Source organism: Nostoc sp. DSM 114167 (assembly GCF_052692655.1).
In genome coordinates this window covers 4,302,785-4,418,127 of the sequence record NZ_CP195116.1, presented here as the reverse complement: position 1 = coordinate 4,418,127, position 115,343 = coordinate 4,302,785, and the positions used below count along the sequence as shown (strand labels likewise).

Here is a 115,343-nt window from a genome sequence, read left to right as displayed (position 1 = left end):
TGTTGCATATATTTATTAACCTCGTTGAAAACCCTTTGCTGGCTTTTGTTGCCCCTTACCTTTGGGCTTAGATTTGTTAACTTCTCCTAAAGCTTCCTGAAATAAGTTATGCAAATGTATGGGTACACTGGCAATGTCTGGCAACTCTGGCTCGATAGGTTTGTGGAATTCTTGCAAAAGTGTATCCAAGTCACTTTCAAGCCTAAATGGACGTTGCAAAAATGTTTGCAACACATTTTCTAATTGAGTTGGATACTGTTGCGCTAATCGATGCCAAATAAAAGCATTAATACTTTTATCTTCGAGGTAGTAGCGAATTAGTTTTTCCGCTCCTTGAACACTTTGCCAATCCTCTGCCGATAAGATTGCTTGTACTTTACTATATGTTGGTAAAAACATTTGTCCCCAACGAGGATGAGAGAGAGCCGTTACCTGTTCTGCTTTCTTGAGTTCAGCAGGCAAATCAACCTTTGGCATCACCATTTTTTTGCTGCTTTTGCTGTTAAGCATCTCAGAGACTACATTGGAATCTGCACCAAATTCTTGTGCGGCTGCTTTGATTTCCTCGTCGCCAATTCCAGCTGCTTCTGCTACTTCCGCCAGAGATTTAGAAGTATCAATTCCTGCGGCTGCAAAGGTTTTCTCAGTAATTACTTCTTGAAATTCCGCTATTTTTTTATTCAGCTGGTATCCAGGTAGTGTGATTTCATCAGTGCCAAAAAAGTCCACAAACTGCTGATGATATTTTTCTACTGACTGCCAAGCTTCTTCTAGCAAGTCTGGAGCATCGCTGTAAAGATTACTTTTATAGTTTTCCTTAAAGTTACCAATTGCTACGGCAAGTTTTGGTTTACCTAATTTACCCATTATTGTGTAGGGGCCAGAAAACGTCCAGTAGCTATCGGTAACGGGAGAAATGCGAGTTAGCAAGATTTCTCCAACCTTCAACCGAGATATTGCCTGTAATGTTTGAGTATTGTTTGGCTTGACAATGTAGCGTTTATCTGTTAGCCAGTTCGTCAATTCAAAGCCATCAGGTAAAATATTAGTGATGGCAAACAAGCCAATAAAACTATGATGCCAACTGTTTATCAGTCTGCGATCGCTTTCTGCTAAATCTGGATGGCTTTCGATAAACAAGTCTAATGGTGACTTATCACCAACTTTCCCGTCTGTCAAAAAGCTATCGATGGTTAAGTCCTGCTGCGTATTATCCCCACTTCCACGGCGCAACTGTTCTGCTGCATAAGTTTCCAGCGCTTGTGCCAGTTCGCCTTCAGCATCAAGGACAAAATCAACTAAGGCTTGTTTTAATTCGTGCGATCGTTCTAATATGACATCCACAAGTTAATCTCTCGGTGCAACAGATGTAAATTATAGCCTTTGAGAGAATTTCAGCATCTAGCTATTGCTAGATTTATGGAAATGCACACTTAGCAGAATTGCTTTTTGGATATGGGATTGATTGGTTTTTTGTCAAGCCTGATGCGGTGCATTTGGCGTTGTTTACTGGATTGAGAGTTTCAATGGCGATGTTGTCGGCTTTCATATTTTGAAGGGTAGCCTCAGCTTTTATCTACGCAATTCCAAAGGACTGACACAACAGTGGCGAAATGCCATTCTTACCTTCAGTACTTATCGAGCAACTTTGTTTGAGGGAACGGTGAAACTACTTTTGTACACGTTGATTCCGGCTGGATTGGTGACTTATTTGCCAATTGAGGCATTGCGATCGCTATCTTTAATTCATGCTGTGCTAGCAGTGGCTGGGTCAACTACTGTGCTGTTGGTTGGTGCAGGTGTGTTTTACTAAGGTTTGCTTCGCTACTCTTCAAGGAATTTGATGCAGATGCGAGATTGAGGTCAATGTTGGTCATATTATAATATCTAGGCTTTATGTCCTCTAAAGGAACACATGAATAACCGCCCTTCATGCAAGTGTTTCCAAGCTTACTACTTGGGCAATAAATGGTCTGAGATAAAGCTGCATCAAGAGCATCAAGATATTGAGTGCGATGCATGGAAGCGATTATTAGAGCTTGTGGAGGTTGTATCCGCAGATGAGCGAGAAGAATTTGCCCCTGGACGTGAAATAGGCTGGGATGACTGGAGTCAGATTATCACGCTGCCTTCGACAATATCGAAACTAAAATCTGTTAAGCACTTGATGCTGTACGGGAGCAATCTTGTTCGCATACCTCCAGAAATCGGTGAGATGACGAATTTAGAAACGTTTACTCCCTACACATCCCATCGATTACATTGGTTTCCCTATGAAATTACTCGTTGCAAAAAACTAAAGCATAGTACTGTCAGTACTCGTACTCTTTATGGGAATTACAAGTTTCGCCCGCCATTTCCCAAGCTTCCGGTAGGAAAAACTGTGGAGGCAGATTCCTCCATAAAGTGCAGTGTATGTAATGCTCTTGTCATAGCTCCAAATTTACATCAAGTATGGATATCTCTTCCGGTAGCTACGGATGTTTTGCCCCTTCTTGTTAATGCTTGTTCACAAATCTGTATCGACAGACTTCCTCGACCACCAAAAACCTATGTGCAGGAACCGCACACTGGAGGGCTACATATCCAACAGTCGCCAATTGATGATTTCTACCGATGACTCTAAATACTGGACTTACTCAAAATTACACACTGTAGGGCAATTAATGAATTGCCACTACCTGACAATCAGGGTTGAGGCTATCGTTTTTATAAGTCCTGTTAGATGGACATATTCAAAATGTGAGAGTACACCTCGATACAAATAAACAATATTTTGAATCTACTTAGCAGCTTTTTTCAAACCTTGCCATCTTTGGCGCAATCGCTGCAAGTTAGGTGTACGATCGCCATAACGCCAGCCAACATAAGCTTGACAAATTTCATCTATAACCTCAGCAGTTGCTATAGGATGATGCTGGTATGAGACTCTGGCATACTCTAAAGGTGTTTGTGCTGGATGTTTGCCTAAACCTTTTTGGGTTGTCCATTGCAGCATTTGTTGATAAAGGCTCTCCATCGCTGGCAATTTCTTTAACCATCGGCGGTTGCGCCACTCTCGCCACTGACCCCAACCCAGCCAAGCGAAGAAAGCTGCTGTAGTTGACAAGATTAAGCCAGTTAATACACCAAACCAACCTTGAGAGAATAAAGCTAAAAACCAAGCGATCGCTCTAATCACCCACTTAAATATTGTCTCAAATACATTATTCAACCAACCTGTCAGCGGAGAAGGTAGCCAGCCAGCAACCCAATGCCACAATTGGCGCAATACGCTAAAAGTCTGAGTATCTTCTATTGAAGGTGGTATTAGAGGATGATTGGGAATAGGATCAAAGGCAAACCAACCATATTTCGGAAAATACACTTCCGTCATCGCATAAGCGTCAGTATTACGGACAACATACAGCCCTGTAAATGGATTAAACTCTCCTGAACTAAACCCTGCTACCAACCGCGCTGGAATCCCAATGGAACGCAACATCACCGTGAGAACTGTTGAAAAATGGTCTGGATAGCCTCCTTTTTGCTTAAACAAAAAAGTTTCTACCAAGTCTTCTTTTTCACTCAAATAAGGTAGTTCTAAGGGATTTTGAGGAACAGAGTAGCGTTGCTTTAAATATTGAGCTAAATAGAGAGTTTTTTCGTAGGGTGAATCCAGGCTTTTAGCAGATTTTGCGACTTTTTCTTGATTGTAGTTAGCGAGGATTTCTTCGGTACGTTGCCGGACTTTTTCGGCAATTTCGGGAGGAATTTGCAGATAATGCTTTTTAATTTGTTGCGGATATTTAGTAGAAGCTTCACCTAATTTAGTGCGATCGCGGTATGGCACTTCAGAAATTACTGTGTAGGTGAAACCTTCTGATAATTCTACAGGCGATCGCAATCCGTCTTCTTTATCAACAGCGATTACTGGTGCTGGAAAGTAAACTTCTTTGGGATAAGTCATCGCCGGAATCAGGTTAGGCAAATCCGACACCACTGTATAAGTTTGTACTACTTCTTGGGTTTTACCAGTGAGTACAGATGGGGAAAGAAAAATTTGGTAAGACCAAGGCGATCGCCTAACAGTCGTCACATTTTCATTGCGAGAAACTTCCCATCCCTTACCTGTATAGCGATCGAATGCTAATACTCGCCAAAAACCCTCAGCTTGCGATCGCACCCGCATCACAACCTTGGGTTTCATCTCCCCCCGCAGGTTTTGATTCATTTGGCTATTAAAGCCGTAATAAAAATTATTATCTACTTTACCTGGTTCACCTGTTTTATTTTGTGCCGTACCACCGCTACCACTGCCTTGATTCTCACCCTTCCCTTGGCGGACATAACCGGGGTTAATGATACTACGTCCTGTAAAATTATTTTTTACTTGAATAGCAGAACTTACAGGAAAATTCCGTAACTGATAGCCGGGGAATCTCGGTAAAACAGCAAAAATTGCCAGTCCCAAACCGACAATTAGCAAAAAAGTTAGAATTAAAAATTTAAAATTAAGACTTGAGGAATTCTTCTGATTGAATTTTTTCTTTTGAGTTTTTAATGGCTGCAAACCCAAGCGCGAACGATAATCTAATACTAGAGTTGGCAGAGCGATCGCTAAAAATAATAGCAATACAGGTGCAAATGCTAAAGTCTGACTTAGGGTTGCTGCTACACCCAATAAAATCAGTCCGATAACAATTGAATAGCCCAAATTTTTCCGGCGGGGTGTATCAAAGCTATGCAAGACCTGGAGTTGAATTAATAACTCTGCTAAACCCAACCGCGTATCATTCAACTCTCCGACTAATCGCCCAAAGAAAGCACCCAGTGCTACTAACATTCCAATGGCGATGCAGAATTTAATTGCAACATTGCGATCGCGGCGACGATAATAACTCCAAATTGCACCCACTAGACTTAGGGGTAACGCCCAAAAACTAAATGAAGTTTCAGCAGCAATATCCGTCGCTACAATTCCCAAAATAACCAACGCTAGCACCAGCACCCGTAAAGAAATAGAATCTTCCACTTCAATCAAAGGCGACCCCTGCGGATTTTGTCGCCAGAAATTACCTACAGGGAGACGCCAAAACCGATTCATCCTGGATAAGTTAAACATTTGAGTCTAGTAGAAGCAATGATGTAGATGCAACAAACACAATACAGGGGACGTCATTTGCTACCCTAGCACTGTGTTAAAAAAATGATATCTAAGGGGTAGAGATGGAAATACACGAGAAATGGGTGACACGGCGAATCGAGAAATCAAATACTTTCTCAATATCCCTATGTCCCCATATCCCCGTGTCCCTGTGTCTTTGTAATAACTGCTTCTCGTAGACACCCTAATGACCGTTTATTGAAAAATAGGATAAGCTTCAAAACCAGGAAAATCCTCTTAATATATATCGGCGTTGATTGAGATAGTGTGCTAGCGGTGGCAATTTCAACTAGATCGTGGGATTAATCACAAATAACAACGACTGTTCGTCTATTTCTGGAAATTCAACTTCCAGGGTATAAATTGGGTTAAGTTGCTCGCAGCCTAACTCTACATTTAAGTATCCCGAAGTCGAAGATGTTGTCATTGCTAAAGTGCCACTTCCCCGTAGCGTCAAAGTTCCTTTAACAGGTAACTCAGCTTGAACAAGTAACTTCGTAAGTTTACCCAGAGACTGGTATTCTACTCTGATGTTCAAAGCACCAACACTGGTTAGCCATTGTCTTTCTACCACCGGACTGGTTGCTGAAACTGGTAGAGTCAGATTTTCTAACAGTTGTTTAGCTGCTAGCAACGACAAAGCCATCTGTTGACGCGGTTGTAAATCTGAGTAATCGCTCTCAATAGCAGGCATTGTCTCCAGAGTACTTGCAGACCGATAGGTGCTTCTTAGCACCAATCCAGCTATGTCATTTAGTGCTTGAGACTCATTGGGAAAAAAGTTCTCCACCACTTGAACTAATTTTGCCCCCAATGGCACTGAAGATGTCACTAAAGCCTGACATTGTTCTAGCAATTGCTGGAAAACTTTTTCCGGTAAGCGGGTTGGCAAGGTCAACTTTGACTGTTGTACCATCCATCCCCAGCTAGGAACGAGTGTCATTGAAGGCTCATCAACAAAATCAGGATATTCGATTAATTGTGTTTCCCAAGGAAACAACGGTGGGTGTTCTTGGGCTTGGATTTGTAACCGATTCTTAAGGACAGCTTGAAAACGATCTTGCACAGTAGGAATTTCTCCCAGTTGAAAGGTCTGGGGCGTTCCTCCTAATTTTGGCTCACTGCTTTTTGAAGCAGTGGCTTCTTTGAGGAGGTTTTTTACCCCGTCATTTTCCTCACTTTCTACCGATTGCTCGTTATTTTTGACATCATCTGTCAATAACCAATCGAGACACCGGTGTTGTAAGGATTCTGAGTCACTATTCATGAGTAGATGCACCCGATCCGGAAACTAATGAGTTACGAATTTCCCAAGCTTGCTCAAGAATTTTAAACCATCGTTTTTGCAGTTGTGCCATTGACAGCCCTAAAATTTTTGCTATTTTTTCATCAGCTTGTCCTTGTTGTTTCAACTCTAATAAAGACCGTTGCTTATTGTCCAGCTGTGCTGTGTATACTTGCCATTGCTGGGGAGTTAAACCCAAATTGGTGTGCAAAGAAGCTTCCAGCCACTCGTGAACTAATTCCCAACGGTGCAACAGGGCAAACCGAATTAAATGATACTTAAAGCGCTGTTGCAAATAATCTCTCTGACGAGGGGTTAAACCTAAAACCGATTCAATTTCCTGTGCTGATAAATCTTGGAGGCGGAGAGAAAAATAATCAGCGCAGTCAGATTGTTGCCGTTGTTCGAGATAATTCATTAGTTCCGTAACCACAACGGAACGCAAGGTGTCTTCTTCGGGTTCGGGTTCGGCTTGCGTTGCCATTGTGGAGCGCAATTGGTGAATTGCTGGCTCTTCCCAAGAACCATCACCTTCATTATTGCTACCTTCTGCGGCTTGTTCTATATCTACGCTGGTTTCTGGGGGCTGCTGTTGGGAAAAAGTTTGCGCGCGCAGGATAATTAGCTGTTGCTGACGCCCTGGTAAGGGAATGCGTCGCTTGCCGTAGCGCTCGGTAAATGCCATATACTCGGACAATTCCAAGAGCGTCTGCGGGCGATAAGTAGCACCAAGTTGATTTTCTCGCCGGAAAGCGTTCAACGCTTCTAAATAAAAACTCTGGAGGAAATCTTCGATGATTGTCAGCCGCCCTTGATAGCTCAATTGTCTCTGAGGAGGATTAATGTATCGATAAATAATTGCACTCAAAGTACTGTGTAATTCGACTCTGCCCCGATTTGAACCCAACTGATAGTACCTGAGACACTGTTGCAGCCGATGCCGAGCCAAGGTCATCGCCGAGCTTTCTACAGATCCAGAAGCTTGGATACGTTTACTCTCATGACAAATCCGGTAGACTTCGGTGGTAATACGTCTTGCTACGTCGTGACAATTCTGTTCCGAAGCTTTGGTTGACTGCTGAAACTCCTTGGACAGGAGTTGAAAGATCGCCTCCACGCCTGTAGAATTTTCTCCCAGAATAGTTGCAGATGGAATAGTTGCGGTTGCGGCTGAATTCATAGTCTCGGTTTTCAAAAGACCCTAACTTAACTTAAATACAACCTGTAGGACTGTGGGTATTGGCTAGTTTGGTTTTACGTATAAGCTAAACGCAGGCCAATCCTATATTGAAGATATGGCTGATTTTATTATTCCCAATTCTGATGGGATTGTTCACACTTGATAGATGTTATTGCCATTACCCAAGAGTCGTATACAAGTCATTATGGATTTAGAAGCACAAATTCAATTGCTGATTGACAATGCACCCCGCGATGGTATGACACCACATCTTGTTGCAGCAATTGCTCCTGCGCTGAGAGCGATCGCTCAAAAATTACGCTACTCCCAGTACTATATTCTCCAGAATTCGGAGTCAAGCTGGGTTTTAACTACATTGAGCAATCGTGCTAACCCAGGATTAGAAAAACGTGTGATTTACGCTTTCCCTACCATACAGGATGTCTCTCTAATTTCCCCTGATGGGCTTGACCCTCAAATGCTAGCTAAAATTACTCCTGTCACCCATATTTTGTTCCAATTGGTGGCATTAGAACCCGTAGATAGTATCGTTTTTTTGGAGACGCCGGGTAAGACCACTCATACCGTCGAAGTTCGACGCACTGAACTAGAAAAACTCATGCAGAAACAGTTACGACAAAAGCGATCGCCTAAACAGATACCCCCTGATATTGCATAGAAAAAATTTGGATGTGGGATTTTTTAGATACAACCCCACATCCAAATTTTTAAATCTCAAATTTCTTTAAAAAAGTTTTCTAAATCAGTGAAAAAAGAAATTTTTTCTTTCCGTTACACCATACGACTGACTCAACTTTTGGTGAAACCTAAAATTGATTAAAAAATAGTTATCAGTGAACATTTTTCCGTTTTTAAGTTTTAGTTTCCTAGTGAAGCAGAGTTTTATACTTAAAAACTTTCACATCAAAAAATATCTCATTCTTGATTGTGAGGTGGCCAGTAACCAAAAGCGGACAAGTCTTTAGAGTGAACGCTCAGTCAAAACTATCCACCCCAGAAGTAGTAGTAATTTATTTTTTAGAAATCCCTAAGAACTTCCAAATCAAAACCCCACTTTCTACTTGCTAAATAAGTGGATTAAATTAAACATAAAGCTACCTCAGTGTGTTAAAGCGTTGCATAACACAACATTTCAGGTTTTCCGTGGGTTACAGAAGCCACAACACACCTACATCTAAATTCCCACTTTCTACCTAAGAACTGAGAACTGATTTAATAGAGGCGACTCAGTGTGTACTCAGCAATGTTAATCAATGCCTGGTGGGATTCTGAGAATGGGAGAACTGCAAGATGTTCAATTGCCAACTTAGCATGATGAGCAGCTAACTCTCGCGCTTGCTGTATACCTTGACTATCTTGAATCAATGCTAGTGCTTGCTCTAAATCTCCTTCTTGAGCAAACTCTCGTTCAATCAGCACTTCCAAGGATGGTTTTTCGGCTAAAGCAAATAAAACCGGTGCAGTCAGATTACCACTTTTGAGATCGGACCCCACTGGTTTACCCAAGGTATCTGTTGTACTGGTGAAATCTAAAATGTCATCAACAATTTGAAATGCTATACCAAAATGACGACCGTAGCTATACAGATGCTCAACAGTTTCTCGCGAGACTTCACTAAGTAACGCAGCAGCTTTAGAACTGTTGGCAATTAACGAAGCTGTTTTGTAATAACTCTTCTCAATGTACGTTTCAATAGAGATACCAGCATCAAAACGATTAAGTCCCTGCTGAATCTCCCCAGTAGCCAAATCCATAATGACTTGTGAGAGCAGTTTCACTACCTCCAAATTGTCCAAGTTTGCTAAATACCAGGACGATTGAGCAAAGAGAAAATCTCCTGCTAAGATGGCAATGCGGTTACTGTTAAAGAAACTATGAACAGTGGGAACGCCTCGCCGCACGTCTGATTCATCTACCACATCGTCATGTACTAAGCTTGCTGTGTGAATCATTTCTGTAATCTCAGCAAGGCGACGATGACGCGGTGTAATGTCTTGTTCTAACATTGTTGCCCGCGATATTAGCAGGACAATTGCTGGTCTAATACGCTTTCCCCCAGCTCCGAATAAATATTCGGCTGCTGCAAACAGAATGGGGTGGCGATTTCCAACTAGCTGTTTTAGGTTATCTGCTAGTAATCGCAGGTCTGCTTCCACAGGGGTAAACAGGGAGGTGGCTGGGGTCATGGATGGGCGGACTCTGACTTAGGTTACGAAAGTTTACATATCCTATACTCATTTTAAGATAACCCTGTGCCAGCGCAAAGTTTTCATCAGGTAATCCCGTTTTTATGAGTCTATGGGTGATAATTAAGGTTGTTAAGGTTTTTGTCAATAGGCAATTATACTTAATTTTGAACACTAAACTTTAAACTAACTTAAAAAATGAATTCTCAGTACACGGGAGACAGGTTACATTAAATTGTCTTAAGTAGTTTCTCATCTCACCTTCATTGCCACAGTTCCAAAAACAATTTAAGCAATATTACTTATTGACAAAAATTAAGTAATCCAAATTTGCCGCCAAGAGGCAAGGCTAAATTTCTCTAGATTGAGGTGTAGCTCTTCAAAAAATTTGAAATTTAGTAGCCCAATAAGCTCAAAATTTAGGGTCGTTGTGTTACGCTAAAATATAGGAATTTTAAATTTTGTAAGATATTGGCAGCCCAAAAGTTAAGTCAGCTACTAGTTGATTTTACTTAATTGGTGCTGTGAGTATAAAATAAATATTCGTCGGTAGATTAAGGGAATAAATTCTTTAATTTTTCCTACGATATGTAAAACTCTTGGTTTGGAGCTGTGTGATATCCCTATGGGAAGCCGCTACACGTACTTAGCGCACGTAGAGCGCAAGCATTGCTCTTTTCCCAGCAGTTTGAGCAAAAATAACGCAGATCGAGTAGACCGCTGAGAATCGTAGTTTTAGATTGCTAAACGGCAAGCTAACTGCTGTGGGATCTATGGTTTGCAAGAAGTCGCATTAGGTCATTTTTTGTCCGTAGAGGATTTTATCTCTATAGGTAATTTTACCATAGGAAACTACAGTCATCAAGAATGTACTTGCTTGGCTGAGGTTCTACTAATTTTATGAAATTTTATATTCGTTTAGAAGGGTGCTAGTAGAACAATGATTTACGGAAGTATACCTATGATGATTTTTATTTTAGCCTCTGGATATTTGTTCACAGTCTACCTGTTATTAGCACTGGCGAAGCGAACGGGTACAAAGACTGTTCCGACAAGTTTCTCTTCATCTACCGAAGGAAAACACAAGCAGGAGATATCAGTAAGGACAAAGGTAACTCAAGCAGTTAATAGTCAATAGTTAGGAGTTAGAAGTGAGGAGTTATTAATTCAAAACTTCTAACTCCTAACTTCTCACTTTTGAAATAGTTTTATTGGAGTTGGGAAATAGCGATATCGGTGAAAGAAACTTCTTCAACCATTGGGGTATAGCCTAGCCACTGCACTCCTGACTGAGAAAACTGTTGCGGACAACCGCTGACGGCGAAGCGAGTTGGTAATGGTAGATGAGTATTTCTTAAGCCTAGTAAGTCTAGTTCTTGCGCACAAGCTGCGACAACATGAACAGCTGGATCGACCAACTGGACTTGAGAGGGGAGGAGCGATCGCAGTACTGGTGTCAGGTGGGGATAATGGGTACAGCCGTGAACTAGAGTGTCAATTTCCTGCTCTAATAAAGGCTCTAGGTAGCCTCGTGCGACTTGTGCAGTGTAAGGATCGTGAATGCGGTTTTGCTCAATCAATGGCACAAACTCCGGACATCCAACTTGCCAGACTTGGACATCGGGAGCAATTTCAAGAATAGCGTGCTTATAAGCATTACTTTTAGCTGTAGCTGGAGTGGCAATTACACCAATCCGTTTTCCTTGCTGCACCGCAGCTTTTGCACCCGGTAGGATTACTCCCAAAATAGGTATGCTGAATTCTTGACGCACGGTTTCTAGGGCTAGGGCAGAACTGGTGTTGCAAGCCATAATCACCATTTTTACCTGCTGCTGTTGTAGCCAGGTAATAATTTCACGTGTAAATCGTAAAATTTCTGCTTGTGAACGAATTCCGTAAGGAAGTCTAGCTGTATCCCCAAAGTAAACTATTGATTCATTGGGAAGTTGTCGATAAATTTGTCGCAGTACTGTTAGCCCACCCACACCACTATCAAAGATGCCAATTGGGGCACGTTGGGGTTCTCGATTGGAAAAATCGTCAAGATTCCCTTCAAAAATGGAAGATGAATACACAGGCAGATATATTTTTAGGTTTTGAGATTTAAAATACAGAATTTAGCAGACAATCTCCAAATTGACCACTAAATTCTGCGCGTCAAAGAAGTTTAAATACCACCTCTTTAATTAGTAATTTGTACTATATTACCTCTGCTGTAAGTATTTTAGAATGCCACGAGCGATCGCTTCTGCCATCCGATTTTGATATTCAGGTGTTCCCAATCTGGGATTATCCTCGTAACCAGTCATATAGCCTGTTTCTACCAAAATCGAAGGCATGGAGCTTTTCCTCAGAACATAGAATCTCGCTTTGCGGGTTCCCCGGTCTTTAATAGTACCGATGTCCTGGAGAATGGTTTTACGAACTACTTCAGCCAGATTGTAACCACTATCGAAATAATATACTTCTAACCCATTGACATCAGGGCGATTATCAACAGAATTAGCGTGAATGCTGACAAACAAAGTCGCATTAACCCGCTTGGCAATATCTACCCGTCCCTGAAGTTCTACGAAAAAGTCGGCATCCCGCGTTAGTACCGCTTGTACACCATTTTGCTCTAAAATTGCTCCTACCCTTTTCCCAATAGGCAGAATTACATTCTTTTCTAAAAGTCCTCCCAAACCAGGGGCACCTGAGTCTTTTCCACCATGTCCTGGGTCAATAACTACTAGCAATTTCCCTCTGGGAACTGAGGGGCGTGGCTGTGGCTGGGAGATTGGACGGGGATTATCTATGGGATTTGGTAATTGTCCTTGGTCTGGTAATGGCAGAGGAGGTAAAGCAATGGGCGGTGTGATGCTGCTACTACGCCGTAATTCTAAAGCTAAAAGCTGGTCGCCAACTTGGTTGAGTTCCCCAATTTGTACTCCAGCGGCTGGTTGAACCAAGACGGTGACAGTATTGGATTCTTGTGGTTGCAGGCGTACCCGCAAAATTGGGCTATTAGGATTAAAAGTCGGGCCTGTGACTTTGGGGGCTAACTTAGCATTGTTGATAGTGATGCGGAACAGACCAGAGGTTCTATCCCATCCTCCTGTAGCAGACAAAGTTTGGTCGGCTCGAATCAGCAGTTGTGTACCATTATTAGCCAGTTGTACAGACTGAATGCTAGCAGGTGTATTACTTGGTGGTATGGGACGTGGACTTTTACTTCCAGGCAACTGGGCAACTCCACGACTGGGTAGAACCACAAAACCACCAACACTGCTAGTGGTTGCTCGCCAATTTGGACTATTTTCATCTACTTGTAAAGTCAGGCGAACAACAGATGGACTAGTTTGCAGCTGGCTGAACTGGATACGGCTAACACCATAGCGATTAATTGACAAATCTCGCTGCTCTAAACTTGGTGATAGAGTTGCGCCAGTAATATCGATGTTAATTGCCTTTTGATCGTTGCTACGATTTACCTGAATCTGAGGATTACCACCATTGGTACGGACAAAAAAACCATCACCAGTGACTTGTAAGTTCTCAATTTGAGTAACTTTGGCGACAATCATTCTGTTGTTCAGCGATCTGGTGTTCTGTGGATTTACAGAGCCACTTGTCACCACATTATAAATATTCCTTGGGGGGAATGTTGGTGTAGATGTTCTGGGTGAAGTATCAGAGGCTATAGCTTGTTCTGGTTGCCCTTCAGTGTTTCTTGCGGGTACATTGTCGGCTTCTGGCCTAGGTAATTGCACTGTCCAGCGATCGCCAGTTGTACTCACAAATTGCACTCGTTTGGGGTCTAAACTATAACCAGGAGTTAGTTCAACCACTATGCGCGTTGTTTGTTCGTCAAACTGCCCAACACGGATTGAACGAATTGCACCGCCCACCTGTTGGGTTAGCTGCGGACGACCAAATGAGGTTCCTGGTAAATCAATAACTAGACGAGTCGGGTTAAAAATTAATTGTGCTTGGGGTTGAACATCCCCTTGAGTATTAATTTCCAACTTGTTTTGATTGGCATCAAAACGCCAAGATTCAAGTCTCGCGGCCATTGCCGGCGACGATAGCATGAAGATGGTTCCAATAGTACTGGATAGTAACCAGCGTAATTTCACAGTCTTTTCTCCTGATTCACATTTATGGGAGCCGTCAACATCTCAACATATTGGCAAATCCTCACACCGTCACCGCGCACACTTGAGTTTTGCGCTGTTATTAAGACACAGCTAATGGCGTAAAATATAGCACGCTCCTCTGATTTTGCCATGCCATTAGCCTATATAAATTTGACTGCCAATTTTAGATTTTAGATTCCCGATTTTAGTTTTCTGCCAGACTAGGGTCTTGCTACACTAACACCTGTTGTAAGTGATACAAATCCAAAATCTAAAATCCTTCGACTGAGCGTAGCCGTACCCTCCAAAGAAGCAAGCTAGGCGTAGCGTTCCGCAGAACAGTCTAAAATTCAAAATTTGTTGACTTGCAAAGTATCAAATGACAATAACAAAGAAGCTGCTCTTATTCCGCCGCAAGAATACTTAAATTGTTTTACTACTAAATTGGATAAAAATGGTAAAGATTAGATGTACTTACTCAACAATTTAAAAATTTAGACTAAATTACTTATCTTCTCTTTAGATACTGAAGAACGCCACGAGCGATCGCTTCTGCCATTTGATTTTGGTAAGCTGAAGTTCTGAGCCTAGCCATATCCTGTCGACCAGTCATATAACCTGTTTCCACGAGAATGGAAGGCATAGAACTTTTTCTGAGGACATAAAATCTGGCTCGCCGCACTCCCCTGTCTTTGATAGTACTAATACTTTGAAGAATACTACTACGGACAATACGAGCTAGATCCAGTCCGCTGTCGTAATAATAGACTTCCAAGCCATTAACATCGGGACGACTCGCACCTGCGGAATTAGCGTGGATGCTCACAAACACATCAGCATTAGCTCGCTCTGCTAATTGCACCCGTCCCGGAAGAGTAACAAAATAGTCAGAATCCCGCGTCAGAATCACTTGTACACCATGTTGCTGCAAAATCTCACCCAACCTTTTACCAATAGGCAAGATCACATCTTTTTCGCGCGCTCCCCCAATGCCAAGCGCTCCTGAGTCTTTACCACCATGTCCGGGGTCAATAATAACTACCACTCGCCCATTGGTAACTCGGCGTTGTGGTTGTATTAGGGGTCGAGGGTTTGGATTGTTTGGGTCTGGGAATGGCCCGCGGTTCGGTGGTGGTAGCCCAGGTAAAGCAAAGGGTGGTCTTCCGGGAAGGGTGACAACTCGCCGAGAACCTTGGATTGGTACCAAAAGCTGCTCGCCGATTTGCTGGGGTTGCCCAAGTTGCACTCCTCCTGCGGGTTGAACTAAAACAACCACTGTATTGGATGCTTGGGGTTGGAGACGTACCCGAAGAATGGGGCTATTGGGAGCAAAAGTAGGCCCGATAACTCTGGGAGCTAACTTAGCATTGGTAATTGTGACGCGGAAAATACCTAAGGATCTATCCCAGGTTCCCGTAGCAGATAAAGGTTGGTTGCCTCTAATTAGCAGTTGTTTGCCATTATCAGCAAGTTGCACAGACTCAATTGTTGCTGGCGAGTTATTGGTAGATGCTCTATTGGGAAAGGAAACGGCTTCTGACTGATTGTCCGAATTATTACTTCCAGGCAATCTGACAACTCGACTAGGTAGAACTATCAAACCACCATCGCTACTATTACTTGCTCGCCAATCTGGGCTATTTTTATCTACCCGCAATGTGAGGCGGACACTAGGAGGTTGGCTTTGCAATGAGGTGAATTCGACGCGGCTAATACCATATTTGTTAACGGGTATATTCCTCTGCTGCATCAGACGTGATGATAAAGATGCACCAGAAATATCAACGAAGATGGTAGCGCGATCGCGGCTACGAATTACCTGAATCGGAGGATTACCACCACTGGTACGAATGAACAACCCATCACCTGTTACCTGTAAGCTCTCAATTTGAGTTGCCCCTCGTGTAGTAGTAGCAACTCTTGAAATATTAGATTGACGTTCGGAGTCTGGGGTAACTACACTGTAAGCACTTCTAGGAGATGAAGCTACTTTTTCGACTTCTGGTTTCGGTAATTGCACCGTCCAGCGATCGCCAGTTGTACCAACAAATTTCACTCGTTTCGGATCTAAACTGTAACCAGGAGTCAATTCGACAACTATGCGTGTTGTATCTACATCAAACTGTCCAACACGAATTGAGCGAATTCCACCACCCACCTGTTGGGTTAACTGTGGACGACCAAATGTAGTTCCCGGCAAATCAATTACCAACCGAGTTGGGTTGAAAATTAGTTGTGCTTGGGGTTGAACTGCTCCCACAGTATTAATTTCCAGCCTGTTTTGATTGGCATCAAAGCGCCAAGATTCAAGTCTCGCGGCCATTGCTGGCGACGATAGCATGAAGATAGTTCCAATAGTGCTGGCTAGTAACCAATGTAATTTCACAGTCCTTTCTCCTAATTCACATTCATGGGAGCCGTCAATATCTCAACTCATTGGTAAATCATCATCACACTATCACCACCTAAACTTGACTTCTGAATCCCTTGTTTGATTTTTAAACTAGTATTTAGACACACTTAAAATCATCGATCGGGTTTCAAATTAAGTTTAAATCCCCATGCGAAACATTCCACCTTTACAGGTGGAAAACTCTGACTCCCAATAAGGCTACAAAACTGATAATTGATAGCTGTTTACTGATTAGTGTTTGTTCTTTGCTGCCATCGATGCACTGATTAAATAATTCCCATTACTGTCAAACGATCTAGCAAGATTTATGGGTGTTACTCCCCAATTATGTGGAAAATATTCATATAAAGGCTCACAAGCTAGGGGAGACTAGAAATTAAGTAACATTCTGAATGCTGGTAGAAATTATAAACAAATGATTATTCTACAATCACACGGGACGGAGATTTGAGGATAGAAGTTTCCACTGCACAATTGGAGGAGAGGAGCAGGGGAGCAGGGGGGCAAGGGAGCAGGGGGAGATGGGGGAGATGGGGGAGATGAGGGAGATGAGGGGACAAGGAGATAAACAAAACTCCTAACTCCTAACTCCTAACTCAGCACGGGCTAAACGCCCCGCTATCGCTAACAGCACTCCTAACGCCCAATGCCTCATTCCCCATTCCCAATAATTAACGATCGCCAGAATCTGGAGTTACTCCCAAATTGCTGCTGTCATTTGATGCTGGCACCCTCGATTGAGGTGGTTCAATTACCAACGAAGTCCCAGAGGAACTGTCTAAAATTAGTTGCTCTGAATTTCCGTCCACGGTTTTTGGATCTGGAAACACAAATCGTAACAATGGAGGAGCTAAAAAGGTTGTCAAGATAACCATCATAATAATTGCTGCCCCTAATGGTTTCGAGAGAGCGCCACTAGCAGCGCCGACACCAGCAAACACTAACCCAACCTCGCCTCTAGGAATCATCCCCACACCGATCGCTAAACGGTTGATTTCCGGTTGACCAAACACGCTTAAACCTGTGATTACTTTACCGAGAATGGCTACTGTAATCAGGAAAGTTGCCATAATTAGACCTTCACGATTGTCGGGAATTGCTGGGTTTAACACTCCCAAATCGGTTTTTGCGCCAACAGTCACAAAGAAAATTGGCACTAACATATCGGCAATGGGACAGACTTGCCTTTGCAGTTCTTTACGCTTATCTGTTTCTTCTAGAACTAAACCAGCTGCAAAAGCTCCTAAAATTGCTTCTAACTGGATGACAGCAGCCAGGTATGCCATAGCAAAAGCGAAGACGAATGCTGGGATTACTAGTCCACCACGTGTTTTGAGTTGATCGGCGATCGCTACAAAGGACTTATTGAAAACATTGCCTAGTAGGATTGCTCCCAAAATAAAACCAGTGGCGCTGATAATCAAATAAATGACTTTACTGACATCCACCACGCCGTCTTTAGCTAAACTGGCAACTACCGCTAAAACGATGATTCCTAGTACGTCATCAATTACAGCAGCACCCAAAATAATCTGCCCTTCTTTAGAATTGAGTCGCCCCAGTTCTGACAGCACTTTGGAAGTAATACCAATACTAGTAGCAGTCAAAGCCGCCCCTGCAAAAATTGCAGGTACAGCGCTAATACCAAACAAAGTCATCAGTCCCACAGTCCCAGCGGCAAAGGGTACTGCTACCCCCACGACTGCAACGACAGTGGCTTGGATACCAACTGCCATTAAATCTTTTAAATTCGACTCCAAGCCGATTTCAAACAGCAGAATAATCACACCCAATTCTGCCAGAACGGAAACGACCTCGGACTGGGCTGCAAACACCGCTGGAGCAGCTTCAGGCGTTAAACCAGCAGTGGTTTGAAGAAAGGACACAATCAAAGAATTAGAACTGTCTGTGCCGCCTTCTGGAAAGACTAAAAGATGGAAAACAGAGATGCCAACTACCACACCGCCAACGAGTTCGCCTAAAACAGGCGGCAAACCCACTTGGTTTGATAACTCTCCACCAACTTTGCTGGCGAGATAAATAACTACTAAGCTTAGTAGCACTGCTGCTACTACCATTGAACTGTCTGCGGCTTGTGTTGCGCTAGCCAGCAGAGGAAAAGAGAAGTTGATTGGTTCTAACAAATGCATTAGGTTCTCTGAAAATCCTTCTCTTTGATTCTGACGCGTTTCTGAAAAACATCCTATGGTGAAGCAATCCGAATTCAAAAGGAATACAGCGTAAACGTTTCATTTACCCTGTGCAGTACTAGTGTAATTTTTTTAGTTTCAAAAAATGTAACCATTTCCGCTTTTGACGATCGCAGTGTCAAAGTAAGAACATACAAATCGTATTTAGCGATCGCACTTAAGTTGTGAAAAACTTGTGGTGGCTGTTGGCTCTCAACGACCACCAGCAGATTGCTACATACCTTTATTTAAAACATCTGTGGATACTTTGAGGAGTGCAAATATGATGACTAGAGCCGCTTTACCCGGTTCTCAATTTCCGTCTGGAAACTTGTGGAAAATACTGCCTTTAGCAATTCTTGTATGTGCAACTTTTGCACTACCTGCATTCGCACAAGAAAAAGATAAATTGTGGCGAACCCTTAGTGTCAGTGGTCGCGGAGTGGAAACAATTCCGACAACTCTGGCACAAGTCAATTTAGGAGTGGAGATTCAAGGGAAAACAGCTCAAGAGGTACAGCAAGAAGCCGCTCAGAGGTCATCGGCGGTGGTTGCGTTTCTCAAGAGCAAAAATGTTGAAAAATTACAAACTACCGGTATTCGTCTCAATCCGGTTTACAGCTACACCAATAATGTGCAACGGATTACAGGCTATGCTGCCACTAACACTGTAAGTTTTAGTATTCCTGTTGAACAAGCTGGGACATTATTGGATGATGCAGTCAAAGCCGGTGCAACACAAATTAACGGCATTAGTTTTGTTGCGAATGATGAAGCGATCGCCGCGGCTCAAAAGCAAGCATTAAAAGAAGCTACTCAAGACGCGCGACAGCAAGCTGATGCCGTTTTTAGTGCTTTGGGTTTTAAATCCAAAGAAATAGTCAGCATTCAAGTTAATAATGCTAATACGCCTCCACCACCACCAATGTTTTTACGGGCTGAGGCTGCGAAATCAGCTGATGCTTCCACCCCGATTGTTGGTGGTGAACAGCAAGTAGAAGCATCGGTGACGTTGCAAATTAGTTATTAGTCATTTGTCATTTGTCATTTGTCATTTGTCATTTGTCATTAGTCCTTTGTCCTTTGTCATTTGTAAAGGCAAAGGACTAATAATCAATTCCCACTTGCCCTGAGCTTGTCCTGAGCGTAGTCGAAGGGCGGAGCCGTTCGCGTAGCGTCTCGCAGAGAAGGGATGCCCAATTAAAAATGTTCTGAAGACATATCTCCTGTACCGCCTTCTCCATCACGCTTAGAGCCTAATAAATCTAGTTGGTCTACTCTAATAATTGGTGTAGAACGGTTTGCTCCTGTTTGGCGATCGCTCCATGTGTCAAACTTTAAGGAACCTTTGATGCCGATTAAGCTTCCCTTACGCACATAATTACCTGCTACCTCAGCCGTCTTATCCCATAACTCCAGCGTGAACCAGTCAGGTTCATCGCTGTTGCGCGATCGCCTTTTTACCGCGAGTGTCAATCTACACTTCACACTACCAGACTCAAAATACTTTATATCAGGGTCGCCACCTACACGACCCACAAGGGTGACAATATTAATACTCATGTGCGTTACCTTTCAGTACAAACGTACTTAGCAATTTCGACTTTCATCATAGCGAATTGTGAAAGACTTGAAAATAATGTGTTAAACAGTTAACAATATAATTGACTTGAAAATTTATACACATTATTTGGAGAAACACATAAAAATATACGGATATACTAATCTAACCAGAGAATATCAAAAAGTACGCGGCTTGAGACATACTAAATATTTCTGGGAATCATATAAAAATATTGTCTAATTTACTCAACTTAGGATACAAACATAATCGAATCAAGCACGATTAACTCTTACCGTTGTAGTCAAGAAGTATCGCACATAGGGGGCTTACAGACGCGTGGGTATTTTTAGGAACTTTCGCACTTCATGGGATATGGGTATCGACCTTGGTACTGCAAACACCCTGGTTTATGTATCTGGTAAAGGTATTGTACTACAAGAACCTTCTGTAGTTGCTATCGATGTCAACGAAAAGGTGGCACTAGCAGTAGGAGAAGAAGCCAAAAAAATGCTCGGTCGCACGCCGGGGAATGTGATTGCTCTGCGTCCTTTGCGGGATGGTGTAATCGCTGACTTTGATATCGCCGAGCTGATGCTCAAAAGCTTTATTCAGCGTGTAAATGAAGGTAAATCTCTAATCCTACCCCGGATTGTCATTGGTATTCCCAGTGGTGTCACAGGAGTAGAAAGACGAGCGGTGATGGATGCAGCTCACCAAGCAGGAGCCAGAAAAGTCTATTTAATCGATGAACCTGTAGCTGCGGCCATTGGTGCAGGACTACCTGTTGCTGAAGCAACTGGCAACATGATCATCGATATTGGTGGTGGGACAACAGAAGTTGCAGTGCTGAGTCTTCAAGGTACGGTAATCAGCGAATCAGTACGCATTGCTGGAGATGAACTGACTGATGCGATCGTTCAGTATATTAAGAAAGTTCATAATTTAGTCATTGGCGAACGTACTGCCGAGGAAATCAAGATTCGGATGGGTTCTGCCTATCCAACTAATGATGATAATGACACGATGATGGAAGTTCGAGGCTTACACCTACTTTCTGGTCTACCGCGAACTGTGACAATCAAAGGGCCGGAAATCCGTGAAAGTATGATGGAACCGCTATCAGTAATTATCGAAGCTGTGAAGCGGACACTAGAACGCACACCGCCAGAACTGGCGGCAGACATTATTGACAGAGGTATTATGTTAGCTGGTGGCGGTGCTTTGCTCAAAGGCATAGATACCCTCGTTAGTCATGAAACAGGGATTATTACCCATATTGCTGCCGATCCTTTGAGCTGTGTTGTGCTGGGAACAGGTCGTGTGTTAGAAAACTTTAAACAGTTGGAACGAGTTGTTATCGAAAGCTCTCGCAATATGTAACAAAAAAATATCAGACTTGAGTTCTATTTAAGTTCTATTTGGGTTCTATATACATAGAATCCAAGTAGAACTTAATTTATATAAGTACATACAGGTATATATGGTGACAATACGGCGTTGGTGGGATCGTAAAGGGTTGCAAATTGGGTTATTAGCTTTAGTAGTTGGTAGTGCTTGGATATTGCGACAGACTCAAGGTGAACTAGTGCTTGAGACATACCAGGCAATTACGCGTCCATTAGAGATGTTGCAGTCAGGGCCAACTCCAGAAGAACGTCTTAGAGATGCCCGGATAATGGAATTGCAAACCCGTATAGTAGATTTGGAAAGTCAAAAGACAAAGTTACAAGATTTATTAGGCTATGTGGAAAAAGAGCCGCTGGCATCGCGACCAATTCCAGCACGGGTGGTAGGACGTAGTGCTGACCAGTGGTGGCAACAAGTAACGCTGAATCGCGGTGCAAATGCGGGGATTCAGGAAGGCTTCGTAGTCAAGGCAGAAGGCGGATTAGTGGGTTTGGTGGAGAGTGTAACTCCCAATACTAGCCGCGTGTTGTTAATCAGTGACCTCAAGAGTCAAGTGGGTGTATCGGTTAGCCGCACAGCAGCTAAAGGCGTTTTACGAGGAGATTCTTCTGCTGAAGCTGTATTGGAGTTTTATGAAAAAGTTCCAAATGTCAAAGTAGGAGATTTAGTTTCCACATCTACTTATAGTCAGAAATTTCCCTCCGGTTTGGCAGTAGGACGAATTAAGTCGCTGGATTTAAAGAAACTCCCAGCATCAGTGGCAAAAATTGAGCTTTTTCCGCCAATCCGCTCTCTCGATTGGGTAGCTGTTTATCCCAAACCAGAAAACCAAGAGTCGGCAAATCACGTGCCGCAAAAGTCTAAGTAAATTCTTTGAAAAAATAGAAAAATGAAGATTCCTGCATTTGGTGGTAGCAGGCAGAAAAAGCCAAAATCGTCACAGCAAAAATCGAAATTCCGAATTCAGCCGCTTGCTCGTTGGCATCCGGGTATACGTCAGTTGTTTGGTTGGATAGTGACGGCTAGTTCTGTACTGTTATGTTTGCTATTATTACCAACCCGATTCCCAGGTATGGAATTGTTGGGAATTGGCCCTAACTGGTTATTAATTTGGGTGGTAGCTTGGAGTGTGAAGCGCACGGTGTTTGCCGGAGCATTAGCTGGTATAGTTCTGGGGCTACTTCAAGATTCGATGACATCACCTAGCCCGACTCATGCCATCAGTTTAGGGATAGTCGGGGCTTTAACTGGTCTGCTCCAGAAACAGCGTTTTATCGAAGAAGATTTTATTTCGATTGCTGTAATTGTCTTTGTTTTAGCAGTTTTGGCAGAAACTATCTTTGGGTTGCAATTAACTTTGCTGGGCAATGAGCGTAAGGTGACAGATATTTGGACATATTATCAGCGCGTCGCTCTGGCCTCTGCCATTCTGAGTAGTCTGTGGGCGCCTGTCGTCTATTATCCGTTGAATCTTTGGTGGCAGCGGATGAAATTATTGGAGCAATAGTAAAGTTAGAAGCGCGATTAACCCTTGTCTGTACAAAAACTAGGAGTAGAGACAAGGGTTAACCCTTGTCTGTACAAGAGTTAGGAGTTAAGAAGGGTTATAGGTGAGAGTCAAGAAAATTATCTTTTGTACCCTGTAACCTAAATCTTTATGGAATTTGGGCAACCTCTGGCAATATGGATTCAAGCTACAGTGAACTGTAAGTGTGAATATTACAGACTCATGTAAGTTGAGACAGCCAATAATAGCGCCTAGATATTACTGTTTAATTATCAGGAGCAAAGCGCGATTCTCTTGTGGAGAGGCTGCGCGATCGCGTGCAGAATATTTACAGTGTTGCCTAAAATTATGGATAATTCCCCAGTGGTCGCTCAAGCAGATGCATCCTTACCAAATTTCACTCAGGAAAATACATCAATAGTGGAGTCAGCAGCTGGCTCGAATTCACCACCGAAGCCAAAGGTAGGAACTGACTTTGACTCTCGCATGATGCTGCGGTGTTTAGAACTTGCCCGTCGCGCTTTAGGGCGGACTTCGCCAAATCCGCTAGTGGGAGCGGTGATTGTCAAGGATGGCGAAATTGTAGGCGAAGGATTTCATCCTCGCGCAGGTGAGCCTCATGCAGAAGTGTTTGCCTTGAGGGAAGCAGGCGATCGCGCGCGTGGTGCAACAATCTATGTGTCACTCGAACCTTGCAATCACTACGGACGTACTCCCCCTTGTTCGGAAGGATTGATTGAAGCAGGGGTGGCAAAAGTAGTAGTGGGTATGGTTGACCCCAATCCACTGGTGGCTGGAGGTGGCATCGCCCGTTTACGAGCGGCAGGAATTGAAGTATTGGTTGGAGTAGAAGAGGAAGCCTGTCGTCAGCTAAATGAAGCTTTTGTGCATCGCATTCTCTATAAGCGACCTTTGGGAATTTTAAAATATGCCATGACTTTAGATGGCAAAATTGCTACTACCTCTGGTCATAGCGCTTGGGTAACAAGTCAAGAAGCCCGCAGTGAAGTACATCTAGTGCGGGCGGCTTGTGATGCCATAATTGTCGGCGGTAATACAGTCCGACAAGATAATCCTTACTTAACCAGCCATCAGGTGGGGGCACATAATCCCCTACGAGTGGTGATGAGTCGCCATCTTAACTTACCGGCCAGTGCCCATCTGTGGCAAACCGCGGATGCTCCAACTTTGGTGTTGACACAGAAGGGTGCTAACCCCGATTTTCAAGACCTGTTGCTCAACCAGGGTGTGGAGGTGGTGGAATTAGCATCGCTGACACCGGATAAGGCAATGGCGTACTTATATGAACGAGGTTTTTGTAGCGTGCTGTGGGAATGTGGTGGCACTTTAGCTGCTAGTGCGATCGCTCAAGGAGCAGTGCAAAAAGTTTTGGCATTTATTGCCCCAAAGATCATTGGTGGTAGTATTGCTCCCACACCAGTGGGCGATTTAGGTTTTACTACCATGACTGAGGCGTTGTCTTTAGAACGTGTTCGTTGGCGTGTAGTAGGCTCTGACTGCTTAGTAGAAGGTTATTTTTCCCCAAAAGCTAATAGTCAACAGTAATAACGCTTGACGAGCGATCTATTTATCTTGATTTTGCGTTGGCGTAGCTCGCACTTCGACACCTTTCGGCTTCGCGGTAGTTGAGCGCAGTCGAAACTCAAGGCAAGAAGCTCAGTGACCGCCGTAGGCATCATGAACATTGGCGTTCATGGGCAAGATCGCGTATGAGGGCTAGCCGAGATTGAATGTAGTGGCTAAGAAAATCAGTTTCGTTAGAATCTAACAACACTTGCGTTTCGGTTTGTTTTACTAACCACTGTACCAAGCTAGCATCATCCAGTTGTAAGAGGAGCTTGGCTTGGGCGGTTTCAACCACTGACCAAAGCTGACGTATGATTTTAGGAGTCATCAGACCTCGATTGAATAATTTAGCTTTGCTGTCTTCAGATTACACAATTCCGATCGCAATTTACGACATGAATGTAGAAGCTGAGACAAGTATTATTAAAAACTTAATAATGGTATTTATAACTTTATGAAGATTAAGAATTGAAAATCGGAAATAGGGAATGGGAAAAACAGATTTTTAGGGATTTAGTTGCAAAATCTAGAAAACAAATGCACCAATTCTAAAAATTGGCTTTTTGTGTTTGGGAAGACTGAAATTATCTCGATCGTACCTGAATAAAGTTAGTTTTTGAATCACTATGTTGAATACTAAGTCTGTCTTGGAGGATACAAAAATCTAACTTTTGAGAACAGTGTTTGCCAGAAAGTTAACACTGTTTGGCTGTAGATGGATTTACAAAATCATGTAAATCTGCATCCCAAATGCTGATGTAAATAAAATCACATTGTTGGCGGATAATTTGACCCTTGACTGAGCCATTTTTAAAACTAAAATTATCAGATTGGCGCTGTTGTACCTGTTTGAGTCCCTGCTTAATTTCTTCAGTGGCTTGCCCTGCTAACATTCCATTTAAGGTAGTCTCCATTACTTGTGGGTCTACCGATTGAGCAAAAGATACCTCAGTTTGACGTAGCGTTTTAGAATTACGATCGAATAAGTAGCCAAGGTCAATTTTGTTTGGCACTAGTTTGTAAACGACAGCACGAGTCTTGCCCCATGCGCCTCTTAAATCTTGATTTGGCTTGCCGAGGGTAGCTTCTACGTCACTTCTTGATGTACCTGTAGGAAATGCGGGAACGCTTTGGCTATTGGTAGCTAATTTACTAGGCGAGCGATCGCTGTTTTGTGGTGTGGAACGAACTTCTGGTTTGGGAATTGCGCTTTCCTTATCCTTTGGTTCTGGCTGTGGTGTGGATACTGCTATCGGTGCTGGAGTATCTAAAGTGACAGGCTCTTTGTCTGGCTGTGGTATGGGTACAACTGGAGAATTAGAGGTTGGTGGCCGTTGTGGTGGTGAGCTAGGAATAACTGGAACTGGAGACGTTTGAGAAGAAACGGGCGGTTCGGTAGATGCAGAAGTTGGAAAAGATTCTGGCGATGGCGTGGGATTTGTGCTAATGGTTGTTTCTGGTTGTTGCTGACGAATGATGCTAGGAATTGCTACTGCACCAATCAAGCCGCCTATCAACAAACTACCAACAATCACAGCAGGTTTTTGCCAGTTTCTAGGATTGGAAGACCCTGGAATCGTAGAATTATTTTGTGGAGAATATAATGGCTGAGTTTGCCGAGTCGATGCGGTGGGAGAAAAACTAACTGTAGAAGTATTTGCAGCTAACTCAGGAGGTATATTACTACCAGATTGCAAGGCATATAGCATTTTACTGGCAGTGCTGTAGCGATCGCCAGCATGAGGTTTAATTGCCTGATTAAGTACCGCGGCCAATTGAGAAGACACCTTAGGGGCGTGCTGCTGCCAAAGTATTTCCCCAGTTTTTAGATCGGTTACTAATTCTTGCGGGTGTTTGCCAGTCAGCAGATAAATTGCCGTTAAACCTAAACTGTAGATATCAGTGGCATAAACTGGGCGGCCAACGGCTTGTTCGCTAGGCATATATCCCGGCGTACCAATGACAAGCGATCGCGTGGGGTATCCTGGAGAATTCACCACTGAACGGATTGTTTCCTTGACTGCACCAAAATCAATCAAAACTGGCGCGTTATCAACAGAACGCAGAATAATGTTATCTGGCTTGATATCCCGGTGAATAATGCCTTTACTGTGAACATAATCTAAAACTGAAAGCAGACTCAAAAGAATTTGCCGAACAGCAGTTTCACTCTCAAATCCTTTGGCTTCGACAATTTTTGTCAGGGTTTGACCGTGAATCCATTCTTGGACGAGATAAAATTGTCCATTCTCAGAAAAGTAGGCGTAGAGTTTGGGAATTTGGTAACTACTTTCACCCAAATACTCCAAGGTTGCGGCTTCCCGTTCAAACCGTTGTTGGATAAGTTGGTAGGTTTGCGGGTCATTATTGGTTATCGGTTTTAGTTGCTTGATTACACAGCGGCGGCGAGAAGGCATGTGGACATCTTCTGCTAGAAAGGTTTCGCCAAACCCACCAGCGCCGATTACCTGGATAACTTGATAGCGATTGTTCAGCAGGGTTATTGTCATGAAAAATTATAAGCGTAGACACCCAGTGCAAAGCCGGAGACTTCTTGTCTTCTCCAAACTTGTCGTCAGACATTGCCCTTTCCAAATGTACATCACATAAGCGAAGCTAGGGCGAATATACTCTGGTGAAATTAAATATGCGTTATCCAGAATTCTTGTAGAAGAGACGTAGTACTGCTACGTCTCTCCATTCTGATGTCTAATGCCAGCCGATGCATTGATATCGCAGAATCCTGCCAAATTTACTTCGCTACTTTATGAAATACTCTACTAAGTGAACTCTATAGTCTCAACAAACTCTAAAATACTTTCTTTGATGTCTTCAGCCTCTTCTTCAAGAGAATCGGGAGTTTCACCATTAATAAAACTGTGCTGACTACTAACTATATACAAAAATTCACCACTGATAAAGGTGAGCAAACCCCGGTACGCATCTAATCTGATTGCAGTTCCATTATTTTCTTGCTTAGAAATTGTGGAACCTTTGGGCATATCAATTAACACGTAGTAAGCGCCTCGCAAAGTATTTTCCAGATATTCGGTATATTCCACAGAAGCATCTGGTACATTGGCAAAAATCGCTTGGGGTACATACTTGTCTACTAAAATTGTTTGTAAATATTCTTCTTGACCAACAGACTCCAATTCCTCTAACTGTTCTAGGGGGAAAGGATAATAATCGATTCTCAGTAAAGTACCGATGTCATCAGAAAAGCCAACTACTCCTTCTTGGCTTTGAATTCTACCACCCTGCTGCGGATCGACCGGAATCGGTACGGTAAAATTACCTAAAGGAGATTGATATGTCTGTTCGCTAAAATCTTCGATGACTACTGTCTCATCTTCATCGTCTGCATATTCTTCATCTTCTGCTTCTTTAAAAGCTGCAATTACTTCCTTGATGATTTCCTCTGCTTCTTCATCTTCCAGTTCTAAGGCTGCTTGTAGCTTTTTCAGGTAGATTTGTTTCGATTTGGGGATGGCGAGGTCATCGTCTAAAAGCACTATTACCCCAGCGGCAAAACCATCTAGCACTAATTCATCTGAGAGAGATAGTTTGGCGGCATTAAACAAAGGCCCAATTCCCTCTTCTTCGGCAATGGAGATGAGTCTATCAACTATTTCTGCAATATCATCTTCTGAGTATTCCTCGAAAACCTCGAATTCCCAGAGGATACCCGCCAAGCTTTCTGCATCTACCTCTTCAATAAATGAATCAGCGATCGCAGTCACAGTTGCGATCGCCGCCACCGCTTCCTCTGGACTTAGTGATTCCTCTGATGTCTTTGGTGAATTAAAAACCTTGTCATATTTAGTCATAATTGCTACCTAAATTAATTCCTTGATAGTAATAACAGATTGAAAGTGACAATGGTCAGTTTACCAATGGAGCGAATCTTCTAGAGAAAAAGTTGGCTGATAGTGGTCGAGTCAGTATTACTCAGGTGTAACTAAACCTTATTGACAACTAATCTCCAAGGAGTTGAGGTGTTCTAAAATCTTTTCTCGAATATACACCTAAGTACGAGATAAACTCAGTATTTACTACAGGTTAGTTTAATTAAATCTTGTAAATTTTTGTAACCCAGCAATTATCTTTAATAACCGCTATATTCTTTTATTTTTATCCTCTAGCAAATGAATTATATCTACCGATAGAATTATAAACTAGCTAGCGATAGATACTTACACCGTAGGCAGGATGTCACAATACCGAAGTTTGTAGCGACACACAATACTCGAAACGTTGTACTGTTGGTTCTGCAAGTGTGAATTAGATGAAATTTTGAGTTTTTTATGGTACAAACCCCACCATCTCAGTTTTCACCGGATCAATATAAAGTAGATCCTGCAAAGGAAAATGTAGAAGCTCTTATACAAGAACCGCAGTTAGATATTGAGATTGCTCTAGAGTTCCTTTACACCAGAGATATTGAATTTCGTCAGGAAACAATTTATTTTCTCGTAGTCGATCGCTTTTATGATGGCGATCCAGATAACAGCGAAGGTGCAAACTCAGAACTGTACGATCCAACTAGACAAGATTGGGGTAAGTACTGGGGTGGCGATTTGCAAGGTGTCATCGATAAATTAGATTATCTCAAAAATATGGGAGTTACCGCTCTTTGGTTAACTCCCCTGTTCGAGCAGGTTGAAGAATTATTTGTTGGCAATGCAGCGATACATGGTTATTGGACAAAAGACTTTAAACGGCTTAATCCTCGATTCATTGCGGAGGGAGAGAACCCTTCTTTAAACGCCACTCAAGAAGAAAAAAATACAACCTTCGATCGGTTAATTACAGAAATGCACAAGCGCAATATGAAGCTAGTGCTAGATATTGTCTGCAACCATAGTACACCTGATACTAGCGGTAGTAAAGGTGAATTGTATGATGATGGTGTCAAAATTGCTGATTTCAATAATGATGTCAATAATTGGTATCACCACTATGGCGAAGTGCAAAATTGGGAAGACGATTGGCAAGTACAAAACTGCGAACTAGCTGGTCTAGCAACCTTTAATGAAAATAATACTGAATATCGGCAGTATATTAAGTCAGCAATTAAACAATGGCTAGACCGGGGTGTGGATGCACTGCGGGTGGATACTGTCAAGCACATGCCGATTTGGTTTTGGCAAGAATTCACTGGCGAGATGACCAATCACAAACCAGATGTATTTATTTTTGGTGAATGGATTTATAGTAATCCCAGTGACGATCGCTCAGTGGAATTTGCCAATCACTCAGGCATGACACTTCTAGACTTTGGGTTGTGCGTGGCAATTCGAGCTGCACTAGGGCAAGGTTCAGAAAACGGATTCCAAACAATTCAATATATTTTCGATCAGGATTATCGCTACAAGGGGGCAACAGAGCTAATTACTTTCATTGATAACCATGATATGTGCCGTTTCCAATCGCTGAATCCCGATCCAGCGATGCTGAAGGTGGCGATCGCCTTAATTATGACCTGTCGCGGCATTCCCTGCATTTACTACGGCACAGAACAATATCTGCATAACGATACTGATGGCGGTAACGACCCATATAACCGCCCAATGATGGAAAATTGGGATACTGAGAGTGAGATTTATCGTTGCATCAGGCTGCTGTCTGGCTTACGACGATTGAATCCAGCCGTTTCAATGGGTAGCCACTGGCAAAAATACTTAACAGCTGATGTTTACTGCTATGTACGCCGCTATCGTGACTCTGTGTGTTTTGTCGCTTTAAATCGGGGAGGAGAAGTTACTTTACCAGAAGTAGAAACAGAATTGCCCGATGGCGAACATACCTGCGTGGTGACTCGCAACAAGTATGAAGTGAAAGATGGCAAGATTTATGACCTAGTACTAGAAGAACGGGGAGTGATTGTTTTCAGCCACGTTGGCGAACGGATAAAAGGACAAACAATTGTCCGCGTCCAACTCAATGGTGTGGAGACCAAACCTGGTGAAATCATTGTGGTGACAGGAGATTGCCCAGAGTTAGGTAACTGGGATATTGGCAAAGCCTATCCCTTAGAGTACATCAACACCAATACTTGGTTTGCTGAAATTCCCTTTAATGAGAGTGCCGGAAATCTCATAGCTTATAAATATGCCATGTGGCGGGAAGGGCGATCGCCTCTACGCGAAAATCTCGTAAATCGCCGCTGGGTGATTGCAAAAGAAGGTACTGTCAAATGGCGTGACACTTGGGCATCGGGAAGAGAATCGTAGAAATATGCAATGAGGTAGAGTGAAGGATTAAAATTTTGATTCTTCACTCTTCATTATTTTTGAATTTTGAGTACTAAAAAATACACAACTTGAAATTAATCAAAGGAGTAATTGCTAGATTCCTTTTGGAGGATTAAATAGGACAGCATAAATAATTAAAGGTTTGTAGTCAGCGCTTTCGCCCTACTTTGTTTGTAAAATGTCTAGTAAAGCACTGCATTGAGCAAAAATAGGCAAAATGCTGCTGAAAACAAAGGGGTGACTGTTGATGAGTAAAACTACACTCTACAATCAGGACTTTCTGGTGTGGACGCAGCAACAAGCTGAGTGTCTGAAGAAAGGACGCTGGGCTGAATTAGATGTTGAACATTTGGTAGAGGAATTAGAGGCTTTGGGTCGGAGTGAACAAAAGGAAGTTGGAAGTTATTTACAAGTGCTTTTAATGCACTTACTCAAATGCCAATATCAATCACGAAAAACTAAAAGTTGGGTTAACACAATCTCAAACTGCCGAAACCAAATTCAAGATTGCTTGGAAGATACTCCCAGCTTGCAGCGCCTTCTAGAAGACTGGGAGTGGATACAGAAATATTATCGCCGCGCTCGTAGAGACGCAGTAAATGAGACTCAAAAGCCAATAGAAACTTTTCCCCTTGAGTGTCCTTTCACTATGGAACAACTTCTCGATTCTGAATTCCTCTAAGTACAATTTTGCCAAAAAGCGTAGCGTTTTTAATGCAGGGGGATGCAATAACATTGTATCGGGATGCAATGGCATTGTAAGGGCACGCATTAACATTGTATCGGGATGCAATGGCATTCTAGAGGCACGCATTAACATTGTATCGGGATGCAATGGCATTGTAGGGGCACGCATTGACATTGTATCGGGATGCAATGGCATTGTAGGAGCACGCATTAACTGTATATTTAACATCGTGGGTGCATAGGCGAGCATTTACCGCAGGCATCGCAAACTTATAATATTGATGATATCTATCCACCTCTGACTTTTTATTGCGATAATTCCCAAGGGGGACGCGCTCTCCACTGGTTAGTCAAAGGGGGATAGATGACACTCAAGCGGTTGGTTTTATTTTTTGTGATGACGCCGATAGCAGTTCTGTTGGCAGTTTCGGCTTTATTCGGTAGTTGGCAAGAACCTCAATTTCAAAGTCGTTTGGAACTATACCAAACAAATATTGCTTTACAAGCTCAAGCTTGGCAATCAGAAGATAGCGGTGATGACAAACTCCAGGCGATTCGGGAAGCAATACTTGGCGAACAACCCCTAGAAAGCGCTACAAAGCAGTATCAGGAGGCGCGTCAATCAGTTCAAGCTAATTTAGACAAAGTTAACAATAAACTTGCACAATTACGCTCTCAAGCGGAAATAACTCCCACACCTCCGAAACCTCTACCGGACGCTCCTCCCACTATTAAAACTTCTAAACAGGGACAGCAACAGTTACAGCAGTCTTTTGAGCAATTACAAAAATTACTGGCTGAATTAGACCTGCGCTTGGGAATCTTACAAGCACAGCAGGGACAGACGGATACAGCCTTCAAGACTTGGAGCGAATTACAACAACGCTCAGATATTAATCCAGGGTTTGGGGAAACCGCCGCTGTATTGACTGGACTGTGGAGCAATCCTCCGCGTATCCTCCCAAATGCTCAAGAACCAATTCAAAAGAATTTAGAAGGTTGGTTTCGCTCTACTGCTTTGGTTAAGTTATACCAACTCCAGCAACGACAAGATGCGTTATCAGCAGTAAAAGCCGCACAACAAGAATCTTCTGCTCAAGCAGTGATTAAATTGGCAGTTATTGGCACTATTCCCACCTTGGCAGCTTTAATTGGTCTAATACTGCTGATTTTATTATTTGCTCAACGCTTGTTGAAAGGAAAAGCCTCGTTATTAGCTCAAAATGCTGATATCCCTTGGTCAACGCCTTGGGGTGGTGAAACGGTTTTGCAGGTTTTTATCATTGGCTTTTTCTTTATGGGGCAAATTTTTGTGCCCTTAGTAATATCGGTGCTACCCATTCCGCGTCCCATTGTGGATGTGCGACTTCAGGCATTTTCTGTGTTGGTTAGTTACTTCTTGGTAGCATTAGGTGCGCTGTTAGTACTGTATTTCTCTCTCAAACGCTTTTTTCCACTACCTGAATTCTGGTTTCGCTTCCGTTTTCAAGATAACTGGTTTTTGTGGGGACTGGGAGGTTATTGCACGGCTTTACCAGTAGTTGTGGTGGTATCTTTGATTAATCAGCAGCTATGGCAAGGACAGGGTGGGAGTAATCCTCTGTTGCAATTAGCCCTGGAAAGCCAAGATGGTATCGCACTTGGTATATTTTTCTCCACAGCGGCGATCGCAGCTCCATTTTTTGAAGAAATCCTATTTCGCGGTTTTTTGTTACCCTCTCTAACTCGTTACTTACCCGTGTGGGGATCGATTCTGATCAGTAGTTTGTTGTTTGCGATCGCTCATCTCAGCTTATCGGAAATTCTCCCCCTGACCGCATTGGGCATTGTGTTGGGAGTAGTCTACACGCGATCGCGCAATCTCCTCGCTCCTATGCTTCTCCACAGCCTTTGGAATAGTGGTACACTGTTAAGTCTGTTTATTTTGGGAAGCAATTAATACAAGTATAGTACTGTTGCCAAAAACAAAAATATCTGATTTTATCTCCATAGATAGAGACAATTTACTAGTAATAATTGGTTACAAGCATAAATACTAGCTGAAAACCCAATTAGGATAATGGCAAAAGCAAATTAAAGAATGCTATTAACATAGACAACAAACTATCTAGTTAAGCATTTATTCTGATTCAGGTAGATTTTAGCCATTTTTCGAGATGTTAATTGTCTTCTTGAACCATTTTTAGCTGTCATAAATTGGAATGCAATTCCGGTTTGCGCTTATGGAAGTGGGGATCGGTAACTAAAAAGCGGTTAGTAAAGATATGGAAGATGCCTTTTGCGCTTCTAGATTCCCACTAGCCACGTAATTGTCTTGCCATTGGTGCGATGGTATTTCACATTCGCTGGAAGCATCGCAAAAGAATCCGGAAATAATACTGATGGACTTGTAAAAAGTGGTGTATGTAGCAGCTTTTGCTGATTATTTAAGATTGATTCTGCTCAAGATAAATGTCTGAGCGAAAAATCTGCAAAACTGCTGCACCAGGGTTTGCGATCGTCAAATCCAGCAAAAGTCATCAAGGAGCGCCAGTTCGGCCTATAGCGCAAGACATCTTGGCGTCTCCTCTGGAATAGAAGCACGTTGATTTTAATTATTCATCTTGAGACTTACTCAGACTGAAAAAATTAAAAATCTATTTATTAAGCAAGTAAATGTATTTGCTTCCATTACAATAAAGACTTTATTTTTATACTCACTTATCAAGGAGCAGCACTTATATGGCAAATCTTAACCCCAGTCACCCTACCAAACAACTTCTAGCTGGTTACTGTGGCATTATTCTGGGAGCGTTTGGGGTTCATAAGTTTATTCTAGGATACGCTTCGGAAGGCTTTATCATGTTAGTGATTTCTGTCGTTGGGGGTTCTTTTACCTACGGCGTTGCTTTGTTAGTTATGCAACTTGTAGGTTTAATTGAAGGCATGATCTACTTAAATAAATCCCCTGAAGGATTTGTAAATACCTATTTTGAAAATAAGCAGGGCTGGTTCTAAGTAGGTGGACACAATTATTTAGAAGACGCATTTCGACTTCGCTCAATGCTCGGTAAGCTTATTCATTGAGGGTTGAGCGCAGTCGAAACCCGGCGAGAGCGAGTTAGGTTTAATTTAGTCCTTCTACTTAGTGCAAGAATAGCTTTCTTACTGGAAGCAAATGTTAACACACGTTTCCAAGCTGAGAATTGCAGCAAAAGCGCAGGGATAAAGGTTAGCAACTAAAGAAACATCCTTTTTCCCTTTCGCTTCACCTTTTACCTTTAATAAAAGTTATACAGCACTTTTACCTTCTATATTTATTTTTATTAATATGCTCAATTTCAAACCTAAACAGCTTAACTGGGCAATGTTCTTCTTGTTAGGCTTAGGATATTTCAGCGTTATATCTCATTTAGAAATCAACTATTTCTTCAAAAACCTGATTGCGATCGCGCCAATACAGGTGGCAGCAATTATTTATATCACTTATAGACGTTGGAAATGTCAACCCCCTGTAGGGTAATTTCAAATTTCAAATTCAGAACCCTACAGAAAAATCTGATAACTTGGAACGTTGAATTAAAATGCAGCGATAGTCTTGATGCTCAACGAAGTACGATAAATTAATAATTTTAATATGGTTGACATTGAGTCATAGTTCCATATTTAGCCTACGCTCGAATTAGAGACGCTTTTAGTCAGGCGTTGAATTTCTGTAGCGAATCTAAACACAAGCCATGCAACTTGTCCCGAAAACTAAGCCAGCCCTAGAACCTGACCCAATCCTAGAGAAGATTATTTTAGATGTTGGGGGTATGAAGTGTGCTGGGTGTGTGAACGCAGTAGAGCGACAGCTGACCCAACATCCAGGAGTCAAGAGTGCCTGTGTGAACCTGGCCACAGAGGTAGCAGTTGTAGAGTCAGAAGTTGGTGCAATAGATGCAGATGCACTGGCACAGCGATTAACAGCCGTTGGATTCCCGACTCAACCCCGAAAAGCTAATGGCACAGTAGCAGGCGAAATATCAACCTTACCAGATCCAGCAGAACGACAACGTCGAGAAATGCGTTCTTCTCTATGGCAGTTAGCGATCGCAGCGCTGTTGCTGATATTGTCGGGAAGTGGACATTTTGGTAATCTTGGTAGCTCAGTGCTACCAGTGCTAAATAATATTTGGTTTCACTGTGGACTAGCAACAGTGGCGCTGTTAATTCCCGGTCGCCCGATTTTAGTAGATGGCTGGCTGGGCTGGCGACGAAATGCGCCTAACATGAACACCCTAGTAGGATTGGGAACGCTGACAGCCTACATTGCTAGTTTAGTAGCACTGCTTTTTCCCCAATTAGGTTGGGAGTGCTTCTTTGACGAGCCAGTAATGATGCTGGGCTTTATTCTCTTAGGAAGGACATTAGAGCAACAAGCTAGAGGTCGTGCGGCGGCTGCATTTAGGAAATTGCTAGCACTCCAGCCACTCTTAGCGCGATTGATAGCCAATCCAGAGAAAGCCGGAATGGGTTCTTCTAGTGTTGAAATTCCTGCTGAACAGGTGCGTGTCGGTGAATGCTTACAAGTGCTGCCAGGTGATAAAATCCCCGTTGATGGTGAAGTGGTGGTTGGTCAAACAACGGTTGATGAATCAATGCTAACCGGGGAAGCAGTGCCAATAATCAAAAAACCAGGAGATATGGTGACAGGGGGAACACTAAACCAGTCAGGAGCGATCGCTATTCGGGCAACCCGGATTGGAAGTGATACAACTCTAGCTCGAATTGTCGCCTTAGTAGAAGCCGCCCAAACTCGGAAAGCACCAGTACAGAAATTAGCAGATACAGTAGCTGGTTATTTTACCTACGGAGTACTAACAGCATCTGTTTTAACATTTTTCTTTTGGTATTTTTTCGGTACTCACATCTGGGCTAATATCACCATGTCTGGTGGTATGGAAATGATGAGCCACGCTACACATGAAGCCCACCACGGGCTAAACGCCCCGCTACCGCTAACAGCACTCAGCACTCAGCACTCATCACTCCTAATCAGTTTAAAACTAGCGATCGCAGTTATGGTAGTCGCTTGTCCCTGTGCCTTGGGACTTGCCACACCAACAGCCATTCTGGTTGGAACTGCTATGGGCGCAGAAAGAGGTTTGTTAATCAAAGGTGGCGATGTTTTAGAAAAAATACACCAGTTAAACACCGTAGTATTTGATAAAACTGGCACTCTTACCACAGGTAATCCCATAGTTACAGATTGTCTGCTAATTGAGGAAATGGGGAATGGTGAGTGGGGAATAAAGAGTAGTCAACCTCACTCACAACTCCCGTTCGGCTACGCTCACGGCAAGCCTACTCCCGTTCGGCTACGCTCACGGCAAGCCTACTCCCTAATCCAACTAGCAGCCGCCGTAGAAAGCGGTACTTACCATCCCCTAGCAAAAGCGATTCAACAAGAAGCACAACGGCAACAGTTATCTATTCCAGAGGCTGTAGACTTTCACACGGAACCAGGGCTAGGGGTATCTGCTGCGATCGAGGGCACAGTTGTATTGTTGGGTAACTGGGAATGGTTAAGTTGGCACGGCATTGCCATTAACGAAACCGCACAACAGTTAGCACAGGATTTGGCAACAGATGGTAAAACAGTCGTTTGTGTAGCAATTGGCGGAACTTTCGCCGGACTAATTGGTGTTTCTGATACCCTTAGATCGGATGCTCGATCCACTGTAGACAAATTGCATCAGATGGGCTTACGGGTAATGTTGCTCAGTGGCGATCGTCTAGAAGCAGCTAGCGCCATAGCTAAACAACTAGGATTAGATAGCGCTGATGTAATCGCAGGTGTTCCCCCAGCTAAAAAAGCAGCGGCAATACAGTCTCTTCAGTTAGAAGGGACAAGGGGACAAGGAGGACAAGGAGACAAGGGGGCAAAGAAAACTCCTAACTTCTCACTCCGTACAGACGCGATTAATCGCGTCTCTACACACTCAATAATTGCAATGGTAGGAGATGGCATCAACGATGCTCCAGCTTTATCCCAAGCTGATGTCGGAATTGCTTTACACTCCGGGACAGATGTGGCGATGGAAACTGCTGAAATTATTTTAATGCGCGATCGCCTAAACGATGTCGTCGAATCTATTCAGCTTAGTCGCGCCACATTCAACAAAATCCGCCAAAATTTATTCTGGGCTTTTGCATATAATACACTTGGCATTCCTTTAGCAGCAGGTGTTTTATTTCCTAGTCTGGGTTTTGTGCTTAATCCATCTGGTGCTGCTGCATTAATGGCTTTTAGTTCTGTTAGCGTCGTCACCAACTCAATATTATTACGGCGATTCGCTCATCGCGTGTAGAATACTCCTTTACACGTCCAATTTGCCACCACAAATCTTGGTTATCAAAACAGAATTCAGAAGTCAGTCGTCAGATTAAGACACTTACCAAAGCTATCATAGCTACTGGAGTAGAACGGCCATGTTCTACTCTTTCAAGGTATTATGCAATTTTAAAGCTTATTTAGATTAGCACCACAAACTTTTGGTGCGCAAAAATGGCAAGATACGATACTAAACAAAGTTTAATCAATTACAGTTCCACGATTTGTCAATGGCAGCAGAAACCAATGAAAACCATCTACTAATTATTGAAGACGATCAAGGTCGCAAAGAATTTTCTCTGGAGCACCCTGTCTACTCTATTGGTAGAGACCGCGAATGTAATATCCGTTTGATGTCGCAGTTTGTCTCCCGCCGCCATGCCACATTAGTGAGATTGCCACGAGAGCATAATAGTCATAGCTACTATTACCGGATTGTAGATGGCGATGCCAAAGGTAAGCCTAGTTCCAATGGTTTGATGATTAATGGACGCAAGATACCAGCCCACGATCTCAAAAATGAAGACGAGATCGTTTTTGGGCCTCAAGTACGTGCCATTTATTACCTTTTAAGAAACACTCAGCGTTTAGGACAAACGGATTCGAGCGAGTACGACATTACACTGATAAACCCCGGTATGGCCGAGGATTTAGAGGACTAGGAGAGTGAATTATAATTACCAATCACAGTCTGGTACTCCCACGGTTTGAGTCCGTGGAAGTATCAATTCAATCACCAAAACTATCCTGCAATACTTTCAATCAAATGCCAATGGCGGCTACTTTCAATAGCTTGCTTGATTAACTCAAACATTTGTCGGCAGTAATTATCTAGGTGAATTGGTAGTTCTTCATTTTTAATCACAATACTCATCCGGGTTTCTGTTTCAGTAGATTTTGATTTGTCAATCAGTACTTCTACTGTTATTAATTTAGGAAAAGGAACATTTCCAGGAACCTCACGACCGATAATATATTCGGCTGTGTGATACTGAATATCCAACTGACAGTCCTGTAGAAGTTCTACAAGTAACGGCACCAGATGGTCACTAGGAACAGAAATAATAAATGAACAGGTATAGCGAGCCATAATAGCCCCAAGCCTTGCAACACTCCGTCCATCCTATAATACCGAAGTATCTAAATATAAAGTCATTAAAAAATCAAAGTTTTTGAGAGTAGGTATTACCGGATATACAGTCAGTGAGGAAGCAGGGGGCAGGGGGCAGGGGGCAGGGGGCAGAGGAGCAGAGGAGCAGGGGAAAAGTTCCAAGCTACGTCTGCAAGTATCAAAGGCTGATTAAAGGAGTTCAAAGCCTCATTAATGAGTATCAAAGCCTCATTAAAGGAGTTCAAAGGCTGATTAAAGGAGTTCAAAGCCTCATTAATGAGTATCAAAGCCTCATTAAAGGAGTTCAAAGGCTGATTAAAGGAGTTCAAAGCCTCATTAATGAGTATCAAAGTCTCATTAAAGGAGTTCAAAGGCTGATTAATGAGTATCAAAGCCTCATTAATGAGTATCAAAAGCTCATTAAAGGAGTTCAAAGCCTCATTAATGTATAGTGACACTAACATTGCATTCTAAAACATATCTCCTCTGCTCCCCTGCTCCTCGGTCACTGAGCGTAGCCGAAGTGCTCCTCTGCTCCTCTGCTCCTCTGCCTCCTGCCTTCTTTGGTAAGCTGAAAGTTCGATCGAAAACTTTACAATAAAGGTTTGGCTGAGGTAGAAAATGAAAGTCGCAATTACCGGAGCAACAGGATTTGTCGGTAGTCGTTTGGTACAACGATTACACAAAGAAGGTCATAAGATAGTAGCATTAACTCGGAATACCACTTTTGCTCAAAAGGTTTTTCCATCTGAGGCTTTTCCTAATGTAGAAATTGTTGCCCATACACCAAATGCATCTGGTTCTTGGCAAAGTGTCATTGCTAGTTGTGATAGCGTAGTTAATTTGGCAGGAGAACCTATTGGTGAAGGACGCTGGACACCAGAACGGAAACAAGAAATTTTCAATAGCCGAAAGTTAGGTACACAAAAAATAGTTGAAGCAATAGCCAACGCTAATCCTAAACCATCAGTGTTAATTAACGCTTCAGCTATTGGCTACTACGGCACCAGTGAAACGGCTACCTTTGATGAAACCAGTCCATCTGGTAACGATTTTCTTGCCCAAGTCTGCCAAGCCTGGGAAGCTGAAGCGAGAAAAGTAAAAGATGCTGGTGTGCGACTGGTAATTCTGCGTTTTGGGATTGTCTTGGGTAATGGTGGTGCTTTAGGTAAAATGATTCCGCCTTTCAAACTCTTTGCTGGCGGGCCTATTGGCAGTGGTCGGCAGTGGTTCTCATGGATTCACGTAGACGATTTAGTTAACCTGATTTTGCAAGCTTTAACTAAACCGGAAATAGAAGGTGTATATAATGCCACTGCCCCTAACCCAGTTAGGATGGCAGATTTAAGCCAAACTTTGGGACAAGTGATGAATCGCCCTTCTTGGTTGCCTGTTCCTGCTTTTGCGATTGAAGCTCTTTTAGGAGACGGGGCAATAGTAGTTTTAGAAGGTCAACAAGTTATCCCAAAACGCACTGTGCAAACAGGCTTTGAGTACAAATATCCTAATTTGCAATCGGCATTAACACAAATTCTTAATTAAAAGGGAGTGGGGAGTAAGAATTTTAGATTTGAGATTTTGGATTTTAGATTGAAATTTAATCCAAAATCTCAAATCCAAAATCCAAAATTGAATTGCCCCATACCTGATTTTTTGACTATTGGCTAGAAAGAAATTTTTTGGAAACCCAACTGATAATACCGCTGAGAATTGCACCGCCCATGAGGATGCCAATTGCGGGGTTAAACAAGGGTTGCCACAGTTGATGCCACAAATCCAAACCCAGGTTTACTCCTGCGGCATCACCGATCGCAGCGATCGCTAACCAGCTAAAGCCAAACAAAACCAAAAAAACATCGGCGACTAAAACCATGTTTAGCCAATTTAACAATTTATCTTTCATGATTGGATTGGGTACTGGGCATTGGGAATTGGGCGTTAAGAGTGCTGAGTTAGGAGTTAGGAGTTAGGAGTTAGGAGTTTTGTTTATCTCCTTGTCCCCTCATCTCCCTCATCTCCCGGTTGGTGAGCGCAGTCGAACCACATCTCCCCCTGCCCCCCTGCCTCTTAAAAGTCCCCACTCCCCATCTTTTATTTTTCAAATAGCCAACTTTTGACTTTTGTTAAACTTTGCCAATCTGGTTTTCTACTTAAACCGTCCTCAATACTATTTTTTATTTCATCACTCCATTCTTCGTTGACAAAAATCAACTGTTGTGCTACATCAATATGTTCCCGCAAACCTTTTTGCTTTGTTTCTAACATTGCTAAGGCGAGATTGATTCTAGCTTGGGGATCTTGTGGATTTAGCTTGACTGCCTTCTGTCCGGCTTTGTAAGCCAAATTGGGTTTGTTATCGAGTAGATACAACCACGCTAAACAAACCCAAGCTGCACTAGTTTTAGGAGCGCGATCGCACACTTCTTTAAATACAGGGATTAAAGATTCTGCTGATTCTCCTGCTTTATAGCGTTCTAAACCTGTATCAAACAGGGATTCAACTGTATTAGTCATTGGTCATTAGTCATTGGTCATTAGTCATTAGTCATTAGCCATTGGTCATTTGTAAAAGACAAATGACAAATGACAACTGACAATATTACACCCCAAATGATTTGCCGCAACCACAAGTTTGATTAGCATTGGGGTTAGTAAATTGGAAACCACCGCCAATCATAGCATCGCTGTAATCAAGCATTAAACCGTAGAGATATAACAGACTCTTGCGATCGCTGACAATTTTGAAGCCATCATAATCAAAAACTTCATCATCAGGAGCGATCTTGCTGGTATCTTCAAAGTCCATCATGTAAGACATCCCAGAACACCCACCCTGACGCACTCCTACCCGTAAGCACAAGTCTGTGCCTTGCTTGTCCCGGAGGGATTTTACCTGGTGCAATGCGGCTTCGCTCAACAGAATTCCGCGTTGTTGAGCTTCAATTGCTTGTGTCATCTGCTTTTCAACTCCTTAATTAGTATAAGCGTTACCCTATATCGGCTTGTAATGCTTCTGGGTTGCTCGTTAAGTGTTTTTGTATTCATTCTAGCGGCTTAGATGTTGCTAGATACCAAATTGTAAACACTCCGTCAAAAGTAGCCAAAGATTTTTATTCTAGAATTGAGAGACTCAATGTGTTTATACATTCGGTATTCTTAAAATTCAAGCCTTACGGCAGCAACAGAAGCAACCACCCTTCAGGTGCAGCCATAAAAATTTAATCCGAGGCTAGCTAGCCCCCAAAGTTTACTTCCAAATTGCTTCTTTTGATTTCTATGACAAGTTTTAATCGCTCTACCAGTCGTCGGTTGAAGAAATTAACTCAAATTCCTTCTGTATGGGAGGGCGATCGCCGTCCGTTGTCATCACCAAACCAGCACTCAGACTCAGAGGCAAAGGGAGAATGCATTCTTTGGGTAGATTACTCTCAAGGTGTTGTTCGAGGAATGGACGTGGTAGCTTCTGATACCGGCCCAGAAGCAATAGTTCGCACCTTAATGCAAGCAATGGAGCATCCCCAAAGTCCGGCAAGACCTGCTAGACCCCAAAGAATTGTAGTCAAAGACCGCGAGATCCAATTTTACCTGCGGGGAGTGCTGCAAGATTTGGATATCGCTATTGACTACGCACCAGAACTGCCTTTAATTGACGAACTATTTCGGGGATTCGCCGACATCCTCGATAGTCAAACCCCCGATTTACCCCCACAGTATGCGCAAATCTTGCGAGAGAAAGCATTTGCAATTTGGCAAGCAGCACCTTGGGAATTTTTGGAAGAACAGCAAATTTTGTCAATCGAGATTAATCGGTGGGATGTTGGCACACTCTACGCCTCAGTTATGGGAATGCTGGGAATGGAGTATGGGATTTTGTTTTATCGCTCAGAAGAGTCTTTAAAACAGTTTCGCGCCGCAGTTTTAACGGATGAAGAATCAACAGAGCATCTAGAAGAAGCGTTCCTTAAGCAAGATTGCCTGTTTCTCACTTTCGAGAGCGTTGACGAAACCGATGAAGATGAGAATGAAGAAGATGATTTGGCGGATCTGCCATTATCAGAAATTGACCCTACTTTTGGTAACATTCATCCTTTAGAAGGGCTACGGTCTGTTTTGTATGACGAAGAAGCATTGGTAATCTTGGTTGCGATCGAAAGCCTGAGCCGCTTTATTCGCGATCACCGTCGCCAACTTCACGAACACATTTTCCCAACTCTGAGCCGTCGCTATCGCATTTCTCTACCGCAGTCGGAAGAATCAACTAAATCAGTGTCGGTAACAGTCTCTACCATGCCGCAGTTAGCAGCAGAATTAGAGGAAATGGCAGGCTTTGGTATTGATGACGAGGAGATTAACAACCCTGATTTCCAATCATTGCGAGATGACTTGATACCAGAAGATTCCTTCCTCAGCTTAGGTGTAGTGTCCTGGGAAATGTTGGATTCTCTACGAAAGGGGGTCAGCTACCACCAGGCTAGTGAAATCAAACAAGTGGGTGACGGTTTGCCGGTGATTCTAATTCAAACTTCCCGGCCCAAGGCGAAGACTGTAATTGAAAGAATTGAAGCAGCGGGCGGACTAAGAGCAATTTGCTTTAATCCAGGTGCCGATCCTTTTGATGGCGATCGCTACGACTTAGGTTTATTGCAAACTCAAAATGGCGAATTGTTCCTATTCGGGGAATTTTTAGATGAAGATCCGATTCATGTCGAAGCCCGAAAAAAATGGAATCAGCGGTGTAAAAATACTAAGGGCTACTGTGGCTTAATCATTGCCAAAGGACTAACGGGAGCCTCCCGTGGCAATCCTCAGTTACGAGATATGATGGCTTTGTTTGAAGGGCGATCGCTTTCACCTAAAGATTTAGGTATTGGCACTCTCCAACTGATGCCCCAACTTAAATTTGAGTAATTGTACGAATTGCCGCAATCCTCAATCTCAAATTATCGGTATGAGAAATTAAGTTGATGTGTATTTGATTGATTAAAACTGCATTTGAGAGGGAAAAAGGGAAGGCTTTACCTTTTAACGTTTACCCCTGTTCTTTTTACCAACAGAGTGTTGATTCACCAGTGCTGAGTACTGTCTTACCCCATAGCAAAACGTGGGGATGAAAGTAAGGGCGCATCATTGACAGCAGATTTCCAGGAAAGTGAATTAGACAAGCTAAGTCTGTTACCTAAATATCAAGCGTGTTTTACTCCTGAATTCAGAATTCTGAATTCAGGAGTAACTGTTTCAGGGAAGTAAACAGGTTCAGGATTTTCACTTTTGTATATACCCCAATACAATTCAGAATGAGCAACAAAACCCAGATGTAGACAGGCGTTTTGTCGCGTCTTGAAAGACCAATTGTCTACACCACTAACCCTTAACTAAATCCTATTAGTATGCAACCCATCCCTGGTAGGTAGTCTTTTAAGTAGAGGCAGAGTATTTCCGGTTCTACTCAGTCTTGGCGATCTGCGTACCTATCAGCATGCGGCACTTTTTCATGAATATTCACGTATATGTCAATACGAATACGCGACCAATCTTAAGAAGCTAACTTTACCTAAATTTCATGAAGTACCTATATTTTCATAGTTTTCTAGTTATTTTATCTAAGTTAGCTAAGTATAAATAACTACAACACACTAAAATTTTATCTCCAAACACTGCTTGAATCAAACCTAACTGATGCATTGAGATATTAAAATCTTTTTTTTAACTGTTATATATCAATATCATTAAGCAAAAGTTCAGATAATATGTTTTTCTTTGTAATTTTTTTATAAAGGATAAAAAATAGGTTTGCTAGTGTCTAAATGAAGATTATTTAAAGTGCGTAAATAATAGCTATAATAAACACAATGCTAAAAAAAATAAAATATACGATTCTTTTTACGGGTATACTTACCAGATAAAAATAGTTGTGACAAAAATTTTCTTTGCAGGAATTTATATCTTAGCTTACAGATGAGGAAAAATTTTTATGTCAAACTTCTAACGCCCTACTTGGCTAAAAAGGATTTATATAACCTCTAGATAAATGAAGACGATAAATCGTAAAAATCTTGCTGCTTTCAAAGCAAACTATATCGCTAGAAAGAAGATAAAAAAGATGGAATGTTTTATAACATTCTGACGATGATTTATTGTAAAAATATGAAACAAAACTAAAATATTATCGGCAACAGTCAAATAACATCACATATATTCTGGATGAATTCGTCTGTGTGAAATTACAGATGTTGTTGTCAAAAATTACCAAGATAATTGGCAATTTAGACTCAGTAGACTGAGCGTTGTCCTTTTTTTTTTGGGCTACTATATTGACAGTGAAAAGCAATCAGCTTGATCGAAGTAAGCCAAAATTGATAACAGTTCAAGTAGCTCTTAAGTTCTTGGTTACAGTCTGGTTAGATATAGGTGTTTGTTTTAAGGCGATCGCTTATTTGTCTACTTTCTAAGTCACTATTAACGCTCTATACACACCACTCCAACCCTCCTGTCAAGCAGCATTTCAGTATGATAATGATTCTGAAGCTTTATTTTTTGATGTTCTAGCAGATATTCTCTCCAACTGGGTTTGACGAACTTAGTTAAGAGAGAAGGTCAAATGCTTTCAATGGAGAATAACTTTGGAAATCTTCATTGAGTCAACAGTAGGTATGTTGAATTCCTTTATAAAATTTAATTGTTAGGGTTTACTCATGCTGTTAGTAGGGTTATTATCTTCAAAAGCAACGATGTGCTATTTATGCTGTCACAATAGTAACAAATAAAGTGTAGTATTTTGATTTTTTTAGAAAATGATCGAGCCTTTGACAAAACAAACATTCTTAATATTAATGGTATTACTTGTTTCGTGAGACAAACTCTGATAATCTTATCGGTTCCCTCTTTAATTTAGACCCTTTCGACCATCTAAATATACAGCAGATAGCATGATAATGACAAATAAAAAATGGGCAGTTAAACGCATAACAGTTAATCTTGCAACGCAGGAAGCGGAAAAACTAGAAAAATATTGCCAACAAACAGGTAGACCTGCAACTGATGTGATTCGCGAACTGATTAGAAGTTTGCCTGTCTCCGACGACAGTAAAGATGCAAACAACTAAGAAGTGACTTTCACAACTTATCCAGAAAACTGCTTTGCCACCAAAAAAATATCTCTGATACTTTTGAGAGTCCGCTGCTATGGACAAAAGTTTGTCTAGATGATACAGACGCGTTTTGATCGCGTCTGGTCATTTACCGGAACTAAAAGAAGTAATCAAAGAGTTTTTAGTATCAATATTGGCAAGCATTAATATGCTGCTGGAGTTGATATTAAGTAGCAAATTCCGACACCAACCCAGTTACAATCTGTAAAGAAACTGAAAAGGAACGACGGAATGCGTGTTGCAATCGTAGGTGCGGGACTGGCTGGGCTAGCAACCGCAGTGGATCTAGCTGATGCTGGTTGTGAAATAGAGATTTTTGAATCTCGTCCGTTTGTCGGTGGTAAAGTTGGCAGTTGGGTTGATGGAGATGGCAACCATCTAGAAATGGGGTTGCATGTATTTTTCGGGTGCTACTACCAACTATTTGACTTAATGAAAAAAGTGGGGGTGTTAGAAAACTTACGCCTCAAGGAACATACTCACACTTTTATCAATAAAGGGGGGCGCACTGGTGCTTTGGATTTTCGCTTTCTTACAGGTGCGCCTTTCAATGGGTTAAAGGCATTTTTCACTACTTCCCAACTATCGTTGCAGGATAAATTGCAAAATGCGATCGCTTTGGGTACTAGTCCGGTAGTTCGCGGATTGGTAGACTTTAATGGGGCGATGAAAACTATCCGCAATTTAGATAAAGTTAGCTTTGCCGATTGGTTTCGCAGTCATGGTGGGAGTAATGGCAGCATCAAGCGGATGTGGAACCCCATTGCTTACGCATTGGGATTTATTGATTGCGAAAATATGTCTGCCCGTTGTATGTTAACCATATTTCAGCTATTTGCAGTTAGAACTGAAGCTTCAGTTTTGCGAATGCTGGAAGGTTCTCCAGCTGAATATTTACACAAACCAATTCTGGAATATCTAGAAGCTAGGGGCACCAAAATTTACACGCGCCGACAAGTTCGGGAAATTCAGTTTACTGAGTCAGCCGAACAAACCCGTGTCACTGGTATAGTAGTTGCCCAAGGTGATGCAGTCGAAACGATCGCAGCTGATGCTTACGTTTTTGCCTGTGATGTTCCAGGAATTCAACGCATCTTACCCCAAGAGTGGCGTAAGTGGTCAGAATTTGACAATATTTACAAACTGGATGCAGTGCCAGTAGCTACAGTGCAGTTACGCTTTGACGGTTGGGTAACAGAACTGAACGATGGAGAGCAACGTAAACAGCTAAATCAGGCGGCTGGAATTGATAATTTACTTTACACAGCCGATGCTGACTTTTCTTGTTTTGCCGATTTAGCGTTAACTAGTCCTGCTGATTATTATCGCCCAGGACAGGGGTCATTGTTACAGTTAGTGCTGACACCGGGAGATCCGTTTATTACCCAAAGTAATGAAGCGATCGCACAACATGTTCTCAAGCAAGTCCATGAACTGTTTCCCTCGTCGCGGGAGCTAAATATGACTTGGTACAGTGTGGTAAAACTTGCTCAGTCTCTTTACCGAGAAGCGCCAGGGATGGATGCGTACCGTCCCAACCAAAAAACACCAGTAGATAATTTCTTCCTTGCCGGCAGTTATACTCAGCAAGACTACATCGACAGCATGGAAGGTGCTACTATTTCTGGACGACGTGCAGCAAAAGTGATTTTGGAGAGTTTAAAGAAATAACGTAGACACGCACTGGCTTGCCGCAGGCTACTTCAAAGAGTGCAAAGAACGCGATCGCAAAGCATCTCGTAGAGAAGGAACAAAAGAAATGTCAGACTGGTTAGAGCATACTGTGCAGGTAGAAGTAGAGGCTCCCATAGATTTAGTATGGAGCCTTTGGTCTGATTTAGAGCAAATGCCCCGGTGGATGAAGTGGATTGATTCGGTGAAAATTCCGCCAGATAATCCAGATATATCTCTTTGGAAATTAAAAACTGGCAGTCTAGAATTTAATTGGCAATCCCGAATTCTCAAAGTTATTCCTAACCAAATTATCCAATGGGAATCGGTTGATGGTTTGCCGAATCAGGGAGCGATTCGCTTTTACGATCGCCACAATAGTAGCATTGTGAAAATGACTATTTCCTACGCTATCCCTGGCATTCTTGGCAAAATTATGGATAATTTGTTTTTGGGGCGGATAGTTGAATCAACAATTCAAGCTGATTTGGAAAGGTTTAAAGAATACGCGCTGAATGTTAAAGCTAATTGATATACATAGTAAAAACAGGCAGTAGAAAACAATGTGTATATGACACTTCTTAGAAAAGGTTATAATTTTTTATGAGTTTATTGTAAATTTTTGGAGAATTAAATGCGTCACATTAATTTGAACGTCATCAATGAATCTGGTGAAGTAAAGACACTTTTTTCAAAAGGAGCACTTTGCTTTAAAGCTGATACAGGAACTTACGATTTTTATATTGGTGGTAAATGCATAGTTTATCCACTCGGTAGGATTGCAACAATTCTGAAAGAGACTTCATCTCATGACGTTGTTGCTCAGTTTGATAATGGTGATATAGAAATTGTGAATTTGCACAATCTTTTTAGTGCAAGTCTTTTTGGTAGTTCAATTCCTTATAATCCAGCCTCATAAGATGGTTCTGGAAGTAACTCGCCTACAGCTTCGTAAGCAATAATTAGAGACTCTAAAGCTTCAATTCCATTTGCTACAGCTAACTCGTAAGTATCTCCATGAGTCCGCCAGCGTTGTCCTGGAAAATCAGGGAATCCTACTAAAAAGCAATCATCTTCATCAGACCATTGAATAAGCATTTGGTATTTAAGTTTACTCATCTTGTCTTGTTTCTTTTTCTCTACTTCCTCATCTGATATTTTGAACTTAGAGGTTAAAAAACTACCAAGATTGGGTTAGTGCCAAAAACTTTGAAATATGTAGGTTGAGTTGAGGAACGAAACTCAACATTTTCGGGGCTTTGTTGGGTTGCGCTTTGCTTAACCCAACCTACAATTTTCCTTACTCATCTTGTTTCTTCTCCTCTACTTCCTCATCTGACATTTTGAACTTAGAGGATTAAAAAATTACCAAGTAGGATCGCTAAACAAATTAATCGTCAATTTTTCGCGTGGCGGTACTCCGGTGATACAAGCGCGAACAATCTCTCCATCCTCTAATTCGACAGTGCAAGCGTGACAAGACCCCATAAGACAACCGGTGGGAATAAATACCCCAGCCCGGTCTGCTACATCTAAGAGGGCTTCTCCCACTGCGGCATCTACTGTGACATCATCTGGTAAAAAGCGGATACGAACAATCATCAATATTACGCATTTAATAGAGTTGTCATTTGTCAGTTGTCCTTTGTGTTTGCAAATGACTAATACTTCGACTACGCCCTTCGGCTACGCTCAGGACAAGCTCAGTACAAGTGACTAATGACTAATGACATTTCAAGGGATTTTAGCTTAAGACAAAAACAGACTTAAGTCTAAATGGCTTTCAACTTCAATGGCTAGAGAGTCCAAAATTTGCTCTCGCTGTTCTCGATAGTTCGCAACACCGGTAGGCAAAGATTTTAAACCCCGCTGTTGACGGAGGCGATTTAACCAAGCCCGTCGCCAAGGCCCATTGTCAAAAAGCCCGTGGAGGTAACTACCCCACACCGATTGACAACTATCTACTAACCCTAAATTAATATCATCAAATAGGGCATGGTACGATTGGGGATCTATGCCTTGCTGTTCGATGCGCGATCGCCCTTGATGGATTTCAAAGCCATTGACTGGCAAGCCCTGTTGGGGATAATTTGAGCTAACTTGGCGCTGACGGGCGATTTTTTGTCCTGTAATGACAGTTCTGATTGGTAAAAGATTTAACCCTTGAAATCTGCCAGCTTGCCCCTCTATCCCTTCTGGGTCAGCGATGATTTGACCGAGCATTTGATAGCCACCGCAGATACCTAAAACCGTTCCCCCAGAAGCAGCATAGTTTTGGATCGCTTCTGCCATACCGCTTTTTTGCAGCAATAGCAAATCAGCAATTGTGGTCTTTGTACCTGGGATAATTACGGCATCAGGATGTCCCAAATCTTGCTTAGGGCTTAAGTATTTAATTGAAACTGTACTTTCTGATTCCAGTGGGTCAAAGTCGGTGAAATTGGCAATTCTTGGTAAGCGGATGACGGCAATGGTGAGGTCAGTTTGGGCTTTATTCGTGGACGATTGACGTTCTAGCAGGTCAAGGGAGTCTTCTGCTGGAAACATTTCTTGCAAGTAGGGTATAACACCGATAACGGGGATACCTGTGCGTTCCTCTAACCATTTTATCCCCGGATCTAAGAGCGATCGCTGCCCTCGAAACTTATTAATTACTATACCTTTAATTAAGGCGCGTTCATCTGGTTCTAATAACTCTAAGGTGCCAACGACATGGGCAAAAGCACCACCCCGGTCAATATCAACTACTAATATGGTTGGTGCATTTAAATGTTTTGCTACCCGCATATTAGTTAAGTCGCGGTGCTTGAGGTTAATTTCTGCAGGGCTACCGGCACCTTCACAAACCACCATGTCAAATTCCGTTCCTAAATGCTGTAGCGATTCTTCAATTGTCCGCCACCCCAGGTCAAAATATTGCTCGTAGTAATCTGAAGCACTGACTTTACCTACAGACCTACCTTTAATAATTACTTGAGAAGTCATATCCCCTTGAGGTTTGAGTAGAATTGGGTTCATTTCTACCCAAGGCACGACTCCCGCAGCCCAAGCTTGCACTGCTTGGGCATAGCCAATTTCTCCACCACTGGCAGTGACATAAGCATTTAAAGCCATATTTTGACCTTTAAAGGGAGCCACTCGCCAACCACGCCGCGACAGAATGCGACAAATAGCTGTAGTTAAAAGTGATTTCCCTGCATGGGATGTTGTCCCCACCACCATAATTGATTTCATAGTTGCTATCATTTAGTTTTTCAAGATACAGGGTTAATTTTGAGAGCGAACAACAGGGGAGCAGGGGAGAAGAAATAATACACCATGCCCAACACTTTTCTACGAGAGGTTGCGCCAATGGCAACATCTCACAGTAAACAGTTCGACAGAGCTACCTGTAAAAACCTGCCGAACTGCTCAGTACAAGTGCCCAATGCTCACCATAACCATCACAAATTGCAATTAGATGGTTATGGTAAAGACTTCATGAATAGATGTGATGTTTCCGTATATATTGTTCCCTTTGATTCCCTAATCCTAACTCTTGGATTTTTTATTCTAAAAAGGTATCCGTAACCAACGAATTACAGAATCATACAAACGATCGCGCCATGAAGGAGTACGCCAATTTTTTCCCTGGTACTGTTCTACTAACTGACGTCCCAAGGGAGTGAGGCGAAAACTATCTGTAATTCCCTGACCATCAACTTCTCGGCGCAATACACCTACTTGAATCAACCACCCCAAAGCGTCATTACAGGCTAATTCTGATAAAGGGCGTTTAGTATAGCCCTTCTTGAGTCCATTTTCTAGGGCGATCGCAGTTAATGACACACTCTGGTGTCTCATCACTTCAAATAAAGATACATTAAAAGGCGAACACACTAGCGATCGCTCGGCTCTTTCTACTGTGCTTTGAGGATAGACAAAAATATTTGGGTTTTGGGAATCAACAGCAGCCATTGTGTATTGGTATAAATTTTTCTTCTAACAAAGATTAATTTAAGAATATATTTTTTCTTGTACCAAATACCCCATTAAACCAAAATTAGTTACCTAAAGTGTATTTATCCTATTTTTTAGTAATTATATTTAAACATTATAAATTAATGTAAAATTTCAAGTGCATCAACAATCTGAAACAGGAAAGGTTAATTATGCCTCTAGCAGTTGGTACGGATGCACCTGCATTTACCGCCAAAGATACAAACGGCAACACAGTCTCGCTATCTGATTTGAGAGGGAAGACGGTTGTTTTATATTTTTACCCCAAAGATGACACGCCAGGCTGCACCAAACAAGCCTGTAGTTTCCGGGATGCCCAGTCTGAATATCAAGGTAAAGATATTGTCATCTTGGGAGTGAGTGCAGATGATGAAGTCTCCCATCAAGCATTCACCCAAAAATATAATTTGAATTTTCCCCTACTGGCTGACACCGACAAATCCCTCATCAAAGCTTTCGATGTGGATGGCGGTGGTTATGCCAAGCGCGTCACTTACGTAATTGACCCCAACGGCAAAATTACCCATGTTGACGCCAATGTAAATACCAGCAACCATGCTAACGATATTTTAGCTGCACTTGGGCTGTAGTTTTTTACCTGATAATTCAGGTTTTTTTTAATAGTTTCAGCCCCAAGCCTCTAGAGACTTGGGGTTCTTTGTTTGATTCAGTTACCTGATGGTGGTGTAATCAATGGTGGCGTCACTGATGGTTGTCTAACCGTTGGCAAACTGAGGGTTGGTTGCTGTTGTTGACCTTGAATTAGTTTTTGCTGCCTTGCTTTAAAGGCTGCTGCTGCTGAGTTTAGTTCTTCGTTCTGTTGGTTAGAATCCCAGTTGAGAGTCCCGAAATTTGCCCGATGAATCAGATCGAACATGTTGAAATTGTCTGAATTGGAACGGGCGAAAGGATCGGTATTTTGGTCTGTTGTACTATTACTGGGGAAAGCATCCGTTGGGCTGCTGATTTGAGCAGAACTTGGTTGAGCCGCGAGCAAGGAAGCAAAGCTAATTCCTGCTGCCGTAGCTACAAAGAGTCTAGTAATTTGTAAAAATGGTTTTTTCATGGGTTTTGACCCTACCTAAAATTGATCTATTTTATCTTTTTAAGCCAGAGTACGCCGCAGTTGGGGTTGAATACTCAGCAAGGCGACTAGGGCAAAGCCAAACAACACCAGCAACGCTCCTCCAAAGGTAACATCGCCCCAAGGAGCCTGCATCACTATACTACTTAGTCCCCAATTATTGTGGAAATAGAGATAGCGAATTGGTTCGATCGCATAACTGAGAGGATTTAGAGTAGCTACAACCTGCAACCACTGAGGCATGAAGGATAGAGGTGCTAAAGCAGTACTCGCAAACAATAGCGGTAGGTTAGTGACAAAAATCACTGCAATCAATTCAATATGTCCGGGTAAAGCAAAAGCTAAACCGAGGGAGATGGCTGTTACACCCAAAGCTAAGAGTAAGACAATTAAAGCGATCGCACTTAAACCAGCTATATTGGGTAGTCCTGCGCCCAAAAATGCTGCTGCTGCAACAATTACGGCTGCTTGCAACAAACTTTGGCTGATGATGAAAATGGCTGAGGCAAAGACAATGGAAAACCGCGATGCCAACGGTGCTACCAGCAAACGATTCAAAAAGCCGAACTCGCGGTCAAACATTACAGGTAAACCAGCATTCAGCGCCCCAGCAAAGGCTGTAAACACAATAATGCCAGCCGCCAAAAATTGACCGTAATTTGTTGTATTACCAAATATACCCTTGGGAGCATTTTGGAACAAAGCACCAAATAGCACTAACCACATTACTGGTTGAATAATTCCAGCAACCAAAGATGAGGGACGGCGTTGCAACTGAATAAACAAGCGACGAGTTAAAGCCAACGTCTCTTGTACCAATTCACCGAAAAAGTTAGGTGCAGTATTAGCATCAGCTTGCGGCGATGCTAATTGCTGCCAATTGATATCAGACTTAGGAGTAACACTCATAGCAATTTTGGATTTTTGATTTTGGATTTTAGATTGGGGATTGGGATTAGGGGAGAGGTTACAGGTGACAAGGAATAATCTGTACCCTGTAACCTGTCACCTATTCCCTTCTTCACTCCCCATTCTCTATCTCATATTCTGCTTCTTCTCAGCTTTGGGATCGCGGGTAGCTACGGCTGCGAGTTCTGCATCCAACAAGGTGCGTCCTGTGGCAGCGAGATAAACGTCATCGAGGCTGGGGCGAGATTGGGCGATGCCAAATATGGGCAAGCCAGCGGTATTCAGCGCTTGCTGTATGTTAATGAGAACATCATTTTGAGGTGTCACTACCAAGTTGAGTGAATTACCTTGAGCGCTGTTGATGATGATTTCTTGGACAAAAGGCAAAGGTTTCAGGAGGTTTTTGGCTTTTTCAGCTTCCTCAATCGGGGAAAACTCGCGGATTCGCAAGGTGATGCGATCGCCCCCTACTCGATCTTTCAATTGCGAAGGTGTATCACTAGCAATGACAACGCCGCGATCTATAATTGCCACGCGATCGGCTAAAGCGTCAATTTCTTCTAAGTAATGGCTTGTAATTACTACCGTCGTCCCAGAAGCGCGTAATTTTCTGAGGAAATCCCATACCACAAAACGGGTTTCTATGTCAAGCCCTACAGTTGGCTCGTCCAATACCAGAACATCCGGTGCATGGAGCAAGCCGGCAGCTAAGTCTAGGCGCTTGCGTAAACCGCCTGAGTAGGTTCCTGTCTTTTTATTGGCGTATTCTTGCAAACCGAGTAAGTCTAATACCGTCTCAATCCGCTGTTTGGCTACTGCGCCTGGGAGGTGATAAAGTGCTGCTTGCAATTGCAGCAGTTCTTTTCCAGTCAACACCTTATCTATAGCGACTTCCTGAGCTACGTAGCCTAGTCGTTGTCTTGCCACTTTCGGATTATCTAACACAGAGATGCCAGATACTTCGATAATGCCTGCATCCGGTGTGGTCAACGTACACAAAGCACGCAAGGTAGTAGTTTTCCCAGCACCGTTGGGGCCAAGCAAACCAAAAATTTCTCCTGGTTCTACCTGAAAGGAAACATCCTGGACGGCAACCACTGTACCGTAACGTTTTTGCAGATTTTGAATTAAAACGGCGGGAGCCATGACAGCCGATCCCCAACTATACAAATCTCAATAAAGTCTATCCTTATTGTAGAAGGTAGAGAGCAAGGAAATAGCGCATAAGCGAAAATCTGTAAATAAGTTCGCATCATGCGCTATGCTGCCAAAAATTTTTCATTATTCTAAACAAGTTGCTCGATTGCGTTTGTAGCGAAACAAACCAAATACTACAGCAACTAATCCTAAACCTGGAACATTTGCAGGCTCTGGAACCTTACGAGTGGGAGGCTTAGGCGGAGTGTAGTACTTTATTGGGACATCTGGCAAATCGCCATTAAATAGATAATTGTGAGACTCGCCATTTCCTGTCAAAGAAGCTACCACGACATTGCCGTTAACTTGACCGTTATTGAAATTGAAATTAGCCAAAGGCGCAAGAATACTGCCTTGGATGCCAATTCCGCTAGCAGTTAAGTTAGTTGCTTCATAAAAGTTGTAGATTACTTTTTGTTTATCTGCACCAATGATATTAAACCCAAAGTTTTGCAGCGATACATCCTTACCGCTGATATTGACAACGATAGTTGAATTTGCGTCCCCCTTAATTTCAAAATAGTTTGTTTTGGAGACAGATGAGCCTGCAAGATTAAAAACATTCAAAGCAGTACCACTGCCACTAAGGTTAATAGCACCCCAAGGTTGAACTGTTGTGTTACCAGTAGGAGTCAAGGTTGCCAAATATTCAGATAACCCTCGCAGTTGTTTCCCTGCTTCATTGAAGTCGATGGGATTACCCTGGCTGAGAGTTCCTTGGGGAAATCCCACATTGCTGGATACATTGGCGCTGCCTCCATAGACAGCATTCCCGTGGTAGACTTGACCGTTGCTTAAAGTTAAATTCTGTCCAGCGACTACTACGTTGCCGCTATTGCCAGAAAGTCTGCTTCCAAGTCCGCCGACGAAATTGATGTTACCGCCAGCAGCAACTTTTCCTTCGATATCTGTATATTTTTGAGAGATATCTCCCAAAACAAATACATTGTAATCAGAGGCAGTGCCTAACTCAACTGCATTCGCTCTTGCTGAGAAACCCAGCGCTAGAGTGAATACAATCGGACCTGTTACTTGCCCCCAAATATAATAGGTTTTTGATTTCATCTTATAGTTTAGGAATCATCAAAACGATCCTATGGGTATCAATCAAAGATTGCACTAGTGTACTAGCTATTTTTATGGAAGTTTCACATTAGTATAAATACTGTATATTTTCCCTTAACTCATTTTAAAAACCGCACATTTACTATTGACTTCATCAATTAGACTTTTATGAAGAATTCAGGAGTTATAAGGTTATTTCACAACTTTCAACCTTTTGAGGCTAATGTCATCGCAACCGCTGATAAATCCCCCCATAGCCTGGATTTGTTGTAGGTATTCAAGGACAGATTTGGTGATGACTTCTCCCGGCATTAACATAGGAATTCCTGGAGGATAGGGACAGACGATTTCAGCACAGATGCGGTTATTGGTTTGTGTCAAAGGTAGTATTTCACTGACAGCAAAAAAAGCTTCACGCGGAGAAAATTGTAAAGCATAATCTAGTGTTCTGTCTAAATTTAGTAAAACCTGGTTTTTAACAGTCAAGTTGCTTCGGCGATATTCTTTGGCGAGGGTGGTGAAACCTTGCACTAATTGTTCAATATCGGCTGGGGTGTTGCCCAAACTAATGATAAATGTGAGATGTTGTAGTGAGGCAAATTCAGCAGTGACAGCAAATTTTTCATCGAGAATCTCTTCTGCTTCAAATCCGGTTAAACCTAAAGCAGAAACAGTGACAGTTAGTCGCGTTTTGTCTAAAGCTATAAAGCCTAGAGGTTCCCCCAACCGAGGCATTTCCAAAACTGATAATCCAGGAATTTGACTGATTCTGGTTCTAGCTTCGTCAGCAAGTTGCAAAGTGCGAGACATCAGCATTTTTCCGTGGAGTGCCATTTGCTGACGCGCTGCATCTAAAGAAGCTAAAAGTAAATAACTAGGGCTGGTAGACTGTACAAGTTGCAAAGCTTTACTGATGCGATCGCCATTTATCCTATCACCCTGGATATGCAGCATCGATGCCTGTGTCATTGCACCGAGTACCTTGTGGATGGATTGTACAGTTAAATCTGCACCTGCGGCTAAAGCGGGAGTGGGTAATTGGGGATGAAAGGCAAAGTGTGCGCCGTGTGCCTCATCTACAAGTAGAGGGACATTATATTGATGTGTAATATTGGCGATCGCACTCAAATCTCCACAAACACCGTAATATGTTGGGTAAACTGTCAACACTGCTTTAGCGTCTGGATGCTGTTGGAGTGCAGATTGTACAGCATTGGGTGTAATACTGTGGGCAATATCTAAAACTGGATCGTATTCAGGATTGAGAAAAATTGGTATTGCACCAGAGAGAATTAAACCTGCGATCGCCGAAGAATGCACATTACGAGGCAGAATGATTTTATCGCCTGTGCCACAGGTAGCGAGAATTGCCGCTTCAATCCCACAGGTAGAACCATTGACAAGGAACCATGTTTGCGAAGCACCAAACGCCTCAGCCGCCAGTTGTTGTGCTTCTTGAATAACGCCTTGGGGTGCAAAAAGATTATCTAAATCTGCCAATTCAGTTAAATCAGCGCGAAAAATTTTTGTACCAAGTAAATCAGCCAAGGGTTGAGAAATTCCCTTACCTAGTTTATGTCCTGGGGTGTAAAAAGGCGCATGAGGTCTTGCTGCATTGGCTTTTAAGGCATCTAATAAAGGTGTTTGGTTTTGATTGAGCATTTTTGAAAAACGAACCGTTAATGATAGAATCTTAAATTTGTTAGGGCATATTCATAGACAATAGACTTCTTGGCATTTGTCGGGAAAAGGGGAAAGGGGAAGGCTTTCTGGGGCAGGTTTTTTTGATTAGACAAATTTTTGGGATTTTAAAACCAAAACCATTGTCTGAGAACTTAAAACTACGTTCAATAATTGAGAACATTCTCAACTATTTATCGAAAGCCTAAAAGCCTGCCCTTGAAAGAAAGGGGAAGGTGGGGTCCCCTCTGGGGATAAGGGGCGGGGGAAAAGGTACTGCAAAAGTCCCTTTCCCCTTTAACCTTTACCCTTTTCCCCCTCTTGCAAAAAACACTTTTGCAAGAGACCTCCATGAGCCTTCGGCTCACAACCAAGGATGAAAGTAGACTTTCAAGACAGGTCTATTGTCTAAACCCAGAACATCCGAGTGGAAAACATAAAGCTAGAGTTTTCGCATCAATTTTATTGCGACTTTAAAAGCAGATGAAATCTTAGTTTTACATTATGATTTGGCAATTGCTTAAGGGTACGACAAAGCTACAACTCTTGGAGAGCCTGCGCCCTAAGCGTAGCTACGCCGCCGCAGGCTTTACGACTGCGCTCAGTACAAGTCAGTGACCACCGCAGGCATCGCTGAAATAACAAATGAGTACTCCAAAATAACAAATGAGTACTCCGAAATAACAAATGAGTACTCCAAAATAACAAATGAGTACTCCGAAATAACAAATGAGTACTCCAAAATAACAAATGAGTACTCCGAAATAACAAATGAGTACTCCGAAATAACAAATGAGTACTCCGAAATAACAAATGAGTACTCCGAAATAACAAATGAGTACTCCAAAATAACAAATGAGTACTCCAAAATAACAAATGAGTACTCCAAAATAACAAATGAGTACTCCAAAATAACAAATGAGTACTCCAAAATAACAAATGAGTACTCCAAAATAACAAATGAGTACTCCAAAATAACAAATGAGTACTCCAAAATAACAAATGAGTACTCCAAAATAACAAATGAGTACTCCAAAATAATAAATGAGTACTCCGAAGTAACAAATTGTTCAGGGTTGAGAAAAATTGGTATTGCACGCAGAAGCGCAAAGGACACAGAGGAAGAAGAGACTCGTTACACAGAATGCTATGCTTACGTTAAAATCCGTAAGTCCTATGTGGCTGACTAGATGAGACCTTATCATCAAATCCCAATTTTCGAGTGTGGTGAACCGTTAATAGCGATTCCTTTAGAATTGTTTGCGGTGGAATCTCCCCATCCTTATGAAAAGTTAGGTGCGCCCTATGGCGATCGCTCTCCTTATTATCTCCGTAAAAGCGTTATTGAAAATTTGCTCCAAGCGCAAAATTATCTTCAACAATTGCATCCTAACTGGCGTATCCAAATTTTTGATGCTTATCGCCCGATCGCAGTCCAGCAGTTTATGGTAGATTACAGCTTCAGCCAAGCAATGCAAGATAGGGGATTAACTAACGTGGAGTTATCCCCAAACCAACGCCAAGAGATTTGGGAAGCGGTTTATGCAATTTGGGCAGTACCAAGTTTGGATGAAAAAACTCCGCCTCCTCACAGTACTGGTGGGGCGGTGGATGTGACGCTGGTAGATGATGCAGGGCAAATAGTGAATATGGGTTCGCCCATTGATGAGATGTCAGAGCGATCGCATCCCGATTATTATGCCAATAGCGATCGTCCTGAAACGCAAAAGTATCATGTTCGCCGTCAGCTATTGCAAGATGTAATGTTAAAAGCTGGCTTTCAACGCAATCCTAGAGAGTGGTGGCATTTTTCTATTGGCGATCAAATGTGGGCTTGGCTGAATAATCAATCTAATCCAGCCAATCCTACCACAGCACGTTATGGGCGACTTGCATAAATGCGTTATGCATCTTGAGGATTCAATTCTTTTAACTCATCAGTGGTGTAAGTACCAATGGGAGTCCAAACTAGATAGGGAAGGAGTAATAACGCCGCTATTAGAGAAATCGGTAAAACGCAGATTGCCAGGACAACCCCTGAAATCAAACCGATTAGACCAAGAACTTCCCCAACTTTGAGGCTGCGAAACCTCAACATTGTAGGTATGTAGGCAACGGTGATAATTTCCACCAAGAGGTACAAAGCCATTAGTAGCCAAGTAATTAGGCTTCCGGGATTTTTTTCCCAGACAATATAAGCTGAAGCCGCACCGCAAATAAAAATCACAGTCCAGATGACCGGAATCAGCGGCTCAAAAACTAACCAGCGAGGGCGACTTAAATTTGCAAACCATTTCACATCACGCGGCGTGATGAAGAAACTACCAAGGGCGACTAAGAAAGTTACAGCCCCAATTATTATCCAAGATGGAATCATAATGCACTCAAGCTTTGTGTATTTTGTCAATTCATACACTGCAAGTGTGACAATTTAGGCTATATGTTTAATCATTCTCTGGTGCGATTCTTAGGCATCTTGAGGATTGAGACTCATCATCTGCCAAGTGGTATAAGTACCAATGGGACTCCAGAGTAAATAAGGAACTAGTAATAGGGCTGCCCAACCAGAAAAACCTAAGACTGCAAGTATCAATAAAACATCAATAATCAAACCTGTGCCACCGAGAATTGTACCCACTTTCAGACTGCGAAGCTTAAACATTACAGGCGTATAGGCAATGGTAACAATTTCTAATAGCAGATATAAACCCATGATTAACCAAGTTGAGGTGCTTCCTGGGTCTTTTTCCCAGACAATATAAGCTGACCAAGCACCGCAAATAAATATTACAGTCCAAATAATCGGAATTGCGCCCTCAAAAGTTAGCCATCTCGGTCGTTGTAAACGCTTGAACCATTGGCGATCGCTAGGCGTAATCACGTTTGCGGCTAAAGCAACCAAGAAAGCCACGCCCCCAATCACCATCCAAGATTTAATCATGCCCGTTAGTCCTTTACAAGCGCTATTTATCGGTTAATATCACTCTTTATAGTGTGATTTTGTCAATTTAATTGCTAATTACTCATCATCCCTGAGTTTGAACCCTTCACATCATTTGGCAGGATTTTAAATTCTGGGCATTGGGCATTGGGAATGGGGCATTGGGCATCGCTACCGCTTTGGAGGCGATCAGTTTATGCAACAACTCTATTTTTTTGGTGAGGTGCGCCTCGTTCTAACTAAGAGCCTTTAGTAAGTAGAGAGGTATGAGTTATGTGGATTCGCGGGCGATTAAAGCCTGAAAACCTATAACTGTGTCTTAGATGTAAGTGCAAATCCTATCCTTCAGAGGTGAAGTGACTCCCTACCTGAGTACACCGAGCGGGCAACATCCCAGCAGAGTAACGCTTATGATGTTGTATTAAAGCAATACTTTGAGGTTGATTGTGGGGCAAGCTATATTTAATCAGTCCCAGTCCAACGTTTGATATGAGCAATTTCGCCGAAACTGTAAAGCATTTTTACTCTCAAGGTTATCCAAGAGTTTACGATCGGGGTGAGTTATTAAATATTGAATCACTCCCGATATTCCAACCCAGCTCTTTTCATGTTCATGGGCTAGCTCTTCCAAGAGTAGAAAATCTCAATCAAGAAGAGTTTACTTCCGTTGATGACTACGATCAATGGGTACGTCAGGTAAGGTTTAGTTTTCATCTTGAAGGTATTGAAATATGGCTTTACGATATGCAGAACTCTTCAGCACTAATAGCACCAGATAGTTTCTGGGAAGCCTATAACTTCTATAAGAATACGATTGAGGCGGCAGATATTGGAAGTGTTTTTGGTTTAAGAATCACGATTCAAGGAGAAGATACACTAGCCGTTCGGGTAATAACAGATGGTTCACATGGATGGCTTGAAGTCTTTGATAGATTGGGAAATAACCTTGGGGCGGCACGGACTCTTGGTTGTCGTGTTCCTCCTGGTAGTGGGATTGCTTGGCGAGCAACCAATGTAATTCGTGAGTATGTTCTCAAAAAACCTCGCTTCCCACCAGAACTTTCCTAGATCAATTAAATAGTAAGTAAACTTATAGATATCTTTCCATAATTCTTGCTGATGTGGCAGTTTAACGCTTTCTAACTGCAAGTCCTAAATCAACCAGCCACACTTCACTAGGTTTCGGGTTCATCAATCAAATCCAATACTTCTTGTTCAACTAGGTTCAGCATTTTAAACCAATGCGTTAGCATTGTAGTCAAAAGTGTAAAATACTCATATTAATAAATAGAAGCATAAATAGAAGCGAACTTGCTAATAACGCCAAGGAAACGAATCGTCATCGTTTATAGAGAATTGGTATTAGAGCGATGTAGATTTTATGACTCAACGCTTAGATTTCAGAGTAGATATTGAAGAAGCCATAAAAACGCTAAACCTTTCTTGGAATGATTTCAGGTTAGTTAGCCTTCATGAATACGAACAGATATTGGTGTCAATTCTTGAGCGATTCACAAGCTTGGGTAAAAAAGGACTAAATTATCCCTGGTGGTGGGGTTCATTCAAAGAACCATCTTGCTCAATTCATCTCGAATATGCACCCGATGTTTTGAAAGAACTTGTACCTTTAGAAGAGACAGTGTGGTTTGTGGCTGAAGACTGGAAAAGAACTAAACAGCATGGTAATTTTTGGCTCTATGAGGGTGAGATCGAGGTAATTGCCGACTTAATAGGAAAAATGTATGGATTTGAATATTACATAGTCTCGAAAAAGTTTGAGTGGCTACTGGGTGAAGATCGTCACGGGGTATTGATTGGTGTTGGGCAGTCTATGACTGAAAAGATACAATACTTAAAATCAAATCGTGAAAACGTCAGATAGGTTCAGCATTTTAAACCGATGCGTTAGCATTGTGCTTTTTAACTACAACAGATTGCATGATGAGGTAGAGATAATCGTAGAGGCACAATATATTGTGCCCCTACCCGTGTACTTCATTTACTTTGCTAATCAAGTTTCACAGCGATCGCCATAAATAAGAAAATTGTGGAAGCTCAAAGATTGATCGGGAATGGGGATGGTAACATTAGCCTGTTAGCTTAATAATTCATCCTATGTGTTTCTGGTTATCACCTACCTCTCGTCATGCTTATGGCTAAAACAACTAGGATTTTTAGCGCAAATTCTCTAAAGTTCAAAAGCAGGGGTCGAGAAACGGCAAGGACGCGCTGGCTCACTCCTCTAACTCACTTTTTACGTTTGCCTTTGTACTTCCTGGTCGCTTTGCTATGCATTGTCGGTTCACCAGTGCTAGCAAAAGTTCCTGGCTCAATCAATTCTTTATCCCAACTGCCAATAAATAGTATAATATCGCTGACTACGCCCACTGATGCCGCCTCACTCCTACAGCAGGGCAAAGTTCTATATAGTAATGGCAACTTTACCAAAGCTGTAAAAGTTTTACTACAGGCTGTCCAAATATATAAGCAGCAAGGGGAGAGCCTTGGATTAGCAGTCACATTGGGTAATCTTTCCCTAGCTTACCAGCAACTCGGTGCATGGAATCAGGCGCAGCAGGCAATTACAGAAAGCTTAAATTTACTTCAAGAACCGGATAAAAACCAAAATCTGCAAATATTTGCCCAATCATTAGATATTCAAGGTCGTCTGCAATTGGCAATGGGAAAGTCCGAGGCGGCTTTGGCAACTTGGCAGCAGACAGAAGAAATTTACAAACAAGCAGATAATCAAAGTGGCGTGGTGCGATCGCTAATCAATCAAGCACAAGCGTGGCGCACCCAAGGATTTTACCCGCGAGCGATCAAAACCCTCGATCGAATCAGTCAGACGTTAAAATCTCAACCAGATTCTCTAGAAAAGACAGTGAGTTTGCGATCGCTCGGTGATGCCCTTTTGGTATTGGGCGATTTGAAAAAGTCACGCCAAGCGCTAGAAGAAAGTCTGATAATTGCTCAAAATCTCCAATCAAGCGCTGATATTGGGGCTAGTCTGTTCAGCTTGGGGAATAATGCCCGCAAACAAAATCAAAAGGAACAGGCGATCGCCTATTATCAAAAAACAGTCGCAGTATCTCCCTCACCCCTCACAAAAGTTCAAGCACAACTCAATCACCTGGGACTACTGATTAAAGATAAAGAATGGGCAAAGGTTCAAACTCTTTTGCCGTTGATTGAGTCCCACCTCAAGCAACTTCCCCTCAGCCGTGCGAGTATTTACGCTCAGGTTAACTTTTCACAAAGTTTGGCAAAAGTCAAGAGTGGTGTATTACAAGCATCGAGTCAGAGTTTTTACTCAGGATCGAGTACAAAAGATTCAGCAAAATTACTCGCTAGTGCCATTCAGCAATCCCGTAGTTTAGGTGACAAGCGGGCAGAGGCTTATGCTCTAAAGAGTTTAGGCGGCTTGTACGAAGAAACCAGACAGTTGTCAGAAGCGCAAGACCTGACTCGGCAAGGATTAGCTTTGGCACAGAGTAGCAATGCACCAGAAATTACCTATAGCTTGGAGTGGCAGTTAGGTAGATTGCTTTGGGCACAAAAAGATATTAATGGTGCGATCGCGGCTTATGATGCTGCTGTAAACACTCTTGAGTCTCTGCGGAGAGATTTAGTAGTCAATAAAGATGTAGTGAACCAGGATGTGCAATTTGATTTCCGGGACAGTGTAGAACCTGTCTACCGCCAGTCAGTAGAGTTACTGCTGCAATCTCAAAAAGGAAAACCAAATGAAGAAATATTGGATAAAGCACGCCAGCGAATTGAAGCACTCCAACTAGCAGAATTAGACGACTTCTTTCAGGAAGCTTGTCTGCAAGGTCAGAAAGTAGCCCTCGATCGAGTAGTAGATAAAGATAATTCCAAGGCTGCCATTCTTTATCCAATTATTCTTCGTGACGAACTCCAGGTAATTGTCAAAATTCCTCAACAACCTTTGGAAAGCTACAGTACCAAAATTTCCCAAAGAGAAGTAGAGCAACTCTTAATAAAACTGCGAAGAAATCTTGTCGATCCAACTGCTACTAAGATCGTCCAAACCCAATCGCAAGAAGTTTACAGCTGGCTGCTTAAACCCATTGAGTCACAATTGCAACAAAGTGGCGTCGATACGTTAGTGTTCGTCCTAGATGGGCCATTACGCAATTTACCAATGGCAGCTCTCTACGATGGTAAACAATATTTAGTAGAGAAATATGCGATCGCCCTCAGCGTTGGTCTACAACTTCTCGACCCGAAACCGCTAATTAAACAGCAGCTCAGAGCGCTAACCGCAGGACTGACTATGCCGCCGCCAGGATTTCCCAAGTTTGCACCATTGCTGGCGATCAAATCTGAATTTGACGGTATTGCCAAAGCAGGAGTTTCGACAACCAGCCTATTGGATGGAGATTTTAAGAAAAAGAATTTGGAAAGTGAAATTGACGCTGCTTCATTCAACATAGTGCATTTGGCAACCCACGGTCAGTTTAGTTCCCGCCTCGAAGACACTTTTATTTTAGATTTCGATGGTCAGATCAATGTCAAAGATTTTGATACTCTCTTCCACAGCCAGAATAAAACCGTAGTAGAATTATTGGTTTTGAGTGCTTGCCAGACAGCAACAGGAGACAGCCGTGCAGCACTCGGTCTAGCAGGAGCAGCTGTCCGAGCTGGGGCGCGTAGTACCATCGCTTCCCTGTGGCAAATTGATGATGAATCAACAGCGATGTTTGTTAGTGCCTTCTATCGAGAACTCAAAAGTGGCAAAATCACCAAAGCCGAAGCAGTCCATCGTGCCCAACTACAACTGCTGAAACATCCCAATTACAGAGCGCCAAGCTTTTGGTCTGCCTATGTTTTGATTGGCAATTGGTTGTGATTTGAGGGGCCGATCTTTGTAAGCGATCGCTCAAATTGTCCGCTCAAAATTTGGCAAACTATCTGCTAGTTGATAAGCCGCTTTTAGCAGCTTTAAGCTATTTTATCGAGGTATAAATACTCAAAATATCTATCTCTCAGATGATTTCAATATACAATCTTTTAATCGTATGGGATATTTTTACCTAATCCCCAGTCCCCAATTCTCTTTTTCCAGTATTCAGTTTTTTTTTCCAGTGTTCAGTTTTGTGGCATAAATTTATTGAATGCGGGTGATATATACATAGCAGCATTGAACCCTAGAAATTGACTTATGAATAACTCCACCTATCAGCTAGATGATTTCGCTTTAACATTGCCGATTTCCCAAACAGCTCGCATAACTGCCCAGCAATTTGCTAACCAGCAACCAAATCTTGAAAAAGCAGAGCAAGTCCGGCTGAATACTTTAGCTGTATGGGTGGTGAATGACTACTTGCAGATGATGGATATTCCTACCGATCTTCATGCTAGTGACAGTTGGAACCCAATTGTGCGCCTTTGTGGGGATGTCGCTGATTTAGAACTGCCCTCAATTGGCCGTCTGGAGTGTCGCCCTGTCCGTTTGCATCAGCAAATATGTTTTATTCCTCCAGAAACTTGGGAAGAACGGGTGGGTTATTTAATAGTTCAATTTGATGAATCGCTCGAAGAAGCAAGGCTGCTTGGTTTTGTCCCTAGTGTGGCAACTGAAACAGTTCCTTTAGCGCAACTGCAACCATTGGAAGCGTTTATTGACCACATCTGGGAACTGCGTCAATCCCCACTTAATTCATTAGTAAATTTGAGTCAATGGTTTGCTGGTATATTTGAGACTGGTTGGGAAACTATTGAATCGCTGTGGAACGTGCCGGAACTCATGCCAACTTATGCCTTTCGCAGTATTGAAACTTTGGAATTAGATACCCTCAAACAACCAGAATCAATTACTAAACGGGCAAAAGTGATTGATTTAGGTATCCAAATCTACAACCAACCTGTGATGTTGATTGTGGAAATCAGTCCCGAAAAAGATCGACAAACTAGTATTCATCTCCAATTGCACGCCACTGGAAATCAAATTTACTTGCCACCAGGAGTTCATCTCACTGTTATAGATAGTTCAGGAGCAATATTTCTTGACGCTCAATCTAGAAAATCAGACAACTACATTCAATTGCAGTTTCGTGGTGAACCTAGAGAGCAATTTAGTGTTAGGGTAGCCTTGGATAATACCAGTATTACCGAATATTTCCGAATTTGAAATATGTAACTATCTTCCTTGTTTGTCGGTAATTTATTAAGTGATAATTCATTAATTGAAAATTAAAAATTAAAAATCCAAGCTAGCTTTTGGAGACTTGTGAAGCTTGCGATCGGACATGAGAACAGGGCACGATCTTGCATGGGGAAATAGCGACGGTTATGGGTAAATTAGTGGCGATCAAATTTGGAGAGGGTAGTTTTGAGCAGGGGTTTGCTGTCACCCTCCAAATTGGTGAAGAACACGAGCGTGCTACAACCGAAATCACCGGGAGGCTCCCTTCATTCCCGGAAATGCCGCTCTATTATAGTCATTGGCAGTCTAGTTATCGGCAAATAGGCAATCGTTATCGCCTCCATGCTGACAAAATGCAGGTGACGAATGTATCAATGGTGCAAGACTGCGAAAACGCTTCTCATATTTTGCGCGCACGCTTTAATACTTGGTTGCGAGCAGAGGAGTTTCGCCCTTTGAGAGAAAAATGGTTAGAAAAATTATCATCCAGCGACGAAGTACGGGTAATTCTGCAAACAGAAAATAGCCAATTGCAGCTATTACCTTGGCATCTTTGGGACTTGTTAGAACGCTATCCCAAAGCTGAAATTGCCCTTTCTTCACCATCCTACGATCGCATTCACAAGCCACGCACTCTCAATCAATTAGTCAATATTTTGGCAATTGTCGGCAATAGTAAAGGGATTGACACCCAAGCCGATCGAGCTTTACTGCAACAGTGTAGTAACGCAAAGGTGAGCTTTTTGGTAGAACCACAACGTAAGGACTTGACTGAGCATCTCTGGGGAAAAAACTGGGATATTCTCTTCTTTGCCGGACACAGTTCCAGTCAAGGAAATGGCGAAAGCGGACGAATTTATCTGAATAGAACTGATAGTCTTACCATTGGCGAGTTAAAGTACGCTCTCAAAAAAGCCATTGAAAATGGTTTGCAATTAGCTATATTCAACTCCTGTGATGGATTGGGATTGGCGCGAGAATTAGCTGATTTGCAAATTCCTCAAATAATTGTCATGCGCGAACCCGTCCCAGACCAGGTTGCGAAGGAGTTTTTAAAATATTTTCTCCAAGGTTTTGCTGGTGGCGAGTCTTTATATCAAGCGGTACGCCAAGCGCGGGAACGCTTGCAAGGACTTGAAGATAGATTTCCTTGTGCGACTTGGCTACCAGTAATTTGCCAAAATCCGGCGCAGATACCACCGACTTGGGATGAATTAAGGTCTACAAAATCTGAAGATGAAGAGCCAGCAAATTTACCTTTGTCTAACAAACGCAAATTTAAGAGAATTGTATTATCCAGCTTGGCAGTTACAGCTTTGGTTTTTGGCGTGAGATTGGTGGGATTGCTAGAAAATCCAGAGATTCAAGCCTATGACCTAATGATGCGATCGCGCCCTGCCGAAGGACTCGATCCCCGACTGTTAATTATTACAATTGACGATGAGGATTTAGCAATTCAAAGACAAAATGGCGAGTCCTTAATTGGAGCTTCCATTTCTGAAAAATCTCTGAATAAACTTTTAGCAAAACTGAATCAATACCAATCCCGCGCGATCGGCTTGGATGTCTACCGTGATTTTCAGGCCAAAGAGCCAGATTTAATTACTCGTCTCCAGCAAACTCAGAACTTGGTTGGCGTATGCAAGGGAAGCGATCGCACAGGAAATATCAAAGGCATTAAGCCGCCACCAGAAATCCCTCCAGCAAATCTGGGATTCAGTGACTTTATTCACGATCGCGATGGAGTTATTCGTCGGCATCTTCTGTTCATGAATCAAGAGACGACATCATCGTGTTTTACTCCATATTCCTTCAGTTTACAACTAGCATCCCTTTATCTGCGCCCTTTAGGAATTCAAACAAAGTTCACCCCTGAAGGAAATTTGCAGTTGGGTAAGACTATTTTTGAGAATCTGAAGTCTCGTACTGGTGGCTATCAAGGTATCGATGCTAATGGCGGTCAAATCTTACTCAACTATCGTTCTTCAAAAGAAATAGCCGAACAGGTAACGCTAACGCAATTTTTATCTGGTCCGGTTAACCCTAACGCCATCAAAAACCGGATTGTTTTGATTGGTGTGACTGCAAAGGGGGATTCTCCAGACACTTGGTCTACACCTTATGGCATTCCTTTAGATGAGCAAATGCCAGGAGTACTAGTACAAGCTCACATGGTCAGCCAGATCCTTGGTGCAGTTCAGGATGGACGGCCGTTGCTGCGCGCTTGGTCATTGTGGGCGGAGGTAGTCTGGATTTGGGGCTGGTCTTTGATTGGGGGAATACTGGTTTGGCGCAGACTTTCATTACCCTGGTTGGCGTTGGCAATGGGTGTTGCTTCTAGCGTTTTGTATGTACTTTGCTTTGGTCTGTTCGTTTCGGGTGCTTGGGTGCCTTTCGTACCGTCGGCTTTATCGTTGTTAGCTATGGGGGTTTTAATGTCAATTTATAATCATTCAAAAACAAAAGTCCGGGCGGGGAATGGGGAAGAAGCAAGGGAGCAGGGGGCAGGGGGCAAGGGAGCAGGGGAGAAGTTGCAGTAAGTTTTTTCCCTTTGCCCCTGTGCCTCTTGTGCCCAATATAAAATCTAAAATCTAAAATCTAAAATCTAAAATCTAAAATCCTATGAGGTCAGGTTTCTATGAATTTAAATTCACAACCGATAAAACTGTTTTTAGTAGTAGCTTTTAGTTGTACAAGCTTATTAGTTAGTCTGACTCCAATACTGGCAAAAACAACTCCTAATCGCTCTGACGCTAAAACAACCCTTGCTCAAGCCACAACTTTTACTCAACCTCCAATTCCAGCTGGCTCACCTCCGGGAGGTCGCGTTCGTGGTGGAGCAAAGCGCGGGGGGCCTAGTGGATGTCCTTCACCTGAAATTGACTTGACTGCTTTAGTACCCTTTACTCAGGAAGCTAACTCAGTGATTAATGTCTGGGGACAAACAACAGTAGAACATCCAAGTTGGTTTTTCTATGTGCCATATACCAAAGATTCGCCCTATACAGTTGAATTTGTGTTGCAAGATCCAGACGCTAACGAGGTATACAAAAAAGCGATCGCTCTACCGGATAAGCCCGGAATCATCCGCGTTTCTTTGCCTAGCACTGCCCCCACTTTAGCAGTAGGCCAACAATACCGTTGGTTTTTCACCATTAACTGTGACAAAGAAAAGAATGCTCCCCCAAGTTTTGTTGAAGGGGTAATAAAACGAGTTAACCTTAGTCAACCAACAGTCAAACAACTAGAAACGGCAGAACCTCTAAAGCGCTATGCTATCTACGCCCAAAATGGGATATGGTACGAGGCACTGACGACGTTAGCTGAACTGCGTCAACAAAATCCTCAAGATGCAGCCCTGAAAGCAGAGTGGCGAAATTTGTTGAGCAGCATCCGCTTAGATGATGTTGCCGGAGAACCCATTGTTCCAGGAACACCTTAAACTAGGAAAAAATTTTCAGTTAATACCAATTTTAAAAAAGAATGCAACAAATAGACCATTTGTAGAGACGCGATTCATCGCGTCTTTACTTTACACCAATTCATCGCGTCTTTACTTTACACAAGGATGTGTTGCAATCATTAATTGAATTGGTATAAGCAAAAATTTTGGTGTAGAGACGTTGCAATACAACATCTCCACAGATGTGTTACTTAGTTTGCAGCAGCACTTACTAAACCATTATGCCTGAGCAAAGCGATCGTACTTGGTTCACGACCCCGGAAAGTTTTAAACACCTCCATTGGATGCTTGCTACCACCGAGTGCTAGTACCGTATCCCGATAACGCCGACCTGTCGCTTTTATAGCTTCTTCATTTTCTAGCCCAGCTTCTTCAAAAGCGGCAAAAGCATCAGCACTAAGGACTTCAGCCCATTTATAACTGTAGTAACCTGCTGCATAACCACCTTCAAAAATGTGCCCAAAAGAACACAATATTGAATCTTCTGGAAGTGGTGGTAAAACAGTAGTAGTCTTAGCTATGCGATGACGCACATCTGCTGGAGTTTCATTGCTGCCGGAACGATAGCGGTAGTGTAGTTCTAAATCAACACTGCTAAGGTGAATTTGCCGTAACATACCAGTACCACTCATATAATTACGCGCCGCTAGCAGCTTTTGATAATAATGCTCTGGTAGGGCTTCTCCAGTTTCGTAATGTTTAGCCATACCAAACAAAGTGGGTCGCTCATAACACCAGTTTTCCATAAACTGACTGGGTAGTTCCACTGCATCCCATTCCACATTATTGATACCTGCGGCTCCGGCATAGTCAACCTTGGTGAGCATGTGGTGCAATCCATGACCAAACTCGTGGAACAAAGTCTCTACTTCATAGAAAGTCATCAAACTCGGCTTGCCATCTACTGGGGGAGTTTGGTTACATATCAAATAAGCCACAGGCAACCGGATGGCAGTTGCACCATTTTCAGTTTTGCCACGATTGATGCATACATCCATCCAAGCACCACCACGTTTTTCTGCTGGACGGCTATAGGGATCTAAGTAGAAATAAGCAATAGGAGAACCAGTTTCATCGGCTATTTGGAAATAACGGACATCTTCATGCCATACTGGGGCTTGACCATCGGCAGGGGTTACTGTAACACCAAATAGCCGCTTAACAAGTCCAAACAAGCCATCTAGCACTTGGGGAAGGGGAAAATAGGGACGTAATTCTTCAGCGGTAAAGGCAAATTTTGCTTCTCGTTGGCGTTCTGCCCAAAAGCTGATGTCCCAATGTTTTAAATCTTGATATTCTTCTCCATAAGATGCAGCAAAAGCTTGAAGTTCTTTTAAGTCTTTGACAGCAGCATCATAACTGGCTTGGCGTAGTTCTTCTAATAGTGCTTCGACTGCCTCAACATTAGGAGCCATTTTACTTGCAAGGCTCAACTCGGCAAAACTTTTAAAGCCAAGTATCTCTGCGAGTTCTTGCCGTAACTCCAAAATACGCACAATTAACGGGTTATTATCTAAATCGCCACTAGAAGCGCGAGTGATATGAGCTTTGTAGAGCTGTTCGCGCAAATCTGGACGGGTGCTGTGCTGCATGAAAGGGCCGTAACTGGGAAAGTCTAAAGTAATGCGCCAAGGGCCATTTTCTGGTGTGGCGTTCTCTTCTTTTGCCGCACGTGCAGCTTGAGCAGCTAAACTCACCAAACTTGGTGGTAAACCGTCAATTTCCGCTTTTGTTGTCAGGGTTAAGCTAAAGGCTTTCGTAGCATCAAGTACATGGTTAGAGAATTTAGTAGAAAGTTCTGCCAACTCCATCTGAATGGCGTTGAAACGGTCTCTTATCTCTCCTTTTAAGCCAACACCAGAAAGTTCTGCATCTCGAATGGCGGCTTCCACAATGCGCTGTTGAGCTAATTCTAAAGTTGCCCAATTATCACTGCTACGGAGTGCCTTAAAAGCATTGTAGATGGGTTGGCTTTGACCGAGTTTGTTGATAAATTGTACGACTAGTGGCTGTACGATTTCATGAGCTTCGCGCAGTTCCGGGCTATTTTTAACACCCATTAAATGATTTACCACCCCCCAACTCCAGGTAAGCCGTTCCGTCAGCTTTTCTAAGGGTTCTACTAAACCACTCCAAGTCGGCTGTACATTAGCTTCTAAAGTGGCAAGTTGCTGGTCAAGTTCTGCTAGCAGCTGATTGAAGGCGGGTACTACTCGTTCTGGTTTAATCTCTGTAAATTGAGGTAAACCAGTGCCTTGGAGTAAGGGATTATCGGAAATAATGGTACTTGCACTCATGATTTTGTGTGAACTGCGAACGAAAAAAAATCATTGTTGATTTTTATTTATATATCTTCTAATGTAACGATCGCTGTGCTATTTGGTATTGCCATTGTGGCAAAAAGCTAAAAAAAACGATAATTCCTCACAAAAGTATCCCGATACGACTATTTTGTTTAGTTTATGAACTTTGCGATCGCTTGCTCGTCGGCGCTTCGCATTGGGAACAGAGTGTATTCACCTACCTCACTCTGATTAAAGGCGATGCCTACGCAAAAAGACACGATCGTGTATTATGTCAAACAGGTAACTCCTCTGTCAGCATGGGCCTTACCTGAAAAGCAGAGTTTCAGCCGGAGAATTGCACGTTTTCAAGGCTCAGAAGCGTACAAATTAACTGAGCATCAGCAAGCGTCCTTAGCAAACCAAAAAGGAAGGCTCCAGATTTCCATATTTATGATATTATTTGGCAACTCATCTTTTTACTCGTAAAATCGAAGACAAGATCGAGGTCAGTAAAAAAGAGTCCCTAAATTAATGAATACGTTAATCACTCAGGGTGGAAGAGCTATCACTAAATTTCAGGTGGTAGACCGGATAAACGATATCGCTTGGCAAGCTCACCAAGGCAGCGTTGCGGCGATTATTCAGCTATTGAACGAAAAGCTAGCCCAGTCTTGTGTCAGAACTAGAGCCATTTTTTCTGATGGTGTCTTACAAATTCTGTGCGAGGCAGCTAAAGTAGAACAACTTGAGCAATCTCCTCTGGTAGAACAAATCCAGCAAATTCTTGAGTCTATCGCCCCGCGTCACATTCGCCGTGTTAAAATCAACAGTCGGATTGTTCGAGAACAACAATTGCTATGGTTAAAAGAAATAGATAGCGATCGCGAAAATCAATTGCTTTGGTCACAGGAAATTACATTAATTCAGCCAAATGTTGTAAAGCAATTAATTAAAGATTTCACAGAAGCTCAAGCTGAACTAGGAAAACCAAATTATCCGAAAACTCAAGTTTCTCGTCCTTTAGTACTCATCAACAAAGAAAAATACAAAAATAAACCTAAAACAAAGATATTAGCAGCAGCTGGTTTATGCTCGCTGTTATTGCTTAGTTGGGTTGTTTATGCCCAGCTAGGTAATAAATTGAAAAACCTAATACAACCAGAAACTTCCAAATCTTTAACTACAGAAAACACTAAAGATAGCAAAGCCCAAACATCATCTCGCGCTTCTAACAATAGCTTTTCTGAGCCTTCTGACGATCCATTTCAAATATCTGTGCGAATTGCCAACCAAGCTTCTGCATCTGGAAAAACAGCTACAACCTCAACTCAGTGGTTAGAGATTGCTGCTAAGTGGCAACGGGCTTCAGATTTAATGAGTACTGTACCACAAACCCACAGCCGTTATCAAGAAGCTAAAATTCGTACTCAACTTTATAAAAAATACAGTGAGGCGGCACAGAAAGAAGCAGATAAGAGCAAATCTTAGTTTTTTCTGATTGGAAGACTTCGATTAGTGATTAGTATTCCAGCAGTAGGGAATGGATTATTTACTTTACTTATCACGCTTCACGAAAGGGCGTAAAACTAATTTCAATGGCTAACGCTTTTCTTGGGGAATAGGAGCAAATTCCCCACTTGATAATATTAGTTATACCACCGAATAGGCGCGAAAGAGTTTTAGATAACACATATTTAATTTCTGAAGATATCTATAAAAAATCGACCTTATTGTGAATAAAGTCGATTTAATCAGGCGGATTCATTTGTGGGGCCAATCCAAAATGTGTATGTCCCCTAACTCAGAAGTTCTCCTGTTTCTTGTAGGGAGTGCAAGCGGCGGTAAATACCCTCGTGACGCAAGAGTTCATCGTGGCTACCCATTTCTACAATCTTTCCTTGCTCTAGAACGACAATTTTATCAGCTTCCCGGACTGTGCTTAAACGGTGGGCAATAACAATGGTGGTGCAAGTGCCTTGAATCGATCGCATCGCTAGCTGAATTGAACGCTCAGACTCATAATCTAAACTAGAGGTAGCTTCGTCAAAAACCAGCACGTCTGGTTCCACTAACAACGCTCTAGCAATTCCCAAACGTTGTCTTTGTCCTCCAGATAACCTGACACCTCGTTCTCCCACGACAGTGTAATAACCTTTGGGTAAGTGCTGCACTACTTCATCGACTCTGGCAATTCTACAGGCTTCCTGAACCTGCTCGAAAGTGGCATTTGGTCTGCCGTAGGTGAGGTTATCCAAGATAGTACCGTTGAAAACGTCTACTTCTTGGTGAACGATCGCTAGCCTTCGTCTATACTTACCCACATCCAAAGTGCGAATATCTTGACCATCAATCAGAATTTGGCCTGCTTGAGGTTCAAAATATCGCAACAGCAATTTCACTAAAGTAGACTTACCAGAACCGGAGCGCCCCACTAATGCCACCGTTTGGTATGGCTCAATCAACAAGTTAATATCTTGCAAAACTTGACGGTTGGCATCATATCCAAAACTAATATGAGATAACTCAACTTTTCCAGTAAATTTATAAGGTGATTCTGTCTGGTTACTCTCTTCTAAAAGACTAGCTGAATCGGATGCAGTTGGCTCTTGGAGAAATTCGTGAAACCGCAGCATAGAAGAATAACGACGGGCAAAAACTTCTGCCAAGCTACCAATAGGTTCTAATTCGGCATAAGCCATGCTAGAAAGAGTTAAGGTCATGACAAAGTGGCCGAGAGAAATTTTCCCATTTACTGTTGCTGCTAAAGTCAAACCCAGAATTGTAAATACACAAAACTGAATTACGGTTCTTTGCCAAGTACCCAATATCGTATAACCTTTGTGGATGCGATAATCAAGCACCGTTAATTCTCGATCCAAACGTTGCTTTTGCCGCTTCAGTTCCCTAGCTTCTGTAGCAAATGCTTTTACCGTTTTGATATTGGTGATTAATTCGGAAGTGCGACTTTCGGTGTCCTCTGCATACTTATCTAGACGACTTTCGTACCTAATGAGCTGTTGTAAACTCCTCAAGCTGAAGCTGAGAATAATTACAAAGGAAATTAGATATAAAATTGCAATCCGCCACTCAATGAACAAGATAAACACAAAAATACCCAGCACACGAGCCAGTTTAGGAATCAACTGTCCGGTAACTTCGGGATATACCCAAGTGTGGTTAGCAACACCTCTAGCTACTCTGCCGGCAATGCGTCCAGGGTTATTTTCATCATAAAATTCTAGTGGCAGAGTCAGAACTTTAGCGATCGCTGTTTCGTTTTTTTCTCGACGCGACCTGAAGGCTATATCCCAATGAAACCAATTGGTTAACCAGGGTTGTGTTGGCGCTCTCACTACGGTGACAACGAAAATTAAACCCAGTAATACACCCAAAGATAGAGTTTTATTAACTGGGTAATTGGTGATATCCGAAAAAGTTGCGATCGCACTTTGAAGTGGTTTGTCCAAGGGTTGAGCAGACAAAACGTTTAATATCTGCCCGATCGCATAAGGAACAACCAAATCAATAATTTCGTAAACGCTGGATGCTGTAATACTGAAAACACTCACTTTCCAGTAAGAGCGAAAGTAATTGACAATATCTTGAAATTTGGCCATGATGCACACCGTCCAAGAGCGCGATCGAAAACTTGGAATTTATATACTACAACTGTATTACAAAGCGATCAAGAGATAGATGACAAATCACTCTTTGGGAGTAGTTGGTAGCTCTTGAGGGAAAAATTCGAGGCGATAGCGATAGAGAGCAACTGGTCGAGAACCAGCTTTAAAGTAATCTGGATCTTGGGGTGAAAGATAGACAGCAGTAACTTGATCTGCTTCAATCGCCGGATTAGATGTTGAAACTTGATGATAAGCCGTAGTCGATTCTACAGAGTTTAAATAGGGGCGCGAACCGCCTTTAAATAGTTGTTGAAACACTTCTGTGGTGATGAACTTGCCATCAGGAGTAGTTTCTGTAGCACGTGCAGTCACAATAGAAACTAGTTGGCGACTGCTACGCAAGAACGTAATTTGACGATTAGGTGAATCTGGATCTACTTTGACTGATAACACTGCTTTATCCCCTAAATAAGCTCTTGCCAAATTCAAGCTATTAAACGCTCTATCCGCTACTAAAATTGGGGATTTGTAACCTATCTGAGGAAGTATTTTTAATCCAGAAATAAGTGGTTGCTGTTTCACAAATCTTACTACAAAACTCACAGGTTGATTTAATTGTCGGCGATTACCTTCAAATCCTGGAGTTACAATCTCTGGTGCTAAAGGCGCAGCTAAATCTACTAAGGTACTTGTAACTTTCCAAGTTCCAGCCATCCATTCAGGGTAAACTAAATCACCTGAAGCCGGTTGCACTGAAGTTAATTTTTCCCACTGTGGAAAATTTGCTAACCTTTGAGACAACTCTCCTGCAAAAGCTTCACCACCCCACACAAGGAATAAAAACAGCAAGCAAAAACTCCAAATTACCTTCATTACAAGCATTAGCAGTTTTGTATTTAATGGTTATTGTTTATCGATTAAAAATTAAATAATTTTCTGTAATAAATTAAAACTTTGTAGTGAGATAATTAGCCCTATCCCGAATTTATAGTGATAGCATGACATTGGCATTAGGCATGATTGAAGTTTATGGCGTTCCCACAGCAGTGGAAGTGGGAGATGCTATGTGTAAAGCTGCCCGTGTAACCCTTGTTGGTTATGAAAACACTGATTTGGGACGAATTACTGTCTTAATTCGAGGAGTTGTGGGCGAGGTGAATGTAGCAGTAACAGCAGGATTGAAGGCGGTGCTGCGAGTTGACGGTGGTGAGATACTTTCTAATCACATTATTCCCCGCCCCCACGAAAATTTAGAATATGTTTTACCGATTCATCGCAGCGTTAATATCGAGCAGTTCAGTGCAGATATCCGATTTCCTCCACCTCTATCAGTTTAGCTGTATTAAATTTCTGCTGGTAAAGGTTGCCAAACTTCCCCATACTTCTGTTTTAAAGTTTCCCAAGCTTCCACTTGTCCTAGTTCATATTCTCCTGGTTTACCCCATTGTAAAAAGAGGCTTAAAGCAGACTCCTGTTTATCATCTAAAAACCGAATGGCATAGGTTGTAAAGTTACCTCTTTTCGCTTCACCTGTTTCAAATTTAACTTGAGTGATTTTATCCATATTCAAGTGAAACTCAAAGCCTTCGGTGTGCATATTCGCATACTTCCCTTTAGGCAATTCTGCATAAAATAATTTTTCTATTTTGCCTCGTGCTTCTAATACAGCAGCGCTGCTAGTCACAATTAAACGCAAAGTTCCCAAAGTCTCGCAAGCTTCTAAAAATTCTTTTAATGTTGTGGTCATTTGTCATTTGTCCTTTGTCATTTGTCGTTGATTAAACGATGATTCATAATACCAATTCAATTAATGATTGCAACATATCCTTAGGTAAAGACGCGATGAATCGCGTCTCTACAAATGGTTTATTTGTCGCATTCTTTTTTCAAATTGGTATAACTAATGCCCAATGCCCCATTCCCCATTCCCAATCCCTATTTTTCATATTGTTCATAAGCAGCAACAATACGTTGAACTAGAGGATGGCGTACAACATCTCTTTGGGAAAATTCACAAAAGGCAATACCTTCAACGTGTTTTAAAATTTGTAAAGCCACTCCTAAACCTGATTGTTGGTGAAGTGGTAAATCAGTTTGTGTCATGTCGCCTGTAATCACCATCCGCGAACGGAAACCCAAACGAGTCAAAACCATTTTCATCTGAGCAGGTGTAGTATTTTGAGCTTCATCTACAATTACAAAGGCGTTATTGAGGGTGCGTCCCCGCATATAGGCTAGTGGTGCGACTTCAATCACACCGCGTTCCATTAAACTAGGTACTTTTTCTGGATCGATGAATTCATAAATAGCATCGTAAAGTGGGCGAAGATAGGGATTAACTTTCTGTTGTAAGTCTCCAGGCAAAAAACCGAGTTTTTCACCAGCTTCGACGGCAGGGCGAGTTAAGATTAGCTTTTCAAATTGGTTAGCAAGGAGTGCTTGGACAGCGACAACAACAGCGAGATAAGTCTTGCCGGTACCAGCAGGGCCAATGCCAAAGGTGAGATCGCGTTTGCGGAGTGCGTCAATATATTGGCGCTGGCGGAAGGTTTTGGCACGGACTTCTTCACCCCGGCGACTTTTGGCGAGGACATTTCGCTGTAAATCTTGCAGTTCCCCTTGCCGATCGCTATCTATGGCTTGACGGGCTGTTAAAATATCCGCACTGGAAATAGTATTGCCTTTAATCCAGAGGTCTTCAAGCGATCGCACTAATCGAGAGGCCAAATCAATTTGCTTTTCAGTACCAGAAATCACTAATTCCTGTCCGCGTAGTACTAAAGCGGCTCCTGTTTGCCGAGATAGGATTTTGAGATTTTCTTCTCCATCTCCAGCGAGAGCGATCGCACTGGTAATATTCGGCAGCTGAATTGTTAAGGCACCTGCCATAGTATTTCTTAATTGGTGAGGATCTGTATTTGACAAAGGTTAATTTTTCTCGCTAACGGCGAAATTATGCTTTTATTACCTACATTGTGAAAAAGATTTGCAACAGATTAATCGTCCGTAGGGGCGTACAGCTTGCCCGCATCCCCTAACCCCTTCTCCCATGTTGGGAGAAGGGGAACTGGAGAATTTACTCCCCTCTTCCAACATGGGAGAGGGGCTGGGGGTGAGGGCATAGCCCCTACTGGTGAAGAGTTCAAAAAAAGATTTAAAAATCTTTTTGTTACTTTCCATTTTTATAAAAATTCTGAGCGGAGGTAACAACAACCGCTCAGATTTACTCTCTGGTTTCAACCTAGCGGAGGCGTGGTTTAACAATGGGTTTAGGCCCATCATTTCGCGGTTCTCTCTTAGTTGGCGGTGGCGATCGCTCTTCTGTCTCTTCATCAAAAGACATACCCTCGCGGCCCGGCGTGGTGCTGCCGTAGATATCCAGGTATATTGATTGCCCAGCTGCGGCTGCGGCTGCGGCAATTACTGTACGAATCGCCTGAATATTGCGTCCCCCTCGACCAAACACTTTTCCTTTATCTGTGCTTTCAAAGGCGATGCGAACCCAAACCCGATTGAGGGTCTGAGAAATTTCACAATCGACGCTTAATGTTTCTGGAGATTCCAAAAACGGTTGTACCAAAAACCGAACCAGCTCAACATAGTTGGGGCTAGCTGTTGGGAGTTTTGTTTTCAAATTATGATGCGGCTGTTGCACTGACCTGCTCAAAAACATTAGCTTTTACTAGAATGCGACGAACGGTGTCAGTAGGTTGAGCGCCTTGTTGTAGTCGCTTGACGATGGCGGGAACGTCTAGTCGCACTTCATCAGTTCTGGGGTTATAAAATCCCAATTCTTCTAAGGGACGGCCATCGCGGCGAGCAAGGTTGTTAATAGCGACAATGCGGTAACTTGCTTCCCGCTTTTTACCGAATCGTTTCAAGCGCAGTTTGATCATGGTTGAAGAATCATTCTCCTGTAGTTAGATATTAGTTAGCAACTAATTGGTGAGGAAGTAACCTAAATTTGGCTGCTGCCGAGAAATTAAGGGTTAGTTTCCTCTGCTAATAAATTCTGAGGTCGAAATGCTAATTTTAGCACTGCCTAGCATTTGCTGCTATTTGTCATTAGTCCTTTGTCATTTGTCCTTTGTTATTGGTTATTAATGACGAATGACTAAAGATTGCCAAAGCCTTTTTTCTTTTTATCTTTGGGTTTTTTCTTTTTTGTGGCTGAGGCACCATCATACCCTCGCCATCCGGGGGCTGCGGGACGATTACCAGCACCAGCGAAGGCATTGCCTATGCCGCCACCGCCGAACATTCCCGGCATTCCAGGGAAGCTACCTTGACCCATTTGCTGCATGAGCGATCGCATTTTTTGGAAATCACCCACCAGTTTGCTGACATCTGACTCTCTATAGCCTGAGCCAGCAGCAATCCGCCGCCGCCGACTGGGAGAACTGGCTAATAAATCCGGGTCGTGGCGTTCTTGGCGAGTCATGGAGTTAATCATCGCCTCACAGCGCTTTAACTGGGTTTCTCCCTGCTTGAGTTGATCGTCTGAAAGCTTGTTCATCCCTGGAATCATCTTGATCAAGCCTCCCAGAGAACCCATGTTCTTTAGCATCCGCAACTGCTTGAGAAAGTCAGTAAAGTCAAACTTCGCTGACAAAATTTTCTCCTGCATTTTCTCAGCGTCGGCTAAGTCAAACTCTTCTTGGGCTTTTTCTACCAAAGTGAGAACATCGCCCATACCGAGAATCCGCGATGCCATGCGATCGGGATAAAACGGTTGCAGTGCCTCGACTTTTTCACCCACGCCCACAAATTTAATCGGCGCTCCCGAAATCTTTCGCACCGAAAGCGCAGCACCACCACGGCTATCACCATCTAATTTGGTGAGAATCGCTCCAGTAATTCCAATCTGTTCGTGGAAGGTGCGGGTAAGATTGGCTGCTTCTTGACCAGTCATCGCGTCCACCACCAACAGAGTTTCATCGGGTTGGACAGTTGCTTTGATGCGGGCTAATTCCGCCATCATATCTTCGTCAATTTGCAGGCGTCCAGCAGTATCAATAATTACTGTGTTGACACCTTCTGCCCTAGCGCGTTCTACACCTTGCCTTGCAATTTCTACGGGATCGGCATCGCTTCCTAGTTCAAATACTGGTACGTCAATTTGCTTACCCAACGTTAGCAACTGATCGATAGCTGCTGGGCGATATACGTCTGTCGCCACCAACAAGCAGCTACGCTCTAATTTTCTCAAATGTAAGGCTAACTTAGCGGTAGCTGTGGTTTTACCAGTACCTTGCAACCCAGCCATTAACACGATGGTAGGCTGTTCCTGGGCTTCTGCGATGGGAACATTTTCTTCTCCCATCACCTGCACCAGCTCATCATGAACAATTTTGATGAACTGTTGGTCAGGTCGCACGCCGGTAATCACCTCGGCTCCTTGTGCCTTGGCTTCGACTTCGCTAATAAAATCTTTTACTACCTGGAGATTGACATCTGCTTCCAACAGGGCGCGGCGCACTTCGCGCAATGCATCTTGAATGTTGGATTGAGAAATTTTGTCCTGTCCCCGCAGTTTTTTCCAGGCGGCTTCTAAACGGTCAGATAATGCATCAAACATAATGTAATTACAGGTAGTTCGCCAATGTGGAACTCTAAACCGCCGATGAATGCGATCGCGAATTTCCGCTAAAGTTTTAACGTGCTATCTACCAGCTTAGTATTTTTCACCGCGACTGTAGCAATCAGATACCTTCCTTTATTGAACTGGCAAACTGTCCTTTAGGTGGAAATTTTGATTTTTTCAAAGGGAAAATGCCAACACTACAGATGAAGTAAGTACTTTAGTGTGAATAGTTAAGAAAGTGTAGGAGAGCAAAAATATATGAAAGAATATAGAGCATATATGTGTGATTTTGGGCATCAGTGGACTCTTTTCAAGGATAAACAAGACCCTGAAGATGAAGGAGACTGTGTATGCTCAGAAGGTCATCCCGCAGTAACACTCAGCAAGCAACCAGCACTTGATGATGTTCAAATAACTTTTAGACCAGCAGGTAGAGTAGTAGATACAGTCAAAAAGCAGGTTCATGGACGAGGTAAATACTACATAGTAATCTCCAACTTAGCAGGCACACAAGAGAGAGTTTCAAAAAAAGTATATTCTTGGGAAGAGATATATCAAATTAGTAAAAGGTTTGATAAGCGTTCATTTGAATGGGCATTAAATTACTGGGAAAGTCTTTCTCTTTGACTTGATTCTAGGTATAATTGACAAGCTTCAGCAAAAATAAATTCAAAAATTATTTATGAGTTAGGTAGCTACGGTAGCTAAGATGTCGCAGCGAATCAAAGTATACTCCTACTCGATATACCACTCGTCAAATTCATATATTGGTATCGCTCTTGCCGAAAAAGCTTTGCAGGGTTTGCCTGTTGATATTGAACGACGACCAATCTACATACCGAAAGAACGCGGGATAAAGGTAGCTGACCTACAAGGACGAAGTGAAAGCGCGGTGTTATCGTCCTATCACAAAGAAGATTGTCTGCGGTGGGCAAAAAAGTACGGCATTGAAATTCGGCTCAAGGAGTTTGAAGAATTTGGTAGGTGGATCAAGCGCTGGGAGAAAATGAAGTTTGGTCGTGAAGAACTTCCTGCGAGAGCCTATTACGCTGTTTGTGGAACCGGGAAGGAGCATCTGCTTGATGCCGCATTCTTTCGAGCGACGTACATCGATCAACTTGATGTCAACGATGAGTCTGTGATTAAGAAAGTTGCAGATGATGTTGGGTTGAATGGCGATCGCATTCTTGAATTAATCCACGGCGAAGCAGCAAAACTTGCAGCAGTGGCAGCTTTGGCAGAATACGAACAGTTTGGCTGTCCCGGAGTGCCGACTTGGGTAGTCGAAGGTGAGAGGTTTTGGGGAAAGGATCGTGTTGATTGGGTAACAGAAAAGGTAAAACAATTATGTAATAATGCTGTTACTAAAACAGTAGTGAGTGCCGAGTAAAAAAGTGATAATTTTTCAGATGAATGCGTAAAAATCATCACTTTGCCTCTATACTTATTCCTGGTTTGATCCGTTGACTTTAGCTACTGTTTTTTATTTGTTACCTGACGGATCGGCAACTCAATCACAAAGTCTGTACCTTTGCCAAGTTCAGATTGACAGTATATTTTACCGTTGTGTTTTTCTGTAACTATTTGATAGCTGATAGACAGTCCCAAACCTGTACCTTTACCGACAACCTTAGTAGTAAAAAATGGATCGAATAGTCGAGAGAGGACTTTTTCATCTATGCCAAGTCCGTTGTCGGCGATGCGAATGACAATCCAATCTTTATTGAGCAGGGAGGTAGAAATTCGGATTTTGCAGGGGTTTTTTGCCAGTGCTTCAGAAGATTCCTTTGTGGTTCGTTCTTCTAGAGCATCAATGGCATTGGACAGCAAATTCATAAATACCTGATTCAACTGACCGGGATAGCATTCTATTAGAGGTAAAGTACCATAATCTTTGCTCACATGAATGGTGAGACTATCAGCTGAGGACTTCAAACGGTTTTGTAAAATCATTAATGTACTGTCGATGCCTTCGTGAATATTTGCTGGTTTGAAGTCAGCTTCGTCTAGGCGCGAGAAGTTCCGCAAAGATGTGACAATTTCCCGAATGCGTTCAGTGCCGACCTGCATGGACTGGAATAATTGAGGTAAATCCTCGACCAAATACGCTATTTCGGCTTTTTTGAAGAACTCTTGGATTTCTGGTGCGGCATCAGGATAATGATGCCAATAAAGTTGCACATAGCGAAGCAATTCTTGCGTGTATTGATGAGCGTGTTCTAAGTTGCCGTGGATAAAATTAATCGGGTTATTAATTTCATGGGCAACTCCCGCCACCAATTGCCCCAAACTGGCCATTTTTTCAGCGTGGATAATTTGCATTTGGGCAGTACGCAGTTCATTCAGTGCTTGGGCGAGTTGATTCGCTTCTTCACGAGTTTGACCCAGCAAACTGGATTGTTGAAATAAATTGGCTTGACGCAGTGCTACGCTGAGTTGAGCCGCCACTTGGGTGACAAATTCCAATTCCGCTTCTTCCCAATGACGTGTATGGGTGCATTGGTGAATGCACAACAACCCCCACAGTTCATCCCCTTCCATCAATGGCACAATAATCTGTGCTTTGACTTGGAATCGCTCAATTATATCCAGATGAGGTACTTTGGAGCCAACGCTGTTGACATCAGATATTACTTGCACTTGCCCTTGGCGATATTGCGGTGCATATTGATCGCCAAAGCAATAGTCTTGCACCTTCACGGCGAGGGCAGAATCGAACTTGGGTAAGACATCTTCAGCAATAAATTCACCGCTGCAAAAACCGACATTCGGATCGAAGCGGAAAATGCCAACTCGATCTGTATTTAGCGATCGCCTAACTTCCTGTACTGTAGTCTTAAGGATCGTCTCTAAATCCAAAGATTCCCGAATTTTGACGACTAAATCAAATAAAATTCGGCGCTGTTCAGCCGATTGTTGCAGTTCATCAGCGCGAGTTTGAATTTGAGTCACCATTTGAGAACTTTGCAGTGCCACTCCTAGTTGGCTAGCAACCTGTCCCAAAAATTCCACTTCCACACTATCCCACTGGCGCGGTGCGGAATGCTGATAGGCAGCTAACAATCCCCACAAATTCCGTCCTACAAAAATTGGGGTTAACGCATAAGCGCGAATTTTGAACTGCTCCAAAATATCGAGATGACAGCGCGAGTGTCCAGCTTGATAAATATCCTCTACAGCAAAATTTTCGTTGTTGCGGTAGCGTCCGCCTTTGGTTTCTTGAAGGTGAGTATCTTCCCAAACGAGATTTTTGCCAAAGGGATTGATACTGTCCCAGTGTGCCTCAACCATACCGAAATTACTGACGAATTCGCCACTCCAGTCTTGATTGAAGCGATAAACGCCAACCCGCTCAACTCGTAGCAGTTTACATACTTCTTGGCAAGTAGTTTTTAGAATTAAATCAATATTTAAAGAGGAGCGAATTTTACCGACTACTTCAGTTAATGCTCGTTGTCGAGCAAGCGAATCTTGTAGGGCAGAAGCCTGTTGTTTCGACTGAGCTAAATTCTCGGCTTGCTGAATCGCGACTCCCAATTGTGCCCCTACTTGTCCGAGAAACTCCACTTCGTAATTTGCCCATTGGCGCGGCCCGGAGTGTTGATAGGCTGCTATCAGTCCCCACAGTTTTGGGCCGATGAAGATGGGTGCTAAGGTATATGCCCGAATCTTAAATTGCTCCAAAATATCGATATGACAACGCGAGTGTCCGGCTTGGTAGATGTCGTTGACAACAAAACTCTCGTTATTGCGGTAGCGTCCACCTTTCGTTTCTTGGAGGTGGGTATCTTCCCAAACGAGATTTTTGCCAAAAGGATTGATTCTATCCCACTGCGCCTCTACCATCCCGAATTGGCTGACAAATTCGCCGCTCCAATCTTCATTAAAGCGGTAAATTGCTGCCCGCTCTAACTTCAGGAGTTTGCAGAGTTCCTGACAGGCAGTATCTAGAATAATTTCGGTATTTACAGAGGAGCGAATATTTCCTACTACTTCCGTCAAAGCTCGTTGCCGCGCGATATCGCATCTTGCAGTTCTGCTGTGCGTTGTTTGGTTTGTTCTAGGGTTTCTGTCTGCTGCATTGCCACACCAAGATGGCTGGCAGCTTGAGCGAAAAATTCAACTTCGTGAGGATACCATTGCCGAGGAGCGGAGTGTTGATAGGCTGCCAGCATTCCCCACAATTTTGGCCCGATGAAGATGGGTGCGATCGCATACGCCCGAATCTGAAACTGTTCTAATACTTCAATATGACAACGAGCGTGCCCTGCATCGTAAATATCAGCTACAGCAAACGGCTCATTTTTGCGATATCGCCCTCCCTGAGTTTCTTGCAAATGTGAATCTTCCCAAACTAAATCCTGTCCAAAGGCAGTCAATGCATCCCAAGGATGTTCTGCAAAGCCAAAACGATTGAGAAAACTACCGCTCCAATCTTCATTGAAACGGTAGATTGCAACTCGCTCAATCTTCAATTGCCGACAAATATCTTGACAAGAAGTCGAACAGAGAGATTCTATATTTACAGATGCGCGAATCTTAGCCAGAATCCTCGCCAATATTTTTTGATATTGAACCGTTAGCTGTAGCTGTTTGTGACACTCTTGCCGATCTAAGTGGTTCGACGCTTCATAACTGTTCGTTGTCATAAATTATAAATAAAATAGACTACCTATTTTCAGTATTCCCTTGTTTATTTGTAATTGCTCAACTAGTCTTAGTTATTGGAGAGTCTTGTTTACTTCTAGCTTCCAGTGCGGTTTTTAGTTTCTGGATTTCCTCGTATAACTCTATTAATAAGGGTTCTATTGCCTAGTTGATAGTTGTTTGAGGTCAGGCAGTTTTTCTATTTATTCAGTTAATCTCTATTTCGGCCTCTTGTTAAGAGTGTCGAGCGATTACAAAATCAATTCATAATTAATTTTGGGTGGAGAGCCGTCTAACTTCAATTATGAAAAATAGAAAAATGGTAAGTATTTTTATTCAGAAACACCGGAATTTATCCGTAGTGTAAAAATTACATAAAGAACTCATCTTGATTGCGTCAAAAAGCTCAGTATAATTCAAAGAGTCTTCTTGCTCTTGCCTTTTGCCTAAAAAATCAAGTTAGTTCTCCAAATCAAAATGGATTCCTATATTTCTCTCTTACTAGCAACAGAATTCAAAATATAGAGCAATACGCTTGGGTTACAGCTATTTTCAGGTAAATAGACCACGCGGTAGGGGCACAGCAATGCTCATAGGTGTCAACTTAACGCCAAACCGCTTGTCCGCCGGGAATTAAAATTCCCGTCTCATCGCTAAAGTCATCTTTATATGACTAAATATCGCCAAAAATCTCCAGTCTACTTCAGTAGACTTAAGCTAAAAGCCAGAAAATTTATTTCCGGGTGGGCATGGAAGCCAACAGATAAGCTATTTCCAGCTGAAGTTGACACCTATGAGTAATACTGTGCCCTGACGACAGATGTGGTTCAAATACATGAAAACTGCTGTAAGGCTGAAATCCTTTGTCAAAGTCAATTTTTTTAACGTAGACGCAGAGTGGCTTGCCACAGGCTTTTGCCAACGCGCAGCATCTTGTAGAGAAGGATGCAAAGAGAAGGAAAAAATGCTTAACTGAACTGTATTGAAATATAGAGAGCCTGCCTGCTACTCAAGATGTAATAAACACTAGAGGCGCACAGCTAGCTAGCTGTGCGCCCCCACAAATCACCTATATTGCAACCTACTGGCGTGGCAAGGCTAAAATAACGTGAGTTCGATGAACCTCTCCCGGACAACCTCCCTCTCCCACAGGGAAAGGGAGGAGCAACGAGAAATTAGGGTTTTGGCTCCCCTCTGGGTGTCCAAGAGGGGTTGGGAGAGAGGTCAAAAAAGGGCTTGTCGAACTCACGTTAAAATAGTGCATAAAATTTAGCTCTTGTGGGGTGGGCATCTTGCCCGCCCAGACGGTTGAGGACACCCGTCCCACAAGAAAATTTATTGCAACATTTAAGGCTTGCCACGCTACTACAAAAGTTTCAGGTTATGAAATCCAGATTACTTAGTAATGATTTAGGTTAATGCCAGCTTTTTTTGCCATTGCTTCTAACCCATTAATTTGTAGGGTTTTAATTGCTTTGGTAGACAACTTTAGTCTTACCCAGCGATTTCCAGCTTCCCACCAAACCCGCTTGTCTTGCAAATTAGCGTGCTGAAGGCGTTTAGTACGGCGGTGGGAGTGGGAAACAGAATAAGCGTTATTTGCCTTCTTACCAGTTAGTTCACAGCGACGGGACATAGCTACTATCTCCAGATTGTTATTTTAATACAGCCTTTCCATTTTAGGTCTTAGGCAGCAGAAGTGGAGAGATGAGGGCAGGGAGCAGGGGGCAGGGGGCAGGGAGCAGGGGAAGCAGGGGAGAAATAACTCCTAACTCCTAATTCCTAACTCCTAACTTCCCACTCAGCACTATTTACTCGCTTGTTCCGTCAGCTTAGTGAGTACCTCATTCGATCGCTCGACGAAGGATTTCATTCCCTCAGCGTCAAATCCTTTCTGAGACATCAGCGCTAAATCGTAAACGTGTTGGCAAATCAAGTTGACTAACTGATCTGTAGACGATTCACCGTTACTTTGAATGATACTACCTTGGTTCAAATTAGCCAGATTTTGAATCAGTGGGTGAGCAGTATTCACCAGTAAAATGTGATCTTCGGGAAACTCTGCTGACTGCTGCTGCATCATGGCGTTCATTTCCCGCAGGCGGCGGAGAATTTCTGGTAAAAGCACGATCGCAGGTGGTGTTCCTTGAGGATCGTCTGATTTCAAAGCTTCGGTACGGATGTTGAGTTTGGGTTTGTTGAGGGATTTCTCAAATAATTCTTTGATTGTCTCACTGCGAGTTTTATTCGTCTTGGGATCGACAATTTCCTTATCTTTATCTTGTTCTAGCAGAGTATTATCTAAATCTGAGTCTACCCGCGTAAACTTGACATCCTGATATTCCCGCTCTAGGAAGTTGATAAAGTGAGTGTCGATGAAGGAGTCCATAAACAGGACTTCCAAGCCTTGATTTTTGTGCAATTCTATGTATGTAGCTTGGGTTGCTTCATCGGTGCTGTAGAAAACTCGGTTTTCGTGGCGTTCTTTGTTGCGTTCTAGATACTCTTTCAGCGTAGTATAGGGAGCGCTGGGTGCTGAGTCAGAACTGGATGAAGGAGTGACATCTTGCCAAGCATCCCCGTCTGAAGATTGGACTTCAACCACTGGCGTTTCAGCAGCAGGTTTTTCTGTCAACTTGGCGGTGGTGCGGAAGACGATGATATCTTCGATTTGTTTTTTGAATTTCTCGTCGTTGAGAACGCCGAATTTGACGAAAGTACCGAGGTCTTTCCAGGCGCTGATGTATTGTTCGCGGTTATCGCGGAAAAGTTCTTTGAGGCGATCGCCTACTTTTTTGGCAATGTAATCACCAATTCGCTTCACGGTGCGATCGCCTTGCAAGGCACTCCGCGATACGTTTAGGGGAATATCGGTACTATCAATCACACCCCGCATCGGCATCAGAAATTGCGGGATAATTTCTTCGCAGTTGTCGCTAACAAAAACTTGATTGCAAAATAGCTTGATCTGTCCTTTGGTAACATCTACATCCGGTCGCATTTTCGGGAAATACAGAATTCCGTTGATGATAAAGGGATAATCTGTATTTAGATGTACCCATAACAAAGGTTCTTCCTGAAAAGGATACAGATAGCGGTAAAACTCTAAATAATCTTCTTTAGTCAGATTACTCGGAGACTCTCGCCACGGTGCTTTTTGCTTATTTAATACTTCGCCATCTAGTTTAATTGGAACTGGCAAAAAGTCGCAGTATGTCTTGACAAGATTCTTAATCCGTGCTGATTCGAGAAATTCCTCTTCTTCCCCTTGCAGGCTGAGAGTAATAGTAGTACCACGAGTTGTCCGAGAAGATTCTTCGAGAGTAAAAGCTGGGGAACCATCACAAGTCCAGTGAACCGCCTGTGCCCCTTCTTGATAGGATAGGGTATCAATTTCTACCTTTTGCGCCACCATAAAAGAAGAGTAGAAACCAAGACCGAAGTGACCGATTATCGGTTGATCTGATTTGCCTTCATATTTATGAATAAATTCTTCCGCACTAGAGAAGGCAACTTGATTGATATATTTCTTAACTTCATCTGCGGTCATCCCGATACCGTTATCGGAAATTGATAGAGTTTTCTTATCTTTGTCAATGGCAATTTCAATTTCTGGTTCGCCGATGTCTCCAGCATAATCGCCGGCGCGGGATACCATTTTTAGCTTTTGGATGGCGTCTACAGCGTTGGATACCAGTTCCCGTAAGAAGATTTGGTGATCTGAGTAAAGCGACTTCTTAATGATCGGGAAAATATTCTCAGTATGAATACTGATAGTGCCTTGTTCTAGCATAATTGGTAATTCTTTGATGTTAGTATCTGGAATGATGATAGTGGCTAATATAGCCTAAACCTCTGCTTTCCAGGATAAACCCGGAGAACACAGGAGAACATGATACCAATTAGGATTTTAAAAGCATAACTTAGGCGATCGCACCTTTTTTGAGCATTGTTTGCCCCCATTTTCTGATTCGGATTTCCCTACTTTTGACTCCCCACTCCCCACAGATTGCTGTTTAAGTATTACTAGAATTCTTCTCCAGCACCAAAAAATAATGGTATGGATAAGTAGGATCGATAAATTCTTGCTTAACAGTTAACCCAGCTTTGGCAACAGAGTTTAAAATCCGCGTTTTCGGATATCCTTTCAAACCCATTTCCCAGCAGTGTTCGTCACAGACTGGCGTTGTACTCCAGAATTTTGGCACATTGAATAGTAAATGCCTTGGTCTACCTGAGAAAGAGGTTTTCACCTGCAACGAGAGGTATTGAGTGCAATAGGGAATCGAAATCACCAAAAATTTCTTAGTTGCAATAGCAAGTTTTCTCAATGCTTCTTCTGACTGTTCGTAAGGAAAGTGTTCCAGCACTTGAAACAGGACAATCGCATCAAATTTATCTTTTGGTAAGGAAAAATCTGTAGTCAAATCCAAAATTATTTCTGGTTTGAGGCTGGGGTCAACATCAGCAGTGGAGACGTTGTATCCATTATTCTTCAAGATGTCTGTTAACAGAGAATTAAAAATCCCAATTTCCAAAACGTTTTTTACCTGATTACCCAGCGAAAAAATTAGACGCAACTGGTGATGATAACTGATGAGGCGATTTTTGGATAAATATTCTGAATTTCTAATATCTAAGGAGGTGATGAGTTGCATAAAACTTGCCTACCTAAGCTGAGAGATTAATAAATTTGGTGGGTATACAACTACAGGATTCCCGGAAAAATCAGCAAAGTAACAGTACCTTGTTTCGTTTGTATACAATACATCTCCTAGAAGGCTACGGTTTACACACATCTTGGTAATGAAGGCCAAACTCTGGATTTACCCCCCTTAATCCCCCCTTGCAAAGGGGGGAAATATTTGGTTCTCCCCTTTGCTAAGGGAGGAAATATTCGGTTCTCCCCTTTGCTAAGGGGGGAAATATCCGGTTCTCCCCCTTAGCAAGGGGGAGTTAGAGGGGGTGAGAAGGACTTGTATGCACACCGTAGCCTAGAAGGAGAGAGTCCTTAAAGGGGGATCTTTAAGGGTAAAATATCACTAACATCAAGCGTATTGAGTTAACGAGTAGGATTCTACGCGCTAAAGTATTTGGCTAACGGGTGATAGGTAATAATCGCAGTGGTAGACTGTTCTGGATAAAGTTGTTCGCTTTCATCCATATACAAGTTAATCCTGTCAGTCTGCAATAACTCCAGTTGCTTGTACTGGTCTTGAATGTGGGGACAAGCTGGATAGCCAAAACTATACCGGGAACCACGATAGCGTTGTGCCAACATATCCCGAATATTGTCGGGTTCTTCAGCAGCAAAACCTAACTCTCGGCGGATTCTGGCGTGTGTCCATTCAGCTACAGCTTCCGCCATCTGCACTGCCATTCCGTGGAAATACAGATAATCGGTGTATTGATTGGCAGCAAACAGCTTTTGAGCGAACTCTGTGGCAATCTCCCCTACAGTCACGGCTTGCATTGGAAAGACATCAATGATTCCTGACTCCTTTGGTGCAAAGAAATCTGCTATGCACAGCCGCCTTAACGACTTTTGTCTGGGAAACTCGAAAGTTGCAACCTGTTGTGATTGGTTTTCTGAGTCATATATATGTAAAGAATTCCCCTCGGCTTGACAAGGGAAATACCCATAAATCACTTGGGGATGCAACAGATTTTCTTCAATAATTCGCTGTTTCCAACTTTCTAAAACTGGGTACACTTTCTCAGCCAAGAAAGCCTGATATTCTTCCTTAGATTGTTCCTTTGGTTTGCGGAATTGCCATTGTCCAGCAATTAAAGCTTGTAAATCTAAATGCCAGAATATTTCCTCGATGGGAATATCACTAGGCTGCAATAATTTCGTTCCCCAGAAAGGCGGTGTGGGACGTTCAATATCTATCGCCACAGCATCAGAACGCCGCGTATCTACTTCTTTTGGTTCAGCAGATGTTTCTTCAGCAGTCTTAGCTTTTGCCTCTTTGTGACCATTAGTCGATTCAGCCGTTTCGACTTCATTCAAAAATCCTTGCAAATCTTCCCAGTTACCAGTAGCCTTTGCTGGCATTAATTTATCCATGAAGTGCAAGTCTGAAAAGGCATCTTTGCCATAAACAACTTTACCTTTATAGGTATTTTGGCAATCTTCATAGACAAACTTGGGAGTCAATGCTGCACCACCTAATATCACGGGGACACTAATTCCCTTTTCGTTGAATACCTCCAAGTTCTCTTTCATGAAGGCGGTGGATTTTACCAGCAAACCACTCATGGCTATACAATCAGCTTTGTGCTGTTCGTAAGCGTTGATGATATTTTCTACTGGCTGCTTAATTCCCAGGTTAATCACCTTGTAGCCGTTGTTGGACAAGATGATATCTACCAAGTTTTTACCAATGTCATGGACATCGCCTTTGACTGTGGCAATGATAAAGGTTCCCTTGGCATTGTTACCTGATTCCGATTTTTCCATGAACGGTTCGAGAAACGCTACCGCCGCTTTCATGGTTTCTGCTGATTGCAAGACGAAGGGTAGCTGCATTTGTCCAGAACCGAATAATTCCCCGACAACTTTCATCCCATCTAGCAGGAAGGTGTTGATAATTTCCAAGGGGGGATATTCTTCTAAGGCTTTTTTGAGATGTTCTTCTAAGCCAATGCGTTCGCCGTCGATGATATGACGCTTGAGACGTTCTGGGATAGGGAGACTTTCATCTAAAGAGCGATCGCGCTTAGTTGTCACCCCAGCAAATACTGTGGTAAGCTCTCCCAAGGGATCGTAAACGCAAACATCACCCTCAAACTTCCGCTCATCATAAATCAACTGACGACAAATTTCTTGATGGCGTTCGTCAATCTTCGAGAGCGGTAAAATTTTGTTAGCGCTGACAATGGCTGCATCCATTCCCGCCGTCGTCGCTTCGTGCAAAAACACCGAGTTCAGCACCATCCGCGCTGCTGGATTCAAACCAAAGGAAATATTGGAAACACCCAAAATCACATGACATCCAGGCAATTCTTGACGAATCCGCCGAATCGCTTCAATTGTGGCTTTACCGTTTTCTCGGTCTTCTTCAATCCCGGTGGAAATGGGTAACGCTAGGGTATCAAAGAATATTTCTGTGGGTGGTATGCCGTATTCTACAGCTTGACGGTATGCACGTTGGGCAATTTGAAACTTTTTCTCGGCTGTCCGCGCCATCCCGTCTTCATCGATAGTACCAATGACTACACCAGCACCGTACTTTTTCGCTAACTCCAGCACCTTCAAAAAGCGCGGTTCCCCATCTTCGTAGTTAGTGGAGTTCAGCAAACACTTACCACCGGCAATCTTTAAACCCGCCTCCATCTTTTCCCATTCAGTGGAGTCAAGCATTAAAGGTAATGTCACATTATTAACAATGCGCGAAACTAATTCGTGCATATCTCGCACGCCGTCGCGTCCGACATAATCGACGTTAACATCAAGGATGTGTGCGCCTTCTTTGACTTGCGCCCTCGCCATTGACACGAGTCCATCCCAATCTTCGGCATTAAGCAAATCGCGGCACTTCTTGGAACCACTGGCGTTGAGACGTTCGCCAACAATCAAGAAGGAATTATCTTGTTCGTAAGGCTGAGTGGTGTAAATTGATGCTGCTGCTGATTCTAAACTTGGCTGTCTAACTTTTGGCTTCAAACCTTTAGCGACTTCTGCCAATTGTTGAATGTGTTCTGGACGCGTCCCACAGCAACCCCCGATCACTTGGACACCCAAATCTTCAACAAAATGCATCAATGACATCCGTAATTCTAACGGTGTCAGGCGGTAGTGCGCTTGACCGCCGACGTTCTCAGGTAAACCCGCGTTGGGAATACAAGAAACGATGAAAGGTGAATGTTCTGACAAATACTTGATATGTGGTTTCATCAAGTCTGGGCCAGTGGCGCAGTTTAGACCGAGAATGTCAATTGGGTAAGGTTCCAAAATTGTCAGCACAGCACTGATTTCTGAACCAACCAACATTGTGCCCATGCTTTCCATTGTCACAGACACCATCAACGGACGGCGATCGCCTTTTTTGGCAAACACTTCTTCAATAGCATTCAGCGCCGCCTTAATTTGCAGCACATCTTGGCAAGTTTCCACCAAAAATAAATCAACACCACCATCCCACAGCGCCTCTGCTTGTTCAGCAAAAGATGCTTTCATGGTGTCAAAGTCAATATGTCCCAAGGTAGGAAGTTTCGTTGTCGGGCCGATGGAACCTGCCACAAACCGGGGTTTTTCTGGCGTGGAAAATTCCGCAGCCACACGCTTCGCTAATTCTGCGGCTGTCTTGCTGAGGTAATAGGCTTGGTCTGCCAAGTCATATTCTGCCAGCACCAGGGATGTACTACCAAAGGTATCGGTTTCAATGACATCTGCACCAGCAGCGAGGAAGTCGCGGTGAACCTTAGCGACAGCTTCCGGTTTCGTGTGGACTAAATATTCATTACAACCTTCATACTGCGGGCCGCCGAAGTCTTCAGCAGTCAGGTTTTGGGTTTGTAAGTTGGTTCCCATCGCCCCGTCGAAGACGAGGACTGGGCTATCTGGACTACGCAGGCGTTCAAGGAAAGAATGAGTCATATTTTCCTAGAATAAATGAGGATATCAAGTGAGTCATGTGATACTCGACTTACTTTATTATTTTCCAAGATTGTGATATTTTCGGCATCCTTTTAATAAAGTCTGTTTTGCTGAAACTTACTATTCGCTCATTTTGGCCTGATTTCTCAAGGTTGGCGAGGAAAGAATTATGCAAAAGCTGTCAAGGAATAATTGACGAGTCCATTCTTTGTAGAGACGGCGATTTATCGCGTCTCTCTAACGTGTCAGTCTTTTAGACGCGATAAATCGCGTCTCTACATGAGGGGTTTCTGACTTATCCCAAGCGTATTGGGATAAAACTGGTGACTTGTGTGTACACCGTAGCCAAAGCATCGGCGGGTAGGGTGTAATGACTGTGGTTAGTATAACTAATTATGCGGACATGATATTACTCTAGAGGTCGCTGGCTCACAAACAAAGCCCTGAAAATGTTGGGTTGATGAACGAAACGCAACCTACATTGGAGTTATTTTTTAGGCAAAACTTACGCAGTATTGACATAGGTAGGGTTTCACTGATTCTACACATAGTCAGATGAAATATTTTCATCAAGTTTCTTATCTTGGGATTACAGCTTAGAGTTGTTACTCCGTTCAGCTCAAAGATGGAAAAAACACCAGGAGTATAACTTGAGTCTTACTATGGATTTAAATTCTTTGTTTAATCTAAATACATTTATTGAATTATTACTGGGGATTAGTTTGAGTGCGGCGGCTGGCTTTCGAGTATTTGTACCACTGCTAGCATTGAGTGTGGCTTCAGTTTTTGGACATTTAGATTTGCCGACTAACTTTGATTGGGTGGAAACACCTCAAGCTGTAATTGTATTTGCAGTCGCTTGTTCCCTAGAAATTATCGGTTATTACATTCCTTGGTTGGATCATCTGCTGGATATTGTAGCCACTCCTGCGGCATTTATCGCCGGGACAATCGTCACAGCATCTGTTGCTCCAGAGATGAATCCACTGGTGCAATGGACGTTAGCTTTAGTTGCTGGTGGTGGAACCGCAGGATTAACTCAGGGATTAACGAATTTATTGCGGATAAGTTCTACTGGCGTTTCCGGTGGATTAACCAATCCAGTTGTGTCAACCATTGAATTGCTCGTTGCCATCGGACTTTCTGTGCTGGCGCTAGCTTTACCAGTGGTAGCAGGAACGATTGTAATTGGTTTTCTAATAATAGCTATTCAAAGAATTTGGAATTTCTTCTTGAATAAACCATCTTCTCAAACTAATGAAACCGTCTCTCCATCAAGAGAATTGGGGTAAGTAGTTATGGATTTGTTTTATAGGTGCCGCAGCTACGCCCGTCGTAGACATCCTTATTATAAGGCGATCGCAGTTTTCGGGTGTGTTAGCGCGAAAGCGTAGCGCACCCTTTGAACTCCATTAATGAGTCTTTGATACTCGCGGACGAGTCTTTGATACTCGTGGACGAGTCTTTGATACTCGCGGACGAGTCTTTGATACTCGCGGACGAGTCTTTGATACTCGCGGACGAGTCTTTGATACTCGTGGACGAGTCTTTGATACTCGCGGACGAGTCTTTGATATTCGCGGACGAGTCTTTGATATTCGCGGACGAGTCTTTGATACTCATGGACGAGTCTTTTATACTCGTGAGCGAGTCTTTTATACTTGTGAGCGAGTCTTTGATACTCATGAATAAGTGAATGTTATTGCAAGGGTAGCGATGTCTACGACGGGCGTAGCTGCGGCACCCTACTAATTTAAACATTACAGCCGTTTTTATGGACATGAACACACAAATCCAATCTGTAATGCTTAGTTACGATATACTACTTGAGTAAATATCGCTACAGAGTTGGTGAGATTTGCTGATGACAAACGAAGAACTGTTGCAAATTATTGAAAAAGCTGCCAGGGAAAAAGCAACGCATCTAGACCTCGATAACAATCAACTCAGCAGCCTGCCGCAAGAAATCAGCCAACTCTCCAACTTGACTCACCTATACCTCGATAAAAATCAACTTAGCAGTCTGCCACCAGAAATCAGCCAACTCTCCAACTTGACTCACCTATACCTCGATAAAAATCAACTCAGCAGCCTCCCGCCAGAAATCAGCCAACTCTCCAACTTGACTGAGCTATCCCTTGAGAACAATCAACTTAGCAGTCTACCGCCAGGAATCAGCCAACTCTCCAACTTGACTGAGCTATCCCTCTCTGGTAATGAATTCAGCAGCCTGCCGCCAGGAATCAGCCAACTCTACAACTTGACTCACCTATACCTCGATAACAATCAACTCAGCAACCTGCCGCCAGAATTTAGCCAACTTTCTAACTTGACTGAGCTATTCCTCTGTGGTAACCAATTCAGCAGCCTACCGCCAGAAATCAGCCAACTTTCTAACTTGACTGAGCTATTCCTCTCTGGTAATCAACTCAGCAGCCTACCGCCAGAAATCAGCCAACTCTCAAACTTGACATGGCTAGACCTCTCTTGTAATCAACTTAGCAGTCTACCGCCAGAAATCAGCCAACTCTCAAACTTGGAATGGCTAGACCTCTCTGGCAATCAACTCAGCAGTCTACCGCCAGAAATCAGCCAACTCTCAAACTTAATATGGCTAGACCTCTCTTACAATCAACTCAGCAGCCTGCCGCTAGAAATCTGTCGACTCTCCAACTTGACTGAGCTATCCGTAAATAATAATCCACAATTAAAATCGCCGCCGCCTGAAATTGTTGAGCAGGGAACGGAGGTAATTTTGACCTATCTTCGAGCCAGGTTAGAAGCTAAAGGATAATTATCTTTCTAAACTGCTAGTAGTTGGTGAAGAGGATGTGGGTAAAACATCATTAAGAGCGCTACACGATGAAGACTTTCACACCCACGAATCCACTACCCACGGCATTGAAATTAAATGGCTTTTAACAGCACTATTGCAGGGATTATCAAGGTATATTTGACTAGAATTAAAGTATTATAGCGATTATTATTTGGATACCATAAGCGGTAGGGGTTTACAGAAGTGCGCCTCTACAACTGACACGCCAGTTTAGCTATAAATTAATATCTACGGTTTTACGGGTATTAGAAAAATGAAGTTTACAGACTGGGTGACTAGAGTACTACTAATCTGGCTAATGTTCGCCACTCTAACTGTAGTACTGCTAATTGGACGAGCAACAAAATTACACAACAATCCGACAATATCCCGTACATCCAATCCACAGGTTACAACTTTCAGTAAATATCCCCAGGCGCAATTTCAATCAGCCAAAGAGCCAGAGAAGAAATTTCAAAATGTTATCAAGTCCCCAGTCAAGACTAACCAGCCTGTAGCAAGGTACATAACCACTCAAGCTTTTGCACAGTACAGACCTAATTATCAAGTTGCTTCAGTCGATCCAAGTAACTATGGTGAACGTTACACCCAAGATGTTAACGGCATTCCTGTCAACAATCAACCAATTATCGTCATCCATGAAACTGGTTATTCTGCTTCTAGCGCCATTAATTTCTTTCAAGTAGCCCATAGCGATGAAGGTGTGCAAGCAAGTTACCACGCCTTAATCAAGTTAGACGGCACAGTGGTTTATCTAGTACCGCCAGACAAGCGGGCTTTTGGTGCAGCTAACTCTGTGTTTGATGGTTCGCAGGGAGTGGAAACTGTACAGACTAATCCGACTTTACCCGCGTCTGTGAATAATTTTGCTTATCACGTCTCTTTGGAAACACCGCCAGATAGTTATGACAGTAGCAGCCAACAAACCCATAGCGGCTATACGGAAGCTCAATATCATTCTCTTGCTTGGTTAATTGCTCAAAGTCAAGTCCCAGACGATCGCATCACTACGCACCATCTAGTAGACCGTTCTGGTAAAAAAGTTGACCCGATAAATTTTGATGGTCAGAAATTTCTCAGCTTACTTAATACTTATCGTCAGGTTAGACCAGTCTATCGAGTCAGCAAATAATTCGTAAAGACACGAAAATTCGCCTCTCTACAAGGGTTATGGATAAAATTTTGAATTGTTAACTTGCTCAAGAAGGCGCGCTCGCGTCAAAATAAGAGTTAAGACGCTGTAATCTAACTTAACAATGACCATAACGCAGCTTGAGCAAATTTCCCCTCAATCAACACCGCCAAATGAGCAAGGATATGAATATGATTTGGTAATTGTCGGCGGTGGGATTATTGGGTTAACTCTAGCCTCTGCTTTAAAAGATTCTGGTTTGAGTATTTTGCTGATTGAGGCGAAAGTGGCATCAGTGGCGGTAGCCAAGGGACAAGCTTATGCAGTTCATCAGCTTTCGTCGCTAATTTATCAAGGAATTGGCGTTTGGGACAAAATGTTGCCTCAAATCGCCAAATATTGCCGAGTTCGTCTTTCGGATGCCGATCATCCCGATGTGGTGGAATTCACTACAGATGATATAAATACCCCAGAGTTGGGTTATGTGGCGGAACACCAAGCTTTGTTGCAGCCGTTGCAAGATTTCGTCCAAAATTGCCCCAACGTGACTTATTTGTGTCCGGCGGAAGTGGTAAATACGCAATACCAACAGAATATAGTCACCATCGAGATAAAAATTGCCGATCGCCTAAAGACAGTCAAGAGCAAATTAGTTGTAGCCGCAGATGGATCGCGATCGCCTATTCGCCAAGCGGCGGGAATCAAAACTTCGGGCTGGAAATATTGGCAATCTTGCATTGTGGCATTTGTCAAACCAGAAAAGCCCCACAATAACACCGCTTACGAAAGATTTTGGTCTAGCGGCCCCTTTGCGATTTTACCTTTACCGGGGAACCGTTGCCGCATTGTCTGGACAGCGCCCCATGAAGAAGCAAAAGCTTTGTGTGCTTTAAATGACGAGCAATTTTTGGCAGAACTCAGCCGCCGCTATGGCGATCAAATGGGGAAACTGGAATTACTAGGCGATCGCTTTGTTTTTCAAGTACAACTCATGCAAAGCGATCGCTACGTTCTCCCGCGACTGGCATTAATTGGTGATGCGGCGCACAATTGCCATCCCGTCGGCGGACAAGGTTTAAATTTGGGCATTCGGGATGCCGCAGCTTTGGCACAAGTAATTCAAGCAGCGCACAAAGCGGGTAAAGATATTGGTGACATTCAGATTCTCAAAGGTTATGAACGCTGGCGCAAATTAGAGAATCTGACAATTTTAGGTTTCACCGATTTGTTAGATCGGATGTTCTCTAATAATTTCTTCCCTGTGGTGGTGGTTCGTCGTTTGGGTTTATGGTTTTTGCAGCGAGTACCTGTATTAAAAGTATTTATGCTGAAATTGATGATTGGCTTGAAGGGGCGGACTCCAGAATTGGCATGGAAGAGGACAAGGGGACAAGGAGACAAGGGGGACAAGGGGGACAAGGGGGACAAGGGGACAAGGGGAAAACCTCATAGACAAATCTATGGGCTGCTGAGAGATAACGATCGCGATCGCTGATACAGCCAATTTCAGGGGAAGTAAAGTACACAACGGTTCGCCTCAAATCCAGGTATCAAGCCTGTTTTACTTCAGAATTCTGACTCCTGAATCTTTTTAAATTTGCAAAAAGTTAGCGATCGCCTGCGGTAATGGCAGAATAATTACAATCAACAAAGCCATTGCCAGTAACCCCCAAACGTCACGTTTGTTATCCAATTCAGTGACATCATTCAGTGCAGGTTCATCAATCAACGGCATAAACAATAAGATAATCGCCCACACCAAAAATTCTTCTCGAACTAAAGAAAGTAATAGCAACAACACGCGAGCAATTTGACCAATGACGATCGCAGTTCGTTGTCCAAACATCGCATGGATAATGTGACCTCCATCTAATTGTCCCACAGGCATTAAATTTAACGCTGTGACAACTAGTCCTAAAAAACCTGCTACTGCAACTGGATGCAAATCGAGGGCTGATTTTGCCGTTAACTGACTTCCCAAAGCTAACTTCGAGAGTATAGCCAGTAAAATTGAATACTTGGGATTGAGAGCATCAGGATTTAAAAGTCGGGTTTTTTCAGTCAGGGAAACTATATCAGAATGAGCCAAACCCCATATTAGTAGTGGTAAGGTGACAACAAAACCTGCAATTGGCCCAGCGATACTAATATCAAATAAAGCTTTGCGGTTGGGAATAGGACTACGCATCTGAATAAATGCGCCAAAAGTTCCCAAAAAGAAAGGTACGGGAATAAAGTAAGGCAATGTCGAGCGAATCTTGTAAAATTTAGCTGTTAAATAATGCCCAAGTTCGTGAGTGCCCAAAATAGCCATCAGTCCTAAAGCATAAGGCAATCCCTTGAATAGGACATCTGGGTTAGATAGAAGTTTGAACAAAGATCCAATTTGCCAGATAGGCGGCAGAGTCACACCAGCATTTTGCACTCCCACCAAGGTAGTAGTGATCAAAGTAGCTACTAGCAGCATCAGCGCTAATCCTGGTCGAGTTAATCGTTCTTGGTTGCGTCGTGGTGTATCTGTCTGTTTAGCAGCAGCTTGAGTATTGGGAACAAGGACAAAGAAAGGTTTGCCATTAAAGCCTTCTTGAAAAATCAGCAAGAAGCGATCGCCAAATTGTGCTTCAATATTAGTTTTAATCTGCTGGTAAGCGTTGCTGGCTTTAGTTCGCAACTGACCCCGGCAAATCACAGATTGGGGTCGATACTCAATATTTTGAATGTAATATACAGACCAAGGAAAACAATTTCGTAGTTGGGTTTCTTCTGTTGGTTCAATGGGACGCACTATTGGTTCTGGGGTAGGCTGGATAGTCGGTTGTGATTCTGAGGCTGGGGTTTGGGCTTCGTCAGTCTGTGTATCTCTTGGTACTTGACGCCCCCATTGAAACAACACCCAGTACAAGACTGTGCAGAAAAATACCGACCAGAGGATCAGCTCTGGCGGTGGAGGTTGTTTCGCTCCGTAGATTAGCGTCCATCCACTCAACAGAAATGCTGGTGTCATTAAAACCAGCCACAACAACCATACTGGTGTGCGGGTAATGAGAGCAACGCTGCGCTGCACCATTAGATAAGTAGCAAGCCCCAGCAGGAGGATAAACAGAAACCAAAATGCCATGTTCTCTTCAGTAATTTTGACAAAACGCCCCACCAGTAGCTTCAGCACCATAGCATTAACTACAAGGCAGACCTCAAATCTCAATTTTTTTTCACAACGGTTAACAGTGCTGGTTAACGCTCAAGTTGCAATTCTTGAGAATTTCCGCACTGTCATCAAATTGTCCACAACTCCTCAGTTTCGGTTCTTTGATTATGTGCCCTTTACCTCAACAGCCAAGTCATACAACTAAGCCACCACGGGCTGTCTTCCCTAACGAAGTATTCAGCGGAGGTTCTCTGCAATCGGACTTCGCACAAGAGAGCATTTTTGCCTTTCCACCCAATCGGGACACATTAGGGGGAACCTCTTATTTTATTGTAAGAAATGAAGGCAATATCCTCATAGATTGCCCTGCACTAGAAAAAACAAATCAAGATTTTTTAGCAGCGTATGGAGGCGTGCGTTGGTTATTTCTCACCCATCGCGGTGCTATTGGCAAGACTGCTGAATTTCAGCAAGTTTTTGGCTGCGAAGTGTTGATTCAAGAGCAAGAAGCGTATTTATTACCAGGCTTAACCGTAACTACTTTTAGACAAGAATTTACTCTTGATGCAGCTACGCAAGTGATTTGGACACCAGGGCATTCTCCCGGCTCATCTTGTCTCTACTACAGCGAACTTGGGGGTATATTATTTTCTGGTCGCCATTTACTCCCTAATCAGCACGGTCAAGCAGTACCATTACGGACAGCTAAAACCTTTCACTGGCCAAGGCAAATTCAGAGCATTCGATTATTGTTAGAACGTTTTACACCAGAAACTCTCCAGTATATTTGTCCTGGAGCTAATACAGGCTTTCTTAGAGGTAAGCGAGTTATAGATCGAGCTTATCAACACCTCGCCTCTCTGGATTTACCAGGTTTGCTGGGGATGCAACCATTTTAGAGGTCAATACGGTTCAGATAAGCATTTTGAACTCAAAATAGGGTTTGGGGAAAAGGGAAATGGGTAAGGGTTAAAGGTTTTTTATTCCCCTTTACCCTTTCCCCTTTAACCGAACCGTATTGCTTTAGAGGTAGCTTGACAAGAGGCAGAAGCCACTTTAAATATATTTCCAGCCTAGAGGCTGGGAACAAGACTACACAAGCCTTTGGGCTTTTCTTAGTGCCATTCACCTTTACCTTTTAACCTTTTCCCGACAATGCCAAGAAGTCTACTGAACTATCTTGAGGTCTATCAAGATTTAGGTGGAGCGTGAGTGCAAGCCTACAAAAGCTCTGTGATGGAAAATAACCGTTGTCGGTCTATTTGTTGAAGCTTGATTTTTTCAGCGTAAAAAGCTTGATAATAATATTCATAGCGCTCTGGTTCCGCTTCTGGATCGGTTTGTTGCCATAGTTCCAAAAAGTGACGATAGCGTTTTTCAAGCATTACTAAATCCATACAAGCGATCGCAGCTTGAACTACTTGCCCAGTCCGCAGTATTTCTTTTTGGTTTTTTTCATCCACATGAAATAAATGAGAAATTAACCCGATCTCGCTGTCAAATTCTAAGAACCGATCTTGCAGGCGGGAAATTAAATTTGGTAAAGACGCAAAGTTTTTTGTCTCTTCATCATCGGATGAAATTTCTAAAATCTGTTGCCATAAAAATCGGTGGTGGGAAAGACTAAATTGCAAATCTCGCTTCTCTAGTTCGTCAACAATCATTTGACGCTGTTCGGGACAATGCAAGTAAATTCGTAGTAATAATGCCTCTGCGTGTTCTAAAAGGCTGCGTTCTGTGGGGAGTGAGGAGTTGGGACTTGTACTGAGCGTAGCCGAAGTAATGGACAGTGGGGATTTGCCACCTCCCCATGCTTTCTTCGCTAACACAGGCTTAGAATATGTAGCCGCAACCGGAGCAATTTGAGTTAACAGATTTTCGACTCTTAGGGGTATAAGTCTGGTATCTCCTAAACTGAGTATTTCTGCACAGTAAGAAACGTAATAGTTGCGTGTATCGCTGTTAGCGATATTTTTAAGTAATTTGACTATTTGCTGAGTTACTTGCTGAAAATCAGTAGCCTGTTTTAAATCACGATTTTGAATAATTTGCTGAATCTGCCAGTCTAGCCAAAGTGGCGCATTTTTTAGCAGTTCTCCATAATCTTCTGGAGTGTGACTATGCAAATATTCATCAGCATCTTTGCCATCGGGTAAATTGAGAATTTTTAGCTGAACTTCGCCCTTGTATGCTAGTTCGGCAATTTCACCAATCGCTCGTTCTGCGGCATTGATTCCAGCTTTATCAGCATCAAAGTTGAGTACTAATTGTTTCGATTCGGTGTAGCGTAATATTAACCGGACTTGTTCTAAGCTTAAAGCAGTACCGAGTGAGGCAACGGCATTATTAATACCAGCAGCATGGAGAGCGATCGCATCAAAATATCCCTCTACCACCACCGCTTGATCGAGTTTAGAAATCCCATCTTTGGCTCGATCGAGGGCGAATAAGGTTTTACCTTTACTAAAAAGTTCGGTTTCGGGTGAATTCAAATATTTAGGCTGCTCATCAGTCAAAGTTCTCCCACCAAAGGCAATAACGCGCCCTTGGACATCACGGATGGGAATCATCAAGCGATCGCGAAATACATCATAATACCCACCACCTTCCCGGCGTGGCTTAATCAATCCTGCTTTTTCCAGTATTTGCACTGGGTAATGTTTATCATCCACTAAATAACGATAAAGAGTTTCCCAACCTGCGGGGGCATAACCTAAACCAAATTGCTGTATAGTTTCTTCTTTGAGTTGGCGGTTAGATTGCAAATATTGAAGTGCTTTTTGTCCTTGGGATTGTCTCAAGGCGTGTTGATAAAACTGTGCTGAAGAAGCGAGAACTTCATATAACTGCTCGCGCAAAGATAGCTGACGCTGTAATTCTTGGCGTTGTTCGGGTTCTAGGGTTTGTACAGGTACTTGGTAACGCCTTGCTAAATCTAGCACCACATCAGCAAAAGAACGCTTTCCCAACTCCATGACAAACTTAATGGCATTTCCCCCAGCTTGACAGCCAAAGCAATAGTACATTTGCTTGGTTTGACTAACGGTGAAACTAGGAGATTTCTCATCATGGAAAGGGCACAAACCGACAAAATCCTTTCCTCGTTTGCGTAAAACTACGTATTCCGAGACGACATCTACAATATCAGCCCGTAGTTTAACTTCCTCAATTGTGTCTGGGTGCAAGCGGGGGATTTGCATATATTAGTCGTTAGTCATTGGTCATTGGTCATTGGTCGTTAGACCTCTTGCAAAAGTTACTTTTGCAAGAGGTGGGAAAAGGGGAAAGGTCAAAGGGGAAAGGTTTTTTTATTCCTTTTCCCTTTCCCCCTTACCCTTTTCCCTACAAATGCCAAGAAGTCTATTAGTCATTGGGCATTAACTTTGAAAAAAGGACAAAGGACAAAGGACAAATGACTTCTGATAGCTATTATATTCTTGTTGCTAGACCAAGAATGATGTATAGAATTGCTTAGACTTAATTTTATCAGAGGAAATACTGAAAATGGGGCGTATTTTTATATCAGCGGCTCATGGAGGCAAAGAAGCGGGAGGAATAGATCGGGGTGCGATCGCAGGTGGTACAACTGAAGCAAAAGAAATGATTTTGCTGCGGGATTTGATTGTTACGGAACTGAGGGCGCGGAGTTTGGAAATTTTAGCGGTTCCTGATGACTTGAGCGCCGCCCAAACTATCACCTGGATCAATTCCCGCGGCCGCCGGGGTGATGTCGCCCTAGAAATTGCAGCTAATGCGGCTAACAGTCCTTCTGTGCGTGGGGCTAGCGTTTTCTACATTGCTAATAATAGCGATCGCAAGAGTAATGCCGAACAATTGCTGGTGGGGTTATTACGCCGCGTACCCCAATTACCGAATCGGGGAGTCAAGCCAGATACAGATAGTGGATTGGGTAGTTTAGCATTCTGTCGTCAGACAACCCTGCCAGCTTTGGTGATGCAAGTGGGGTTTCTCAGCAATCCAGAGGATCGGGCTTTGCTGCAAACTCGTCGCCGCGACTTTGCTTTAGGAATTGTCGATGGATTGGTGACTTGGAGTCGTGTAATTGACCCCACTCCCGGAACTCCAGCTGAAGCAAATTATCCACCGATTAATATTAATATTAATGGACAAAGTTACACCGAGCAAGGAATTTTAGTTAATGGGAATGCTTACATCCCCATTGATTTAGTAGACCTTCTCCGAATTGACCTTTCAAAAGCGGCTAATGTCAATCGCATTACCTATCACAAAATAGTTTATGTCAAAGCAATCGAACTGCGAGATTTTAATGTTGCAGTTAATTGGGATGCGGCGACACGTACTGTTAGCTTGCGCTCGAATTTGGTGGTTTGCCCTGGTCAATTTTCGCGGGTAATGTCGAACGGTAATACTTCCGAAGTCCAGTTACAATTATTCCTGAGAAATAATAATGAAAATGCGATAACAAAGTTTCCTGATATCCCCAAACTTTATCGAGAAGAAGCAGGTATAGAAGGAGTGAACTATGATATTGCCTTTTGCCAAATGTGTGTAGAAACGGGATTTTTACGGTTTGGTGGTGATATTAAACCTGAGCAAAATAACTTTGCAGGCTTAGGTGCGATCGGTGGCGGTTCGGAGGCTGCGTCTTTCCCAAGTGCGAGAATTGGAGTTAGGGCGCACGTTCAACATTTGAAAGCTTACGCTAGTTTAGAACCTTTGGTACAGGAAGTAGTAGATCCCAGGTTTCGTTTTGTCACACGCGGGATTGCGCCATTAATCGATCAGCTATCAGGGCGATGGTCAGCAGATTTAGATTATGGTACAAAGATTTCAGCAATGCTCAAACGATTATATGAATCAGCAGGACTTCTTTGAGTATTGAGTAATTTATTCCAAGTAGGTTAGCGTCAAAATTTGTAGTTGGAATCAAGCAAGAAGCAAGAGGGCTTTAGCCTAATTTATCTTTGTTGACCGGGGTATTAACTTTTTATTCCAACTGTTTGCCGTTCTCGTCGTGCGACTTCTGCACGTACTAAAGGTATAACATCACGCCCATAAGCGATCGCATCCTCTAAAGGATCAAAGCCCCGAATCAATAAGGTAGTCACACCTGCATCGTAATAATCAACCAAAGCCTCTGCTACTTGTTCTGGTGTACCTACTAGAGCAGTAGTGTTACCTGCCGCACCAGTAGCTGCGGCGATCGGTGTCCATAAACGCTTATCATAAATCTCATTTTTGGCGGCAAAATCTAGCAGACGTTGCGATCCTACCGCCTGCGGTCTAGCTGGGGCAGCTAATTTTGCGCCTCCTCGCAACTCTTGAATTCGTGCTAAAATATTATGTGCTTTCTCCCAAGCCTCTTGTTCTGTAGCACCAAGAATCGGTCGCAGAGAAACACTGAAGCGAATGGAGCGATCGGGTGGTAAGGCAGCACGTACCTCTGCAATTCGTTCTTTAACTGCGGCAATTGGCTCACCCCACAAAGCATAGACATTACTGTGTTTGGCTCCTACCTGTACGGCTGGGCGAGATGCACCACCAAAGTAAAGCGGGATATAGGGCTTTTGCAGCGGCTTGATCGCAGAGAAAGCATCCTTGATGCGGTAAAATTCACCTTCGTAATCAAAGGGAGTGTCGCTTGTCCAGACGCGACGAACAATTTCTAAATATTCATCGGTGCGACGGTAACGGCTGTCATGATCTAGCCAGTCACCATCTTTTTGTTGGTCAACATCACTACCACCAGTAATAATATGTATTGCAATCCGACCGTTGGTAAAATGGTCAAGGGTAGCTGCCTTGCGAGCTGCCAGAGTTGGTGCGACAAAACCCGGACGATGAGCAATTAAAAAGCCCAATCGTTCGGTTGCTGAAGCAGCAAAACTTGCAACAGTCAAACCATCAGGGCTACTAGAACTATAGCCAATCAATACTTTGTCAAAGCCTCCTTCTTCATGAGCTTTGGCAAATTCACGAACATAAGCTGGATCGATGATGTCATCGCCCAGACCACCTGATGCACTATTTAATTCCGAAGTCCGTTTTGTCCGAATCAATCCAATAAATTCAATGGGCATAATTAATTCTCCTAAAAATGTTGGCGAGCAGGGGAGACAAGGGGGACAAGGGGGACAAGGGGGACAAGGGGACAAAGGAATTATTCAACAACTCTCTCGCTTATCTCCCCCCTCTTCCTTGTCTACCTTGTCTCTTCTCAATGCCCAATGCCCCATTCCCTAATCAATCAAACAAATCTGGTTGGTCGTGGGTAATTTCATCCCATAAATACTGGAATCCACCCCAGCCTGCTTGGTGAGTACCACCGCGTTGTTGGATCTTTAAGGCGATGTCGTGGTCAATCAGGATGGGTTTTCCTACGGCTTCTGCTAGCAATTGCGCTTTAGCAGTATCCTCTAACCTGATGTACCACCAAGCTGCTTCATCCACACTATGCCCTACGGTCAATATTCCGTGGTTGCGTAAAATCGCAGCTTTGCTCTTGCCTAGTGCCTGAGCAATGCGTTTTCCTTCGCTTGTCTCTAAAACAATGCCTGTAAAATCATCAAATAGAGCATGATCTTGGTAAAAAGCACAGGAATCTTGGGTAATCGGATCGAGCAACCTACCCAAAGATGACCAAGTTTTACCATAGAAAGAATGGGCATGAGCCGCTGCAATGACATCGGGGCGGGCTTCGTGGATTTGAGAGTGAATGGCAAATGCTGCTTGACTAACTTTGCCTTCACCTTGGACTACCTGACCTTCACTATTCACTAATATCAGGTCTGATACCCGAATGCGACTGAAGTGTATCCCAAAGGGATTTACCCAAAAATGATCGGTAAGTTCGGGATCGCGGGCAGTGATGTGTCCTGCCAATCCTTGAGCAAAACCCAAACGCGCAAATACCCGAAAGGCTGCTGCCAAGCGTTCTTGACGATGGCGACGCTCTGATTCAATAGAAACGAAGGTCGGTGGTTGAAAGGGATTGCTGGGGCGGACGAGAGAAGTTTGCACCATAATTTTCAACTCCTACGTATGGATTAAGTAGACCTATGCTGCATCACTGCTGCTGAAAGCCTCAAGGTTTATCGATAAACACTGCTTCACCATTAAATTAGCGATCGCAATAAAGGATTATGGCTCGGTGGGCGATGCCTACGGCGGTAAACTACGCAGTTTTTATCGCTGTAAATACGTATTATTTCATTTAATTCAGTATAAAATATTATAAATAATTTTTGGCTGATAGCCATGAATACCTTACTATTTACGGTTTTTAAACTACCTAGTGAAAACAAATTTCTTAACTAGAGTAATGATACTATCAAGTAAACTACGGCAAGTCAATCGACTTAAAGTATTTAAATTACAATGAAGCTATCACAATTCATTTAAATAAGCAAGCTCAATATGGATTTATGCTAAAAAAATATACCGGGGAAAGTTTTATCTCTTTCTTTTTACGACTCCAAGAGCTGCTTAAGAACATATCGGGCACGGTTATAAATAACACCCGGTTGTGAGCTTTCTCGTGGACCAGCAACATTCAAAATGCGAATGTTGTGCTTCTGAATCCAACTCCAGAAAGGAGCAGCGTCATTTCCACTGAACGACAGCGCGTTAATAATCAGGACGGGGCGATCGTACTTATGCGCTAGGTCAGCCGTAAACTTTGTTCCTCCTTCAAGCGATCCATACGCTAGGACGAGCGTCCCATCTGAATCTCGAACGTTCCACTCGGTACGTAACGCATAGTCTGTACTCGTCGTCTCTTGAAGTGGGTATACAGGTGGTATCTTTCCATCCTCTGCAAGCCGCCCTTTTGGACACCAGCCACGAACCGGTAACAAAAGTGATAAAGCTGTATCGAGCGCAGCCCTATCAACTCCTGTTTGACCTCCGGTTACAACCCAAAGCCGTTGATGAGACGATATTGACTCTCGCTTCTTTGATGATGTGGCGGTCGGAAGTGCGATCGCATTTGTTGCTTTTCTTCTCAAACTTGAAAACAATTAAGTCTGAATCCTTATTTTTTTTACATATCTTGCTGATATTCTTCTAACAATTGCGGAATGTGATCGTACCCATCTACACCGATAATCGCAATAATTTTCGGGCGATGTTGCTGTAAGAACATTTGGAAAGCTTCTGCCCCGATTTGTCCTTGTAAAATTGTCAGTAAACCTGCTGGTTGACGCCACTCATTAGAAGCAATTTGCTCTAAAAGATACATTCCCAAAGAACCTGTGTAAACAGTTTTTTCGGAATTTTGCAGATGATAATAAGCTTCTGCTAAATAAGCTAAGTTCCGCCCTTGGAGATACAAATCACCGGAAACTTGCGCTGTTTTAAAACCATCTTCCAGATACTTAATTGCCGTTTGGTATTCTCCGATTACTAGATAGGCAATTCCTAAGCTACTGACACATAAAGCTTTACTTTGAAGATCGCCTAATTTTTCTGATAATTTTAAACCTTGTTCCAAATAATTAATTGCGGCTTCATATATTTCGGGTTCTAGGTTTTCCAATTCCTGAGCTTGCATGACTTCGCTGTAACCTAAATTTACCAGCGCGTTTGCCTCTCCTGTCCTATCGCCTGCTTGCCGACTCAGTATTAATGCTCGTTGACTGTAGTTAATTGCCTCAGCGTAATTTTGCTGTTGTACGTAGGTACGGCTGAGGTGGTTGAGATTGGCAATTTCACAGGTGCGATCGCCTGCATTTCTGGCTATCTCTAGCGCTTGCTGATGAAAATCAATGGAGCGCTGGTATTGTCCCAAAGCACGCTGAGAATAACCTAAAAGTGTCAAAATCCGCGCTTTTTCCTGGGTTCCCTCGCCTCGTCGCAGTGGTTCATCTAAATAATCTAGGGCATCTCGTAAATAAGTGCCAGTAAAAGAGGCAAAAATCCCGCCGTAAAAGGGAAAATACGGACGCTGGGCGAAGGTTCGCAAAATCTGGAGCATGATTTGAGAACAGGCATCGCTGTATATTGTCCCAATGCTCCTAAAACCACTTGCTAACTGACTCCAAATCACCGCAAAGGTCAAAAAAGTGGAAATGGATAACTTTGGCCCAGCCTTAATATCGTAAGCTTGTTGGTCAAACCAGCTAATTAGTCCCCGTTGCAAGAACTGTAAAATTAATGCCATTTCCACCCAATCTCTGAGGGTGATACCACGCTGTCGTTCGGCAAACTCAATTGCGGATTCTTCCCTAGCTAAGGTGCGAAGGAGTGCTTGGGGTAATTCACTATTGAGTTGTTTCGCCCAACTTGCCCAAGGGCCGCGTTCTCCCGGTACACCGCCAAACCCCAGAGATTCTTTTTGCTCGTACATCCAACTGAGCAAGTTGTCTTGCAATCGCTGCCAAGAAGCTAAACCACGGGTAATCCCTTCGGAAAATTGTTGTAAATCAGCATCTGCCTGAGCAAATTGCAGTAATGCTTTGGACAACTGCTGTAACTGTTGTAAATTTAGCGGATACTTCTGATTCGGGTCAGTAACTCGGATAAATGTCGCTAGACGCTCGGCAGCGCTGGCTCTGGTGATTTCTGTAACTGCGGAGGCGATCGCTTCTGTTGCTTTGTTTTGCTCTTGCCAGCGTTGCCATTGATTTTGAATCGTCTTAACAGCTCTCAAAGAGCGAGTCGCCTTGGCTTTCTTGAGTTCGTCTTTTTCGCTATCTACTTGACTTTGGAGGGAATTCAGGCGATCGCTCAAAGCTAGCTCAAACACTTCCCCTGTACCGGAAGTAATTCCTTTAAGCAGCATTTGATACACCTGTTCTACAGAGCTAATTTTGCCCTTGAGGGTGGTTTCGACAATTTCATCGATTAAGGCAAGATAGCGATCGCTTAATGGCAGAGAGTCTGGCACTTTGGCTACTAGAAGAATGTCACATCAATTCTAATTCTAGTCTTGGCAGCAGAGGTAGGGGAAACAATTTGCCTCTTTTGGGCAGTCATGGTTATAACAAATGCGAAATTTAGAAAAAATTTATTTAGCGATTTGTTATCATTCCTTGAGCGATTCGCTGTTTAACTAAGCGATAAAAAAATAATGGAATGCCTACAAGATAACGGTCTGCTAGACGAGTAGGTTCAGTAATTAAGCGTGTTAACCACTCCAGACCATTATCAGTCAGCCAACGCGGGCCGCGATATATAGAGTCAGTATAAAAATCTAGACAAGCACCCAAAGGTAAAAATACAGTAGTTTCAATTTTATTGAAGTTATCTAAAATCCAGCGTTCCTGTAATGGCATACCAAAACCAATATATAAAATATCTGGTTGGAATTTATTAATTTTTTCTATTACCAAATCATTCTCTTTTCCTGATTTATCAAAATAACCATGATGTCCCTGTACGCGTAAATTAGGCGCAATCGATCCTAACTTAGTAATTGCCTTATCTACTACGCCAGGTTTTCCAGCTAACAAAAATAAAGAAATGTTTTCTCGATCGCACTTTAATGCTAAATCTTCTATGTAATCTGGTGCTGTCATTCGATGTGCAGATTGCATTGAATAACCATTGAATCTAGCTCCTACCATTACACCAAATCCGTCACAAAATACTAAATCAGCCTTATTCAAAAAATCTCGATACCAAGACTTTTCATAAGCGAAATTCATTGCTCTGATATTCACATGTCCTACAACTGTCTTTTTTTTATTTTTTGCTGCTTCTATTAAATAATCAACTAATTCTTGTACTTTAACTTTATGGAATCTTGTATCAAACAATTTAACTTCCGGAAAAGTTTTCATTTCTGCACTCCTTTACTTATTAGTCAGTATACCAAGTTTAGAAGAATTAAAACAACAAAATAATAATCCCTTTATCGCTACCTTAAACTTTCCTAATTTTAAATTAAATCTCTACTTGGTAACACCTATCATCTTTGCATACAGAATAAATTACGTCGTTTTTGAATTTGGTGTTTAATACATAGGGCAAGTAACTTAAACCTACTTTCATCAAGATGGTTATCAATTGATAACTGCTGTATAAATCTCTCTTAAAGATGTAAGATATTTGTTAATGTCCAAGTGCTTGACTCTGACTCGGGCATTATTTCCCAAAGATATTCTCAGATTTTCGTCTGCAATTAAAGATTGCATTGCCTCTGACAATTGTTGAATATCCCCCGGATTAACTAATAAACCATTCTGATTTTGAGTAACTATTTCGGGTATTCCTCCTACTGCGGTAGTGATAACTGCCAAACCCCAACTCATTGCTTCTAATAGTGCCATAGGCAGACCTTCGTTGTAGGAAGGTAACACAAAGACATCAGCCTTAGTGAAAAGATCGTCACGTTTTTCTCGATCTACCCAATCAAGAATAGTGATATAGTCAGTAAGATTTAAAGTTGGGAGCAAACTACGAGCTTTTTCTACATCTCCATCCCCCGCTATAACTAACTTGGCTTGGCTTTGTTGAGCAACAGGCATAGCAGCAAATGCTTTAATTAAATCAAAAGTGCCTTTGCGCTCACCAATGCGCCCTAAAAATAAGAAAAATATCTGTTTGGAATCTATTCGCTGTGGAATTTGTGCGGGAATTTTTACTGGGTTAGGCAGAACAATAACTTGCTCAGATTTCAAGCCAAGATTCTCAATATAGAATTTTTTCCAGCTATCTGATAAAACAATGAAACGCGTACATTTACAAAACGACCAACTTAGCCACTGCTTAAGCCATTGGGGTAGTTTAGAGTAAAACAAATGAAAATCAGCACTATGAGTATGAATAATTACTGGTTTTTGAAATAGCCAACCAATAAGAGTAGTAATTGAATGACGAAAAGCGCTACCTCTATCTGAAACATGGATGTGAATTAGGTCAGTTCTTTGGTTTAATAAGTTCCAAAATAACTCACCTATTGCCTGCAAAAAAACTAACACTTTATAGACAGTAGAACCATTTGGTAAAGTCGTAATGTGTTCAATTTGAATATCAGAGGTAGTTTCTTCAAGAATCAGCTTTTCCACTGAAACTATTCCGCCTTGGCGCTCTAAGCTTTCGCCCAACATAGTAATTTTTATGAAACTCATAATTGCTATTAAATTAATATGTTTTGGAAATTGAGTACACGGCTATTTATATAAACTATTGAACAAATTTATTCTAGTTATATCCAAAGGAATACTCCCAAGGCATCTTGAGAATTAATGCTAATAACTTTATCTGCTTGAGCGCAGATCCTTAAATTTATTTAATGTACACTTTTATGATTTTACAGGATGATCTCCATAACAAAATTCTGTCAGAGAAATTGTTATGAAGGTATTTAAAACATTGTTGTTAATAACAGCATTCTAGCACTGTCTCATAACTAAAAGCTAAGTAACAATTTTTTGTTTAAGCTAAATCATATATTTACAGGTCGGAAAAACAATGAATTTATTTGAGCTTTTAGTAGGGGAAGACAATCATCCAGCCTTAGTTACCCCTGAAGGGCGATCGCTAACCTATAAGCAATTACGCGAGAATGTTATTGAACTGGTATCTCAACTCAACAGCTTTGGATTGAAACGGGGAGAACGTATTGCCATTGCCATGACTAACGGTTCACCAATGGCGATTACCTTTTTGGCTGCTGCTTTATGTGGCACTGCTGCACCCTTAAATCCCAAATACAAACAAGAAGAATTTGCCTTTTACTACCAAGATACCCAAGCAAAGGCACTGATTACGTTGTCTGAAGGCACAGAAGCAGCCATTGCTAGTGTCACACCTGATATGGCGCTGATTAATGCCAAGGTAAACACTGACGGCACATTAAGCTTTGAATTAGTCAAAACAGGTTCAGAACCAGCAGAATCCGCGAATCCCACAGCCCCCAACGCTGATGATATAGCGATGATTCTCCACACTAGTGGTACTACCAGTCGTCCCAAGCGTGTGCCGATTCGTCATCGCAACTTAATCGCTTCAGCCGGCAACCTGATTAGTGCTTACTCACTCACAGCAGCTGATACTACACTTTGTCTAATGCCCTTGTTCCATGTTCACGGATTGGTGGGCTGTTTGCTGGCAACTCTGGCATCGGGTGGTACATTAGTTTGTCCCAATGGTTTTAATGCCTTGGAGTTTTGGAAGTTGGTAGATACCTACAAACCCACTTGGTACTCCGCAGCGCCAACC

At 42.6% G+C, this 115,343-nt stretch carries 95 protein-coding genes and 1 pseudogene (1 of these 96 cut by a window edge); 46 read left to right on the top strand and 50 right to left on the bottom strand.

Annotation, left to right across the window (positions count from 1 at the left end; genetic code table 11):
* Positions 1–15 precede the first annotated feature (15 nt).
* A complete protein-coding gene (locus NSTC731_RS18910; protein ID WP_445626292.1) occupies positions 16–1,344 on the bottom strand; it encodes a hypothetical protein in 1,329 nt (442 codons plus the stop codon).
* 208 nt (positions 1,345–1,552) lie between these two features.
* Between NSTC731_RS18910 and NSTC731_RS18905 the strand changes: the two genes are divergently transcribed.
* Together NSTC731_RS18905 and NSTC731_RS18900 are read left to right on the top strand one after the other, a co-directional pair.
* Positions 1,553–1,813, top strand: a complete 261-nt coding sequence (locus NSTC731_RS18905; protein WP_445626291.1) for an ABC-2 family transporter protein — start codon at positions 1,553–1,555, stop codon at positions 1,811–1,813.
* A 102-nt stretch (positions 1,814–1,915) separates the two neighbouring features.
* The gene (locus NSTC731_RS18900) at positions 1,916–2,620 is read left to right on the top strand and encodes a hypothetical protein (protein WP_445626290.1); all 705 of its coding nucleotides are present in this window, start codon (positions 1,916–1,918) and stop codon (positions 2,618–2,620) included.
* Positions 2,621–2,782: 162 nt separating this feature from the next.
* Here NSTC731_RS18900 and NSTC731_RS18895 read toward each other — a convergent pair whose 3' ends face one another.
* From NSTC731_RS18895 to hetZ, 3 genes are all read right to left on the bottom strand, one after another.
* Positions 2,783–5,086 (bottom strand): transglutaminase TgpA family protein, encoded by a 2,304-nt coding sequence (locus tag NSTC731_RS18895; protein WP_445626289.1) that lies wholly within the window; start codon positions 5,084–5,086, stop codon positions 2,783–2,785.
* Between the two features lie 349 nt (positions 5,087–5,435).
* Positions 5,436–6,413 (bottom strand): PatU, encoded by a 978-nt coding sequence (locus NSTC731_RS18890; RefSeq protein ID WP_445626288.1) that lies wholly within the window; start codon positions 6,411–6,413, stop codon positions 5,436–5,438.
* Entirely contained in the window at positions 6,406–7,611 is a 1,206-nt protein-coding gene (gene hetZ, locus NSTC731_RS18885; RefSeq protein ID WP_445626287.1) for a heterocyst differentiation protein HetZ, read from the bottom strand. Before hetZ ends, NSTC731_RS18890 begins: the two co-directional genes overlap by 8 nt.
* Before the next feature lie 205 nt (positions 7,612–7,816).
* Between hetZ and NSTC731_RS18880 the strand changes: the two genes are divergently transcribed.
* Positions 7,817–8,290 carry a hypothetical protein gene (locus NSTC731_RS18880; protein WP_322682951.1) on the top strand — a complete coding sequence of 158 codons (474 nt, stop codon included), beginning with the start codon at positions 7,817–7,819 and terminating at the stop codon, positions 8,288–8,290.
* Positions 8,291–8,844: 554 nt separating this feature from the next.
* Here NSTC731_RS18880 and sds read toward each other — a convergent pair.
* Positions 8,845–9,819: a solanesyl diphosphate synthase gene (gene sds, locus NSTC731_RS18875; protein WP_445626286.1), complete on the bottom strand. Its 975-nt coding sequence runs from the start codon at positions 9,817–9,819 to the stop codon at positions 8,845–8,847.
* Positions 9,820–10,759: 940 nt separating this feature from the next.
* On the opposite strand from sds, the gene NSTC731_RS18870 reads away from it, so the two are divergent.
* On the top strand, positions 10,760–10,957 hold the full coding sequence (locus tag NSTC731_RS18870; protein WP_322693620.1) for a hypothetical protein: 198 nt from the start codon (positions 10,760–10,762) through the stop codon (positions 10,955–10,957).
* Positions 10,958–11,027: 70 nt separating this feature from the next.
* On the opposite strand, the gene murI is transcribed toward NSTC731_RS18870, so the two are convergent.
* The 4 genes from murI to NSTC731_RS18850 form a co-directional block, all read right to left on the bottom strand.
* Positions 11,028–11,894 (bottom strand): glutamate racemase, encoded by an 867-nt coding sequence (gene murI, locus NSTC731_RS18865; protein WP_445626285.1) that lies wholly within the window; start codon positions 11,892–11,894, stop codon positions 11,028–11,030.
* Positions 11,895–12,023: 129 nt separating this feature from the next.
* Complete coding sequence (locus NSTC731_RS18860; protein WP_445626284.1) at positions 12,024–13,937, bottom strand: N-acetylmuramoyl-L-alanine amidase; 1,914 nt, start codon at positions 13,935–13,937, stop codon at positions 12,024–12,026.
* 508 nt (positions 13,938–14,445) lie between these two features.
* Positions 14,446–16,323 carry an N-acetylmuramoyl-L-alanine amidase gene (locus NSTC731_RS18855; protein WP_445626283.1) on the bottom strand — a complete coding sequence of 626 codons (1,878 nt, stop codon included), beginning with the start codon at positions 16,321–16,323 and terminating at the stop codon, positions 14,446–14,448.
* A gap of 698 nt (positions 16,324–17,021) precedes the next feature.
* Complete coding sequence (locus tag NSTC731_RS18850; protein WP_445626282.1) at positions 17,022–18,500, bottom strand: cation:proton antiporter; 1,479 nt, start codon at positions 18,498–18,500, stop codon at positions 17,022–17,024.
* 325 nt (positions 18,501–18,825) lie between these two features.
* On the opposite strand from NSTC731_RS18850, the gene NSTC731_RS18845 reads away from it, so the two are divergent.
* A complete protein-coding gene (locus NSTC731_RS18845; protein WP_445632125.1) occupies positions 18,826–19,569 on the top strand; it encodes an SIMPL domain-containing protein in 744 nt (247 codons plus the stop codon).
* A gap of 170 nt (positions 19,570–19,739) precedes the next feature.
* Here the strand turns inward: NSTC731_RS18845 and NSTC731_RS18840 are convergent, their stop codons facing one another.
* Positions 19,740–20,102: a single-stranded DNA-binding protein gene (locus NSTC731_RS18840; RefSeq protein WP_069071395.1), complete on the bottom strand. Its 363-nt coding sequence runs from the start codon at positions 20,100–20,102 to the stop codon at positions 19,740–19,742.
* Between the two features lie 373 nt (positions 20,103–20,475).
* Here NSTC731_RS18840 and NSTC731_RS18835 point away from each other — a divergent pair, with 373 nt between their 5' ends.
* The 4 genes from NSTC731_RS18835 (at position 20,476) to ribD (ending at position 24,583) form a co-directional block, all read left to right on the top strand.
* Complete coding sequence (locus NSTC731_RS18835) at positions 20,476–21,483, top strand: rod shape-determining protein (protein WP_445626281.1); 1,008 nt, start codon at positions 20,476–20,478, stop codon at positions 21,481–21,483.
* Positions 21,484–21,583: 100 nt separating this feature from the next.
* Positions 21,584–22,378 carry a rod shape-determining protein MreC gene (gene mreC / locus NSTC731_RS18830; protein ID WP_445626280.1) on the top strand — a complete coding sequence of 265 codons (795 nt, stop codon included), beginning with the start codon at positions 21,584–21,586 and terminating at the stop codon, positions 22,376–22,378.
* A 21-nt stretch (positions 22,379–22,399) separates the two neighbouring features.
* Positions 22,400–23,017 carry a rod shape-determining protein MreD gene (gene mreD / locus NSTC731_RS18825; protein ID WP_322693628.1) on the top strand — a complete coding sequence of 206 codons (618 nt, stop codon included), beginning with the start codon at positions 22,400–22,402 and terminating at the stop codon, positions 23,015–23,017.
* A gap of 348 nt (positions 23,018–23,365) precedes the next feature.
* Complete coding sequence (gene ribD, locus NSTC731_RS18820) at positions 23,366–24,583, top strand: bifunctional diaminohydroxyphosphoribosylaminopyrimidine deaminase/5-amino-6-(5-phosphoribosylamino)uracil reductase RibD (protein ID WP_445632124.1); 1,218 nt, start codon at positions 23,366–23,368, stop codon at positions 24,581–24,583.
* Between the two features lie 130 nt (positions 24,584–24,713).
* Here ribD and NSTC731_RS18815 read toward each other — a convergent pair whose 3' ends face one another.
* The 3 genes from NSTC731_RS18815 to NSTC731_RS18805 form a co-directional block, all read right to left on the bottom strand.
* On the bottom strand, positions 24,714–24,932 hold the full coding sequence (locus NSTC731_RS18815) for a hypothetical protein (RefSeq protein ID WP_445626279.1): 219 nt from the start codon (positions 24,930–24,932) through the stop codon (positions 24,714–24,716).
* Between the two features lie 367 nt (positions 24,933–25,299).
* Positions 25,300–27,114 carry a protein kinase domain-containing protein gene (locus tag NSTC731_RS18810; protein ID WP_445626278.1) on the bottom strand — a complete coding sequence of 605 codons (1,815 nt, stop codon included), beginning with the start codon at positions 27,112–27,114 and terminating at the stop codon, positions 25,300–25,302.
* Between the two features lie 270 nt (positions 27,115–27,384).
* Positions 27,385–28,434: a hypothetical protein gene (locus NSTC731_RS18805; RefSeq protein WP_445626277.1), complete on the bottom strand. Its 1,050-nt coding sequence runs from the start codon at positions 28,432–28,434 to the stop codon at positions 27,385–27,387.
* 477 nt (positions 28,435–28,911) lie between these two features.
* Between NSTC731_RS18805 and NSTC731_RS18800 the strand changes: the two genes are divergently transcribed.
* From NSTC731_RS18800 to NSTC731_RS18765, 8 genes are all read left to right on the top strand, one after another.
* Positions 28,912–30,840, top strand: coding sequence for an alpha-amylase family glycosyl hydrolase (locus NSTC731_RS18800; protein WP_445626276.1), 1,929 nt, complete (start codon positions 28,912–28,914; stop codon positions 30,838–30,840).
* Between the two features lie 268 nt (positions 30,841–31,108).
* A complete protein-coding gene (locus NSTC731_RS18795; RefSeq protein ID WP_445626275.1) occupies positions 31,109–31,543 on the top strand; it encodes a DUF29 domain-containing protein in 435 nt (144 codons plus the stop codon).
* Between the two features lie 369 nt (positions 31,544–31,912).
* Positions 31,913–33,487 carry a lysostaphin resistance A-like protein gene (locus tag NSTC731_RS18790; protein ID WP_445626274.1) on the top strand — a complete coding sequence of 525 codons (1,575 nt, stop codon included), beginning with the start codon at positions 31,913–31,915 and terminating at the stop codon, positions 33,485–33,487.
* A gap of 512 nt (positions 33,488–33,999) precedes the next feature.
* The gene (locus NSTC731_RS18785; RefSeq protein ID WP_445626273.1) at positions 34,000–34,125 is read left to right on the top strand and encodes a hypothetical protein; all 126 of its coding nucleotides are present in this window, start codon (positions 34,000–34,002) and stop codon (positions 34,123–34,125) included.
* 144 nt (positions 34,126–34,269) lie between these two features.
* Entirely contained in the window at positions 34,270–34,545 is a 276-nt protein-coding gene (locus NSTC731_RS18780) for a TM2 domain-containing protein (RefSeq protein ID WP_445626272.1), read from the top strand.
* Positions 34,546–34,858: 313 nt separating this feature from the next.
* Entirely contained in the window at positions 34,859–35,050 is a 192-nt protein-coding gene (locus tag NSTC731_RS18775; RefSeq protein ID WP_445626271.1) for a hypothetical protein, read from the top strand.
* Between the two features lie 214 nt (positions 35,051–35,264).
* A complete protein-coding gene (locus tag NSTC731_RS18770; protein ID WP_445626270.1) occupies positions 35,265–37,880 on the top strand; it encodes a heavy metal translocating P-type ATPase in 2,616 nt (871 codons plus the stop codon).
* Between the two features lie 247 nt (positions 37,881–38,127).
* Positions 38,128–38,565: an FHA domain-containing protein gene (locus NSTC731_RS18765; RefSeq protein WP_445626269.1), complete on the top strand. Its 438-nt coding sequence runs from the start codon at positions 38,128–38,130 to the stop codon at positions 38,563–38,565.
* A gap of 80 nt (positions 38,566–38,645) precedes the next feature.
* Here the strand turns inward: NSTC731_RS18765 and NSTC731_RS18760 are convergent, their stop codons facing one another.
* Positions 38,646–38,993, bottom strand: coding sequence for a hypothetical protein (locus NSTC731_RS18760; RefSeq protein WP_322693640.1), 348 nt, complete (start codon positions 38,991–38,993; stop codon positions 38,646–38,648).
* A gap of 113 nt (positions 38,994–39,106) precedes the next feature.
* Between NSTC731_RS18760 and NSTC731_RS18755 the strand changes: the two genes are divergently transcribed.
* Complete coding sequence (locus tag NSTC731_RS18755) at positions 39,107–39,466, top strand: hypothetical protein (RefSeq protein WP_445626268.1); 360 nt, start codon at positions 39,107–39,109, stop codon at positions 39,464–39,466.
* 169 nt (positions 39,467–39,635) lie between these two features.
* Positions 39,636–40,556: a thylakoid membrane protein ThyD gene (gene thyD, locus NSTC731_RS18750; RefSeq protein WP_445626267.1), complete on the top strand. Its 921-nt coding sequence runs from the start codon at positions 39,636–39,638 to the stop codon at positions 40,554–40,556.
* Between the two features lie 115 nt (positions 40,557–40,671).
* On the opposite strand, the gene NSTC731_RS18745 is transcribed toward thyD, so the two are convergent.
* The 3 genes from NSTC731_RS18745 to NSTC731_RS18735 all read right to left on the bottom strand — a co-directional run bounded on the left by NSTC731_RS18745 (position 40,672) and on the right by NSTC731_RS18735 (position 41,970).
* The gene (locus NSTC731_RS18745) at positions 40,672–40,917 is read right to left on the bottom strand and encodes a hypothetical protein (protein ID WP_445626266.1); all 246 of its coding nucleotides are present in this window, start codon (positions 40,915–40,917) and stop codon (positions 40,672–40,674) included.
* Positions 40,918–41,105: 188 nt separating this feature from the next.
* Complete coding sequence (locus tag NSTC731_RS18740; RefSeq protein WP_445626265.1) at positions 41,106–41,528, bottom strand: tetratricopeptide repeat protein; 423 nt, start codon at positions 41,526–41,528, stop codon at positions 41,106–41,108.
* Positions 41,529–41,613: 85 nt separating this feature from the next.
* Entirely contained in the window at positions 41,614–41,970 is a 357-nt protein-coding gene (locus tag NSTC731_RS18735; RefSeq protein WP_445626264.1) for a HesB/IscA family protein, read from the bottom strand.
* Between the two features lie 320 nt (positions 41,971–42,290).
* Between NSTC731_RS18735 and NSTC731_RS18730 the strand changes: the two genes are divergently transcribed.
* From NSTC731_RS18730 to NSTC731_RS18710, 5 genes are all read left to right on the top strand, one after another.
* On the top strand, positions 42,291–43,922 hold the full coding sequence (locus tag NSTC731_RS18730; RefSeq protein ID WP_445626263.1) for a DUF6930 domain-containing protein: 1,632 nt from the start codon (positions 42,291–42,293) through the stop codon (positions 43,920–43,922).
* Positions 43,923–45,940: 2,018 nt separating this feature from the next.
* Positions 45,941–46,117, top strand: coding sequence for a CopG family transcriptional regulator (locus tag NSTC731_RS18725; protein WP_292857258.1), 177 nt, complete (start codon positions 45,941–45,943; stop codon positions 46,115–46,117).
* A gap of 276 nt (positions 46,118–46,393) precedes the next feature.
* Entirely contained in the window at positions 46,394–47,833 is a 1,440-nt protein-coding gene (gene zds / locus NSTC731_RS18720; protein ID WP_445626262.1) for a 9,9'-di-cis-zeta-carotene desaturase, read from the top strand.
* Between the two features lie 88 nt (positions 47,834–47,921).
* Positions 47,922–48,365, top strand: a complete 444-nt coding sequence (locus NSTC731_RS18715; protein WP_322701381.1) for an SRPBCC family protein — start codon at positions 47,922–47,924, stop codon at positions 48,363–48,365.
* 102 nt (positions 48,366–48,467) lie between these two features.
* Positions 48,468–48,752 carry a hypothetical protein gene (locus NSTC731_RS18710; protein ID WP_445626261.1) on the top strand — a complete coding sequence of 95 codons (285 nt, stop codon included), beginning with the start codon at positions 48,468–48,470 and terminating at the stop codon, positions 48,750–48,752.
* Here the strand turns inward: NSTC731_RS18710 and NSTC731_RS18705 are convergent.
* The 4 genes from NSTC731_RS18705 to NSTC731_RS18690 form a co-directional block, all read right to left on the bottom strand.
* The gene (locus NSTC731_RS18705; RefSeq protein ID WP_445626260.1) at positions 48,734–48,952 is read right to left on the bottom strand and encodes a type II toxin-antitoxin system HicB family antitoxin; all 219 of its coding nucleotides are present in this window, start codon (positions 48,950–48,952) and stop codon (positions 48,734–48,736) included. The genes NSTC731_RS18710 and NSTC731_RS18705 overlap by 19 nt on opposite strands.
* A 246-nt stretch (positions 48,953–49,198) precedes the next feature.
* Positions 49,199–49,435: a 2Fe-2S iron-sulfur cluster-binding protein gene (locus tag NSTC731_RS18700; RefSeq protein WP_445626259.1), complete on the bottom strand. Its 237-nt coding sequence runs from the start codon at positions 49,433–49,435 to the stop codon at positions 49,199–49,201.
* Positions 49,436–49,582: 147 nt separating this feature from the next.
* A complete protein-coding gene (gene cobQ, locus NSTC731_RS18695) occupies positions 49,583–51,067 on the bottom strand; it encodes a cobyric acid synthase CobQ (protein ID WP_445632123.1) in 1,485 nt (494 codons plus the stop codon).
* Between the two features lie 318 nt (positions 51,068–51,385).
* Complete coding sequence (locus tag NSTC731_RS18690; RefSeq protein ID WP_445626258.1) at positions 51,386–51,790, bottom strand: Npun_F0494 family protein; 405 nt, start codon at positions 51,788–51,790, stop codon at positions 51,386–51,388.
* Positions 51,791–51,984: 194 nt separating this feature from the next.
* On the opposite strand from NSTC731_RS18690, the gene NSTC731_RS18685 reads away from it, so the two are divergent.
* Positions 51,985–52,422 (top strand): peroxiredoxin, encoded by a 438-nt coding sequence (locus tag NSTC731_RS18685; RefSeq protein WP_445626257.1) that lies wholly within the window; start codon positions 51,985–51,987, stop codon positions 52,420–52,422.
* A gap of 77 nt (positions 52,423–52,499) precedes the next feature.
* Here the strand turns inward: NSTC731_RS18685 and NSTC731_RS18680 are convergent, their stop codons facing one another.
* The 5 genes from NSTC731_RS18680 to NSTC731_RS18660 form a co-directional block, all read right to left on the bottom strand.
* Positions 52,500–52,898, bottom strand: coding sequence for a hypothetical protein (locus NSTC731_RS18680; RefSeq protein WP_445626256.1), 399 nt, complete (start codon positions 52,896–52,898; stop codon positions 52,500–52,502).
* 39 nt (positions 52,899–52,937) lie between these two features.
* Entirely contained in the window at positions 52,938–53,825 is an 888-nt protein-coding gene (locus NSTC731_RS18675; protein ID WP_445626255.1) for an ABC transporter permease, read from the bottom strand.
* Positions 53,826–53,951: 126 nt separating this feature from the next.
* Positions 53,952–54,971, bottom strand: coding sequence for an ABC transporter ATP-binding protein (locus NSTC731_RS18670; RefSeq protein ID WP_445626254.1), 1,020 nt, complete (start codon positions 54,969–54,971; stop codon positions 53,952–53,954).
* Between the two features lie 135 nt (positions 54,972–55,106).
* Positions 55,107–56,087 (bottom strand): choice-of-anchor A family protein, encoded by a 981-nt coding sequence (locus NSTC731_RS18665; RefSeq protein ID WP_445626253.1) that lies wholly within the window; start codon positions 56,085–56,087, stop codon positions 55,107–55,109.
* 192 nt (positions 56,088–56,279) lie between these two features.
* Positions 56,280–57,749 (bottom strand): aminotransferase class I/II-fold pyridoxal phosphate-dependent enzyme, encoded by a 1,470-nt coding sequence (locus NSTC731_RS18660; RefSeq protein ID WP_445626252.1) that lies wholly within the window; start codon positions 57,747–57,749, stop codon positions 56,280–56,282.
* Between the two features lie 632 nt (positions 57,750–58,381).
* On the opposite strand from NSTC731_RS18660, the gene NSTC731_RS18655 reads away from it, so the two are divergent.
* Together NSTC731_RS18655 and NSTC731_RS18650 are read left to right on the top strand one after the other, a co-directional pair.
* Positions 58,382–58,957 (top strand): hypothetical protein, encoded by a 576-nt coding sequence (locus NSTC731_RS18655; protein ID WP_445626251.1) that lies wholly within the window; start codon positions 58,382–58,384, stop codon positions 58,955–58,957.
* On the top strand, positions 58,958–59,665 hold the full coding sequence (locus NSTC731_RS18650) for a M15 family metallopeptidase (protein WP_445626250.1): 708 nt from the start codon (positions 58,958–58,960) through the stop codon (positions 59,663–59,665).
* A gap of 5 nt (positions 59,666–59,670) precedes the next feature.
* Here NSTC731_RS18650 and NSTC731_RS18645 read toward each other — a convergent pair whose 3' ends face one another.
* A complete protein-coding gene (locus NSTC731_RS18645; RefSeq protein ID WP_445626249.1) occupies positions 59,671–60,144 on the bottom strand; it encodes a TspO/MBR family protein in 474 nt (157 codons plus the stop codon).
* 90 nt (positions 60,145–60,234) lie between these two features.
* Positions 60,235–60,708: a TspO/MBR family protein gene (locus NSTC731_RS18640; protein WP_322701606.1), complete on the bottom strand. Its 474-nt coding sequence runs from the start codon at positions 60,706–60,708 to the stop codon at positions 60,235–60,237.
* Positions 60,709–61,197: 489 nt separating this feature from the next.
* On the opposite strand from NSTC731_RS18640, the gene NSTC731_RS18635 reads away from it, so the two are divergent.
* The 6 genes from NSTC731_RS18635 to NSTC731_RS18610 all read left to right on the top strand — a co-directional run bounded on the left by NSTC731_RS18635 (position 61,198) and on the right by NSTC731_RS18610 (position 70,322).
* Positions 61,198–61,776, top strand: a complete 579-nt coding sequence (locus NSTC731_RS18635; protein ID WP_445626248.1) for a hypothetical protein — start codon at positions 61,198–61,200, stop codon at positions 61,774–61,776.
* Positions 61,777–62,089: 313 nt separating this feature from the next.
* Positions 62,090–62,590: a DUF6756 family protein gene (locus NSTC731_RS18630; RefSeq protein ID WP_445626247.1), complete on the top strand. Its 501-nt coding sequence runs from the start codon at positions 62,090–62,092 to the stop codon at positions 62,588–62,590.
* A gap of 270 nt (positions 62,591–62,860) precedes the next feature.
* Complete coding sequence (locus NSTC731_RS18625; RefSeq protein ID WP_445626246.1) at positions 62,861–65,584, top strand: CHAT domain-containing protein; 2,724 nt, start codon at positions 62,861–62,863, stop codon at positions 65,582–65,584.
* Positions 65,585–65,896: 312 nt separating this feature from the next.
* On the top strand, positions 65,897–66,865 hold the full coding sequence (locus NSTC731_RS18620; RefSeq protein WP_445626245.1) for a DUF1822 family protein: 969 nt from the start codon (positions 65,897–65,899) through the stop codon (positions 66,863–66,865).
* A 161-nt stretch (positions 66,866–67,026) separates the two neighbouring features.
* Entirely contained in the window at positions 67,027–69,420 is a 2,394-nt protein-coding gene (locus tag NSTC731_RS18615; protein ID WP_445626244.1) for a CHASE2 domain-containing protein, read from the top strand.
* Positions 69,421–69,518: 98 nt separating this feature from the next.
* Complete coding sequence (locus NSTC731_RS18610) at positions 69,519–70,322, top strand: DUF928 domain-containing protein (RefSeq protein ID WP_445626243.1); 804 nt, start codon at positions 69,519–69,521, stop codon at positions 70,320–70,322.
* A 212-nt stretch (positions 70,323–70,534) separates the two neighbouring features.
* Here the strand turns inward: NSTC731_RS18610 and NSTC731_RS18605 are convergent, their stop codons facing one another.
* Positions 70,535–72,640 carry a M3 family metallopeptidase gene (locus tag NSTC731_RS18605; RefSeq protein WP_445626242.1) on the bottom strand — a complete coding sequence of 702 codons (2,106 nt, stop codon included), beginning with the start codon at positions 72,638–72,640 and terminating at the stop codon, positions 70,535–70,537.
* 519 nt (positions 72,641–73,159) lie between these two features.
* On the opposite strand from NSTC731_RS18605, the gene NSTC731_RS18600 reads away from it, so the two are divergent.
* Positions 73,160–74,116 carry a hypothetical protein gene (locus NSTC731_RS18600; protein ID WP_445626241.1) on the top strand — a complete coding sequence of 319 codons (957 nt, stop codon included), beginning with the start codon at positions 73,160–73,162 and terminating at the stop codon, positions 74,114–74,116.
* A 308-nt stretch (positions 74,117–74,424) separates the two neighbouring features.
* Here NSTC731_RS18600 and NSTC731_RS18595 read toward each other — a convergent pair whose 3' ends face one another.
* Positions 74,425–76,245 carry an ABC transporter ATP-binding protein gene (locus NSTC731_RS18595; RefSeq protein WP_445626240.1) on the bottom strand — a complete coding sequence of 607 codons (1,821 nt, stop codon included), beginning with the start codon at positions 76,243–76,245 and terminating at the stop codon, positions 74,425–74,427.
* An 87-nt stretch (positions 76,246–76,332) separates the two neighbouring features.
* Complete coding sequence (locus NSTC731_RS18590; RefSeq protein ID WP_445626239.1) at positions 76,333–77,133, bottom strand: DUF6816 family protein; 801 nt, start codon at positions 77,131–77,133, stop codon at positions 76,333–76,335.
* Between the two features lie 116 nt (positions 77,134–77,249).
* Here NSTC731_RS18590 and NSTC731_RS18585 point away from each other — a divergent pair, with 116 nt between their 5' ends.
* Positions 77,250–77,588, top strand: a complete 339-nt coding sequence (locus tag NSTC731_RS18585; RefSeq protein WP_445626238.1) for a carbon dioxide-concentrating mechanism protein CcmK — start codon at positions 77,250–77,252, stop codon at positions 77,586–77,588.
* Between the two features lie 5 nt (positions 77,589–77,593).
* On the opposite strand, the gene NSTC731_RS18580 is transcribed toward NSTC731_RS18585, so the two are convergent.
* From NSTC731_RS18580 to ffh, 5 genes are all read right to left on the bottom strand, one after another.
* Positions 77,594–77,998 carry a ChuX/HutX family heme-like substrate-binding protein gene (locus NSTC731_RS18580; RefSeq protein ID WP_445626237.1) on the bottom strand — a complete coding sequence of 135 codons (405 nt, stop codon included), beginning with the start codon at positions 77,996–77,998 and terminating at the stop codon, positions 77,594–77,596.
* A gap of 188 nt (positions 77,999–78,186) precedes the next feature.
* Positions 78,187–79,140, bottom strand: a complete 954-nt coding sequence (locus tag NSTC731_RS18575) for a PhoH family protein (RefSeq protein WP_445626236.1) — start codon at positions 79,138–79,140, stop codon at positions 78,187–78,189.
* A gap of 352 nt (positions 79,141–79,492) precedes the next feature.
* Positions 79,493–79,924, bottom strand: a complete 432-nt coding sequence (locus NSTC731_RS18570) for a KH domain-containing protein (protein ID WP_445626235.1) — start codon at positions 79,922–79,924, stop codon at positions 79,493–79,495.
* A complete protein-coding gene (gene rpsP, locus NSTC731_RS18565) occupies positions 79,887–80,147 on the bottom strand; it encodes a 30S ribosomal protein S16 (protein ID WP_292783039.1) in 261 nt (86 codons plus the stop codon). The genes NSTC731_RS18570 and rpsP overlap by 38 nt, the downstream gene beginning before the upstream one ends.
* Positions 80,148–80,365: 218 nt before the next feature.
* On the bottom strand, positions 80,366–81,829 hold the full coding sequence (gene ffh, locus NSTC731_RS18560) for a signal recognition particle protein (protein WP_445626234.1): 1,464 nt from the start codon (positions 81,827–81,829) through the stop codon (positions 80,366–80,368).
* Positions 81,830–82,093: 264 nt separating this feature from the next.
* Between ffh and NSTC731_RS18555 the strand changes: the two genes are divergently transcribed.
* Both NSTC731_RS18555 and NSTC731_RS18550 read left to right on the top strand, forming a co-directional pair.
* Complete coding sequence (locus tag NSTC731_RS18555) at positions 82,094–82,462, top strand: hypothetical protein (RefSeq protein WP_445626233.1); 369 nt, start codon at positions 82,094–82,096, stop codon at positions 82,460–82,462.
* 82 nt (positions 82,463–82,544) lie between these two features.
* Positions 82,545–83,225 carry a DsbA family protein gene (locus NSTC731_RS18550; RefSeq protein WP_445626232.1) on the top strand — a complete coding sequence of 227 codons (681 nt, stop codon included), beginning with the start codon at positions 82,545–82,547 and terminating at the stop codon, positions 83,223–83,225.
* An 83-nt stretch (positions 83,226–83,308) separates the two neighbouring features.
* On the opposite strand, the gene NSTC731_RS18545 is transcribed toward NSTC731_RS18550, so the two are convergent.
* The 6 genes from NSTC731_RS18545 to metH form a co-directional block, all read right to left on the bottom strand.
* Complete coding sequence (locus tag NSTC731_RS18545) at positions 83,309–85,837, bottom strand: GAF domain-containing sensor histidine kinase (protein ID WP_445626231.1); 2,529 nt, start codon at positions 85,835–85,837, stop codon at positions 83,309–83,311.
* Positions 85,834–86,484, bottom strand: coding sequence for a GAF domain-containing protein (locus NSTC731_RS18540; RefSeq protein ID WP_445626230.1), 651 nt, complete (start codon positions 86,482–86,484; stop codon positions 85,834–85,836). Before NSTC731_RS18540 ends, NSTC731_RS18545 begins: the two co-directional genes overlap by 4 nt.
* Positions 86,485–87,881: 1,397 nt before the next feature.
* Complete coding sequence (rpmB, locus tag NSTC731_RS18535; RefSeq protein WP_322708983.1) at positions 87,882–88,118, bottom strand: 50S ribosomal protein L28; 237 nt, start codon at positions 88,116–88,118, stop codon at positions 87,882–87,884.
* A 171-nt stretch (positions 88,119–88,289) separates the two neighbouring features.
* Positions 88,290–90,275 (bottom strand): molecular chaperone HtpG, encoded by a 1,986-nt coding sequence (gene htpG, locus NSTC731_RS18530; RefSeq protein WP_445626229.1) that lies wholly within the window; start codon positions 90,273–90,275, stop codon positions 88,290–88,292.
* A 223-nt stretch (positions 90,276–90,498) separates the two neighbouring features.
* Entirely contained in the window at positions 90,499–91,140 is a 642-nt protein-coding gene (locus tag NSTC731_RS18525) for a class I SAM-dependent methyltransferase (protein WP_445626228.1), read from the bottom strand.
* Positions 91,141–91,559: 419 nt separating this feature from the next.
* A complete protein-coding gene (gene metH / locus NSTC731_RS18520) occupies positions 91,560–95,084 on the bottom strand; it encodes a methionine synthase (RefSeq protein ID WP_445626227.1) in 3,525 nt (1,174 codons plus the stop codon).
* A 662-nt stretch (positions 95,085–95,746) separates the two neighbouring features.
* On the opposite strand from metH, the gene NSTC731_RS18515 reads away from it, so the two are divergent.
* From NSTC731_RS18515 to NSTC731_RS18495, 5 genes and pseudogenes are all read left to right on the top strand, one after another.
* Complete coding sequence (locus NSTC731_RS18515; RefSeq protein WP_445626226.1) at positions 95,747–96,376, top strand: DUF4126 domain-containing protein; 630 nt, start codon at positions 95,747–95,749, stop codon at positions 96,374–96,376.
* Positions 96,377–96,948: 572 nt separating this feature from the next.
* Positions 96,949–97,878, top strand: a complete 930-nt coding sequence (locus NSTC731_RS18510) for a leucine-rich repeat domain-containing protein (protein ID WP_445626225.1) — start codon at positions 96,949–96,951, stop codon at positions 97,876–97,878.
* Between the two features lie 37 nt (positions 97,879–97,915).
* On the top strand, positions 97,916–98,041 hold the full coding sequence (locus tag NSTC731_RS18505; protein ID WP_445626224.1) for a hypothetical protein: 126 nt from the start codon (positions 97,916–97,918) through the stop codon (positions 98,039–98,041).
* Between the two features lie 132 nt (positions 98,042–98,173).
* Complete coding sequence (locus tag NSTC731_RS18500; protein ID WP_445626223.1) at positions 98,174–99,052, top strand: N-acetylmuramoyl-L-alanine amidase; 879 nt, start codon at positions 98,174–98,176, stop codon at positions 99,050–99,052.
* Positions 99,053–99,176: 124 nt separating this feature from the next.
* Positions 99,177–100,424 (top strand): annotated as a pseudogene (locus NSTC731_RS18495) (FAD-dependent hydroxylase); the annotation flags it as partial.
* A 219-nt stretch (positions 100,425–100,643) separates the two neighbouring features.
* Here the strand turns inward: NSTC731_RS18495 and NSTC731_RS18490 are convergent.
* Positions 100,644–102,170, bottom strand: a complete 1,527-nt coding sequence (locus tag NSTC731_RS18490; protein ID WP_445632122.1) for a site-2 protease family protein — start codon at positions 102,168–102,170, stop codon at positions 100,644–100,646.
* A gap of 194 nt (positions 102,171–102,364) precedes the next feature.
* On the opposite strand from NSTC731_RS18490, the gene NSTC731_RS18485 reads away from it, so the two are divergent.
* The gene (locus NSTC731_RS18485; RefSeq protein ID WP_445626222.1) at positions 102,365–103,096 is read left to right on the top strand and encodes an MBL fold metallo-hydrolase; all 732 of its coding nucleotides are present in this window, start codon (positions 102,365–102,367) and stop codon (positions 103,094–103,096) included.
* Between the two features lie 321 nt (positions 103,097–103,417).
* Here NSTC731_RS18485 and dnaG read toward each other — a convergent pair whose 3' ends face one another.
* Positions 103,418–105,397 (bottom strand): DNA primase, encoded by a 1,980-nt coding sequence (gene dnaG, locus NSTC731_RS18480; RefSeq protein ID WP_445626221.1) that lies wholly within the window; start codon positions 105,395–105,397, stop codon positions 103,418–103,420.
* 304 nt (positions 105,398–105,701) lie between these two features.
* Between dnaG and tftA the strand changes: the two genes are divergently transcribed.
* A complete protein-coding gene (tftA, locus tag NSTC731_RS18475) occupies positions 105,702–107,054 on the top strand; it encodes a hormogonium tapered terminus morphoprotein TftA (RefSeq protein WP_445626220.1) in 1,353 nt (450 codons plus the stop codon).
* Positions 107,055–107,158: 104 nt separating this feature from the next.
* Here tftA and NSTC731_RS18470 read toward each other — a convergent pair whose 3' ends face one another.
* The 3 genes from NSTC731_RS18470 to NSTC731_RS18460 all read right to left on the bottom strand — a co-directional run bounded on the left by NSTC731_RS18470 (position 107,159) and on the right by NSTC731_RS18460 (position 110,035).
* On the bottom strand, positions 107,159–108,259 hold the full coding sequence (locus NSTC731_RS18470) for an LLM class flavin-dependent oxidoreductase (RefSeq protein WP_445626219.1): 1,101 nt from the start codon (positions 108,257–108,259) through the stop codon (positions 107,159–107,161).
* Positions 108,260–108,422: 163 nt separating this feature from the next.
* The gene (locus tag NSTC731_RS18465; RefSeq protein ID WP_445626218.1) at positions 108,423–109,202 is read right to left on the bottom strand and encodes a class II aldolase/adducin family protein; all 780 of its coding nucleotides are present in this window, start codon (positions 109,200–109,202) and stop codon (positions 108,423–108,425) included.
* 443 nt (positions 109,203–109,645) lie between these two features.
* A complete protein-coding gene (locus NSTC731_RS18460; protein WP_445632121.1) occupies positions 109,646–110,035 on the bottom strand; it encodes a putative molybdenum carrier protein in 390 nt (129 codons plus the stop codon).
* On the opposite strand from NSTC731_RS18460, the gene NSTC731_RS18455 reads away from it, so the two are divergent.
* Positions 109,975–110,247: a hypothetical protein gene (locus NSTC731_RS18455; RefSeq protein WP_445632267.1), complete on the top strand. Its 273-nt coding sequence runs from the start codon at positions 109,975–109,977 to the stop codon at positions 110,245–110,247. The genes NSTC731_RS18460 and NSTC731_RS18455 overlap by 61 nt on opposite strands.
* Here the strand turns inward: NSTC731_RS18455 and NSTC731_RS18450 are convergent.
* The 3 genes from NSTC731_RS18450 to NSTC731_RS18440 form a co-directional block, all read right to left on the bottom strand.
* Entirely contained in the window at positions 110,221–112,065 is a 1,845-nt protein-coding gene (locus NSTC731_RS18450) for a tetratricopeptide repeat protein (RefSeq protein WP_445626217.1), read from the bottom strand. The two genes, NSTC731_RS18455 and NSTC731_RS18450, sit on opposite strands and share 27 nt — an antisense overlap.
* A gap of 124 nt (positions 112,066–112,189) precedes the next feature.
* Positions 112,190–112,960, bottom strand: a complete 771-nt coding sequence (locus NSTC731_RS18445; RefSeq protein ID WP_445626216.1) for a WecB/TagA/CpsF family glycosyltransferase — start codon at positions 112,958–112,960, stop codon at positions 112,190–112,192.
* Between the two features lie 222 nt (positions 112,961–113,182).
* The gene (locus NSTC731_RS18440; RefSeq protein WP_445626215.1) at positions 113,183–114,250 is read right to left on the bottom strand and encodes a glycosyltransferase family 4 protein; all 1,068 of its coding nucleotides are present in this window, start codon (positions 114,248–114,250) and stop codon (positions 113,183–113,185) included.
* A gap of 343 nt (positions 114,251–114,593) precedes the next feature.
* Here NSTC731_RS18440 and NSTC731_RS18435 point away from each other — a divergent pair, with 343 nt between their 5' ends.
* A protein-coding gene (locus tag NSTC731_RS18435) for an acyl--CoA ligase (protein WP_445626214.1) crosses the window boundary here: on the top strand, positions 114,594–115,343 show its beginning. It continues 753 nt past the right edge of the window; only the first 750 of its 1,503 coding nucleotides appear in the window; its start codon is at positions 114,594–114,596; its stop codon lies beyond the right edge, outside the window.

Coding starts and splice junctions, on each gene's coding strand:
- ribD (WP_445632124.1), top strand. CDS start 23,366: ATGGATAATTCCCCAGTGGTCGCTCAAGCAGATGCATCCTTACCAAAT.
- NSTC731_RS18775 (WP_445626271.1), top strand. CDS start 34,859: ATGCTCAATTTCAAACCTAAACAGCTTAACTGGGCAATGTTCTTCTTG.
- NSTC731_RS18440 (WP_445626215.1), bottom strand. CDS start 114,250: ATGAGTTTCATAAAAATTACTATGTTGGGCGAAAGCTTAGAGCGCCAA.
- zds (WP_445626262.1), top strand. CDS start 46,394: ATGCGTGTTGCAATCGTAGGTGCGGGACTGGCTGGGCTAGCAACCGCA.
- NSTC731_RS18890 (WP_445626288.1), bottom strand. CDS start 6,413: ATGAATAGTGACTCAGAATCCTTACAACACCGGTGTCTCGATTGGTTA.
- NSTC731_RS18790 (WP_445626274.1), top strand. CDS start 31,913: ATGACACTCAAGCGGTTGGTTTTATTTTTTGTGATGACGCCGATAGCA.
- NSTC731_RS18500 (WP_445626223.1), top strand. CDS start 98,174: ATGAAGTTTACAGACTGGGTGACTAGAGTACTACTAATCTGGCTAATG.
- NSTC731_RS18740 (WP_445626265.1), bottom strand. CDS start 41,528: ATGACTAATACAGTTGAATCCCTGTTTGATACAGGTTTAGAACGCTAT.
- NSTC731_RS18660 (WP_445626252.1), bottom strand. CDS start 57,749: ATGCTCAATCAAAACCAAACACCTTTATTAGATGCCTTAAAAGCCAAT.
- NSTC731_RS18465 (WP_445626218.1), bottom strand. CDS start 109,202: ATGGTGCAAACTTCTCTCGTCCGCCCCAGCAATCCCTTTCAACCACCG.
- NSTC731_RS18805 (WP_445626277.1), bottom strand. CDS start 28,434: ATGACTAAATATGACAAGGTTTTTAATTCACCAAAGACATCAGAGGAA.
- NSTC731_RS18725 (WP_292857258.1), top strand. CDS start 45,941: ATGATAATGACAAATAAAAAATGGGCAGTTAAACGCATAACAGTTAAT.
- NSTC731_RS18810 (WP_445626278.1), bottom strand. CDS start 27,114: ATGACAATAACCCTGCTGAACAATCGCTATCAAGTTATCCAGGTAATC.
- NSTC731_RS18590 (WP_445626239.1), bottom strand. CDS start 77,133: ATGCTTGTAATGAAGGTAATTTGGAGTTTTTGCTTGCTGTTTTTATTC.
- NSTC731_RS18685 (WP_445626257.1), top strand. CDS start 51,985: ATGCCTCTAGCAGTTGGTACGGATGCACCTGCATTTACCGCCAAAGAT.
- sds (WP_445626286.1), bottom strand. CDS start 9,819: ATGACCCCAGCCACCTCCCTGTTTACCCCTGTGGAAGCAGACCTGCGA.
- mreC (WP_445626280.1), top strand. CDS start 21,584: ATGGTGACAATACGGCGTTGGTGGGATCGTAAAGGGTTGCAAATTGGG.
- NSTC731_RS18610 (WP_445626243.1), top strand. CDS start 69,519: ATGAATTTAAATTCACAACCGATAAAACTGTTTTTAGTAGTAGCTTTT.
- NSTC731_RS18625 (WP_445626246.1), top strand. CDS start 62,861: ATGGCTAAAACAACTAGGATTTTTAGCGCAAATTCTCTAAAGTTCAAA.
- NSTC731_RS18615 (WP_445626244.1), top strand. CDS start 67,027: ATGGGTAAATTAGTGGCGATCAAATTTGGAGAGGGTAGTTTTGAGCAG.
- NSTC731_RS18665 (WP_445626253.1), bottom strand. CDS start 56,087: ATGAAATCAAAAACCTATTATATTTGGGGGCAAGTAACAGGTCCGATT.
- htpG (WP_445626229.1), bottom strand. CDS start 90,275: ATGCTAGAACAAGGCACTATCAGTATTCATACTGAGAATATTTTCCCG.
- mreD (WP_322693628.1), top strand. CDS start 22,400: ATGAAGATTCCTGCATTTGGTGGTAGCAGGCAGAAAAAGCCAAAATCG.
- NSTC731_RS18635 (WP_445626248.1), top strand. CDS start 61,198: ATGAGCAATTTCGCCGAAACTGTAAAGCATTTTTACTCTCAAGGTTAT.
- NSTC731_RS18680 (WP_445626256.1), bottom strand. CDS start 52,898: ATGAAAAAACCATTTTTACAAATTACTAGACTCTTTGTAGCTACGGCA.
- NSTC731_RS18570 (WP_445626235.1), bottom strand. CDS start 79,924: ATGTTTTTGAGCAGGTCAGTGCAACAGCCGCATCATAATTTGAAAACA.
- NSTC731_RS18795 (WP_445626275.1), top strand. CDS start 31,109: ATGAGTAAAACTACACTCTACAATCAGGACTTTCTGGTGTGGACGCAG.
- NSTC731_RS18595 (WP_445626240.1), bottom strand. CDS start 76,245: ATGGCCAAATTTCAAGATATTGTCAATTACTTTCGCTCTTACTGGAAA.
- cobQ (WP_445632123.1), bottom strand. CDS start 51,067: ATGAAATCAATTATGGTGGTGGGGACAACATCCCATGCAGGGAAATCA.
- NSTC731_RS18640 (WP_322701606.1), bottom strand. CDS start 60,708: ATGATTAAATCTTGGATGGTGATTGGGGGCGTGGCTTTCTTGGTTGCT.
- NSTC731_RS18715 (WP_322701381.1), top strand. CDS start 47,922: ATGTCAGACTGGTTAGAGCATACTGTGCAGGTAGAAGTAGAGGCTCCC.
- NSTC731_RS18620 (WP_445626245.1), top strand. CDS start 65,897: ATGAATAACTCCACCTATCAGCTAGATGATTTCGCTTTAACATTGCCG.
- thyD (WP_445626267.1), top strand. CDS start 39,636: ATGAAAGTCGCAATTACCGGAGCAACAGGATTTGTCGGTAGTCGTTTG.
- metH (WP_445626227.1), bottom strand. CDS start 95,084: ATGACTCATTCTTTCCTTGAACGCCTGCGTAGTCCAGATAGCCCAGTC.
- NSTC731_RS18510 (WP_445626225.1), top strand. CDS start 96,949: ATGACAAACGAAGAACTGTTGCAAATTATTGAAAAAGCTGCCAGGGAA.
- hetZ (WP_445626287.1), bottom strand. CDS start 7,611: ATGAATTCAGCCGCAACCGCAACTATTCCATCTGCAACTATTCTGGGA.
- NSTC731_RS18900 (WP_445626290.1), top strand. CDS start 1,916: ATGAATAACCGCCCTTCATGCAAGTGTTTCCAAGCTTACTACTTGGGC.
- NSTC731_RS18700 (WP_445626259.1), bottom strand. CDS start 49,435: ATGATTGTTCGTATCCGCTTTTTACCAGATGATGTCACAGTAGATGCC.
- NSTC731_RS18895 (WP_445626289.1), bottom strand. CDS start 5,086: ATGAATCGGTTTTGGCGTCTCCCTGTAGGTAATTTCTGGCGACAAAAT.
- NSTC731_RS18785 (WP_445626273.1), top strand. CDS start 34,000: ATGTCTGAGCGAAAAATCTGCAAAACTGCTGCACCAGGGTTTGCGATC.
- ffh (WP_445626234.1), bottom strand. CDS start 81,829: ATGTTTGATGCATTATCTGACCGTTTAGAAGCCGCCTGGAAAAAACTG.
- NSTC731_RS18575 (WP_445626236.1), bottom strand. CDS start 79,140: ATGGCAGGTGCCTTAACAATTCAGCTGCCGAATATTACCAGTGCGATC.
- NSTC731_RS18705 (WP_445626260.1), bottom strand. CDS start 48,952: ATGAGTAAACTTAAATACCAAATGCTTATTCAATGGTCTGATGAAGAT.
- NSTC731_RS18600 (WP_445626241.1), top strand. CDS start 73,160: ATGAATACGTTAATCACTCAGGGTGGAAGAGCTATCACTAAATTTCAG.
- NSTC731_RS18840 (WP_069071395.1), bottom strand. CDS start 20,102: ATGAGTATTAATATTGTCACCCTTGTGGGTCGTGTAGGTGGCGACCCT.
- NSTC731_RS18670 (WP_445626254.1), bottom strand. CDS start 54,971: ATGGCTCCCGCCGTTTTAATTCAAAATCTGCAAAAACGTTACGGTACA.
- NSTC731_RS18515 (WP_445626226.1), top strand. CDS start 95,747: ATGGATTTAAATTCTTTGTTTAATCTAAATACATTTATTGAATTATTA.
- dnaG (WP_445626221.1), bottom strand. CDS start 105,397: ATGCAAATCCCCCGCTTGCACCCAGACACAATTGAGGAAGTTAAACTA.
- NSTC731_RS18585 (WP_445626238.1), top strand. CDS start 77,250: ATGACATTGGCATTAGGCATGATTGAAGTTTATGGCGTTCCCACAGCA.
- NSTC731_RS18630 (WP_445626247.1), top strand. CDS start 62,090: ATGACTCAACGCTTAGATTTCAGAGTAGATATTGAAGAAGCCATAAAA.
- NSTC731_RS18675 (WP_445626255.1), bottom strand. CDS start 53,825: ATGAGTGTTACTCCTAAGTCTGATATCAATTGGCAGCAATTAGCATCG.
- NSTC731_RS18870 (WP_322693620.1), top strand. CDS start 10,760: ATGATTTACGGAAGTATACCTATGATGATTTTTATTTTAGCCTCTGGA.
- NSTC731_RS18880 (WP_322682951.1), top strand. CDS start 7,817: ATGGATTTAGAAGCACAAATTCAATTGCTGATTGACAATGCACCCCGC.
- rpmB (WP_322708983.1), bottom strand. CDS start 88,118: ATGTCCCGTCGCTGTGAACTAACTGGTAAGAAGGCAAATAACGCTTAT.
- NSTC731_RS18555 (WP_445626233.1), top strand. CDS start 82,094: ATGAAAGAATATAGAGCATATATGTGTGATTTTGGGCATCAGTGGACT.
- NSTC731_RS18605 (WP_445626242.1), bottom strand. CDS start 72,640: ATGAGTGCAAGTACCATTATTTCCGATAATCCCTTACTCCAAGGCACT.
- NSTC731_RS18525 (WP_445626228.1), bottom strand. CDS start 91,140: ATGCAACTCATCACCTCCTTAGATATTAGAAATTCAGAATATTTATCC.
- NSTC731_RS18770 (WP_445626270.1), top strand. CDS start 35,265: ATGCAACTTGTCCCGAAAACTAAGCCAGCCCTAGAACCTGACCCAATC.
- NSTC731_RS18780 (WP_445626272.1), top strand. CDS start 34,270: ATGGCAAATCTTAACCCCAGTCACCCTACCAAACAACTTCTAGCTGGT.
- NSTC731_RS18745 (WP_445626266.1), bottom strand. CDS start 40,917: ATGAAAGATAAATTGTTAAATTGGCTAAACATGGTTTTAGTCGCCGAT.
- NSTC731_RS18800 (WP_445626276.1), top strand. CDS start 28,912: ATGGTACAAACCCCACCATCTCAGTTTTCACCGGATCAATATAAAGTA.
- NSTC731_RS18445 (WP_445626216.1), bottom strand. CDS start 112,960: ATGAAAACTTTTCCGGAAGTTAAATTGTTTGATACAAGATTCCATAAA.
- NSTC731_RS18710 (WP_445626261.1), top strand. CDS start 48,468: ATGCGTCACATTAATTTGAACGTCATCAATGAATCTGGTGAAGTAAAG.
- NSTC731_RS18845 (WP_445632125.1), top strand. CDS start 18,826: ATGACTAGAGCCGCTTTACCCGGTTCTCAATTTCCGTCTGGAAACTTG.
- NSTC731_RS18815 (WP_445626279.1), bottom strand. CDS start 24,932: ATGACTCCTAAAATCATACGTCAGCTTTGGTCAGTGGTTGAAACCGCC.
- rpsP (WP_292783039.1), bottom strand. CDS start 80,147: ATGATCAAACTGCGCTTGAAACGATTCGGTAAAAAGCGGGAAGCAAGT.
- NSTC731_RS18540 (WP_445626230.1), bottom strand. CDS start 86,484: ATGACAACGAACAGTTATGAAGCGTCGAACCACTTAGATCGGCAAGAG.
- NSTC731_RS18550 (WP_445626232.1), top strand. CDS start 82,545: ATGTCGCAGCGAATCAAAGTATACTCCTACTCGATATACCACTCGTCA.
- NSTC731_RS18485 (WP_445626222.1), top strand. CDS start 102,365: ATGTGCCCTTTACCTCAACAGCCAAGTCATACAACTAAGCCACCACGG.
- NSTC731_RS18730 (WP_445626263.1), top strand. CDS start 42,291: ATGACAAGTTTTAATCGCTCTACCAGTCGTCGGTTGAAGAAATTAACT.
- NSTC731_RS18690 (WP_445626258.1), bottom strand. CDS start 51,790: ATGGCTGCTGTTGATTCCCAAAACCCAAATATTTTTGTCTATCCTCAA.
- NSTC731_RS18650 (WP_445626250.1), top strand. CDS start 58,958: ATGAGACCTTATCATCAAATCCCAATTTTCGAGTGTGGTGAACCGTTA.
- NSTC731_RS18470 (WP_445626219.1), bottom strand. CDS start 108,259: ATGCCCATTGAATTTATTGGATTGATTCGGACAAAACGGACTTCGGAA.
- NSTC731_RS18850 (WP_445626282.1), bottom strand. CDS start 18,500: ATGCATTTGTTAGAACCAATCAACTTCTCTTTTCCTCTGCTGGCTAGC.
- NSTC731_RS18835 (WP_445626281.1), top strand. CDS start 20,476: ATGGGTATCGACCTTGGTACTGCAAACACCCTGGTTTATGTATCTGGT.
- tftA (WP_445626220.1), top strand. CDS start 105,702: ATGGGGCGTATTTTTATATCAGCGGCTCATGGAGGCAAAGAAGCGGGA.
- NSTC731_RS18760 (WP_322693640.1), bottom strand. CDS start 38,993: ATGGCTCGCTATACCTGTTCATTTATTATTTCTGTTCCTAGTGACCAT.
- NSTC731_RS18580 (WP_445626237.1), bottom strand. CDS start 77,998: ATGACCACAACATTAAAAGAATTTTTAGAAGCTTGCGAGACTTTGGGA.
- NSTC731_RS18490 (WP_445632122.1), bottom strand. CDS start 102,170: ATGGCATTTTGGTTTCTGTTTATCCTCCTGCTGGGGCTTGCTACTTAT.
- NSTC731_RS18735 (WP_445626264.1), bottom strand. CDS start 41,970: ATGACACAAGCAATTGAAGCTCAACAACGCGGAATTCTGTTGAGCGAA.
- NSTC731_RS18645 (WP_445626249.1), bottom strand. CDS start 60,144: ATGATTCCATCTTGGATAATAATTGGGGCTGTAACTTTCTTAGTCGCC.